At 63.2% G+C, this 112,572-nt stretch carries 107 protein-coding genes and 1 riboswitch (2 of these 108 cut by a window edge); of the genes, 49 read left to right on the top strand and 58 right to left on the bottom strand.

Annotation, left to right across the window (positions count from 1 at the left end):
- From ACFZAI_RS01075 to ACFZAI_RS01050, 6 genes are all read left to right on the top strand, one after another.
- A protein-coding gene (locus ACFZAI_RS01075; RefSeq protein ID WP_054420705.1) for an ABC transporter ATP-binding protein crosses the window boundary here: on the top strand, positions 1-453 show its 3' portion. 345 nt of this gene lie to the left of the window's left edge; the window shows 453 of its 798 coding nt (coding positions 346-798); the start codon falls outside the window, past its left edge; the stop codon is at positions 451-453.
- A gap of 11 nt (positions 454-464) precedes the next feature.
- Positions 465-1,394 (top strand): branched-chain amino acid ABC transporter permease, encoded by a 930-nt coding sequence (locus ACFZAI_RS01070; RefSeq protein WP_391565190.1) that lies wholly within the window; start codon positions 465-467, stop codon positions 1,392-1,394.
- Positions 1,395-1,419: 25 nt separating this feature from the next.
- Positions 1,420-2,484, top strand: a complete 1,065-nt coding sequence (locus tag ACFZAI_RS01065; protein ID WP_391565189.1) for a branched-chain amino acid ABC transporter permease — start codon at positions 1,420-1,422, stop codon at positions 2,482-2,484.
- A 162-nt stretch (positions 2,485-2,646) separates the two neighbouring features.
- Complete coding sequence (locus ACFZAI_RS01060; protein ID WP_391565188.1) at positions 2,647-3,987, top strand: ABC transporter substrate-binding protein; 1,341 nt, start codon at positions 2,647-2,649, stop codon at positions 3,985-3,987.
- Positions 3,988-4,047: 60 nt separating this feature from the next.
- The gene (locus ACFZAI_RS01055) at positions 4,048-4,914 is read left to right on the top strand and encodes an ABC transporter ATP-binding protein (RefSeq protein WP_391565187.1); all 867 of its coding nucleotides are present in this window, start codon (positions 4,048-4,050) and stop codon (positions 4,912-4,914) included.
- 16 nt (positions 4,915-4,930) lie between these two features.
- Complete coding sequence (locus ACFZAI_RS01050; RefSeq protein ID WP_391565186.1) at positions 4,931-6,199, top strand: phenylacetate--CoA ligase family protein; 1,269 nt, start codon at positions 4,931-4,933, stop codon at positions 6,197-6,199.
- 100 nt (positions 6,200-6,299) lie between these two features.
- On the opposite strand, the gene ACFZAI_RS01045 is transcribed toward ACFZAI_RS01050, so the two are convergent.
- The 3 genes from ACFZAI_RS01045 to ACFZAI_RS01035 are packed head-to-tail and all read right to left on the bottom strand — an operon-like array spanning position 6,300 to position 7,484.
- Entirely contained in the window at positions 6,300-6,719 is a 420-nt protein-coding gene (locus ACFZAI_RS01045; protein ID WP_391565185.1) for a DUF6691 family protein, read from the bottom strand.
- A gap of 1 nt (position 6,720) precedes the next feature.
- Positions 6,721-7,152 carry a YeeE/YedE family protein gene (locus ACFZAI_RS01040; protein ID WP_391565184.1) on the bottom strand — a complete coding sequence of 144 codons (432 nt, stop codon included), beginning with the start codon at positions 7,150-7,152 and terminating at the stop codon, positions 6,721-6,723.
- Complete coding sequence (locus tag ACFZAI_RS01035) at positions 7,149-7,484, bottom strand: helix-turn-helix transcriptional regulator (protein WP_054420711.1); 336 nt, start codon at positions 7,482-7,484, stop codon at positions 7,149-7,151. Before ACFZAI_RS01035 ends, ACFZAI_RS01040 begins: the two co-directional genes overlap by 4 nt.
- Before the next feature lie 98 nt (positions 7,485-7,582).
- Here ACFZAI_RS01035 and ACFZAI_RS01030 point away from each other — a divergent pair, with 98 nt between their 5' ends.
- The 4 genes from ACFZAI_RS01030 to ACFZAI_RS01015 all read left to right on the top strand — a co-directional run bounded on the left by ACFZAI_RS01030 (position 7,583) and on the right by ACFZAI_RS01015 (position 10,947).
- Positions 7,583-8,437: an MBL fold metallo-hydrolase gene (locus tag ACFZAI_RS01030; RefSeq protein ID WP_391565183.1), complete on the top strand. Its 855-nt coding sequence runs from the start codon at positions 7,583-7,585 to the stop codon at positions 8,435-8,437.
- Between the two features lie 90 nt (positions 8,438-8,527).
- Positions 8,528-9,994, top strand: coding sequence for a polyphosphate:AMP phosphotransferase (pap, locus tag ACFZAI_RS01025; RefSeq protein WP_391565182.1), 1,467 nt, complete (start codon positions 8,528-8,530; stop codon positions 9,992-9,994).
- A gap of 42 nt (positions 9,995-10,036) precedes the next feature.
- Positions 10,037-10,486, top strand: coding sequence for a GNAT family N-acetyltransferase (locus tag ACFZAI_RS01020; protein WP_391565181.1), 450 nt, complete (start codon positions 10,037-10,039; stop codon positions 10,484-10,486).
- On the top strand, positions 10,483-10,947 hold the full coding sequence (locus ACFZAI_RS01015; protein ID WP_391565180.1) for an HIT family protein: 465 nt from the start codon (positions 10,483-10,485) through the stop codon (positions 10,945-10,947). The genes ACFZAI_RS01020 and ACFZAI_RS01015 overlap by 4 nt, the downstream gene beginning before the upstream one ends.
- Here the strand turns inward: ACFZAI_RS01015 and ACFZAI_RS01010 are convergent.
- Positions 10,937-12,097 (bottom strand): glycosyltransferase, encoded by a 1,161-nt coding sequence (locus ACFZAI_RS01010; RefSeq protein WP_391566243.1) that lies wholly within the window; start codon positions 12,095-12,097, stop codon positions 10,937-10,939. The genes ACFZAI_RS01015 and ACFZAI_RS01010 overlap by 11 nt on opposite strands.
- Positions 12,098-12,099: 2 nt before the next feature.
- Complete coding sequence (locus ACFZAI_RS01005; protein ID WP_391565179.1) at positions 12,100-12,399, bottom strand: hydrogenase; 300 nt, start codon at positions 12,397-12,399, stop codon at positions 12,100-12,102.
- Positions 12,400-12,792: 393 nt separating this feature from the next.
- Here ACFZAI_RS01005 and nhaA point away from each other — a divergent pair, with 393 nt between their 5' ends.
- Complete coding sequence (gene nhaA, locus ACFZAI_RS01000) at positions 12,793-14,022, top strand: Na+/H+ antiporter NhaA (protein WP_391565178.1); 1,230 nt, start codon at positions 12,793-12,795, stop codon at positions 14,020-14,022.
- Between the two features lie 4 nt (positions 14,023-14,026).
- Here the strand turns inward: nhaA and ACFZAI_RS00995 are convergent, their stop codons facing one another.
- Positions 14,027-14,713, bottom strand: coding sequence for an N-acetylmuramoyl-L-alanine amidase (locus tag ACFZAI_RS00995; RefSeq protein ID WP_391566242.1), 687 nt, complete (start codon positions 14,711-14,713; stop codon positions 14,027-14,029).
- A gap of 283 nt (positions 14,714-14,996) precedes the next feature.
- Between ACFZAI_RS00995 and ACFZAI_RS00990 the strand changes: the two genes are divergently transcribed.
- From ACFZAI_RS00990 to ACFZAI_RS00975, 4 genes are all read left to right on the top strand, one after another.
- Positions 14,997-15,782: a 3-hydroxybutyrate dehydrogenase gene (locus ACFZAI_RS00990; RefSeq protein ID WP_391565176.1), complete on the top strand. Its 786-nt coding sequence runs from the start codon at positions 14,997-14,999 to the stop codon at positions 15,780-15,782.
- Positions 15,783-15,878: 96 nt separating this feature from the next.
- Positions 15,879-16,640: a uracil-DNA glycosylase gene (locus ACFZAI_RS00985; RefSeq protein WP_391565175.1), complete on the top strand. Its 762-nt coding sequence runs from the start codon at positions 15,879-15,881 to the stop codon at positions 16,638-16,640.
- A 278-nt stretch (positions 16,641-16,918) separates the two neighbouring features.
- The gene (locus ACFZAI_RS00980) at positions 16,919-18,733 is read left to right on the top strand and encodes a DEAD/DEAH box helicase (RefSeq protein WP_391565174.1); all 1,815 of its coding nucleotides are present in this window, start codon (positions 16,919-16,921) and stop codon (positions 18,731-18,733) included.
- A 90-nt stretch (positions 18,734-18,823) separates the two neighbouring features.
- Positions 18,824-20,011: a class I SAM-dependent methyltransferase gene (locus ACFZAI_RS00975; protein ID WP_391566241.1), complete on the top strand. Its 1,188-nt coding sequence runs from the start codon at positions 18,824-18,826 to the stop codon at positions 20,009-20,011.
- Between the two features lie 58 nt (positions 20,012-20,069).
- Here the strand turns inward: ACFZAI_RS00975 and ACFZAI_RS00970 are convergent, their stop codons facing one another.
- Both ACFZAI_RS00970 and ACFZAI_RS00965 read right to left on the bottom strand, forming a co-directional pair.
- The gene (locus ACFZAI_RS00970; RefSeq protein ID WP_391565173.1) at positions 20,070-21,164 is read right to left on the bottom strand and encodes a CCA tRNA nucleotidyltransferase; all 1,095 of its coding nucleotides are present in this window, start codon (positions 21,162-21,164) and stop codon (positions 20,070-20,072) included.
- Positions 21,161-23,296 carry a transglycosylase SLT domain-containing protein gene (locus tag ACFZAI_RS00965; RefSeq protein WP_391565172.1) on the bottom strand — a complete coding sequence of 712 codons (2,136 nt, stop codon included), beginning with the start codon at positions 23,294-23,296 and terminating at the stop codon, positions 21,161-21,163. Before ACFZAI_RS00965 ends, ACFZAI_RS00970 begins: the two co-directional genes overlap by 4 nt.
- Positions 23,297-23,426: 130 nt before the next feature.
- On the opposite strand from ACFZAI_RS00965, the gene ACFZAI_RS00960 reads away from it, so the two are divergent.
- The 7 genes from ACFZAI_RS00960 to ACFZAI_RS00930 all read left to right on the top strand — a co-directional run bounded on the left by ACFZAI_RS00960 (position 23,427) and on the right by ACFZAI_RS00930 (position 30,803).
- Complete coding sequence (locus ACFZAI_RS00960) at positions 23,427-24,104, top strand: 5-formyltetrahydrofolate cyclo-ligase (RefSeq protein ID WP_391565171.1); 678 nt, start codon at positions 23,427-23,429, stop codon at positions 24,102-24,104.
- Between the two features lie 267 nt (positions 24,105-24,371).
- On the top strand, positions 24,372-25,802 hold the full coding sequence (locus ACFZAI_RS00955; RefSeq protein WP_391565170.1) for a circularly permuted type 2 ATP-grasp protein: 1,431 nt from the start codon (positions 24,372-24,374) through the stop codon (positions 25,800-25,802).
- Between the two features lie 2 nt (positions 25,803-25,804).
- Positions 25,805-26,779 carry an alpha-E domain-containing protein gene (locus ACFZAI_RS00950; RefSeq protein WP_391565169.1) on the top strand — a complete coding sequence of 325 codons (975 nt, stop codon included), beginning with the start codon at positions 25,805-25,807 and terminating at the stop codon, positions 26,777-26,779.
- Between the two features lie 13 nt (positions 26,780-26,792).
- Positions 26,793-27,608 (top strand): transglutaminase domain-containing protein, encoded by an 816-nt coding sequence (locus ACFZAI_RS00945; RefSeq protein WP_391565168.1) that lies wholly within the window; start codon positions 26,793-26,795, stop codon positions 27,606-27,608.
- 90 nt (positions 27,609-27,698) lie between these two features.
- Positions 27,699-28,562, top strand: a complete 864-nt coding sequence (locus ACFZAI_RS00940) for a peptidase (RefSeq protein WP_391565167.1) — start codon at positions 27,699-27,701, stop codon at positions 28,560-28,562.
- Between the two features lie 322 nt (positions 28,563-28,884).
- Positions 28,885-29,649 (top strand): DUF3800 domain-containing protein, encoded by a 765-nt coding sequence (locus ACFZAI_RS00935; RefSeq protein WP_391565166.1) that lies wholly within the window; start codon positions 28,885-28,887, stop codon positions 29,647-29,649.
- 155 nt (positions 29,650-29,804) lie between these two features.
- Positions 29,805-30,803: a tripartite tricarboxylate transporter substrate-binding protein gene (locus ACFZAI_RS00930; protein ID WP_391565165.1), complete on the top strand. Its 999-nt coding sequence runs from the start codon at positions 29,805-29,807 to the stop codon at positions 30,801-30,803.
- Between the two features lie 191 nt (positions 30,804-30,994).
- Here the strand turns inward: ACFZAI_RS00930 and metF are convergent, their stop codons facing one another.
- The 9 genes from metF to ACFZAI_RS00885 all read right to left on the bottom strand — a co-directional run bounded on the left by metF (position 30,995) and on the right by ACFZAI_RS00885 (position 39,673).
- Positions 30,995-31,837, bottom strand: a complete 843-nt coding sequence (metF, locus tag ACFZAI_RS00925; protein ID WP_391565164.1) for a methylenetetrahydrofolate reductase [NAD(P)H] — start codon at positions 31,835-31,837, stop codon at positions 30,995-30,997.
- Positions 31,837-32,172, bottom strand: a complete 336-nt coding sequence (locus ACFZAI_RS00920; protein ID WP_006224804.1) for a phage holin family protein — start codon at positions 32,170-32,172, stop codon at positions 31,837-31,839. Before ACFZAI_RS00920 ends, metF begins: the two co-directional genes overlap by 1 nt.
- 124 nt (positions 32,173-32,296) lie before the next feature.
- Entirely contained in the window at positions 32,297-33,715 is a 1,419-nt protein-coding gene (gene ahcY, locus ACFZAI_RS00915; protein ID WP_391565163.1) for an adenosylhomocysteinase, read from the bottom strand.
- Between the two features lie 100 nt (positions 33,716-33,815).
- A riboswitch (S-adenosyl-L-homocysteine riboswitch) is annotated at positions 33,816-33,963 on the bottom strand.
- 74 nt (positions 33,964-34,037) lie between these two features.
- Positions 34,038-35,078: a glycosyltransferase family 4 protein gene (locus tag ACFZAI_RS00910; RefSeq protein ID WP_391565162.1), complete on the bottom strand. Its 1,041-nt coding sequence runs from the start codon at positions 35,076-35,078 to the stop codon at positions 34,038-34,040.
- 214 nt (positions 35,079-35,292) lie between these two features.
- Positions 35,293-35,529, bottom strand: coding sequence for a DUF1289 domain-containing protein (locus tag ACFZAI_RS00905; RefSeq protein WP_391565161.1), 237 nt, complete (start codon positions 35,527-35,529; stop codon positions 35,293-35,295).
- 78 nt (positions 35,530-35,607) lie between these two features.
- The gene (locus ACFZAI_RS00900; RefSeq protein ID WP_391565160.1) at positions 35,608-36,495 is read right to left on the bottom strand and encodes an alpha/beta fold hydrolase; all 888 of its coding nucleotides are present in this window, start codon (positions 36,493-36,495) and stop codon (positions 35,608-35,610) included.
- Positions 36,496-36,584: 89 nt separating this feature from the next.
- Positions 36,585-37,250, bottom strand: coding sequence for a 3-isopropylmalate dehydratase small subunit (leuD, locus tag ACFZAI_RS00895; RefSeq protein WP_391565159.1), 666 nt, complete (start codon positions 37,248-37,250; stop codon positions 36,585-36,587).
- On the bottom strand, positions 37,247-38,668 hold the full coding sequence (gene leuC, locus ACFZAI_RS00890) for a 3-isopropylmalate dehydratase large subunit (protein WP_391565158.1): 1,422 nt from the start codon (positions 38,666-38,668) through the stop codon (positions 37,247-37,249). Before leuC ends, leuD begins: the two co-directional genes overlap by 4 nt.
- A 24-nt stretch (positions 38,669-38,692) precedes the next feature.
- Positions 38,693-39,673 (bottom strand): tripartite tricarboxylate transporter substrate binding protein, encoded by a 981-nt coding sequence (locus ACFZAI_RS00885; protein WP_391565157.1) that lies wholly within the window; start codon positions 39,671-39,673, stop codon positions 38,693-38,695.
- A 135-nt stretch (positions 39,674-39,808) separates the two neighbouring features.
- On the opposite strand from ACFZAI_RS00885, the gene ACFZAI_RS00880 reads away from it, so the two are divergent.
- Complete coding sequence (locus ACFZAI_RS00880; protein WP_391565156.1) at positions 39,809-40,732, top strand: LysR family transcriptional regulator; 924 nt, start codon at positions 39,809-39,811, stop codon at positions 40,730-40,732.
- 7 nt (positions 40,733-40,739) lie between these two features.
- Here the strand turns inward: ACFZAI_RS00880 and ACFZAI_RS00875 are convergent, their stop codons facing one another.
- The 3 genes from ACFZAI_RS00875 to ACFZAI_RS00865 form a co-directional block, all read right to left on the bottom strand.
- Positions 40,740-41,381: a flavin reductase family protein gene (locus tag ACFZAI_RS00875; RefSeq protein ID WP_391565155.1), complete on the bottom strand. Its 642-nt coding sequence runs from the start codon at positions 41,379-41,381 to the stop codon at positions 40,740-40,742.
- Between the two features lies 1 nt (position 41,382).
- Positions 41,383-42,219 (bottom strand): GntR family transcriptional regulator, encoded by an 837-nt coding sequence (locus ACFZAI_RS00870; RefSeq protein ID WP_391565154.1) that lies wholly within the window; start codon positions 42,217-42,219, stop codon positions 41,383-41,385.
- Between the two features lie 190 nt (positions 42,220-42,409).
- Positions 42,410-43,339, bottom strand: a complete 930-nt coding sequence (locus tag ACFZAI_RS00865; protein WP_391565153.1) for a polysaccharide deacetylase family protein — start codon at positions 43,337-43,339, stop codon at positions 42,410-42,412.
- 323 nt (positions 43,340-43,662) lie between these two features.
- Here ACFZAI_RS00865 and ACFZAI_RS00860 point away from each other — a divergent pair, with 323 nt between their 5' ends.
- From ACFZAI_RS00860 to ACFZAI_RS00850, 3 genes are all read left to right on the top strand, one after another.
- Positions 43,663-44,853, top strand: coding sequence for an ABC transporter substrate-binding protein (locus ACFZAI_RS00860; protein WP_391565152.1), 1,191 nt, complete (start codon positions 43,663-43,665; stop codon positions 44,851-44,853).
- Positions 44,854-44,933: 80 nt separating this feature from the next.
- Positions 44,934-45,812 carry a branched-chain amino acid ABC transporter permease gene (locus ACFZAI_RS00855; RefSeq protein ID WP_391565151.1) on the top strand — a complete coding sequence of 293 codons (879 nt, stop codon included), beginning with the start codon at positions 44,934-44,936 and terminating at the stop codon, positions 45,810-45,812.
- The gene (locus ACFZAI_RS00850; RefSeq protein ID WP_391565150.1) at positions 45,812-48,301 is read left to right on the top strand and encodes an ATP-binding cassette domain-containing protein; all 2,490 of its coding nucleotides are present in this window, start codon (positions 45,812-45,814) and stop codon (positions 48,299-48,301) included. Before ACFZAI_RS00855 ends, ACFZAI_RS00850 begins: the two co-directional genes overlap by 1 nt.
- Before the next feature lie 64 nt (positions 48,302-48,365).
- Here ACFZAI_RS00850 and ACFZAI_RS00845 read toward each other — a convergent pair whose 3' ends face one another.
- Positions 48,366-49,370: an Lrp/AsnC family transcriptional regulator gene (locus ACFZAI_RS00845; RefSeq protein ID WP_391565149.1), complete on the bottom strand. Its 1,005-nt coding sequence runs from the start codon at positions 49,368-49,370 to the stop codon at positions 48,366-48,368.
- Positions 49,371-49,452: 82 nt separating this feature from the next.
- On the opposite strand from ACFZAI_RS00845, the gene ACFZAI_RS00840 reads away from it, so the two are divergent.
- Together ACFZAI_RS00840 and ACFZAI_RS00835 are read left to right on the top strand one after the other, a co-directional pair.
- Positions 49,453-50,772, top strand: coding sequence for an MFS transporter (locus ACFZAI_RS00840; RefSeq protein WP_391565148.1), 1,320 nt, complete (start codon positions 49,453-49,455; stop codon positions 50,770-50,772).
- 75 nt (positions 50,773-50,847) lie between these two features.
- Positions 50,848-52,278 (top strand): amidase, encoded by a 1,431-nt coding sequence (locus tag ACFZAI_RS00835; protein ID WP_391565147.1) that lies wholly within the window; start codon positions 50,848-50,850, stop codon positions 52,276-52,278.
- A gap of 107 nt (positions 52,279-52,385) precedes the next feature.
- Here ACFZAI_RS00835 and metK read toward each other — a convergent pair whose 3' ends face one another.
- Complete coding sequence (gene metK / locus ACFZAI_RS00830; protein WP_391565146.1) at positions 52,386-53,549, bottom strand: methionine adenosyltransferase; 1,164 nt, start codon at positions 53,547-53,549, stop codon at positions 52,386-52,388.
- A gap of 275 nt (positions 53,550-53,824) precedes the next feature.
- Between metK and ACFZAI_RS00825 the strand changes: the two genes are divergently transcribed.
- From ACFZAI_RS00825 to xerC, 5 genes are read left to right on the top strand one after another with little or no spacing between them, the layout of a single operon-like run.
- Entirely contained in the window at positions 53,825-54,697 is an 873-nt protein-coding gene (locus tag ACFZAI_RS00825; RefSeq protein ID WP_391565145.1) for a lysophospholipid acyltransferase family protein, read from the top strand.
- Positions 54,698-54,728: 31 nt separating this feature from the next.
- Positions 54,729-55,619: a lysophospholipid acyltransferase family protein gene (locus ACFZAI_RS00820; RefSeq protein ID WP_391565144.1), complete on the top strand. Its 891-nt coding sequence runs from the start codon at positions 54,729-54,731 to the stop codon at positions 55,617-55,619.
- A gap of 59 nt (positions 55,620-55,678) precedes the next feature.
- A complete protein-coding gene (dapF, locus tag ACFZAI_RS00815; protein WP_391565143.1) occupies positions 55,679-56,590 on the top strand; it encodes a diaminopimelate epimerase in 912 nt (303 codons plus the stop codon).
- A 4-nt stretch (positions 56,591-56,594) separates the two neighbouring features.
- Positions 56,595-57,272 carry a DUF484 family protein gene (locus ACFZAI_RS00810; protein ID WP_175170347.1) on the top strand — a complete coding sequence of 226 codons (678 nt, stop codon included), beginning with the start codon at positions 56,595-56,597 and terminating at the stop codon, positions 57,270-57,272.
- Between the two features lie 59 nt (positions 57,273-57,331).
- A complete protein-coding gene (gene xerC, locus ACFZAI_RS00805; RefSeq protein WP_391565142.1) occupies positions 57,332-58,321 on the top strand; it encodes a tyrosine recombinase XerC in 990 nt (329 codons plus the stop codon).
- 4 nt (positions 58,322-58,325) lie between these two features.
- On the opposite strand, the gene ACFZAI_RS00800 is transcribed toward xerC, so the two are convergent.
- Genes ACFZAI_RS00800 through ACFZAI_RS00780 form a run of 5 tightly spaced genes read right to left on the bottom strand, consistent with a single transcriptional unit; the run spans position 58,326 to position 62,820 of the window.
- The gene (locus ACFZAI_RS00800) at positions 58,326-59,501 is read right to left on the bottom strand and encodes a nickel/cobalt transporter (protein ID WP_391565141.1); all 1,176 of its coding nucleotides are present in this window, start codon (positions 59,499-59,501) and stop codon (positions 58,326-58,328) included.
- Entirely contained in the window at positions 59,492-60,175 is a 684-nt protein-coding gene (locus ACFZAI_RS00795) for a DUF1007 family protein (protein WP_391565140.1), read from the bottom strand. The genes ACFZAI_RS00800 and ACFZAI_RS00795 overlap by 10 nt, the downstream gene beginning before the upstream one ends.
- The gene (locus tag ACFZAI_RS00790) at positions 60,136-61,215 is read right to left on the bottom strand and encodes a metal ABC transporter substrate-binding protein (RefSeq protein ID WP_391565139.1); all 1,080 of its coding nucleotides are present in this window, start codon (positions 61,213-61,215) and stop codon (positions 60,136-60,138) included. The genes ACFZAI_RS00795 and ACFZAI_RS00790 overlap by 40 nt, the downstream gene beginning before the upstream one ends.
- Positions 61,216-61,234: 19 nt before the next feature.
- Positions 61,235-62,101 (bottom strand): metal ABC transporter permease, encoded by an 867-nt coding sequence (locus ACFZAI_RS00785; RefSeq protein ID WP_391565138.1) that lies wholly within the window; start codon positions 62,099-62,101, stop codon positions 61,235-61,237.
- Positions 62,098-62,820, bottom strand: coding sequence for a metal ABC transporter ATP-binding protein (locus ACFZAI_RS00780; protein ID WP_391565137.1), 723 nt, complete (start codon positions 62,818-62,820; stop codon positions 62,098-62,100). Before ACFZAI_RS00780 ends, ACFZAI_RS00785 begins: the two co-directional genes overlap by 4 nt.
- 492 nt (positions 62,821-63,312) lie before the next feature.
- Between ACFZAI_RS00780 and ACFZAI_RS00775 the strand changes: the two genes are divergently transcribed.
- The 5 genes from ACFZAI_RS00775 (at position 63,313) to hslU (ending at position 67,982) form a co-directional block, all read left to right on the top strand.
- Positions 63,313-63,816, top strand: a complete 504-nt coding sequence (locus ACFZAI_RS00775) for a Fur family transcriptional regulator (RefSeq protein WP_054420757.1) — start codon at positions 63,313-63,315, stop codon at positions 63,814-63,816.
- Between the two features lie 362 nt (positions 63,817-64,178).
- Positions 64,179-65,303 (top strand): CobW family GTP-binding protein, encoded by a 1,125-nt coding sequence (locus tag ACFZAI_RS00770; RefSeq protein ID WP_391565136.1) that lies wholly within the window; start codon positions 64,179-64,181, stop codon positions 65,301-65,303.
- Positions 65,304-65,428: 125 nt separating this feature from the next.
- Entirely contained in the window at positions 65,429-65,893 is a 465-nt protein-coding gene (gene dksA, locus ACFZAI_RS00765; protein ID WP_006216410.1) for an RNA polymerase-binding protein DksA, read from the top strand.
- Positions 65,894-66,025: 132 nt separating this feature from the next.
- Positions 66,026-66,565 (top strand): ATP-dependent protease subunit HslV, encoded by a 540-nt coding sequence (gene hslV / locus ACFZAI_RS00760; RefSeq protein ID WP_171666964.1) that lies wholly within the window; start codon positions 66,026-66,028, stop codon positions 66,563-66,565.
- Positions 66,566-66,647: 82 nt separating this feature from the next.
- Positions 66,648-67,982, top strand: a complete 1,335-nt coding sequence (gene hslU, locus ACFZAI_RS00755) for an ATP-dependent protease ATPase subunit HslU (RefSeq protein ID WP_391565135.1) — start codon at positions 66,648-66,650, stop codon at positions 67,980-67,982.
- Positions 67,983-68,228: 246 nt separating this feature from the next.
- Here hslU and ACFZAI_RS00750 read toward each other — a convergent pair whose 3' ends face one another.
- The gene (locus tag ACFZAI_RS00750) at positions 68,229-68,534 is read right to left on the bottom strand and encodes a copper-binding protein (RefSeq protein ID WP_006216414.1); all 306 of its coding nucleotides are present in this window, start codon (positions 68,532-68,534) and stop codon (positions 68,229-68,231) included.
- A gap of 210 nt (positions 68,535-68,744) precedes the next feature.
- Here ACFZAI_RS00750 and ACFZAI_RS00745 point away from each other — a divergent pair, with 210 nt between their 5' ends.
- Genes ACFZAI_RS00745 through rfbC form a run of 5 tightly spaced genes read left to right on the top strand, consistent with a single transcriptional unit; the run spans position 68,745 to position 72,742 of the window.
- Positions 68,745-69,299: a cob(I)yrinic acid a,c-diamide adenosyltransferase gene (locus ACFZAI_RS00745; protein WP_391565134.1), complete on the top strand. Its 555-nt coding sequence runs from the start codon at positions 68,745-68,747 to the stop codon at positions 69,297-69,299.
- A 48-nt stretch (positions 69,300-69,347) separates the two neighbouring features.
- Positions 69,348-70,409 (top strand): dTDP-glucose 4,6-dehydratase, encoded by a 1,062-nt coding sequence (gene rfbB / locus ACFZAI_RS00740; protein ID WP_391565133.1) that lies wholly within the window; start codon positions 69,348-69,350, stop codon positions 70,407-70,409.
- Between the two features lie 13 nt (positions 70,410-70,422).
- On the top strand, positions 70,423-71,319 hold the full coding sequence (rfbD, locus tag ACFZAI_RS00735; protein WP_391565132.1) for a dTDP-4-dehydrorhamnose reductase: 897 nt from the start codon (positions 70,423-70,425) through the stop codon (positions 71,317-71,319).
- Positions 71,316-72,200: a glucose-1-phosphate thymidylyltransferase RfbA gene (rfbA, locus tag ACFZAI_RS00730; protein WP_391565131.1), complete on the top strand. Its 885-nt coding sequence runs from the start codon at positions 71,316-71,318 to the stop codon at positions 72,198-72,200. The genes rfbD and rfbA overlap by 4 nt, the downstream gene beginning before the upstream one ends.
- Positions 72,200-72,742 (top strand): dTDP-4-dehydrorhamnose 3,5-epimerase, encoded by a 543-nt coding sequence (rfbC, locus tag ACFZAI_RS00725; protein WP_391565130.1) that lies wholly within the window; start codon positions 72,200-72,202, stop codon positions 72,740-72,742. The genes rfbA and rfbC overlap by 1 nt, the downstream gene beginning before the upstream one ends.
- 1 nt (position 72,743) lies before the next feature.
- Here rfbC and lipA read toward each other — a convergent pair whose 3' ends face one another.
- Positions 72,744-73,754 (bottom strand): lipoyl synthase, encoded by a 1,011-nt coding sequence (gene lipA / locus ACFZAI_RS00720; RefSeq protein ID WP_391565129.1) that lies wholly within the window; start codon positions 73,752-73,754, stop codon positions 72,744-72,746.
- 248 nt (positions 73,755-74,002) lie between these two features.
- Here lipA and ACFZAI_RS00715 point away from each other — a divergent pair, with 248 nt between their 5' ends.
- Positions 74,003-74,752 (top strand): substrate-binding domain-containing protein, encoded by a 750-nt coding sequence (locus tag ACFZAI_RS00715; protein ID WP_391565128.1) that lies wholly within the window; start codon positions 74,003-74,005, stop codon positions 74,750-74,752.
- Positions 74,753-74,858: 106 nt separating this feature from the next.
- Here the strand turns inward: ACFZAI_RS00715 and ACFZAI_RS00710 are convergent, their stop codons facing one another.
- From ACFZAI_RS00710 to ACFZAI_RS00665, 10 genes are all read right to left on the bottom strand, one after another.
- Positions 74,859-75,578 (bottom strand): tetratricopeptide repeat protein, encoded by a 720-nt coding sequence (locus ACFZAI_RS00710; RefSeq protein ID WP_391565127.1) that lies wholly within the window; start codon positions 75,576-75,578, stop codon positions 74,859-74,861.
- Positions 75,565-76,248, bottom strand: a complete 684-nt coding sequence (gene lipB, locus ACFZAI_RS00705; RefSeq protein ID WP_391565126.1) for a lipoyl(octanoyl) transferase LipB — start codon at positions 76,246-76,248, stop codon at positions 75,565-75,567. The genes ACFZAI_RS00710 and lipB overlap by 14 nt, the downstream gene beginning before the upstream one ends.
- Positions 76,249-76,259: 11 nt before the next feature.
- Entirely contained in the window at positions 76,260-76,532 is a 273-nt protein-coding gene (locus ACFZAI_RS00700) for a YbeD family protein (protein WP_006216435.1), read from the bottom strand.
- A gap of 161 nt (positions 76,533-76,693) precedes the next feature.
- Positions 76,694-77,560: a D-amino acid aminotransferase gene (locus ACFZAI_RS00695; protein ID WP_391565125.1), complete on the bottom strand. Its 867-nt coding sequence runs from the start codon at positions 77,558-77,560 to the stop codon at positions 76,694-76,696.
- A gap of 131 nt (positions 77,561-77,691) precedes the next feature.
- Entirely contained in the window at positions 77,692-78,954 is a 1,263-nt protein-coding gene (locus ACFZAI_RS00690) for a D-alanyl-D-alanine carboxypeptidase family protein (protein WP_156336314.1), read from the bottom strand.
- A gap of 153 nt (positions 78,955-79,107) precedes the next feature.
- A complete protein-coding gene (locus ACFZAI_RS00685) occupies positions 79,108-79,764 on the bottom strand; it encodes an alpha/beta hydrolase (protein WP_391565124.1) in 657 nt (218 codons plus the stop codon).
- A gap of 33 nt (positions 79,765-79,797) precedes the next feature.
- The gene (locus ACFZAI_RS00680; RefSeq protein WP_391565123.1) at positions 79,798-80,499 is read right to left on the bottom strand and encodes an ABC-type transport auxiliary lipoprotein family protein; all 702 of its coding nucleotides are present in this window, start codon (positions 80,497-80,499) and stop codon (positions 79,798-79,800) included.
- Complete coding sequence (locus tag ACFZAI_RS00675; protein WP_391565122.1) at positions 80,496-81,452, bottom strand: MlaD family protein; 957 nt, start codon at positions 81,450-81,452, stop codon at positions 80,496-80,498. The genes ACFZAI_RS00680 and ACFZAI_RS00675 overlap by 4 nt, the downstream gene beginning before the upstream one ends.
- A complete protein-coding gene (locus tag ACFZAI_RS00670; protein WP_391565121.1) occupies positions 81,439-82,278 on the bottom strand; it encodes an ABC transporter ATP-binding protein in 840 nt (279 codons plus the stop codon). Before ACFZAI_RS00670 ends, ACFZAI_RS00675 begins: the two co-directional genes overlap by 14 nt.
- Complete coding sequence (locus ACFZAI_RS00665) at positions 82,278-83,408, bottom strand: MlaE family ABC transporter permease (RefSeq protein ID WP_391565120.1); 1,131 nt, start codon at positions 83,406-83,408, stop codon at positions 82,278-82,280. Before ACFZAI_RS00665 ends, ACFZAI_RS00670 begins: the two co-directional genes overlap by 1 nt.
- A gap of 95 nt (positions 83,409-83,503) precedes the next feature.
- On the opposite strand from ACFZAI_RS00665, the gene ACFZAI_RS00660 reads away from it, so the two are divergent.
- Genes ACFZAI_RS00660 through ACFZAI_RS00650 form a run of 3 tightly spaced genes read left to right on the top strand, consistent with a single transcriptional unit; the run spans position 83,504 to position 85,335 of the window.
- The gene (locus tag ACFZAI_RS00660) at positions 83,504-84,355 is read left to right on the top strand and encodes a biotin--[acetyl-CoA-carboxylase] ligase (RefSeq protein ID WP_391565118.1); all 852 of its coding nucleotides are present in this window, start codon (positions 83,504-83,506) and stop codon (positions 84,353-84,355) included.
- Positions 84,352-85,158: a type III pantothenate kinase gene (locus ACFZAI_RS00655; protein ID WP_391565116.1), complete on the top strand. Its 807-nt coding sequence runs from the start codon at positions 84,352-84,354 to the stop codon at positions 85,156-85,158. The genes ACFZAI_RS00660 and ACFZAI_RS00655 overlap by 4 nt, the downstream gene beginning before the upstream one ends.
- 12 nt (positions 85,159-85,170) lie before the next feature.
- A complete protein-coding gene (locus ACFZAI_RS00650; RefSeq protein ID WP_346552598.1) occupies positions 85,171-85,335 on the top strand; it encodes a hypothetical protein in 165 nt (54 codons plus the stop codon).
- A gap of 191 nt (positions 85,336-85,526) precedes the next feature.
- On the opposite strand, the gene ACFZAI_RS00645 is transcribed toward ACFZAI_RS00650, so the two are convergent.
- The 19 genes from ACFZAI_RS00645 to ACFZAI_RS00555 form a co-directional block, all read right to left on the bottom strand.
- Positions 85,527-86,903, bottom strand: a complete 1,377-nt coding sequence (locus ACFZAI_RS00645) for a 3-deoxy-D-manno-octulosonic acid transferase (RefSeq protein ID WP_391565114.1) — start codon at positions 86,901-86,903, stop codon at positions 85,527-85,529.
- 1 nt (position 86,904) lies between these two features.
- Positions 86,905-87,942: a lipopolysaccharide heptosyltransferase I gene (gene waaC / locus ACFZAI_RS00640; protein WP_391565113.1), complete on the bottom strand. Its 1,038-nt coding sequence runs from the start codon at positions 87,940-87,942 to the stop codon at positions 86,905-86,907.
- A 32-nt stretch (positions 87,943-87,974) separates the two neighbouring features.
- Positions 87,975-89,024, bottom strand: coding sequence for a UDP-glucose 4-epimerase GalE (galE, locus tag ACFZAI_RS00635; RefSeq protein ID WP_391565111.1), 1,050 nt, complete (start codon positions 89,022-89,024; stop codon positions 87,975-87,977).
- Between the two features lie 15 nt (positions 89,025-89,039).
- Entirely contained in the window at positions 89,040-89,894 is an 855-nt protein-coding gene (locus ACFZAI_RS00630) for a glycosyltransferase (RefSeq protein ID WP_391565110.1), read from the bottom strand.
- Positions 89,894-92,614 (bottom strand): glycosyltransferase, encoded by a 2,721-nt coding sequence (locus tag ACFZAI_RS00625; protein ID WP_391565109.1) that lies wholly within the window; start codon positions 92,612-92,614, stop codon positions 89,894-89,896. Before ACFZAI_RS00625 ends, ACFZAI_RS00630 begins: the two co-directional genes overlap by 1 nt.
- Before the next feature lie 37 nt (positions 92,615-92,651).
- On the bottom strand, positions 92,652-94,709 hold the full coding sequence (locus tag ACFZAI_RS00620; protein WP_391565107.1) for a glycosyltransferase: 2,058 nt from the start codon (positions 94,707-94,709) through the stop codon (positions 92,652-92,654).
- Complete coding sequence (locus ACFZAI_RS00615; protein WP_391565105.1) at positions 94,699-95,817, bottom strand: class I SAM-dependent methyltransferase; 1,119 nt, start codon at positions 95,815-95,817, stop codon at positions 94,699-94,701. Before ACFZAI_RS00615 ends, ACFZAI_RS00620 begins: the two co-directional genes overlap by 11 nt.
- Positions 95,818-95,850: 33 nt before the next feature.
- Positions 95,851-97,152 carry an ABC transporter ATP-binding protein gene (locus ACFZAI_RS00610; protein ID WP_391565104.1) on the bottom strand — a complete coding sequence of 434 codons (1,302 nt, stop codon included), beginning with the start codon at positions 97,150-97,152 and terminating at the stop codon, positions 95,851-95,853.
- A 67-nt stretch (positions 97,153-97,219) separates the two neighbouring features.
- On the bottom strand, positions 97,220-97,972 hold the full coding sequence (locus ACFZAI_RS00605) for an ABC transporter permease (protein ID WP_391565103.1): 753 nt from the start codon (positions 97,970-97,972) through the stop codon (positions 97,220-97,222).
- An 82-nt stretch (positions 97,973-98,054) separates the two neighbouring features.
- Positions 98,055-100,151, bottom strand: coding sequence for a glycosyltransferase family 4 protein (locus ACFZAI_RS00600; protein WP_391565101.1), 2,097 nt, complete (start codon positions 100,149-100,151; stop codon positions 98,055-98,057).
- Positions 100,151-101,458: a hypothetical protein gene (locus tag ACFZAI_RS00595; protein ID WP_391565100.1), complete on the bottom strand. Its 1,308-nt coding sequence runs from the start codon at positions 101,456-101,458 to the stop codon at positions 100,151-100,153. The genes ACFZAI_RS00600 and ACFZAI_RS00595 overlap by 1 nt, the downstream gene beginning before the upstream one ends.
- A 314-nt stretch (positions 101,459-101,772) precedes the next feature.
- Positions 101,773-102,144 (bottom strand): GtrA family protein, encoded by a 372-nt coding sequence (locus ACFZAI_RS00590; protein WP_391565098.1) that lies wholly within the window; start codon positions 102,142-102,144, stop codon positions 101,773-101,775.
- The gene (locus tag ACFZAI_RS00585; RefSeq protein ID WP_391565097.1) at positions 102,134-104,992 is read right to left on the bottom strand and encodes a hypothetical protein; all 2,859 of its coding nucleotides are present in this window, start codon (positions 104,990-104,992) and stop codon (positions 102,134-102,136) included. Before ACFZAI_RS00585 ends, ACFZAI_RS00590 begins: the two co-directional genes overlap by 11 nt.
- A 28-nt stretch (positions 104,993-105,020) precedes the next feature.
- Complete coding sequence (locus tag ACFZAI_RS00580) at positions 105,021-105,755, bottom strand: glycosyltransferase family 2 protein (RefSeq protein ID WP_391565095.1); 735 nt, start codon at positions 105,753-105,755, stop codon at positions 105,021-105,023.
- Positions 105,752-106,150: a capsular biosynthesis protein gene (locus tag ACFZAI_RS00575; RefSeq protein WP_391565094.1), complete on the bottom strand. Its 399-nt coding sequence runs from the start codon at positions 106,148-106,150 to the stop codon at positions 105,752-105,754. The genes ACFZAI_RS00580 and ACFZAI_RS00575 overlap by 4 nt, the downstream gene beginning before the upstream one ends.
- A 4-nt stretch (positions 106,151-106,154) precedes the next feature.
- Positions 106,155-107,636 carry a capsular biosynthesis protein gene (locus ACFZAI_RS00570; protein ID WP_391565092.1) on the bottom strand — a complete coding sequence of 494 codons (1,482 nt, stop codon included), beginning with the start codon at positions 107,634-107,636 and terminating at the stop codon, positions 106,155-106,157.
- Positions 107,611-108,552, bottom strand: coding sequence for a hypothetical protein (locus tag ACFZAI_RS00565; RefSeq protein ID WP_391565091.1), 942 nt, complete (start codon positions 108,550-108,552; stop codon positions 107,611-107,613). Before ACFZAI_RS00565 ends, ACFZAI_RS00570 begins: the two co-directional genes overlap by 26 nt.
- Positions 108,533-109,363 (bottom strand): glycosyltransferase family 2 protein, encoded by an 831-nt coding sequence (locus ACFZAI_RS00560; protein ID WP_391565090.1) that lies wholly within the window; start codon positions 109,361-109,363, stop codon positions 108,533-108,535. The genes ACFZAI_RS00565 and ACFZAI_RS00560 overlap by 20 nt, the downstream gene beginning before the upstream one ends.
- 69 nt (positions 109,364-109,432) lie before the next feature.
- Positions 109,433-110,581: a glycosyltransferase gene (locus ACFZAI_RS00555; protein ID WP_391565089.1), complete on the bottom strand. Its 1,149-nt coding sequence runs from the start codon at positions 110,579-110,581 to the stop codon at positions 109,433-109,435.
- 593 nt (positions 110,582-111,174) lie between these two features.
- Here ACFZAI_RS00555 and ACFZAI_RS00550 point away from each other — a divergent pair.
- Positions 111,175-111,744 carry a carbon monoxide dehydrogenase subunit G gene (locus ACFZAI_RS00550; protein ID WP_391565088.1) on the top strand — a complete coding sequence of 190 codons (570 nt, stop codon included), beginning with the start codon at positions 111,175-111,177 and terminating at the stop codon, positions 111,742-111,744.
- A 98-nt stretch (positions 111,745-111,842) separates the two neighbouring features.
- On the top strand, positions 111,843-112,572 hold the 5' portion of the coding sequence (locus ACFZAI_RS00545) for an MFS transporter (protein WP_391565087.1). It continues 623 nt past the right edge of the window; only the first 730 of its 1,353 coding nucleotides appear in the window; it begins with the start codon at positions 111,843-111,845; its stop codon lies off the right edge, out of view.

Below are 112,572 nucleotides of genomic sequence, written 5' to 3'. Positions count from 1 at the left end.
CTGCGCATGAAGTGCGGGCTGCTGTCGCAGGCCTTCCGTCTGGGGCCGGCCGAGCGCGAAGAAACGCAGCACCGCGAATTCGTCGAGAACATCGTCGACTTCCTGGAAATTCAGGCCTATCGCAAAACGCCCGTGGGCCGCCTGCCCTACGGCCTGCAAAAGCGCGTGGACCTGGGCCGCGCACTGGCCATGGAGCCGCGCCTGCTGTTGCTGGACGAACCCATGGCCGGCATGAATATCGAGGAGAAGCAGGACATGAGCCGCTTCATCCTGGATGTGAATGATGAATTCGGCACCACCATCGTGCTGATCGAGCACGACATGGGCGTGGTCATGGATATTTCCGACCGCGTGGTGGTGCTGGACTACGGCAAGAAGATCGGCGACGGCCGCCCGGACGAAGTCCGCGCGAATGAAGACGTCATCAAAGCCTACCTCGGCGTGTCGCACTAAGGCGGACAGACATGGGATTTTTTCTAGAGACCTTATTCGGCGGCTTGATGAGCGGCATGATGTATGCGCTGATCGGCCTGGGCTTTGTGCTGATCTTCAAGGCGTCTGGCGTCTTCAACTTCGCGCAGGGCGCGATGGTGCTGGTGGCCGCCTTGTCGATGGCGCGCTTCTCGGAGTGGATACCGCGCTGGCTCGGCTTTGACAACATGATCCTGGCCAACGTGCTGGCCTTCATTGTCAGCGCCATGGTGATGTTCCTGCTGGCGGTGGCCATTGAACGCTTTGTGCTGCGCCACCTGGTCAATCAGGAAGCCACGACGCTGTTGATGGCGACGCTGGGCATCAGCTATTTCCTGGATGGCTTGGGGCAGATCACGTTCGGCAGCTCGGTGTATTCCATCAACGTGGGCATGCCGAAAGACCCGATGATGATTCTGGACACGGTCTTCGAAGGCGGGTTGCTGATCAACCTGGAAGACCTGACAGCCGCCGTCATTGCGGCGCTGCTGGTGGCCGCGCTGGCGCTGTTCTTCCAGTACACGTCCACCGGCCGTGCGCTGCGCGCGGTGGCCGATGACCACCAGGCCGCGCAGTCCATCGGCATTCCGCTGAACCGCATCTGGGTGATCGTGTGGTGCGTGGCGGGGCTGGTGGCGTTGGTGGCCGGCATTATCTGGGGTTCGAAGTTCGGCGTGCAATTCACGCTGTCCACCGCGGCGCTGCGCGCGTTGCCGGTGGTGATTCTGGGCGGCTTGACGTCGGTGCCGGGCGCCATTCTGGGCGGCCTGATCATCGGCGTGGGGGAAAAGCTGTCCGAGGTCTACCTGGGGTCGCTCGTGGGCGGCGGTATCGAAATCTGGTTTGCCTATGTGCTGGCGCTGGTGTTCCTGCTGTTCCGTCCGCAAGGGCTGTTCGGCGAGAAGATCATCGACCGCGTGTAAACCACCAGGCCTCTAGGATAAAAACATGTTCTATCGCGAAAACGGCCAGTTCAAGACCACGTACCGGGCCGACCAGCAGATCTTCCCGATCCGCCAGGACCGCATCTTCATCTGGCTGCTGTTGGCGGTGGCGTTCATTGCGGTGCCGGCGCTGTCGTCCGACTACCTGCTGCGCGCCATTCTGATTCCGTTCCTGATTCTGTCGCTGGCGGCCGTCGGCCTGAACATTCTGGTGGGCTACTGCGGCCAGATCTCGCTGGGCACCGGGGCCTTTATGGCGGTGGGCGCGTATGCGGCGTGGAACTTCGGCGTGCGCTTTCCGGGCATGCCGCTGATCATTCAGATTCTGCTGGGCGGCTTCTTCGCCACGCTGGTGGGCGTGATCTTCGGCATCCCCAGTTTGCGCATCCGCGGCCTGTATCTGGCGGTGGCGACGCTGGCGGCGCAGTTCTTTGTGGACTGGGCCTTCCTGCGTATTCCCTTCTTCACCAACTACTCGTCGTCGGGCAACGTGTCGGTGCCGCCGCTCACCGCTTTCGGCTTGCCGGTGCAGACCGCGCTGGAAAAGTATCTGTTCGTGCTGATCCTGGTGGTGATCTTCAGCCTGCTGGCCAAGAACCTGGTGCGCGGCGCGATCGGCCGGCAATGGATGGCGATTCGCGACATGGACGTGGCGGCATCGGTCATCGGCATCCGCCCCATGTACGCCAAGCTCACGGCGTTTGCGGTCAGCTCGTTCATCGTCGGTGTGGCCGGCGCCTTGTGGGGCTACATCCACCTGGGCTCGTGGGAGCCGCTGGCCTTTGACCTGACGCGTTCGTTCCAGCTGCTGTTCATGGTGATCATCGGCGGGCTGGGTTCGATTATCGGCAGTTTCTTCGGCGCGGCGTTCATCGTGCTGGTGCCGGTGGCGCTGTCGAACATTCCGCATGCGCTGGGCATTCCGCTGTCGGTAGACACGGCCGCGCACATCGAACACATGGTGTTCGGCGCGCTGATCGTGTTCTTCCTGATCGCGGAACCGCACGGGCTGGCGCGCTTGTGGAGCATCGGCAAGGAAAAGCTGCGCATCTGGCCGTTCCCGCACTGATGCGGCGTATTGATTTCGTATTGAGTTCGTATTGATTTCGCATTGATTTCTGCGGATCGCGGCGGCAAAAGTGCCGTGATCCACATCCTGAATACCCGGCTCAAGACCGGGCCAATCCCGGTGTCCCAGGGTTTACTGACCCAAGCACCACGCAGGAGGTAAATGGAGATGAAGCGTCTTAACCTGAAGTTGGCGGCAGCCCTGGTGGCCGCAGCCGGCGCCGCGGGCGCCGTGGCCACGCCGGCAATGGCGGCCGAAGAGCAGTTCGTTCCGTTGCTGGTGTATCGCACCGGGTCGTTCGCGCCGCTGGGCATTCCCTGGGCCGATGGCAAGCTGGACTATCTGAAGCTCGTCAACGAACGCGATGGCGGCGTGAACGGCGTGAAGATCACGTACGAAGAATGCGAAACCGCCTACGCCACCGACCGCGGCGTGGAATGCTACGAACGCCTGAAGGGCAAGGGGACGGGCGCATCGGGCTTTGACACCCAGTCCACCGGCATCACGTTCGCCGTCAGCGACAAGGCCATGGTCGACAAGGTGCCCGTCGAAACGATGGGCTACGGCCTGTCGCAATCGGTGGATGGCAGCGTGTTCGAGTGGAACTTCCCGCTGCTGGGCACGTACTGGACCGCCGCTGACGTGATGATCCAGGACATCGCCAAGAAAGAAGGCGGGATGGACAAGCTGAAGGGCAAGAAGATTGCGCTGGTCTATCACGACTCGCCGTATGGCAAGGAACCGATTCCGCTGCTGCAAAAGCGCGCCGCCAAGGAAGGCTTCGAGCTGGTGCTGTATCCGGTGACCGCGCCTGGCGTTGAGCAAAAATCCACCTGGCTGCAAATCCGCCAGGCGCGCCCGAACTACGTGCTGCTGTGGAGCGCGGGCATCATGACGCCCACCGCCATCCGCGAAGCGCAGGCCAGCGGCTATCCGCGCGACAAGATGTACGCCATCTGGTGGGCCGGCTCCGAAGGCGACGTCAAAGACCTGGGCGATGTCGCCAAGGGCTACAACGCCATCACCGTGCACAACAGCGGCGCGGAACACGACAAGGTCTATGACGACCTGAAGAAGTTCGTCTACGACAAGGGCCAGGGTTCGGACAAGACGGCCAAGAACACGCTGGGCACCATCGCCCACACGCGCGGCATGATGATTTCGATGCTGCAAGTGGAAGCGATCCGCACGGCGCAAGAGAAGTTCGGCAAGGGCAAGGCATTGACGCCCGAGCAAGTGCGCTGGGGCTTCGAGAACCTGAACCTGACGCAGGAAAAACTCGACAAGCTGGGCTTTGGCCAGATCATGCGTCCGGTCAAGACCTCGTGCAGCAATCACAAGGGCGACGACTGGGCTCGCATCGTGCAGTGGGACGGCGCCAAGTTCAAGGTGGTGTCCGACTGGTATCAGGCCGACAAGACCATCCTGGACCCGATGGTCAAGGACGCCGCGGCCAAGTACGCCAAGGAAAAGAACATCACGCCCCGCACTTGCGAGAACTGATGTGAACCGGCGGCGGGCGTCTTTCAAGGCGCCCGCCGCCACCACGCCGCAGGAATCGTCATGACCGCTGCATCTTCCGCTGCATCTTCAGCTGCAACCCTCGCTGCCTCTGCCGCCGACACGCCGAACGTGCTGCTCGACGTGAATGGCATCGAGGTGATCTACAACCACGTGATCCTGGTGCTCAAGGGCGTGTCCCTGCAGGTGCCGGAAGGCAAGATCGTGGCCTTGCTGGGCGCCAACGGCGCAGGCAAGACCACGACGCTGCGCGCCATCTCAAACCTGCTCAAGGGCGAGCGCGGCGACGTCACCAAAGGCCACATCCAATACCGTGGCCAACGCATCGAACGGCTGTCGCCGGCCGAACTGGTCAAGCGCGGCGTTGTGCAGGTGATGGAAGGCCGGCACTGCTTTGCGCACCTGACTATCGAAGAAAACCTGCTGACTGGCGCCTACACGCGCAACATGAGCCGAAGCGATACCGCGGCCGCGCTGGAACGCGTCTACCAATATTTCCCGCGCTTGAAGCAGCGCCGCGCCAGCCAGTCCGGCTACACGTCGGGCGGTGAGCAGCAGATGACGGCGATCGGCCGCGCGCTGATGGCCAACCCCAACATGATTCTGCTGGACGAGCCGTCCATGGGCCTGGCCCCGCAGATCGTGGAAGAAATTTTTGAAATCGTGCGCGACCTGAACCAGCGCGAACGCGTGAGCTTCCTGCTGGCCGAACAGAACACCAACATCGCGCTGCGCTATGCCGACTACGGCTACATCCTGGAGAACGGGCGCGTGATGATGGACGGCGCGGCGTTGGACCTGGCTCAGAACGAGGACGTGAAAGAGTTCTACCTGGGTATTTCCAGCGGTGAGCGCAAGAGCTTCCGCGACAACAAGTTCTATCGCCGCCGCAAACGCTGGCTGGCTTGAGAGAGGGTGCGATCCCATGTCCGAGTTTTTCGATGTGCTGGAAACCCGAGCGCCCGAGCAACGTGAGCGCGAGCTGATGGCCGCCTTGCCGGCCGCCATCACCCGGGCGATGGCCCGCGCGCCGGCGATTGCCGAGCAGTTGCGCGGCGTTGATCCCGCCACCATTACGTCGCGGGCGGCGCTGGCCCGCCTGCCCGTCTTGCGCAAGCACGAATTGCTGGAACGCCAGCAGCACAGCCGCGACGATGCCGCCGCACCCGCCGGGCCAGGCAAAGCGTTCGGCGGATTTTCCGCCATCGGCTGGGGCGAAGCGATGCGGGTGTTTGCGTCGCCCGGTCCCATCTATGAACCGGAAAGCGCGCGCGCCGATTACTGGCGCTTTGCCCGCGCCCTGTACGCGGCGGGTTTTCGCGCGGGCGAGCTCGCCTACAACTGCTTCTCTTATCACTTCACGCCGGCCGGTTCCATGATGGAAACGGCGGCGCACGCGGTGGGCTGCACGGTGTTTCCGGGCGGCACGGGCCAAACCGAACAGCAGGTGCGCGCGATTCAAGACCTGGCGCCCAGCGGCTACACCGGCACGCCCAGTTTCCTGAAGATCATCCTGGAGAAATCCGATGAGCTAGGCGTGAAGCTGGATTCGCTGCGGCGCGCGCTGGTGTCGGGCGAAGCGTTTCCGCCGTCGCTGCGCGACTGGCTGGCCGCGCGCGGCATCGAAGGCTATCAGGCGTATGGCAGCGCCGACCTGGGCATGATTGCGTTCGAGACGCCCGCGCGCCAGGGGCTGGTGCTGGGCGAAGACATCATCGTCGAGATCGTGCGCCCCGGCACGGGCGAGCCGGTGCCAGATGGTGAAGTCGGCGAAGTCGTCGTCACCACGCTGAACCCCGACTATCCGCTGGTGCGCTTCGGCACGGGCGACTTGTCGGCGGTGATGCCCGGCATCTCGCCTTGCGGCCGCACCAACACGCGCATCAAGGGGTGGATGGGCCGCGCGGATCAAACCACCAAGGTGCGAGGCATGTTCGTGCACCCGTCGCAAGTAGCGGACGTGGTGCGCCGGCATCCGGAAATTTTGCGCGCGCGGCTGGTCATCAGCGGCAGCACCGGGTCAGACCGCATGGTGCTGAAAGTGGAATCGCGCGTGCGCGGCGAAGAGCTGTCCAAGCGCATCGCCGATTCCGTGCGCGACGTGACGAAGCTGCGCGCCGATGTGGAATGGGTGGACGCCGATGGCCTGCCGAACGACGGCAAGGTCATCGACGACGTGCGCACGTACGAGTAACGGCGGAATAACGGGCAAAGGAAAGGGGCGGGGACGGGCGGACCCAAGGGGCCGCGCGCCCTGCCGAGCCGTGACAGGCGCCCGCCGTTGTCGCGCGGCGCTATTTGCGCCTGAGGAATTCAAGCGCCGAGTAGATCGCCATACCGGCGACCATCGCGGCCACGAAGATCAGCGCTTCCTGTACCCCGGCCGCGGCCGCCACAAGCGCCGGGCCGGGGCAAAAGCCCGCCAGCCCCCAACCCGCGCCAAACGCCACGCTGCCCAGCGCCAGGCGCAGGTCGATGCCGGTGGCGCTGGGCCAGCGCATGGGTTCGCCCGAAAGGCTCACGCGGCGGCGGCGCAGTACCGCAAAACCCGCCGCCGTGATCACCACCGCGCCGCCCATCACGAAGGCCAGCGACGGGTCCCAGCGGCCCGCGATATCCAGAAAGCCCAGCACCTTGGCCGGGTTGGCCATGCCGGACACGATCAACCCCAGTCCGAAAACCAGGCCCGACGCAAAAGCGATCAGCGCCACCATGTCAGCCTCCCGCCACATGCCGCATGACGTAAACCATGGCGAAGCCCGCCGCCATGAACAACGCGGTCGCAACGACCGACCGCCGCGATCCCCGCGACAAGCCACACACGCCATGTCCGCTGGTGCAGCCCGATGCGTAGCGCGTGCCGATGCCCACCAGCAAGCCCGCCACGATCAGACGCGGGGTGCTGGCCTGGACAACAATGGCGGGCAGCGCCGCCCCCAATTGGTATAGCCAGGGCGCCGCGCACAGCCCCAGCAGAAACGCCAACCGCCACACGCTGTCGCGTTGCATCGGCAGCAAGCCGCCCAGAATGCCGCTGATGCCGGCGATGCGGCCCGCGCCCGCCATCAGCATCACGGCAGCCGCCCCGATGAGCAAACCGCCCGCGGCCGCTGCCGCTGGCGTGAAAGCGGGCCAGTCCATATTCATGAAAGTGACTCCATCGCGCGGCCGCAGTACAAACTGGAAAGCGTCTTCATGACCTGGCTGACTTCGAAGCTGGCCATCTGGTAGTAGACGTATTTGCCCTCGCGGCGTGTCGTGACCAGGCCTTCGTCGCGCAGCACGCCCAGTTGCTGGGACAAGGTTGGCTGGCGGATGCCGGTCAGCGATTCCAGTTCGCCCACGTTGCGTTCCCCCTGCACCAGTTGGCAGAGCAGCAGCAGGCGGTCTTCATTGGCCAGTGCCTTCAACAGCGTGCACGCTTGGGCGGCGGATTCACGCAAGGCGGCAAGTTCACAATCGGTCAGGGCGGCATTCATGGAAAGCAGATTCGGCGGGCGAGTAATTTTTCATTATATTGACGGATAAACTATCAAACAATATTATTTAAAACTATATATTGTTCGCAGCGGCCACCATGAATCCCCACATCCAAGCGTTTTTTGATCCGGTCACCGCCACCGTCACCTACGTAGTGCACGACGGCAGCGCCTGCGCCATCATCGATTCGGTGCTGGACTACGACCCCAAGTCCGGGCGCACTCACACGGGCAGCGCCGATCAGGTGGCCGACTATGTCCGCGCACAAGGGCTGACGCTTCAGTGGCTGCTGGAAACCCACGCGCACGCCGACCACCTGTCCGCCGCGCCCTACTTGCAGCGCCAGCTGGGCGGCGTCATCGCCATCGGCCAGAGCATCCGCACGGTGCAAGGCGTGTTCAAGCGCGTCTTTAACCTGGAACCGGAATTCCAGCTGGACGGCTCCCAGTTCGGCCACCTGTTCGCCGATGGCGAAACCTTCAAGATCGGCGCGCTTACCGCCACCGCCATCCACGTGCCGGGCCACACGCCCGCCGACATGGCCTACCTGATCGGCGACGCCGCCTTCGTGGGCGACACGATGTTCATGCCGGATGTCGGCACGGCCCGCTGCGACTTCCCCGGCGGCGACGCGCACCAGTTGTACCGGTCGATCCAACGCCTGCTTGGCCTGCCCGGCGGCACGCGCCTGTTCATGTGCCACGACTACCCGCCCAATGGCCGCGAGGCGCATTGGCAAACCACCGTCACCGAGCAGCGCCACGCCAACATCCATGTGCGAGACGGCATCAGCGAAGCGGAATTCGTCGCCATGCGCACCCAGCGCGACGCCACGCTGGCGATGCCCACGCTGATCCTGCCCGCCATCCAGGTCAACATCCGCGCGGGCCACTTCCCGCCGCCGGAAGACAACGGCGTGCGTTATCTGAAGATTCCCGTCGACGGACTCTAGGGCCGCAATAGGCGCGCAACGGACTTGCGCGCCTGAAACTTATCCCGCAAGATCGCCCGATCAACCGATTGCCGATCAGACGGATTGCCCATGTTCGCAGAAGCCGAAGCCGACCCCAGCCTGTCCAAGGACGAATTCAAACCGCTGGAAGAGCGGCTGCGCGTCGCCCTGCTCAACGCGCAATACGAACGCCTTGAGAAGCGGGAAAAGACGCTGTTGGTGGTGGTGGCGGGGATAGACGGCGCGGGCAAAGGCGCCACCGTCAATCTGCTGAACGAATGGATGGACCCACGCCACATCAAGACGCTGGCCTATGGGCCGCCCGAAGGCGAAGAGCAGGAACGCCCGCCGTTCTGGCGCTACTGGAAAGACCTGCCGCCCAAGGGCAGCACGGGCATCGTATTCGGCTCGTGGTACGCGCCGTTGATCATCGAGTCCGCGCGCAAGAAACCCAACCAGGAATACATCGAAGCGCACTCCGCCGCCATCCGGCACTTTGAAGCCATGCTGGCCGCCGAAGGCGTGCAGATTGTAAAGCTGTGGTTCCACCTGTCGGCCAAGGCGCAAAAGGACCGCGCCCAGCGCTTGCTGGCCAGCCCGGAGACCTCATGGCAGGTCAGCCCGGTGGACCTGAAGGTCTACAAGAAGTACGACCGCATCCGCAATGGCGGGCAGATCGTTGTGAACCATACCGATAGCGGCCACGCGCCCTGGGTGGTGATTCCCAGCGCCGACGAGAACATGCGTTCGGTGCGCACGGCCGAAGCGGTGCTCACCGCGCTGCGCCAGCGTGGGGTGCCGCGCATTCCCCAATCGTTTTTGGCGCATTCCCGCCCTGCCCGCATCGTCGACCGCCTGGGCAAGCTGGATTACGACGCCAAAGTCGACAAGGACGATTACGAATCCGAGCTGGGCCTGCTGCAAGGCCGGCTGGCGCGTGCGGCGCGGTCGAAGGGCTTCCAGGAGCGTTCGCTGATTCTGGTGTTTGAAGGCCAGGACGCCGCCGGCAAGGGCGGCGCGATCCGCCGCGTGACGCACGCCTTGGACGCCCGCCAATACGACATCACGCCGGTTGCCGCGCCCAATAGCTACGAGTTGTCGCGACCCTATCTGTGGCGCTTCTGGCGGCACCTGCCGCGCCATGGGCGCGTCGCGATTTTTGACCGCTCCTGGTATGGCCGCGTGCTGGTCGAACGGGTGGAAAAGCTGATCACGCCAGCCCAATGGCGCCGCGCCTATGCCGAGATCAATGACTTCGAACAACAGCTGGCCGCAAGCGGTGCGCTGGTGTTGAAGTTCTGGCTGGCGGTGACGGCGGACGTGCAGCTCGAACGCTTTCAAGAGCGCGAGAAATCGCCCTTCAAGAATTTCAAGATCACGCCTGACGATTGGCGCAACCGCGAGAAATGGAAAGACTACGCCGCGGCGGCCAACGAGATGCTGACGCGCACGGATGTGGGCCACGCGCCCTGGCATCTGGTGTCCGCCAACGACAAGCGTTACGCTCGCCTGCAAGTGCTGCGACACATCGTCGAAGCCATGGAAGAAAAGCTCTGAATTCCTCTCCCCTGACCCGCATCCGCCAGGAGGCTTTGCGCCATGAGTACCGCTGAAATCCGCCCCATCGTCGCTGCCGACTTCGACGTCTGGCTGCCGCTGTGGAAAGGCTACCAGGAGTTCTACCGCGTCAACATCGATGACGCCGTGACGCGCAACACCTGGGCCCGCTTCCTGGACCCCGCCGAACCCATGCACGCGGCGCTGGCGTATGAAAGCGGACGCGCCATCGGCATGGTGCACTGGATCTTCCACCGTTCTACCTGGACGGCGGGCGATTACTGCTACCTGCAAGACCTGTACGTGGACCCCGACGTGCGCGGCACGGGCGCGGGCCGCAAGCTGATCGAACACGTCTACGCCGAAGCCGCCGCCGCCAACGCCGCGCGCGTGTATTGGCTGACTCACGAAACCAACGCAAACGCCATGCAGCTGTACGACCGCATTGCAGACCGCTCTGGCTTCATCCAATACCGCAAGGTGATGGCGTGAGCGCTCGCGACCCGAACTGTCCGCTGTGCCAGGAAGACGGCGGCACGCTGCTGTGGCGCGGGCCGCATCTGCGCGTGATCGAGGTAGACGACGCCGACTATCCCGGCTTCACCCGCGTGATCTGGAACGCCCATCTGGCCGAAATGACGAGCCTGTCCACGCATGGGCGCGACCTGCTGATGCGGGCCGTCTACGCCGTCGAAGAGGCGCAGCAATCCATCCTGACGCCAGACAAGATCAACCTGGCGTCGCTGGGCAACATGGTGCCGCATCTGCACTGGCACGTGATCCCGCGCTGGCGCGGCGACCGCCACTTTCCTGATCCGATCTGGGCCGCGCCGCGCGTGGCGGCCGGCGCCGAACCGGCGGATTGGGCGGAACGCCAGGCGCGCACGCAAGCGCTGCTGCCGCGCTATCGCAACCGTGTGGTTGAGGCCATGAACGCGCTGCTCATGCACTGAGCGCGGCGCGGCGGGGCCGGCCCCGTTCAGCCAGCCAGTGCGTGTACACCCGCTCGACCTGATCCGCCGCGCGTTCGGCGGTGAACAGCCCCAGGCCACAAACCAGGTGACGGCCGGCATCCCCCATTCGGCGGCGCAGATCGGAGTCGGCCAGCAGCCTGTCCAACGCGCTGGCCAGCGCGGCGGGATTGTGCGGCGGCACCAGCAGGCCGGTCACCCCTTCCACCATGGTTTCAGGCACGCCACCCACGGCCGTACCCACCACCGGCAGGCCCATCGCAGCCGCTTCGATAAAGACGGTGCCCAGGGCCTCGCGGTGCGTCGGCAACGCGAACACGTCAAAGGCCTTCAGCACATTGGCGATGTCATCCCGCCGCCCCAGGAAATGCACCCGCGACGCCAGGCCCAGAGTCGCCACCAGCGTGTGCAATTGGCTCAGCACCGGCATGCCGTCGCCCGCCAGCATCAGGTGCGCCGACGGAAAGCGGGCGGATAGATGCAGGAAGGCGTCGATAAGATCGGCATGGCCCTTGTCAGCACGCATCACGGCGACGCAACCCACCACGAGCGCATCGTCCGGCAAACCCAATTCCCGCCGCACGCAGGCGTTTTCGCGCAGTTGCGGTAACTCGATCGGGGAATGAATGGTGGCGACGGAGCCGGGCCGCGCACCGCCGTCCAGTAGCTGCTTGCGCACGAACCGGCTGACGGCGATGACCCGATGCGCGAGCCACGTATAGGCAAAGAGGGAACGGATGGGCTTGGCCAAATGGCGCGTGCGGACGATCAGCGGCGTGCCGGCCAGCCGGGCGGCCAATGCCGCCAGCACGGTATCGCGCCGGCTGTGGGTGTTGACCACATCGAAGCGTTCGCGCCGCAGCAGGCGATGAATGACCGCAACGCTGCGCAAGAAATTGAAGGGGCCGTCCATCACGGTACGGTGCACGGTGAAACCGGCTTGTGCGAGACGATCACCCAATTCCGCCCCCGGCTGGCAGACCAGTTCCAGATGATGGCCACGCTTGCGCATTGCGATCATTTCTTTGTAGATGCAGAACTCCTGCCCGCCAAACGAGGTGGCGGCCTCGGTGTGCAGGATGCGCAGGCCGCCCGCGGGCCGGGCGCCGAGCGGGATATTGGAACGATGCATCATCACGCGCCCCTGGCCGGCACCGGCTGGAGATCATTCCACGCCCGGCCTTCAAGGAGCAGGAAGGCTTCAAGGTACGCGTAGTCTTCGGGGTTCAACGGCGCCGCGCCATGAGCCTGACGATCATGGACGCATTCCGACGCCACCAGGCGTTGCTTTTGCCAGACGCGGATAGCGCCCATTGGCGACATCGAAAACTGTGCGCCGTCGCGGCCCCACGTCTGCACGCGCGCGCTGGGGACCAGGCGTTTGAGTTGATAGGCCCCGTTGGCCGGCGCGGTGGCGGGCGCCGTCAACGACAACCCGATGTCCACTAAACGAGGGATGGCGCTTGGGGTTGAAAGCGTGTGAGTCAAAACGGAAAGAGAAGGCAGGGGCATGGCATCGCACTCATAACAAGGCGTTATTGCATTCCGCCCAAGGCGCAAAATGTTCGAGAACTTTCTTATTCTTGTAGGCATTGCGGGTCGGTACTATTCCCCGTCGCCAACCATCTCGTGATGGTCGGCTGCTCAGATCCCTCGACGCAGCGACGCCCTGCTCGGAAACCCGCTTCCGGCCCAGCCGGCCCCTCAGTCAGCGGGCTTCAGGATGACAGCAAAATGGCACGCATTTCGCCGACAATGCCCGGAATTTTCCTATCGTTCAGGTAAAATTCAGCTCAATTTTTCGCAACCCGAATCCAGGAATTTCCTTTGACCCACGTGGCAACCCCGCCCCCTCGCCCTTCATTTCTTCAGGCCTTTCTGCGCTCAGAGGCGCTTGGCGGCTACGTGCTCATGGCGGCCGCACTCGCTGCGTTGATCATCGCCAATAGTCCGGCCGCGCCGCTGTACTTTGATGTGCTGGGTACCAAAATGGGGTTCAAGGCTGGCCCCGTCGTGCTGAAGGAGACGGTGCTGCACTGGGTCAATGACGGCCTGATGGCTGTGTTCTTCCTGCTGGTCGGGCTGGAAATCAAGCGCGAAGTGCTGGATGGCCAATTGCGCGGCGCGGCGCGGATCATCCTGCCCGGCATCGCCGCCGTGGGCGGCATGGTCATACCGGCGCTGATCTATGTGCTGATCAACCTGGGCAGCCCCGAGACGCTGCGCGGCTGGGCTATCCCCGCCGCCACCGACATCGCCTTCGCGCTTGGCATTCTGGCGCTGCTGGGCAGCCGCGTGCCAACCTCGCTGAAAATCTTTCTGACCGCGCTGGCCATCCTGGACGATCTGGGCGCCATCGTCATCATCGCGCTGTTCTACACCTCGCAGCTCAAGGTGCTGGCGCTGGCGATGGCGGGCGCGCTGCTGGCCTGCCTGTTCTGCTTGAACCGCGCAGGCGTCACGCGCCTGACTCCGTATCTGCTGATCGGCGCCGTGCTGTGGTACTTCGTGTTGAAGTCTGGCGTACACGCCACGCTTGCCGGCGTGGCGCTGGCGCTGACCATCCCGCTAAGCCCGCGCAATGCCGGCAAGCCTGACGTCCATTCCCCCTTGCACGATCTGGAGCACGCGTTGCACAAGCCGGTCGCCTTGCTGATCGTGCCGATCTTCGGCTTCGCCAACGCGGGCGTGTCGTTTGCGGGCATGGGCTTGGAGAGCCTGGCGCAGCCGGTGCCGATGGGCGTCGCATTGGGCCTGTTCCTGGGCAAGCAGCTGGGCGTGTTCGGATTCGCGTGGCTGGCCATCAAAGCCGGCGTCGCCAGCCTGCCGCGCCACGCTACGTTCACGCAGCTGTACGGCATCGCCTTGCTGTGCGGTATCGGCTTCACGATGAGCCTGTTCATCGGCGCGCTCGCCTTTACCGATGCCGCCAGCGTGGACGCCACGAAGATCGGCGTGCTGGCGGGTTCACTGGCGTCTGCCGTGATCGGCTTCCTGTTGCTGCGCCTTAAATCGGCTGCGCCTGCGCAAGACGTGGCGCACCCGGCTGCCTCCTGACTGCCTACGGCTGCTGGCAAGCGTGCGCGCCGTTGGCAATCGCACGCGCCAGCCGGTCAATGACCTCGGGCCGGGCCAGGCGGCGCTCTTCGTCCGGGTTCACAATCACCCCCACCTCGACCAGCACGCCGGCCATCGGCGCGGTCTTCAGCACCGCCAGGTTATCGAAGCGTTGCACGCCGAGCCGGGCGTCTATCAGTGGCCGGCTTTCGCCCACGATCGGGTCCGCGTGATACAGCGACGGCTTCTCGCCTGCGGCCAGCAGCTGTTCGCCAATGGCCCGAGCGCAGCGCACGCTCTGCTCGTATTTCGGATTGCGCGACGACACGAAGACGGCGTAACCCGAGAACTCGCGCTGACGGCCCGCATCGATCAGCCACTGTTGCATGGAGTCGTGGTGAATCGAGACAAATAAATCCGCGCGCGGCGCAATCCTTGAGCGCTTGCCGAGATCTATCTCGGCCCCATCGGCGGCCACTTGCGTCACCCGGTCGCCCATGGCGCGCAACGCCATCGCCACGCGGTTGCTGATGTCCAGGTTGTACAGATACTCCACACGCCCGCTCGCGCCGGTGGCGCCGGGGCGCGCGGGCGTGTGGCCGGTGTCCACCACGATGTGTGCCGCCTGCGCGGGCAGTGCGGGCAGCGCGGGGGACGCCGCGCCGATGCAAAGCGCCGTGCGTCGCGCCAGCCGGAGCAGGCGAGTGATAAAAGAAAATGCCACGCGGCTGACCGCCTAGAGGAAGGTAGGGCGCATCGGAAAGGGCTCCCGCCGCCGGTTGGGGCGGATTCTCGCGCAGCGTCACGGGCAGCGCAATGGTCCGCCGCAAAGGCGTGACAAATCGGCGCGGGCGTTCAGCCTGTGCTCAAGCAGAAGCGCTACCATCGATGCATGCTCCTCGCGCAGGCGGGCGGTGCGCTGTCCGCCTGCGCGAGGCTTGTCTTATCGGCATTGCCCACCAGGAGGTTGCAGCATGGAATCGTTGAACGGAAAAGTCGCCGTCGTCACGGGCGCGGCCAGCGGTATCGGCAAGGAAATTGCACTGACGCTCGCCCGCGCCGGCGCCACCATCGCGATTGCCGACCTGAATCAGGCGGGCGCGGACGCGGTGGCCAAAGAAATTGAACAGGCCGGCGGCAAAGCGATGGGCGTGGCCATGGACGTCACCAGCGAAGACGCCGTGAACCAAGGCATCGACAAGGTGGCGGCCGCCTACGGCAGCATCGACATCCTGATCTCGAACGCCGGCATTCAGATCGTCAACCCGATCGACAAATTCGCCTTCTCGGACTGGAAGAAGATGCAGGCCATTCACGTGGACGGCGCCTTCCTCACCACCAAGGCCGCGCTCAAGCACATGTATCAGGGCGATCGCGGCGGCGTGGTCATCTACATGGGCTCGGTGCATTCCCACGAAGCGTCGCCGCTGAAATCCGCTTATGTGGCCGCCAAGCACGCGCTGCTGGGCCTGGCCCGCGTGCTGGCCAAGGAAGGCGCGGCGCATAACGTGCGCTCGCATGTGATCTGCCCGGGTTTTGTGCGTACACCGCTGGTCGAAAAGCAGATTCCCGAGCAAGCCAAAGAGCTGGGTATCAGCGAAGAAGACGTGGTGAAAAAGGTGATGCTGGGCGACACGGTGGACGGCGTTTTCACCACCGTTGAAGACGTGGCGCAGACCGCGCTGTTCCTGTGCACCTTCCCCAGCGCGGCGTTCACCGGCCAGTCGTTTGTGGTCAGCCACGGCTGGTACATGCAGTAGGCGGGTTTGGGGTCAGCCGCGGCGGGTAGCTGCCGCTGGCGGATCGGCCGCAAGTGGCAGACCGGCGAACAATGGCGCTATGCCAAAATTGCGCCCATGCCGCTCGATAACCGCCTGCTACCCAACACCCTCGCCGCCCAGACGGCGCAACTTCCCGCCGCCTGGGCGGCCGCTTTCGCGCCGCGCGCCGTGGCCGACGCCTTGGCCGCCGCCACCGCGCATGTGGAAAAGCGGCTTGCCGAAGGCGCTGTCGTGTATCCCGCTACGCCGTTTCGCGCGCTGCACGGCATGGCGCCGTCGGACGTGCGCGTGGTGATTCTTGGCCAAGATCCGTACCACGGCCCGGGCCAGGCCCAAGGCATGGCGTTCTCGGTTCCGGACGACTGCAAACGCCCGCCCAGCCTGCGCAACATCTTCAATGAAATCGCCGCAGAGTTCCCGGGCACGCCGGTGCCGGCAGGCAATGACCTGAGCCCCTGGGCCGATCAAGGCGTGCTGCTGTTGAACACCGCGCTTACCGTGGAAGACGGCCAGCCCGCCTCGCACGCCAAACGCGGCTGGGAAACGGTGACGGATGCATTGATTGCGCTGGTGGCCCGCGACCCCTCGCCCAAGGTCTTCATGCTGTGGGGCGCGCATGCGCAGGCCAAGCGCCTGTTGCTGCCCGACAACAGCGGCCATCTGGTGCTGATGTCCAACCATCCTTCCCCGCTATCCGCCCGCAGGCCGCCCGTTCCGTTTCTGGGCTGCGGCCACTTCCTGGCCACAAACCAGTGGCTGGTAAACCAAGGGAAAAACCCTATTGATTGGGGACTGGACAAAAAAATAATTCCCTTGCAGGGCGAATTCGGGTTATGATCGCCGCACTGCACAAAACGAGTTCGGCATTTACCGCCTTGATTTAGCGGAATTTTTTGCAGTCTGCCGGGCAGTCTAGCCCCGGCCCCATGCCGAACTATCATCGATTCCTGACCTCCTTTCCTTTCGCCCTGCGTTCCAGTCTGTACAAGAGAACGCGCCACGCGCACGGTTGATTCGGTCGGCACGATGCTCCATCAACCGTCGCCTGGATCCGGCCGCCTAATCCCCTGGCCCGACCAAGCACTGCGTCGCATTGATTGCGGCAAGGGAAAGTAATGTCTTTCGAAAACCTGGGTCTTGCACCCGCTCTGTTGTCGGCCGTTCAAGAAGCTGGCTTCAATACCCCCACCGCTGTTCAAGCTGCTGCCATTCCGCAAGCGCTGGCTGGTCACGACCTGATGGTGTCCTCGCAAACGGGCAGCGGCAAGACCGCCGCCTTCATGCTGCCGGCCCTGCACCGTATTGCCCAGATGCCCGCCAACAAGGGCGTCGGCGTGCAAGTGCTGGTGCTGACCCCGACTCGCGAACTGGCTCTGCAAGTCACCGAAGCCACCGCCACCTATGGCCGCAAGCTGGCTGACCTGCGCACCGCCACTGTCGTCGGCGGCATGCCCTACGGCGCGCAACTGAAGGCGCTGTCGCGCCGCGTTGACGTGCTGGTCGCCACCCCCGGCCGCCTGATCGATCACCTGCAATCGGGCCGCGTCAAGCTGAACACCGTGCACACGCTGGTGCTCGACGAAGCCGACCGCATGCTGGATATGGGCTTCATTGAAGACATCGAAACCATCGTCAGCCGCCTGCCGGAAGATCGCCAAACGCTGCTGTTCTCGGCCACGCTGGACGGCACGATCGCCAAGCTGGCGTCGAAGATGATGCGCGACCCGCAGCGTATCGAAATGGCTGGCGCGAAGGAAAAGCACACCAACATCACGCAAAGCCTGCTGTACGCAGACGACGCTGGCCACAAGATGCAATTGCTGGATCACGTGCTGCGTGACGCCAAGCTGGATCAAGCCATTGTCTTCACGTCCACCAAGCGTGGCGCCGATGACCTGGCCGACCGCCTGGCTGACCAAGGCTTTGCCGCCGCCGCCCTGCACGGCGACATGAACCAGCGCCAGCGCACCCGTACGCTGTCGCAACTGCAACGCGGCCAGCTGCGTATTCTGGTTGCCACCGACGTTGCCGCCCGCGGCATCGACGTGCAAGGCATCAGCCACGCGGTGAACTTCGACCTGCCGATGCAAGCTGAAGACTACGTGCACCGTATCGGCCGTACCGGCCGCGCCGGCCGCAGCGGTCTGGCGTTCACGCTGGCTACGCACTCCGAGCGCCATAAGGTTCGCCGTATTGAGCACTACATCGGCCAAACGATTACGCCGGAAACCATCGCCGGTCTGGAACCCAAGCGCACGCCCCGTCCGTCGGCCGGTGGCAGCGGCGCGCCGCGTGGCGGCAAGCCGTTTGGCAAGCGCCCCGGTGGTTTCGGCGGTTCGCGTCATGAAGGCGGTTACCAAGGCAACCGCGAAGGCCGTTCCTTTGGCGGCCCGCGTGAAGGCGGCGCTCCCCGTGGCGAGTTCAAGCCGCGTGAAGGTGGTTACCAAGGCAACCGCGACGGCGCCCCGCGTGAAGGCGGCTACCAAGGCAATCGTCCTTTCGGCGACCGCCCGGCCCGTTCGTTCAGCGATCGTCCCAGCTTCGGTGATCGTCCCCAGCGCGAAGGCGGCTACCAGGGCAATCGTCCCTTCGGCGACCGTCCCCAGCGTGAAGGCGGCTTCCGTGGCGGTGACCGCGATGCGCGTCCCAGCTTCGGCGGCGACCGTCCCAGCTTTGGTGATCGTCCCCAGCGCGATGCCCGCCCGTTCAGCGAGCGTGCTCCCCGCGAAGGCGGTTTCCGCGGTGGTGACCGTGACGCCCGTCCGAGCTTCGGCGACCGCCCCAGCTTCGGCGACCGTCCCCAGCGCGAAGGCGGCTTCCGCGGCGGTGACCGTCCGGAAGGCGGTTTCCGTGGCGCCAAGCCCTCGTTCGACAAGCGCCCCGGCGGCCCCGCCAAGCGCTTCGCCAAGCCGGCTGATCGCCGCGGCTAATCTGCCCGCTTGATCCCCTTACAAACCCCGCGCCCGTCGCGGGGTTTGTTTTTTTGGGAAAATGCGCCCATGAACACGCCTTCTTCGACCATGCAACGCCCCGCGCCCGCCAACCTGCCCCCGTTGTCTCCCGCCGCCCAGCAACATAGCGACGCCACCGCCGCGCACCTGCGCGCCGCGATCATCGCCAATGGCGGCTGGCTGCCGTTTGATCACTGGATGGCCGAAGCGCTGTACGCGCCCGGGCTGGGCTATTACGCCGCCGGCAACGTGAAGCTGGCCGATATGGATGACGGCGCCAAAACGCCCGCTGGCGATTTCGTCACCGCCCCGCAATTGACCCCGCTGTTTGCGCGCACCCTCGCGCGCCAGGTGGCGCAGGTGCTGGGCCAGACACAAACGCAAGCCGTGCTGGAGTTTGGCGCCGGCACGGGCGCCTTGGCCGAAGGCGTGCTGCGCGAACTGGATGCGCTGGGGCTGGCGCAATCGCAGTACTTCATCCTGGAAGTTTCCGCCGACTTGCGCGCGCGTCAGGCCGAGCGGCTGGCGCCGTTCGGCAGCCGCGTGCAATGGCTGGACGCACTGCCCAACTCCTTTGCCGGTTGCGTCCTGGCCAATGAAGTGCTGGACGCGATGCCCGTGTCGCTGTTTTGCTGGGGCGAAGACGGCGCCGTGCTGGAGCGCGGCGTGTCGCTGGATGCCGATCAGCATTTCGTGTGGGCTGACCGCCCTGCCGCGCCCGCGCTTGCCGCCGCCGTGGCCGCGCGCATGCCGGCGCTGCCGGGCTATGTGTCGGAAATCAATCTGCAAGGCGAAGCGTGGATGGCCGCGATGGGCGCCTGGCTGGAACGCGGCGCGGCCTTGCTGATCGACTACGGTTTTCCGCGCAGCGAGTACTACCATCCGCAGCGCGCGGGCGGCACGCTGATGTGCCATCTGCGCCATCACGCGCATGGCGACCCCTTCACCGCCCCCGGCTTGCAGGACATCACCGCGCACGTGGATTTCACGGCCATGGCGGACGCGGCGCTGGAGGCCGGCTTGCAGGTGCTGGCCTATACGTCGCAAGCGCGCTTTCTGATGAATGCGGGGCTGATGGATCTGCTGGCGCAGCTGGACCCGTCGGACGCCCAGCAGTACGCGCAAGCCGTGGCCCCGGTGCAGAAACTGCTGTCCGAAGCCGAGATGGGCGAACTGTTCAAGGTGCTGGCCGTGGGCCGGGGCATGACGGAACCGCTGGCCGGCTTTGCGCGCGGCGACCGCCTGGGCAAGCTGTAAGGACGCCAGGCGGATGGCGCGGCGTGTTGGCCGCGCCGTCCCCCCGTTCCTAGAAGCTTCAGCCCGCCTGCAAGCGTTCCAGCCGCGCCTTACGCACGCTGTCCTTGATGCGGGCCGGGTCGCCTGCGCAAGCCTTCGCGATGGCCCCTGCATCCACGCCCCGCACGGCCTGCACGCGTGATTGCCACGCGCCGGTATCCACGGGCTGCAAGATGGCGGCCGTTTTCAACAAATCGAAAAAGCGTTCCGGCTTGCGCAAGGCGTCGGCGCGTTCCATCAGCGCCAGCTGCGCATCGGGGCCGCCTTGCCCGGCGGCGTTCAAGCCTGCCAAGACCTCGGGCAGCAATCGCGCGTAATCATTGCATTCGGTCGGCACGCGCATGCGCCGCCCCAGCGCCTCGCGTTCGGGCGTCAGCCGGCACAGCAAGGCGTAACGCCCCGCCATCGACAAACCCGATTGCGCCGCACGGTCTACATCGGCGCCGGCTTCTTCCACGCCTTGCAGTTCGGGCATCACGCGGGCCAGCGCGCCGGAATCCTGCAACACACCCAACATGCGCGACGGCTTTTTCGCCATCAGCCCGCGCGACAGTTCCTTCCAGACCCGTTCGGCCACCAGCGCATCGGCCTCGCCGGCCTGCACCATGTGGCGGCACAGCGCCATCGTTTCCGGCGCGATGGTGAAGTCGTCAAAGCGCGCGGCGAAACGCCCCAGCCGCAAGATGCGCACCGGGTCTTCCTGGAACGCGTCGCCCACATGCCGGAAGACGCGCGCGCGCACATCCGCCGCGCCGCCCAAGGGGTCGACGAGCTTGCCGTCTAACGTCTGGGCGATGGCGTTGACGGTCAGGTCGCGGCGGCGCAAGTCTTCTTCCAGCGTGACATCGCTGCCGGTGTAGAACGTAAACCCCTTGTAGCCGCGGCCGGACTTGCGTTCGGTGCGCGCCAGCGCGTATTCCTCTTTGGTGCGCGGGTGCAGGAAAACGGGGAAGTCACCGCCCACCGGAATGAACCCCCGGCGCGCCATGTCTTCGGGGGTTGCGCCCACCACGACCCAGTCGTGATCGCCGGGGCGCAGGCCCAGCAGGGCATCACGCACCGCCCCGCCCACGATATACACCTGCAAGCCGTCGATAGCCGGATCTGGCGTCATGGAATCGACGTGCTTTCAGCGCCCAGCGGCACGATGTTGCCGAGCCGTTCTTTCAAGGACTGCGACTGCCCGCTGAACATCGCCGCGTAGTAGACGGCGTTGGACATCACGTTTTTCACGTAGGTGCGCGTTTCGTTAAACGGGATGGTCTCGGCGAAGATCGCGCCTTCAACGGGATGCGTGAACGTCGAACGCCAGTTGTGCGGGCGGCGCGGCCCGGCGTTATAGCCCGCGCTGGCCAGCATTTGCGAGCCGTTCAAATCACGCAGCACCATGTTCAGATAGTTGGTGCCGAGCTCGGTGTTGGTGTCGAAATCGTTCACGCTGGCGGGCGTGAAATCGGTCATGCCGATTTTGCCCGCCACCCACTTGGCGGTGGCCGGCATCAGCTGCATCAGGCCGGAGGCGCCCACGTGGGAGCGCGCATCCATGATGAAGCGCGACTCTTGGCGGATCAGGCCGTAAACCCACGCCGGGTCCAGCGCGATGGCGTTGGCCTTGGCAGTGACGCGGCCTTCAAACGGCGCGATGAAGCGCTGGCTGAAGTCGAATTCCTTTTCGGTGCGGTCTGACGTGTTGACCACGCGGTCGAAGATGTTTTCGGCGCGCGCCAATTCGGCGGCGGCCATCAGTTGGCGGTCGCTCATGCCGCGCAGCGTGTAGTTCCATTCCGGCACGGCTTCGGCGCGCCAGCCCAGGCGGAACAATTGCACGGCGCGTTGCAGGCCCGGGTTGGCGCGGGCTTCGGTGATTTCGCGGTCGCTGACGGGCGCAGGGCGCGGCGGCACATTGATGCGTCGGCCCAATTCTTCGGCCGACAACTGGCCGTAGAAATCGAAACGGTCGGCGATGCTGGCGTACAGCGCGTTGGCTTGGTCTTTGCGGCCGGTCGCGGCCAGCCCGCGCGCCTTCCAGTACACCCACGACGTATCGTCGCGCTGCGAGGCGGGCATCTCGTCAATGGACTCGATGACCCACTTCCAGTCGATCTTCGGTTGGCGCAGCGCGGCGCGCACCTTCCAGCCCGCGTTGTATTCCGTCATGCGGATGTGGCCGGCCTCGCGGTACCAGTCGTCGGCGCGGCTATCCAGCTTTAACGCGGCCATCAGCGCGTACTGGCCACGCACCCAGGCCAGATTCGGCTTGGACATGGACTTGGCCCATTCGCGGCGCAGATACGAATCCGCCACGCTGACATCCGACCGCGCCAGGCGGGCCAGCGCGATGTTCACCAGTTCTTTTTCGTTGCGGCCCACGGGCATGCGGTCTTGCCGCGTCAACCACTTCATGGGGTCTTTCATCATGGCGTCGTACGTCTTCAGATCGCGCGCCTCGAACATGTATTGCACGAGCTTGCGGGCGTCTGTGGTCTTGTCGGCCTCGATGGCGTCACGCAACTGCGGTTCCAGCTGATCCCAGCCCAGAATGTTGTCGGCGACCAGCTGGTCATACAGCGCCCAGCACGCACCGCCAGGGGCAAACACCGCCTGGGCCTGCGCGGCCGTGGCGCGCTGGCCGGTCATGTGCTTGGCGTCAAGGATGGCGCATTCGATCTGGGCGTTGCTGTTCTTCACGGGCGCCAGCTTGCGCACCGTTTCGAAGTCGCCGCTGCGGGCGGCGGCCAGCAGCCAGTCGCCACGCAAGCGGTCAGCCAGGTAGGCGTCGCCATTGCTGCTGATGAAGCGTTGCAGGTCGGCGGTGGGCCGGCCCGTGGCGGGCGGCGTCCACAGCTGATAGCGCAGCAGCCAGTATTCGGGGTACATGCCGAGCGTGTCGGATTTAGCCTGGGGCACCAGCGCGCCCAGCACCGACCACTGCTTGCGGTTCATGGCTTCGCGCGCGGCGACCACGGCGGCCAGCGCGGGCGTGTCGGCGGTGGGGGGCAGGCCGGCCAGCACGGCGGGCGGCACCGAAATCACGGGCTGGGCCGCCTGGGACGCGGCTTGGGGTTGGGGCTGGGTATTGACGGCGGCGCTGCGTTGTTGCGCGTCGACCGGCGCACAGGCGGCGGTGAACAACGCCAGCAGCGGCAGCCAGCGGCGCAAGCCGGCGCGGGAGTCCGAGGTGAACGTGGGGTGCGGGGATTTCCGGGCGGTTTTCTGATACCGTCGCGATTGCAGCGTCTGTGTCATGCCGTGTCCCTCATTTGCCGACATACACCGGCCTTGCACGCACCGGCCCTGGCCGCCAGCATGCTCACTTCACGCATGCCTGATTCCAGCACGTTTGCCTTCATTGTCCATCCCCCATCACAGCCACTGCATGACTACGCAAAATACTCCAGAGGATACCGCAGTCCAGCACCGCACGCGATTGCGGAAACTGCGTGCCGAACTGCCCGAAGACCAGCGCAGCCGTGGCGGATTGCTGATGCGCGCGCGGCTCTTTACGTGGCTGAATGTGGCGCGTGACGAAGCGGTGCGCGCCGGCCGCCCCGCGCCGGCCACCGTCGCGGCCTTCTGGCCCATGGCGGATGAGCCCGACCTGCGACCGCTGCTGTCGCAATGGGTGGAAAACGGCGTGACCGTGGCGCTGCCGGTGGTGCGCACGCGCAACGCCCCGCTGGCCTTCCTGCCCTGGACGCCTGAAGCCGAACTGCGCGCCGGCCCCTACGGTATCCAGGAACCCGCCGCGGGCGACGATGTGCTGCCCGACGTGATCCTGGTGCCCACGCTGGGCTATACCGAGCAAGGCGACCGCCTGGGCTATGGCGGCGGTTACTACGACCGCACGCTGGCCGCTCTGCGCGAACGCGGCCACCCGTTCATCACCATCGGCATCGCCTGGAGCTGCGGCGAATTGGACGCCGACTACGAACCCGCCCCGCACGATTTCCCGCTGGACGCCGTGCTGACCCAGGACGGCTGGGTGCCGCACGCCCCGCTTGAGCAAGGCGCGGCGGGCGGCGGCACCACGCTGCATACGTACCGCATGAACTGACGCACCGAAACCGCCCCGGCGGTTTGCACCAATGTGGTGCAACAAGATTTTCAGCGTTTCTCCCGCGGGCGTGCCGAGCCTCTCGGCCACTGCGGGGATGGCGTTTTTGCGCGCGTCAGAGGATATTGTGCCCAGGGCCGCCGCCTGCCCTGAAAGCTGGCATGCGGGTTGCTTATTGTTTGGGACCGGCCACACATCGGCCGGGTTATGACCGTGTGCAAGGCCGCCGCCTGCAAGCCGGCCGCCAGCACTAGCATCGGAGGAGCCATGAAGGACAGACCATCCCGTCCAGCCGCTTTTGACGAAATGCGCGACAGCGCAGGCGGCATACGCTCCCAGTACCAGGCCTTCGAGCGCTGGCATCAAGAGCAATCGGCCGAGGCCATGGCCGTGCGGCGGCTGGAAGCAGACCTGAGTTTTCGCCGCGTCGGCATTACTTTTTCGGTAGCGGGCGACGCCGCCGGCACCGAACGCCTGATTCCCTTCGACCTGATTCCCCGGGTCATACCCGCCGACGAATGGCGGCATCTGGAAGCTGGCTTGAAGCAGCGCGTGCGCGCGCTGAACATGTTCATCCACGACATCTATCACGGCCACGACATCGTGCGCGCCGGCATCGTGCCGGCCGAACAGGTGTTCCTGAACGCCCAGTACCGCCCCGAAATGCAGGACGTGGACGTGGCGGAAGACATCTACTGCCACATCGCCGGGGTCGACATCGTGCGTGCGGGCGCGGGCGAGTTCTACGTGCTGGAAGACAATCTGCGCGTGCCGTCCGGCGTGTCCTACATGCTTGAGAACCGCAAGATGTCGATGCGGCTGATGCCCGATGCGTTCAGCCGCATCAAGGTCGAGCCGGTGGCGCACTACCCCGATCTGCTGCTGGACAACCTGCGTGAAGTCGCCCCGCACGGCGGCGATGACCCCACCGTCGTCGTGCTGACGCCGGGCATGTATAACTCGGCCTACTTCGAACATGCGTTCCTGGCGCAGCAGATGGGTGTGGAGCTGGTTGAAGGGCAGGATCTGTTCGTGGAACAGAACACCGTCTACATGCGCACCACGCAAGGCCCGCGCAAGGTGGACGTCATCTACCGCCGGCTGGACGACGACTTTCTTGACCCGCTGTCCTTTCGCGCCGACTCCGCGCTGGGCGTGCCGGGACTTTTGTCGGTGTACCGCGCCGGCCGCGTCACGCTGGCCAACGCCATCGGCACCGGCATCGCCGACGACAAGTCCACCTATCTGTACGTGCCGGACATGATCCGGTTTTATCTCAGCGAAGAACCCATTCTGTCGAACGTGCCGACCTGGCGCTGCGGCCGGCCCGACGAACTGTCCCACGTGCTGGCCAACATGCAGGACCTGGTCGTGAAGGAAGTGCACGGCGCGGGCGGCTACGGCATGCTGGTGGGCCCCTCGTCCACGCGCGCCGAAGTCGATGCGTTCAAGGAACGCGTGCGCGCCAACCCGGCCAACTACATCGCGCAGCCCACGCTGGCGCTGTCCACCATCCCCACCTATGTGGAATCCGGCGTGGCGCCTCGCCATGTGGATCTGCGCCCCTACGTGCTGTGCGGCAAAGACATCCGCACCGTGCCAGGCGGGCTGTGCCGCGTGGCGCTGACCGAAGGCTCGCTGGTCGTCAACAGCAGCCAGGGCGGCGGCACCAAAGACACCTGGGTTCTGGAGGACTGAACATGCTGAGCCGAACCGCCGACAACCTGTTCTGGATGTGCCGCTACACCGAGCGCGCCGAGAACACCGCGCGCATGCTGGACGTGAACCTGCAGATGTCGCTATTGCCGCAAGACCCGCAAACGCGCGAAGGCTCGTGGCTGGGTGTGCTGCGCATCTCCGAGCTTCAGGGCCTGTACCAAAGCAAGTACGCGTCCATCTCGCCCAACGATGTCCTGCAATACATGGTGCGCGACCCGGAGAACCCGTCGTCCATCTATTCCTGCATGCGCGCCGCCCGCGAGAACGCGCGCGCCGTGCGCGGCAGCCTGACCACCGAAGTCTGGGAGACCTACAACACCACGTGGCTGGAACTGCTGAAGCACCTGCACACCGGCCTGCTTGAACGCAACCCGGGCGAGTTCTTCGAATGGGTGAAGTTCCGTTCGCATCTGGCGCGTGGCGTCACCATCGGCACGATGCTTGAAGACGAAGCGCTGTACTTCCTGCGCATCGGCATGCACCTTGAGCGTGCGGACAACACCGCGCGCATGCTGGACGTGAAATTTCATGAACGCGGCAGCAACGGGTCGCACGAAGCGCGCGCCGAAGCCACGGGCACCGCCGCGCTGCAAAGCGAGTTTTACCGCTGGTCGGCGCTGCTGAGTTCTGTGTCGGGGCTGGAGATCTACCGCAAGGTGTACCGCGACGTCATCACGCCCGACCGCGTCGCTGAACTCTTGATCCTGCACGGCGACATGCCGCGTTCGCTGCTGGCCTCGATGCGTGCGGTGGCCGAAGACCTGGCGCGCGTGTCCAACCAGCGTTCGACCGAAACGCAACGCCGCGCCGGCATGCTGTGCGCCGAGCTGCAATACGGCCGCGTCGAAGACATCCTGGACAGTGGTTTGCATCAGTACCTGGACCACTTCCTGGACCGCATCAACGACCTGGGCAACCGGATCAGCCAGGACTTCCTGGTCCCGCTGTCGGCATAACACGGAGACAGCAATGAAACAGTTCATCACGCACGTCACGCATTACCGCTACACCGCGCCGGTCACCTACAGCATCCAGACCCTGCGCCTGACGCCGCGCGACGACGAACACCAGCGCGTGCTGCGCTGGAACATCGAAGCGCCTGGCGCGCTGGAAAAGCAGGTGGATGCGTACGGCAACATCACGCACACGCTGACCCTGAACCATCCGCATACCGACATCGAACTGCGCGTGACGGGCCAGGTGCAGGTGGCGCCGCTTACGCGCGGGGTACTGGGCAGCGAAGACAGCCGCCTGCCGGTGCACGCCTATTGCGTGCAGACGCCGCTGACCCAGGCCGACGACACCATCATGGCCTTCGTGCGAAACGTGTTGCCCAACGGCCTGACCACGCCGGACGACATCCTGGCGCTGGCCAACGCCATCAGCGACCGGGTGGCCTACGAGCCCGGCACCACCGACGTCACCACTGCTGCGAACCAGGTGCTGGCGATGGGCCACGGCGTCTGCCAAGACCATGCCCATCTGTTCCTGGCCTGCGTGCGCGGCCTGGGCGTGCCGGCCCGCTACGTCAGCGGCTACGTCCACACCACCACCGAACACTCGGCCAGCCACGCCTGGGCCGACGTCTGGCTGGCCGACATCGGCTGGACCAGCGTCGACATCACCAACCGCCAATTCGCCTCTGACAGCCATTGCCGGCTGGCCGTGGCGCGCGACTACGACTCGGCGTCCCCGATACGTGGCGTGCGCAGCGGCGGCGGCGAAGAATCCATGGAGATCAGCGTGCAGGTGCAGACGTCCGGCCAACAGTCCGGCCAGCAATAAACGCCTTACCCACGCCGCTGCGCACGCGGCTGCCGGCGCCCGCGCCCGCGCCGCAATACAATGCGGCGTGGTTTTTCCGAATTTTCAATCATGACCTATTGTGTTGCCGCCCGCCTCGACGCCGGCCTGGTTTTCCTCTCTGACTCCCGCACGAACGCCGGCGTCGACCAGATCAGCGTCTTCCGAAAAATGACCGTCTTCGAGCGCCCGGGCGACCGCGTCATGGTCCTGATGACATCGGGCAACCTGGCCGTCAGCCAGGCTGTGCTGCACGCCCTGGCCCGCCAGCACGACGATGGCGGCGACACCATCTGGAACGCCGCCGACCTCTTCGAAGCCACCCGCTGCGTCGGCGCCGCCGTGCGCGAGGTCTACCAACGCGAAGCCCCCGCCCTGCACGAACAAGGCGTGGACTTCAACGTCAGCATCATTTTCGGGGGACAGATTGGCGGCGAACGCTGCCGGCTGTTCCAGGTGTATTCCGCGGGCAACTTCATCGAAGCCGGCCAGGAATGCCCGTACTTCCAGATCGGCGAAGCCAAGTACGGCAAGCCCATCCTTGACCGCGTGCTGCGCCCCGACACGTCGCTGGACGAAGCCGCCAAGTGCGCCCTGATCTCGATGGACTCCACGCTGCGCTCGAACATTTCGGTGGGCCTGCCGCTGGACCTGCTGGTCTACGACACCGACGCGCTGCGCGTCACGCACTTCGCCAGCATCGACGAGAACAACGAATACTTCCGCATGATCCGCGGCACCTGGGGCGAACGCCTGCGCCAGGTCTTCGCCGAAATCCCCGACCCGCTGTGGACCAACCCCGACGACCCCGGCTCGCTGGTCCCGCTGTCGCGCGTGCATCAGCCGCTGCGCATCGAACCGGTCAACGCGCCCCAGCCGAACTACACCACCCCGCAAGTGCTGGCGGAAGATCCGGGGAAGGATCAGGCGAGTTAGCCGGTCTTTCCAACGACGTGGGTAATTCAGTCTGATAGATGCTGATCTGATCGCCGTTACAGCCAAATCCAGGCAAAACCCATTGCGAAACCGCGCTCGCTTGGCCTAAAGTTCCTTCAACGCATGCGCCAGTCGCATGCCCACCCTCCGAAGCCCGCCGCAATTCACTGCTGCGGGCTTTCGTGTTCTTGCGTGACGGCAGTGGCTTTCCAACGCGATGTGACGCGTGACATTTTCGAGCACGGTCCGAAGAACAGCCCACTGTGGCGTCCTACACTGCCTCGCATCAAAGGCCCGCACAAGGTGCGCAAAGGATGTCGTCATGCATTACGTCGTGTATCTGGACGAGTTCGGCCATATCGGCCCCTTTGTCTCTCGCCATCATGAAACACACAAGACCAGTCCCGTCTTCGGATTCGGGGGATTCGTCTTGCCCGTCCAGGCAGTACGCGACTTCGCTATCTACTTTTACCAACTGAAGTGCCGTCTCTTGAAGCTGGAAATCGAGCAACAGCACAGCCCGGCCTATCGATGGGAAAAAAAGGGCGCGCAACTCTATACCGTGCGCAACGTGCAAAAGTATCGAGAGCTTCGTACCGCAACTGCGCGACTGCTTAACCAGATAGCCCGGCTGGGCGGGCACGTCATCTATAGCGGGGAACACAAAATGGCTGACGCGGCGGCTCACCGGCCGGCACAGGTGTTTCAACACCATCTGTTGCGGCTCATCCGGCAGGCCGATCAGTTCTGCTCGGCTCGACAAGCCACATTCATGCTGCTGCTAGATGAACAGCAGGCGGGAAACTCCTGGCGCGAAATGCACGTCGAAGCGTGCACGCTCGCCATGTTTGAAGCCGCGGCCGACAAATGCAGAATGCTGATCGAACCTCCCATACAGGGCGAGAGCTATCTCTTCCAGACACTTCAGTGCGCCGACTGGATATGCGGTCTGATCGGCAGGCTAAGCGCTTATCGGGTCGCAGCAAATCAGTATGAAGATTGGGAGATATTTCATCGGTACTTTCACGACCGCGTGCAAGCCGTGGCGCTACCTTGCAGCGGACTCACCCGCGCGACGCCTATCTAACGCACCCGTTCACCGAACACCGCGTAAACCCCCCTTTCCCCTTGCCGAAACCCGGCTTGTGAAACGGCGAATTCTCATCCTTGGGCCCTCGGGCCACACTGGTACCCGCCCGCATGCTGTTGGCGCGGCACCAGAACAACCACAAGGAGCGAGACATGCCCTCATTTTTTGCGCGCGCGGCTACGCGTGCTGCCTGGCCCATGTTGGCCTTGTCCTGCCTGGCATGGGGTTCCGCCAGTGCGCAAGGCGCTTATCCCAACCATCCCATTTCGCTCGTCGTGCCTTTTGCGGCGGGCGGGCCGACGGATGTGGTCGCGCGCAGCCTGGGTGCGTCCATGGCCAAGACGCTGGGGCAAAGCGTCATCATCGAAAACCGCACGGGCGCGGGCGGCACGCTGGCCTCGCAGCATGTGGCGCGTTCGGCGCCGGATGGCTACACCTTTCTGATTCATCACAACGGCATGGCGACGGCGCCTGCGCTGTACCGCAAGCTGTCGTTCAACCCACTGACGGACTTTGCTTACGTCGGCCAGGTGGCGGACGTGCCGATGACGCTACTGGGCCGCAAGGACTTGCCGGCCGATGGCATGGCGGGCTTCGTCAAGTACGCCAAGGAAAATGGCAACAAGATCAACCTGGCCAACGCCGGGCTGGGCGCGGTGTCGCAACTGTGCGGCATGTTGCTGCAAGAGTCGCTGGGCGTGCAGTTCACTACCGTGCCGTATGCCGGCACCGCGCCGGCGATGACGGCGCTGCTGGGCGGGCAAGTCGATGTGTTGTGCGACCAGACCACGCAGACCATTCCGCAGATCAAGGGCGATCGCGTGAAACTGTTTGGCGTCACTACGCTGGACCGCATCAAGGCGCTGCCCGATGCGCCGACCTTGCAGGAAGGCGGGTTGAAGGGCTTTGAGGTCAAGGTGTGGCACGGCGTTTACGCGCCCAAGGGCACGCCGCCAGAGGCGATCGCCAAGTTCAATGCGGCGTTGCGCACGGCGCTGAAAGACCCCGCGTTCACGCAGAAGATGGCGGAACTGGGCGCCGAGATCGTGCCGGAATCCAAGCAGACGCCAGAAGGCTTGCAGACGTGGTTGCAGTCCGAAGTGGACAAGTGGGGCGGCGTGATCCGCAAGGCGGGCGTGTACGCGGACTGAGGCGTAACGCGCAGGTGACAGCGCCCATGCCGGCGCCTGTGACAGTACGCGTGTAGGCGCCTGTGGCAGCGCCTGTCGCCGCACGCGTGGCAGCGCCTGTAGCAGCGCCTATGCCAGCACAAGGCAAAAAAAAGGCCGGCATTTTTCGATGCCGGCCTTTCTATCGTCACGGCAAGCCGCGCAATCAGCGATTACTTCGCCAGTTCCTTCCACACCGCAAGCGGCGCTTCCGCGTGGTTCAAGGTGTAGAAATGCAGGCCCGGCGCGCCGTTGTCCAGCAGCGTCTGGCACAGCTCGGTCACGACATCCACGCCAAACGCGCGAATGGACGCCTTGTCATCGCCAAACTCCGCCAGCCGCAGGCGAATCCAGCGCGGCACTTCCGCGCCGCACATTTCCGAAAAACGCAGCAGCTGCGTGTGGTTCGTGATGGGCATGATGCCCGGCACGATCGGCACGCGCACGCCCTTGGCCTGGGCCCGGTCGACGAAGTCGAAGTAGGCGTCGGCGTTGAAGAAATACTGCGTGATGGCTGCATCGGCGCCCGCCTTCACCTTGGCCACGAAATGGTCCAGGTCGGCCGACGGGTTCGCGGCTTGCGGATGCATTTCGGGATAGGCCGCGACTTCGATGTGGAACCAGTCGCCCGTTTCCTCGCGGATGAACGAGACCAGCTCATTGGCGTAGCGCAGTTCGCCCGCATCACCGCCCATGCCCGAAGGCAGGTCGCCACGCAGCGCCACCACGCGCCGCACGCCTTCGTTCTTGTAGGCCTGGAGAATGTCCCGCAGTTCCTGGCGCGTGGCGCCCACGCACGACAAGTGAGGCGCCGCATCGCAGCCCAGGTTGCCCAGCGTGCGCACGGCGTCTGCCGTGCCGGCGCGCGTGGAACCCCCCGCACCGAACGTCACGCTGACGTACTTGGGCTGGATGGCCAGCATCTGCTTGGCCGCGCGGACCAGCCGCTCTTGGCCGGCCAGGTCGCGCGGGGGAAAGAATTCCAGACTGAAAGCGGGGGAAGTCGAGTCAGACATTAGGGAATCAGTTTGGTAAGCAGACCAGAGATGATGCTGTACAGAATGGCACCGCCCACGGCCCACCAGAACCCGTTGACCTGGAAGCCCTTCAGCACGGAGCCGACGAACCAGAACAACAAGGCGTTGATGACAATGAGGAAGAGCCCAAGGGTGACGATCGTGATGGGCAAGGTCAGCAGCACAAGCACCGGTTTGACCAGCATGTTCACCAGACCCAGCACCAGTGCGGCGATCAGCGCCGAACCGAAACTGGCCACGGCAATGCCGGGCAAGAGGTAGGCAACGGCCAGCAAGGCCACCGCGTTCAGAATCCAGACGAGTATCAATGTCACCATGTTCGAACTCCTGTATTGACGCTCCGCGGCCCTGCCTTCAACAAACAAAAACAGGGGAACCCGCGGTTCGGAAAGCCCGCGCCAACATGGCGCGGCACGTTCCTATTGTGCTTTCAACCCATCAATAACGGTAGTGCTCGGGCTTGAAGGGGCCTTCGACCGGCACGTTGATGTAGTCGGCCTGATCCTTGCGCAGCGTCGTCAGCTTCACGCCCAGCTTCTTCAGATGCAGGCGGGCAACCTTCTCGTCCAGGTGCTTGGGCAGCACGTAGACTTCGCCCGACTTGTAGGCTTCGTTGCGCGTGAACAGCTCGATCTGAGCGATGGTCTGGTTGGCGAACGACGAGGACATCACGAACGACGGGTGGCCCGTGGCGCAGCCCAGGTTCACCAGACGGCCTTGAGCCAGCAGGATGATGCGCTTGCCGTCCGGGAAGATCACGTGGTCGACTTGCGGCTTGATCTCTTCCCACTGGCAATCGGCCAGACCGGCGACGTCGATTTCGTTGTCGAAGTGGCCGATGTTGCAGACGATCGCCTGGTCCTTCATGGCGTTCATGTGCTCACGCGTGATGACGTGGTAGTTGCCGGTGGCGGTGACGAAGATGTCGCCATGCGCTGCGGCTTCTTCCATCGTGACAACCTTGAAGCCTTCCATCGCGGCTTGCAGGGCGCAGATCGGATCAATTTCGGTGACCCAGACTTGCGCACGCAGGGCGACCAGCGCCTGGGCGCAGCCCTTGCCCACGTCGCCGTAACCGGCCACGACGGCGATCTTGCCGGCCACCATGACGTCGGTGGCGCGCTTGATGCCGTCCACCAGCGATTCGCGGCAGCCGTACAGATTGTCGAACTTGGACTTGGTGACCGAGTCGTTGACGTTGATGGCGGCAAAGGCCAGCTCGCCCTTTTGCGACATCTGGTACAGGCGATGCACGCCAGTCGTGGTTTCTTCCGTCACGCCTTTGATCAGCGCCAGGCGGGTCGAGTACCACTTCGGATCACGCTTCAAGGTTTCCTTGATGGCGGCAAACAGGATGCGCTCTTCGTCGCTGCCCGGGTTGGCCAGCACCGAGATGTCTTTCTCGGCCTTGGTGCCCAGGTGCAGCATCAACGTGGCGTCGCCGCCGTCGTCGAGGATCATGTTGGCGTTCTGGCCATTGGGCCATTCGAAGATCTTGTGGGTGTACTGCCAGTACTCTTCCAGCGTTTCGCCCTTGACGGCGAAGACCGGCGTGCCCGATGCCGCGATGGCGGCGGCGGCGTGGTCTTGCGTGGAGAAGATGTTGCACGACGCCCAGCGCACTTCGGCGCCCAGGGCCACCAGCGTTTCGATCAGCACGCCGGTCTGGATGGTCATGTGCAGGCTGCCGGCGATGCGGGCGCCCTTGAGCGGCTGCGCGGCGGCGAATTCTTCGCGGATGGCCATCAGGCCGGGCATTTCGGTTTCGGCGATGGCCAGTTCGCGACGGCCCCAGCCTGCCAGCGACAGGTCGGCAACCAGGTAATCGGAAAAGGATTTATCAGTCACAGCGTTCATGGTGTGTAGGCTCCACGTGAATATCGAACGGCGCACGATATGGCCGGACAACGCGAATACACCACGACAGTCGAGTGCTCGCCTTTCCCGCCATATGCGACAAAGGTGAGCGCCGTTGCTGTAGCGACGCGCGGGGCGCGGCGCTTGAACAAGGATTCCTGAGCCTGGCGAGCCGGGGTTCGCTCTGCACGACATGGATGCCATGGCATGAAGGAAACCGCAGGGTCGTCGCAACGCTCCTCAGGATTGCCGGGCATTGTACCGGTTTGACCGCCCGCGCGGAAATCCGTCCCCGAAATAAACTGCACAAGAAATCTTCCGCTCACCCCGCCCCGGCCAACGTGGTCCGCGAAGCGGCATCCGGCGCCAAGGGAACCAGCGAGGCCAGCAGATCAGAGGCCACCGAATCCCAGCTGCGCGTCAGCGCGTGCGCGCGTACGGCATGTCGATCCAGCGGCAGCGCCGCGCGGCACGCGTGGGCAAGGTCATCGTCCAGGCAGCCCGTCACCCCCGGCGTCACCACCGCCAGCGGCGCCTCGCTGCGAAAAGCGGCCACGGGGGTGCCGCTGGCCATGGCCTCCAGCATCACCAGACCGAACGTATCGGTCAGGCTGGGAAACACGAACACATCGGCCGCCGCATAGAAGCCGGGCAGCGCGTCGTCTTGCTGCATGCCGAGAAACACCGCATTGGGAAAGCGCTTCTTCAGCCGCGCCTCGTCCGGCCCCGCCCCCACCACTACCTTGCTGCCCGGCAGGTCCAGCGCCAAAAACGCATCCAGGTTCTTTTCACGCGCCACGCGGCCCACGCTCAAGTAGACCGGGCGCGGCAGATGCGCAAACGCCTGGCTGTCGGCGGGCTGGAATTTGCGGGGGTCCACGCCGCGCGACCAGACGCGCAGGTTCGCCAGGCCGCGCCGCACGAGCACATCGCGCACTGTGGGGGTGGGCACCAGCACGCATTGCGACGGCCGATGGAACCAGCGCAGATAACGCCACGGCAAGGCTGCGGGGATGCCCATGCGCGCTTGCAGATAGTCGGGAAACATCGTGTGAAACGAAGTGGTGAACTGCCAGCCGCGGGCGAGCGCCATGCGCCGCGCCGCCAGGCCCAGCGGGCCTTCGGTGGCGATGTGCAGCGCGTCGGGAATGGTGTCGCCCAGGATGCGGCGCAATTGCTTGCCCGGTTGCAGGCACAGCCGCAGGTCTGGCTCGGACGGCGCCGGGATGGTTCGGCTGCCCTGCGGGTTCACCACGATCAGCTCGTGGCCCCATTCAGACAGGATCTGCTGCATGGTCGTCCAGGTGCGGACGACGCCGTTGACTTGCGGATGCCAGGCATCCGTAACCAGAACGATGCGCATGAGGGGGGCCGGAAGTGGGCGATACCGCGATTTAGCCCGGCCGATATGACATGCCCAAGACGCCGGCAAAATTCGGCCGGAAATTTCTGGCCGGCGCGTGCCTGAGTTGCGGCGCGCTCGCTGCTACGCCGCTGTTGCTACGCCGCTGTTGCTACGCCGGTGTTGCTGCGCCGCTGTTGATGCGCCGCTGTTGATGCGCCTGAATGGTTGCGGGTTAGTTGTTGCGGCGGGGATAGCCTTGCGCCTTGATGCGCACCCAGACTTCGCGTTTTTCCTCTTCCGTCATGAAGACCCAGTTGGCGACTTCCATGGCCGTGCGGCCGCAGCCGCGGCAGATATCGTCGAACAGGGTCGAGCACACGGCCACGCAGGGGGAGTCGGTCGCTTTGAAGACGCGTTGCGCGTCGTCGGGGTCAGGCAGTTCGGACAGGTCGGCGAAGTAACGATTCATGGGGCGAAGATTAACACCCGCGCTACGTCCCTTTTTGGATAGCCCTATCACCCGCCCTGGCTTGATTGACAGCGCGCGCTAGCGCCAGCCGAAGAACGCGCCCGCCTCATCCAACAGCGCATCCGGCGTCTCTTCAGCCAGGTAATGCGCCCCCGGCAGCGGCCCGCCCGAAACGTCATCAGCGATGGCGCGCCACAAGCCCAGCACATCGAAATTCTTGCCCACGGCGCCCCGTTCGCCCCACAGCACCCGCACCGGCATGCGCAGCCGCTCGCCGGCGGCGCGGCCGGCGCGGTCGTGCTCCAGGTCGAGTGTGGCGGACGCGCGGTAGTCTTCGCAGATGCCGGTTGCCCAGCCGGGCAATTGCGCCGCGCGTTCGTATTCCGCCATCGCCTCGGCGGAAAAATGCGCCAGGCCGCCGGGCCGGCCGCCCATCACCGAACGCAGGTAGAACACCGGATCATGCTCGATCATCGTTTCCGGGCCGGGCGCGGGCTGGATCAGCCAGAACCAATGGAAGTACGCTTGCGCGAATGCGCGCGTGGTGCCTTCATACATGTCCAGCGTGGGCGCGATGTCCAGCAGCATCATGCGCGACACGGCGCTGGCGTGGTCCAACGCCAGCCGATGCGCCACGCGCGCGCCGCGATCATGCGCCAGCACTTCAAAGCGCTCGTGGCCCAGCGCACGCATCAGCCCGACCATGTCGGCCGCCATCTCGCGCTTGGAATGCGCCGCGTGGTCCGGCGTGGCGGCGGGCTTGGTGCTGTCGCCATAGCCGCGCAAGTCCGCCGCGATGCACGTACGATGCCGCGTCAGTTCCGGCCACACGCGATGCCAGATGGCATGCGTTTGCGGATGGCCGTGCAGCAACAGCAACGGCGGCCCCGACCCGTCGATGCGCGCGGCGATCTCAATACCGTTGGCCGCGATGCGGCGCACGGGCAAGTCGAAGAAGGCGGTCATGGGGGAAGTCTCCTTGTGCGTCAGGGGCGTGGTGTTCAGCAGTATGCAGCGTCACGGATATGCGGCGTCACGGTTGTACAGCGTCTGGGTCAAGCAGCATCCAGGCGGTCGCGCACCGTGCGCGCCACATCCTTCATCCACGGATGGCGCGCCCAGTGGGCCGCTTCGAAGCGTTCGACCTCGGGCAGTTGCAGCAGCGACGCGCCCACCATGTCCTGCCCTTGGGCGAACATGCGGCGATGGCGCTCGGGCAATGCAAAGCTTGCCGTCCAGCCATCCGCCGCACGAATCTGTCCTGCCATGACGTCGATGGCCACCCGGTTGCCACCCGCTTGTTCAGAATCAGACACCCCGGCATTGGACACCCGCGCGAGCAAGGCGTCGACCTCGGCGGCGGGCAGGCTCACCAGCAGCAGGCCATTGTTCACCGCATTAAAGTAGAAGATCTCGCCGAAGCTGGGCGCAATCACGGCGCGGATGCCGAACTGCTGCAAGCCCCACACCGCGTGCTCGCGGCTGGAGCCGCAGCCGAAGTTAGGCCCCGCCACTAGCACGGACGTGCCTGCATAAGCGGCCTGGTTCAGCACGAAGCCGGGACGCGGCGCGCCGTGCTCGTCAAAGCGCAGGTCGTACAGCAGGCCGCGGTCCAGCCCCGCCTTGTCGATGATGCGCAGAAACTGCTTGGGCATGATCTGGTCAGTATCCAGATTGGAAAACGGCAGCGGCGCGGCGATGCCTTCGATCAGCGAACTCATTTAGCTTGCTCCCATTCACGGACGTCGACGATGCGGCCCGCCAATGCGGCGGCGGCGGCCATCGCCGGGCTCATCAGATGCGTGCGCCCTGCCCGCCCCTGACGGCCTTCGAAATTGCGGTTGGTGGTGGACGCGCAGCGTTCACCCGGGCGCAGCACGTCGTCGTTCATGGCCAGGCACATCGAGCAGCCCGGCTGGCGCCATTCGAAGCCCGCTTCCATCAACACGGCGGCCAACCCTTCCGCTTCGGCCTGCGCGCGCACCGCGCCCGAACCCGGCACGATCATCGCGCGCACGCCCGCCGCCACCTTCCTGCCGCGCGCCAGCCCCGCCACCACGCGCAGGTCTTCGATGCGGCCATTGGTGCAAGAACCGATGAACACGCGGTCAATCGGCACGCCGGCAATCGGCGCGCCTGGCGCAAGGCCGATGTAGTCCATGGCCTTCTCCAAGGCCAGCCGGGCCAGTTGATCGGGCTCGGCCTGCGGGTCTGGCACATGGCCCGTCACCGGCATAGCCTGATCGGGGCTCGTGCCCCAGGTCACGAACGGCGCGATGTCCTTGGCGTGGAACACGTGTTCCACATCAAAGGAGGCATTCGCATCGGTGCGCAGCGTGGCCCAATAGGCGCGCGCCTGCGCCAGCGATTCGCCATGCAGCTGCGGCGCGTGCGTGGTGACGTAGGCGTCGGTGGTGGCGTCCGGCGCGATCAGCGCGGCGCGCGCGCCCGCTTCCACCGTCATGTTGCACAAGGTCATGCGACCTTCCGCCGACAAGGCGTCGATGGCGTCGCCACAGAATTCCACCGCATGCCCGCGCGCGCCCTGCGCACCGATCCGATGCACCACATAGATGACGAGGTCCTTGGCCGACACGCCCGCCCCCAACGCGCCGTCCACGCGGATGCGCATGTTGCGCGCCACGCGATACACCAGCGTCTGCGTGGCCAGGATGTGTTCCACCTCGGACGTGCCAATGCCGAAGCCCAGCGCGCCCAACGCGCCATACGTCGTGGTGTGGCTGTCGCCGCACAGCACGACCATGCCGGGCAAGATCATGCCGTGCTCGGGCGCGATCACGTGCTCGATGCCTTGCAGCGGGTCGGTCGTGTCGAACAGCGCGATGTGCTGTGCGTCGCAATTGCGTTTCAGGTTCAGGGCCTGGCGCGATGATGCGTCGTCTGCAATCACGCGCAGCGCCGGCGCCACCGGATGCGTGGGAATGATGTGGTCCACCACCGCCATCTGCTGGCCTGGGCGCAGCACGTTCCTGCCGCGCGCGGCCAGGCCGCTGAAGGCCTGCGGGCTGGTGTATTCATTCATGATGTGCAGATCGACGTACAGCAGAATATGCTCGTCATCGATGCGGGCCACTTCATGGCTGGCCACCAGTTTGTCGTACAGCGTCATGCCGGGCATGTCTTGCTTCCTTGAATGGGGCGCTTAATTCGCCTGGATGCCAGCGTCTTTCACGATGCCCGCCCAGCGCGTCATTTCGGCGGCCACCATGTCGTCCGTTTTGGCGGGGGTGGAGATCAGCGGGTCGAACCCTTCTTGCTGCATGCGCGCCTTCAGCGCAGGCGACTGCAACGCTTCAGCCAGCTTCGCGTTCAGCGTGTCGATCACCACTTGCGGCGTATCGGCAGGCGCGCTGACGACGAACCAGGTGTTGAACTCGTAGCCCGGCAAACCGGACTCGGCGATGGTTGGCACGTCCGGCAGCAAGGGCGAACGCGTCGAGCCGGTTACGCCCAGCGCGCGCAGCTTCTTGCCATCCACCTGCGGCTTGGCGGCGGACAGCACCGGAAAGCTCATCTGCACTTGCCCGCTGATGGTGTCGACCATGGCGGGGCCGCCGCCCTTGTACGGCACGTGCAGAATCTGCGTCTTCGACACGGACTTGAACAATTCCGCGGCCATGTGGAACGTGCTGCCCGTGCCGGCGGAACCGAAGCTCAGGTCATTGGCGGGCCGCGCGCGCACATAGGAAAGCAGCTCGCTCACATTGGCGACGGGCAACGCGTTCGTCACCGTCAGCACGTGTTGCGACGTGCCGACCGTGCCCACCGAACGCAAGTCCTTCGTCGTGTCGAACGGCATGTCCTTGAACAGCGCCGGGTTGATCGCCAATGACATCGTGTTGATCGCCAGCGTGTAGCCATTGGGCTGGGCGCGCGCCACGGCGGCCATGCCGATGTTGCCGGACGCGCCCGCGCGGTTCTCGACGATCACGCTCTGGCCCAACGCGCGGCCCCACGCGTCCGAGATCAGCCGCGCGGCGATGTCCACGCTGCCGCCGGGCGCAAAAGGCACCACCAGCGTCACGGCGCGTTCAGGAAAAGCGTTGGCGGCGGCGGCCGGAAGCGTCCAACAGGACGCGGCTAGGGCCGCGCACAAGGCCGTGGCCAGGGGGTGGATCTTCATGTCTCGGGTCTCCTCGGTTGGCCACGTGGCTGTGGCTCTATATCGGTGAACCCAGTGTATAAGCGGGGTTAATTCTTATAATTCCCGTTCAAACTAAATCTTTATTAAATTAGATTTATCAATCAGGCTTGCGCCATGGATGCCCTTTCCGATCTCGCTTTCTTCTCGCTCGTGGTCAAGCACGGCAACCTGTCGGCCACTGCGCGCGAACTCGGCCTGACCCCGCCCGCCATCAGCGCACGGCTAGCCCGGCTGGAGCAGCGGCTGGGCGTGCGCCTGCTGAACCGCACCACGCGCCGCGTCAGCGTCACCCAGGAAGGCGAGCTGTACTTGGCGGAAGGCGGACGCATCCTGGCGGATCTGGAAGCGCTGGAACGGTCGGTCTCAAGCGCCCGCGCCCAGCCCCAGGGGCTGCTGCGGCTGAACGCCACGTTCGGCTTCGGCCGCGCGCACATCGTGCCGGCCGTCTCGGACTTTGCGCGCCAATATCCTGACGTGGAAGTGCTGATGCGCTTAACCGACCGGCCGCTGAACCTGATTGAAGAAGGCTTCGACGTGGCCGTGCGTTTCGGCGACCTGCCCGACGCCCGGCTGACCGCCCGCAAAATTGCCTCCAACCGGCGGCTGCTGTGCGCGTCGCCCCGCTACCTGGACACCTATGGCGAACCGCGCACGCCCAGTGATCTGCAACGCCATCGCTGCATCGTCGTGCGCGAGAACGACGTCGCCTACGGCACATGGCGGCTGGAATCCGGCCAGCGCGCCGAGACGGTCAAGGTGCGCGGCCCCGTCAGTTCCAACGACGGCCAAAGCGCACTGGAATGGGCGCTGGACGGCCACGGCATCGTCATGCGATCCGAATGGGAAACCGCAGCCTACTTACGCGAGGGCCGGCTGCGCGAAGTGCTGATCGATTGGCGCACACCCCCCGCCGACATCCACGCGCTGTATCCCGAACGGTTGAATCTACCGGCCAAGACGGTGGCGTTCGTGGAGTTCCTGTCCCAACGATTCGCGCGGCATCTCAGAGCGCCGGGCGGGACGGGGGGGATGTGGTGAGGGACGCTTAAATCTCATCAATCGCCGTACTCGCCGTTGTCCCCGCCGGCGCTTCTCCCGCGCCGATTGCGTAGCGGTCGCGCGTGGTGACGTAGAAGCTGGCGCCGAAGCGGCCCACCGGGAAGTAATCCTGCAAGCGCACGCGCCAGGTTTCCGTATCGATCAGGCCGTCGCGCGCGTGCAGCCAGCGCACTTGGCCGATGAAGATCTGGCGGCTGGCGGTTTCCATGGTTTCGTAGAGCGTGCATTCGAACGCCACGGGCGCTTGCACGATGCGCGGCGGCTTGACGTGGTGGCTGGACGCGGCGTCCAGGCCCGCGTGGGCCAGTTCGCTGACGTCCGCCGGCAGGCGGTCGCCGCAGCGGTGCATTTTTTCCGCCATGGCTTCGTCGGTCAGGTGCACCACGAATTCCTTGTCGCGGGCGATGTTGCGCGCCGTGTCCTTCAGGCCGCCATCTTCCAGCCGGTTGATGCTGACCATGACAATCGGCGGGTCTTCGCCCAGCATATTGAACATGCTGAAGGGCGCCGCGTTGACCACGCCGGTGTCCGACAAGGTGGTGATCAGCGCGATCGGGCGGGGCACGATCAGGCTGGCCATCAGCTTGTAGCGCTGGTATTCGGTGATTGTGTCGAAGTCGATTTCCATATCAGGCCAGTCCCAGCATCTGGGCAAGGGTTTGCGCGGGTTGCGGGCGTTCAAGGCTGATACGCCGCTCCAGGTCCGCAAGGTGGTTGTCATTGATTTTCACGGCCTCGGCCACGTCGCCGCGTTCCATCAGGTCGACGATCAGCACGTGCTCGCCGTGTTCGCAGGCGGCGTTGCCGGGCGGCTCGTACAGCGCCACGATGAGCGAGCAGCGCGACACCAGCTCGGCCAGATAGCCGTGCAGGATGGCGTTGCCCGACAGCTCGCCCAGCCGCACATGAAAGGCGCTGGCCTGACGCGCCCACGCGGGTTGGCCTGCGCGATGCAGCAACGCGTGTTCGTCGCGCAGCTGCTTGCGCAGCGACGCGTAATCGGCCTTGGTCGCGCGCGCCACGGCCAGCGGCAGCAATGCGGCTTCCAGCGCGCGGCGCGCCTGGAAAATCTGCCGCGTGTCTTCGGGCGTGGGTTCGGCCACCACGGCGCCACGGTTGTGATGCAGGTCAACCACGTGCTCGTGCGCCAGCCTCTGCAAGGCCTTGCGCGCTACGGATCGCGACACGCCGAACAAGTCGCAGATGGCGGCTTCGGGCAGCTTTGTGCCGGGGGTCAGCCGCTGGCTCATCACGCTTTCGTAGACGGCCTCGCAGATGCGGCGCTCCATGTCGCTGTCGGGCGTGCCGTCGGCAGGGCCGGCGTCGCGCGGGGCCGCTGACGCGACGCTGGGGCGCTCCGTTGCGGCGGACACGACGCTGGGGCGCTCCGTTGCGGCGGACGCCACGGCGATCTTGCTGCGGGGGGCAGGCTTGGCGCGGGGTTTGGCGGGGCTTCGGCTGGGCATGCTGAACTCGAAAAGGTTAAACGGGTACGGCGGATAGGCGGGGTAAGACAGTTAAAGGGGTAAGACAGTTAAGCGGATATGGCAGTTAAACGGACAGGGCTGTTAAGCGGACAGGGCTGTTAAACGGATAGGGCAGTTAAACCGATAAAGCGGCGGGATTGTTCGGGGCCGGCCGGGCAGAGGCCCGGCCCTATAGCGCAGCAATCACGCCCGCTGGCAGGCTGTCCACATGGCGGCAGATTTCACCCGGCGTGGTGAACCAGATTTCGCCGCGGTCTCGCGCGGCGGCCAGCGGCGCGAGCGCCCGGCGCAGGTGCCGCAACCGGTACGGCTGCCCGACGATATACGGATGCAGCGCAATGCCCATGACCAGCGGCTGGCGGGTGGCCTGCACGCGCATCTCTTCGAACTGGTCAAGAATCATATCGGCAAAGTCGCGCGCGTCCATCTTGCGGCCCATGATCATCGGGATGTCGTTGAGCTCCTGCGGATACGGAATGGCCCAGAGGTCGCCCGCGCGGGTGCGCATGCGCATCGGCTGGTCGTCATGGCACCAATTCAGCGTGTAGCGGTAGCCGGCTTCGGCCAAGAGATCGGGCGTGGCGCGGCTTTCCGAGATCCATGGCGACAACCAGCCGGCGGGCGCATCGCCCGTGTGCTGACGGATGCGGTCGCGGCAATGCGCAAGCAGCGCGCTTTCCTCGGCCTCGGCCAGGCCGCCTTGCCGGTGCGCGTTGCTGTAGCCGTGGCCGATCAATTCATCACCGCGCGCGAGAAAGGCGTCAATCAGGTCGGGGCAGTGGTCATACAGAGCGGTGTTGATCAGCACGCCTGCTGGCAGGCGCAATTCGTCGAACAGGTCCAGGCAGCGCCACGCGCCCACGCGGTTGCCGTATTCGCGCCAGGCGTAGTTCAGCACGTCGGGATGCGGCGACGCCGGCCCCAGCTCGGCGCCCAGCCCTTCGCCAAACGCGAAGTGTTCGATGTTGAACCCCAGGTACACGGCCAGACGCGCGCCGTTGGGCCAGGTGTAGTCGGCCCGGCCAGAGATGGGCTGGTAGGCGAAGCGGCCATGGCAGGCCAGGGGCTCGGGCGTCCAGACGGCGCCGGAGGTGGACATAGACCCGGACATAGACCGGGACATCGAAGCGGACGTCGGTGCGGACGCATCTGCACGCCCCGGATTAGTGCTTGAAAGCAAGGATGGATTCATTTTGGTGCAAATCCTGATGCATGATTGTTAACAAAATTCCTGCTGCTTTGAAAACAAAATTTGGCGTTGACGCACACAAAGTGCAGTCAAAAGACGCCGCTTCCCCCTGGGAACGCCGTGATCGCCGCCCCCTGCGGCCGGGCCGGATCAGGTGGCATGGATCTTGCATGGGGTAGGCAAGCAGCACTTAACCCTATGCAAGATCCGTTCCACTTTTCCAGGAGTGCCCGATGGTCCCGACCCGCCGTTCCTTTCTGCTTCGCGCCACCGCCGCCGCCCTCTTCACGGCCGGCCTCGCCCTGCAACCGGCGCTTGCCGCCGACCCCATCAAGATCGGCCTGATCACCGCGCTATCGGGCGAGTCCGCCCGCGCGGGCGAAGCGCTGACGCGCGGCATGACCATCGCCATCGATGAAATCAACGCCAAGGGCGGACTGTTGGGCGGCCGCCAGATCGTGCTGGTGCGGCGCGACGACGAAGGCAACCCCGCAAAGGGCATGGCCGCCGCGCGCGAGCTCATCTTCAAGGAAAAAGTGGCCGTGCTGTTCGGCGGCCTGGACACGCCGGTGTCGATGGCCATCGTGCCCATCGTGAATCAGGAGAAGGTGCCGTTCATGGGCCCGTGGGCGGCCGGCACGGCCATCACGCAGAACAAGGGCAACCCGAACTTCGTGTTCCGCGTGTCGGCCATGGACGAGATCGTTGACAGCGCCATGGTTCAGTACGCGCAGAAGACCTTCCAAAGCGCCAAGCCCGGCATGATCCTGGTGAACAACCCCTGGGGCGAATCCAACGAGAAAGGCCTGAACGCCGCGCTGGCGGCCGCCAAGGTCACGCCCGCAGGCGTTGAAAAATTCCAGCCCAACGACCTGGACGTGGTGCCGCAGCTGAGCCGCCTGAAGGCCGCGGGCGCGGACACGCTGTTCCTGGTGGGTAACGTGGGCCCGTCGGCGCAAGTGGTGAAGTCGTTGGACCGCATGGGCTGGAAGGTGCCGATCGTGTCGCACTGGGGTCCTGCGGGCGGCCGCTTCACGGAGCTTGCCGGCCCCAACGCCAAGAACGTGCACTTCGTGCAGACCTACAGCTTCTTCGGCAAGCAAGGGCCGGTGGGCGACAAGGTGATGCAGGCGCTGAAGACCAAGTATTCCGACATCAAGGGCCCGCAAGACATCACGCCGGCAGTGGGTGTGGCCAACGCGTATGACGGCATGCAGCTGGCGGCGCTGGCCATCGCGCAGGCGGGCTCGACCGATGGCGACGCGGTGCGCCAGGGCTTCTACAAGATCGGCAAGTACGACGGCCTGATCAAGACATATGAGCAGCCCTTCACGCCGGCCTCGCACGATGCGCTGCGCGAGAACGACTACGTGTGGACGCAGTTCATCGACAACCGCATCCTGCCCGTCAAGGCCGCGCAGTAAGCCGGTGAAGTCCGCCGGCGCACGCGGCTCGCTGAGTACGCCGGCTCAATACAGCGAATTGAATTACGCGGGAGACGCGCATGTTGTTGATGTCCGCCATCGTCAGCGGCCTGGGTCTGGGAAGCATGTACGGACTGATGGCCCTGGGCTTTTACCTGACCTACGCCGTATCAGGCACGGTGAACTTCGCCCAGGGCAGTTCCATGATGCTGGGCGCCGTGCTGACCTACACGTTCGCGCAGACGCTGGGCTGGCCGCTTGCGCCCGCCTTGCTGGTGGCGCTGGCGCTGTGCGGCGTGTATGGGCTGGTGGTTGAGCGGCTGGCCGTGCGGCCATTCGCCAGCCGCGGCTCCAACGCGTGGCTGATGTCCACGGTGGCGCTGGGCATCGTGCTGGACAACATCGTGATGTTCACCTTCGGCAAGGAGCCGCGCAGCCTGCCGTCGCCGCTTGCGCAAGCGCCGCTTGAAATCGGCGGCCTGGGGCTGGGCATCTACCCGCTGCAACTGCTGATTCCGATTGTGGGCCTGGTGCTGGCGGCGGCGCTGCACACCTTGTCGCGCCGCACGCGCTGGGGCGTGGCGCTGCTGGCGGTGGTGCAGAACCCGAACGCCGCGCGGCTGATGGGCATTCCCGTGCGCCACGCCATCATGGCCGCGTTCGCCGTGTCCACGCTGTTTGCCGGCGTGGCCGGCGCGCTGGTTGCACCGCTGTTCAACGTGCAGGCGGACATGGGCACGCTGTTCGGGCTGAAGGCCTTTGTGGTCGCCATTCTGGGGGGCATCACCAGCGCCTGGGGCGTGATGATCGCAGGCCTGCTGTTTGGCGTGGTTGAAGCGCTGATCACCGTGGCCCTGGGCTCCGGATACACCCAGATCATCAGCTTCACGCTGGTGATCGTCATGTTGGCCGTGCGTCCCAATGGACTGTTCGGACGCGCCGATGTCAGGAAGGTCTGATGAATAAGCAACTTGCATCACGCTGGCTGCCGCTGGCGATTTACGCGCTGCTGGCCGTGGCCAGCCTGGCTCTGGCGGCCACCGTCAACGGCTATTACGTGTTCGTGCTGGGCAACGTGGCGCTGCTGGCGCTGGCCGGCATCGGGCTGAATGTGCTACTGGGGCTGACCGGGCAGATGTCATTCGGACACGCGGGCTTTTACGCCATCGGCGCCTATACCGTGGCCATGCTGACGGGACAGGCCGGCTGGAGTTTCTGGCTGGCCTGGCCCGCGGCCGCATTAGTGGCGGGCGCGTTTGGCTTGCTGCTGGCGCTGCCCGCGCTGCGCGTGAAAGGGCCGTACCTGGCGATGATCACCATCGCATTCGGCTTCATCGTCGAGCACGCGCTGATCGAAGGCGGTGACGCGACCGGCGGACAGAACGGGCTGATGGGCATCGTGCAGCCGGCGTTCGCGGGCATAGGCGGCGATCGCGGCGTGGCGATGCTGGCGATCGTGGCCGTGTTCGTGGCGCTGGCGGCGTACGCCCTGCTGGCCCGTGGCACGTGGGGCGCGGCGATGCGCGCGGTGAAAGACAGCGAGACGGCCAGCGAATCCATCGGCATCAACCCGCTCATGGTCAAGGCCGTGGCGTTCATGGTGTCGGCCGCGGTGGTGGGCTTGGCGGGCGGGCTCTACGCGCCGCAGGCTGGCATGATCACACCGCACAACTTCAACTTCATGCAGTCCATCCTGTTCGTGCTGGCGGTGACGCTGGGCGGCGCGGGATCGCTTGCCGGCCCCTTGCTGGGCGCGGTGGTGGTGGGGCTGCTGCCGGAAATGCTGTCCAGCCTGGAAGAATACCGGCTGCTGTTCTTCGGCGCGTTTCTGCTGGTGGTGCTGTGGGCGGCGCCGGATGGCGTGGCCGGCTTGTTGTCGCGGTGGCGGCGCAACGCGGCCACGCAGGCGCTGGCGCCGCGCCAAGGCGGCATGGCCATGGGCGCACGCCCCCGCGGCGTGTTGCGCGCCGATGCCTTGACCATGACGTTTGGCGGCGTGCGCGCCGTGCAGTCGGTGTCGTTCACCGTGCCGCCCGCTGCGGTGACGGCGTTGATCGGCCCGAACGGCGCGGGCAAGTCCACCGTTATCAACATGCTTAGCGGCTACTACCAGCCCACCAGCGGCGCGGTGGCGCTGGGCGACGCGCCCTTGGCCGCACTGCCCGCTTACCGGGTTGCGCGCAGCGGCATCGCCCGCACCTACCAGACCTCGCAATTGTTCGACACGCTAAGCGTGGAAGACAACGTGGCGCTGGGCATGGTGCGCGGCCGGTTGGGCGGGCTGCTGGCGTCGCGCCGCTTTCTGGCGCCGGACGTGCGCGAACGCGCGCGCGCCCTGCTTGCGTTCTGCGGCTATGAAGGCGCGCTGGACACGCCCGCCGCCGACCTGCCCCACGTCGACCGCCGGCTGGTGGAGATTGCGCGCGCGCTGGCTACCGACGCCGACATTCTGCTGATGGACGAGCCCGCCGCGGGCTTGTCACGCGAAGACAAAACGCGCTTGGCTGGCCTGCTGCGGCGCATCGCCGAGGCGGGTGCGGGCGTGCTGCTGGTGGAGCACGACATGGCGCTGGTGATGGGCGTGTCCGATCACATCGTCGCCATCGATGCCGGGCGCGAACTGGCGCAAGGCACGCCGGCCGAGATTCAACAATCGGCCGCCGTGCGTCAGGCGTATCTGGGCGATGAAAGCGCCCGCCGCGCCCCCGCCGCGCGGCAACGTGCGGCAGGAACGGGCATCGCGCCCGAGGTGCTGGGCGTGGGCAATCTGGTGACCGGCTATGGCGCGAACCCCGTGCTGCACGGCATCGACCTGCAAGTGCGCCAGGGCGAGATGGTGGCGCTGCTGGGCGCCAACGGCGCGGGCAAGTCGACCTTGATGCGCACGCTGGCGGGGCTGCATCGGCCCGTGCAAGGCGGCATGCATTTGCAGGGCGTGGAACTGAATGGCCTTGCCGCCGACCGCATCGTGGGGCGCGGGCTGGTGCTGGTGCCGGAAGGCCGGCAGGTGTTCCCGGGCTTGAGCGTGCTGGACAACATCCGGCTGGGCGCCTTCCTGCATCCCGCCGACCGCGAGGCCCGCGTCGAAGAAATGCTGACGCGCTTTCCGCGCTTGCGCGAACGGCTGCATCAACGCGCGGGTTTGTTGTCAGGCGGTGAACAGCAGATGCTGGCGATTGCGCGCGGGCTGATGTCCAAGCCCGTGATCCTGCTGCTGGACGAGCCCTCGCTGGGGCTGGCGCCGAAGATCATCGATGAATTGTTCGAAGCGCTGGACCGCTTGCGCGCAGAATCGATGACGATCTTGCTGGTGGACCAGATGGCGGCGCTGGCGCTGTCACTGGCCGACCGCGCGTATGTGCTGGAATCGGGCCGCGTGGCGGCGCAAGGCACGGCGCAAGAGATCGCGCAGGACGGGGCGCTGGCGCGAGCGTACTTGGGCGCATGAGATCGGGGCATTGTCCCGAAAACATCGCCAAATCATCGCCGAATCATCGCCCCATCAGCGCACGTTAGCCTTCGTCCGCGCCCAGCCGCGCGCCGGCGCGCACGATGCCGCAGCGCTTGTGGGCGCGCATCACCACGCCGACTTCGCTGTTGAGCACGCCGTCCAGCTCGCCCAGGCGGCGCGTCACGACATCCCACAGGTGCAGGCTGTCGCGGCACAGCACGTGCCAGAACAATTGCGACGCGCCGCTGGTGCCGAACAGGCAGCGCGTGTGCGGGTCCAGCGCCAGATGCGCGGCCAGCGCGTCCACCGCCTGCGGGCGCACCTGCACCGAGATCACGGCTTCCACCGGGAAGCCGACCAGCGCGGGTTCGACTTCCACACGAAAGCTCAGCGCGCGCCGCTCCACCAGATGCTGCAACAGCCGCTGCGCGGTCGGTTCGCTGACGTTGGCTTGCTCGGCCAATTCCGCCAGGCTGGCGCGCCCGTCGCGCATCAGATGCGCCACCATGCGCTGCTCGGGTTCAGTCAGCGCGACGGGGGGTGACGCGGAGGGCGTCTCGACCCCAGCGTCCGCTTGCGCCTGAATGCGCCATTGCCCGGCGCGGCGAAACGGCCGCAGAACAAGGCGCGCTTCCACGTGCTCGACCCCATCTATCGACGGCAGCACACGGGTCACCACATCAGGCATGTCAGCCGCGTCCGCCAAAGTCAGCTCGGCCATCAGATCGGCCGTGCCGGCCAGCGTGACGACCAGTTGGCAGATGTCCAGCCGCGCCAGTTGATCGGCCACGTCCGGCACGCGGCCCGACCGGCAGCGCACCCACGCATGCAGCACCACGCCCTGGCCCATGGCCAGCGGATCAGGTTCGGCAATGACGCGCAACGCATCCGCGTCCATCAGGCGGCGGATGCGGCGCGCAACCGTCCGCTCGGCGATGCCGGTGGCCGCGCCCAACTCGCGCCAGGAGGCGCGGGGGTCCGACTGCAACGCAATCAGGCAGGCCAGATCGGTGTCATCGAGCGCTGGCATTAGGGGCTTACCCTTACTTGACGTGACCATATTCATTAATCTAACGTTCGCGCATTGATAAAAACACAAAATTAAACGGTCTTTTTGACCAAAAATAAATTCTTATTTTGAGGACGTCATGAGCAGCCCATCCGCGACCTTGCGCAGCAAGCAAGGGGCAAGCGCCGCGCCCGCCAGCGCTGCGCCCGTATCCCGCGCCCGCACCATTCTGGCCGGTAGTGTAGGCAATGCGGTCGAGTGGTTCGATTGGACCATCTACGCCTCGTTCGCCATCTTCTTCTCAAGCCAGTTCTTCCCGCCGGGCAACGAAACCACCGCACTGCTGGCCACCTTCGGCATCTTCGCCGTGGGCTTCTTCATGCGTCCGGTTGGCGGCTGGGTGCTGGGCATTTTCTCTGACCGCTACGGCCGCAAAGCCGCGCTGGGCCTGACGATTCTGATGATGGCGGGCGGTTCGCTCATCATCGCCATCACGCCCACCTACGCCACGATCGGCCTGGCCGCCCCGCTGCTGCTGACCGGCGCACGCCTGTTGCAAGGCCTGTCGCTGGGCGGAGAGTATGCCTCGGCCACGACCTTTCTGGCGGAAATGGCGCCGCCTGAGAAGCGCGGCTTCTATTCCAGCTTTGTGTTCTTCAGCGCCGCCGTCGGCATTCTGGCCGCGTCTGCCGTGGGCTGGATTCTGACGTCGACGCTTACCAAGGCCGACATGGCGGCCTGGGGCTGGCGCATTCCGTTCCTGCTGGGCGCCTTGGGCGGTCTGGCCGGCATGTGGATTCGCCGCGCCATCCCGGAAACCGAAGCGTTTTCGCACGCCAAGAAGGCGGGCGTCGAAAAGCAGCCGCTGCGCACGCTGCTGCGCGACCACCCGCGTGAAGTGCTGCGCATCGTGGGCTTCTCGGTGCTGACCACGTTCGCGTTCTACATCTTCGTGGCCTATGTGCCCACCTACGCCATCCGCCAGGTGGGGGCTGACCCGAAGACCGCGTTCGCCGCCAACACCGTCGCGCTGATCGTCTTCATGCTGGTGCAGCCGCTGTTCGGCATCTTGTCCGACCGCATCGGCCGCAAGCCGCAGCTGATCTTCTTTGCCGCGGGTTACCTGGTGTTCTTCTACCCGCTGATGACGACGCTAGGGCCGTCCTTCGGTTCGATCCTGGCGGTGGAATTGTTTGGCCTGGTGCTCTACGCCATGTACACGGCCATTGCGCCGGCCATCATGTCGGAGCAGTTCCCCACCAGCGTGCGCGCCGTCGGTATCGGCACGCCGTACAACCTGGTTGTTGCGCTGCTGGGCGGCACCACGCCCTACCTGCTGACCTGGCTGCAAAGCAAGGGCATGGAGCGCTGGTTCTTCTACTACGTGCTGGCGGGCGCCGTGATCACGCTGATCACCTTCATCCGCATGCCCGAAACAAAGGGCCAGACGCTGAAATAACGCGCTCAAGCACCCCGTGTAAACGCTTTCCGGCCTCGCCACGGCCGGAAAGCTTTTTCTTTTTCCATGAGATCCATGCCTGAACACGACCACACCGCCCTGCATTTCCAAGACGCCCGCGAACTTGCCCGCGCCATCCGCCAACGCGAACTGACATCGCGCCAGGTCACCACGCACTTTCTGGACCGCATCGAACGCGCGGCTCCGCTTGCCGCCTACAGCGAGATCACCGCGGAACGTGCGCTGGCGCAGGCCGACGCCGCCGACCGCCTGCAAGACGCGGGCCTGTTGATGGGCCCGTTGCACGGCGTGCCGGTCGCGGTGAAGGACAGCATTCAATGGCAAGGCACGCCCACCACCGGCGGCTCCCAGACCCGGCGCGGCGTCATCAGCGGTGAAACGTCGACGGCGGTGCGCGCCCTGTCCGCCCAAGGCATGGTGATTCTGGGCAAGACGCGCATGACGGAATTCGCGTTCGGGCTGTCGGGCCAGAACCCCACGCAAGGCACGGCGCGCAATCCCTGGGATGCGAAGGTGGCACGCGCGCCGGGCGGGTCTTCCAGCGGCGCGGGCGTGGCGGTGGCGGCCGGCCTTGCGCCCATCGCGCTGGGCGGCGACACCGGTGGTTCGGTACGCGCGCCGGCGGCCTTGAACGGACTGGTCGGCTACAAGCCGTCGTCCGGGTTGATCAGCCGCGCGGGCTGCCTGCCGCTGTCTGACACGCTGGACGTGCTGGGCCCCATCGCCCGCAACGTGGCCGATGCCCGCCTGCTGGCGCAATTGCTGGCCGGCCCCGATGTGGACGATGCCGCCACCTTGGCCGTGCCGGCCGCCTGCTTCACCGCGCTTCGGCATCCTGCCGCCCGTCGGCCGAATACGGTCGCCGTGCTGGCGCCAGAAGCCTGGCCCGCAGCGCTGACCGAAGCGGGGCTGCAAACCTGCCACCAGGCGCAGGAACAGCTGGCAGCGGCCGGGCTCACGCCCACCGCCTGGCACCCGCCCGCCGGCCTGTCGTTCGCGCGCATGGCGGACGATAACTCGCTGGTGCTGGCCTACGAGGCCTATCGCTACTACGGCGCGCTGGCGGAAAACCCCGCCGCGCCCTTGTGGGAAGTGGTGCGGGCGCGTATCGCGGCGGGCGGCCGGATCGCGCAAGCCGATTACGAAGCCGCTTTGCTGCGGCGCGCTGCCGACATGGCCGCCTTCGCCAGCGCCATGCAGGGGCTGGACGCCTTGCTGATGCCCGCGTGCGACCAGGCCGCGCAAGCGCTGGACGAAGACGACGTGCGCCATGTGGGCCTGGGCAAATTGCTGCGCCCGGCTAATTTCCTGGGCGCGGCCGCCATCGCGTTGCCCGCGGGCTTCGACGCCGACGGCATGCCCATGTCGGTGCAACTGCTGGCCCCGGCGGGCGGCGACGCCGCCTTGCTGGATTGCGCAGCGGTGCTGGAACCCGTGCTGGCGCCGGTAGCGCGCGTGCCGGATCTATCGTCCTGGGGCTTGTAAACTTCGCGGCGATAAAAAAGCCCCTTGAGCAATCAAGGGGCTTTTTTGTGTTTGAAGATGACCGGTCCTGTACGTGCAACCTATGGCAGGACGGGTCAAGACGCGCTTTACAGCGCTTTCTTCAGTTCCTGAACCTTGTCCGTGGCTTCCCACGAGAATTCCGGCTCGGAACGGCCAAAGTGGCCGTAGGCGGCGGTCTTGGCGTAGATCGGGCGCAGCAGATCCAGCATGTTCACGATGCCCTTCGGACGCAGGTCGAAGTGTTCGCGAACCAGCTTGGCGATCTGGTCGTCGGGGATGACGCCGGTGCCTTCCGTGTACACGGTGATGTTGATGGGTTCGGCCACGCCGATGGCGTAGCTGACCTGCACCTGGCACTGACGCGCCAAGCCGGCGGCCACGATGTTCTTGGCCACGTAGCGGGCGGCGTAGGCGGCCGAACGGTCGACCTTGGACGGGTCCTTGCCCGAGAACGCGCCGCCACCGTGCGGGCATGCGCCGCCGTAGGTGTCGACGATGATCTTGCGGCCGGTCAGGCCGCAATCGCCTTGCGGGCCGCCGATAACAAAGCGGCCGGTCGGGTTGACCAGGAACTTCGTGTTCGGCGTGATCAGGCCTTCGGGGAAGCTCAGCTTGATGATGTCTTCGATCACCGCTTCGCGGATGGTGTCTTGCGTGACTTCCGGCGCGTGCTGGGTCGACAGCACCACGGTGTCGACTTCCGCCGGGCGGCCGTCGATATAGCGGAACGTCACTTGCGACTTGGCGTCCGGGCGCAGCCACGGCAGGCGGCCGTCCTTGCGCAGTTCGCTCTGGCGCTGCACCAGGCGGTGCGCGTACCAGATCGGCGCCGGCATCAGGTCGGGCGTTTCATCGCACGCGTAACCGAACATCAGGCCTTGGTCGCCCGCGCCCTGGTTCAGATAGTCTTCCGAGCTGCGGTCCACGCCTTGGGCGATGTCCGGCGATTGCTTGTCATAAGCAACCAGCACGGCGCAACCCTTGTAGTCGATCCCGTACTCGGTGTTGTCGTAGCCGATGCGGCGAATGGTGTCCCGCGCAACCTGGATGTAGTCGACGTTGGCGGTAGTGGTGATTTCACCGGCCAGAACGACCAGGCCCGTGTTGCACAGCGTTTCAGCTGCGACACGCGCGTTGGGGTCCTGCGTGAAGATGGCATCCAGAATCGAGTCGGAAATCTGGTCGGCAACCTTGTCGGGGTGCCCTTCAGAGACGGATTCGGAGGTGAAGAGAAAATCGTTATTGGCCACAGATGCGTCCTTAGTGTCCGGCTTGACCGGCTCATAGGTTCACGAGGCGCGTTGCACCCCGGAATGCATGACATACGCTATCTGGGTGCGACGCTTTAGCGGATTTGGCATGGGCCGCGCGTGGCGCTGCACCCTTGCCGTCGCCCCGCAAGTTGTCGGTTAACTCGGCGACTGAGCGGATTTTAAGCGAAAATGCCGGTCTTATGCTCGCGCCGGGGGTGTAAACATATTCCCGAACACCGGCATGACCCTGCCCGTCCTTACCCATTTGCCGCATGCTGCTCGCTCTGTTCCGCCTCTTCGCCGCCTTGCCGCTACCCGTTGCGCACGCCATCGGGCGCGCGGCCGGGCTTGCCGTGTATGCCTGGCCGGGCAAGTACCGGCGCAGGCTTCAGGCCAATGCCGCCCAGGCCGGCTACCCGGGCGCGGCGTTCGCCCGCCATGCGGCGGCCGAAACCGGCGCGATGATTCTTGAAAACCCGCGCGTCTGGTTCAAGAACGAGCAAAGCCTGGCCCAAGTGGTGTCGGACGATAACGAGGTTGTCGCAGCCGCGCGGGCCGAAGGCCGCGGCATTCTGTTCCTGACGCCGCACCTGGGCTGCTTCGAGATCACCGCCCGCTACCTGGCGCGCCAGATGCCGATGACGGTGATGTTCCGCCCGCCGCGCAAGGATGTGCTGGCCCCGTTGCTTGAGACGGCGCGCAACAGTTCCGCCGTCAACGCCGTGCCGGCCACCATGCAGGGGGTGCGCGAATTCGTGCGGGCGCTGCGCCGGGGCGAATCCGTCGGCATGCTGCCAGACCAGGCGCCCAGCGTGGGCGACGGCGTGTGGGTGCCGTTTTTCGGTCGCCTGGCCTATACGATGACGCTGCCCAGCAAACTGGCCACGCAGACCCATGTGCCGATCATCCTGACCGCCGGCGAACGCCTGCCCAAGGGCCGGGGCTGGCGCATCCATTACGTCCGGGTGCCAGAACCGCTGCCGGCCGAGCCCGAAGCCCAAGCCGCCCTGATCAACGCCGCCATGGAAACGCTGATCCGCCGCTGCCCCGAGCAATACCTCTGGAGCTACAACCGCTACAAGACCCCGCGCGGCGCGCCCCCGGCGCCCGACACCGCCCCGGCTTCCCCGCCCCCGGCCCCCTGACGCCCCCGCCGCCCGGTCTTTTCCCGACACGATGAACGATTCAAAAACGCGCACCCTGGTCACTCTGTTGAAATGGTTCGGCCGCATCAAGCCGTCGACGCGCCAGCGCATTGGCGCCGTCCTGGGCTGGCTTGCGCCGCGTCTGGCCAAGTCCCGCGCGCGCATCGTGCGCCGCAATCTTGAGCTCTGCTTTCCCGATCAGCCCGAATCCGTGCGCGAACAATGGGTCGCGGACCATTTCCGTGCGCTGGCGCAATCCATCGTCGACCGCGGCGTGCTTTGGTATGGCACCCCCGAGGCCGTCAAGGACATGGTCACGCAGACCGGGGCCGACCGCATCAATGCGCTGATCGCCGAGGGCCGTTCGGTGATTCTGCTGGCGCCGCACTTCATTGCGCTGGACGCCGCCGCCACCCGCCTGACCATGGAAGTGCCTAGCGCCGCCACCATGTACACGCCGCAAAGCGACCCGCACATTGATGCCGTCGTGGCGGCCGGACGCGCCCGGTTCAACGAAGTGTTCCTGGTCAGCCGCAAGGACGGCGTGCGCGACCTGATCCGCCATCTGCGCGTGCCGCGCCCGGTGTATTACCTGCCCGACATGGACTTCGGCCGCCAGGGTTCGGTGTTCGTGCCGTTCTTCGGCGTGCAGGCGGCCACGCTGCTGGCCACCGCCCAGCTCGCCCAGAAATGGGACGCCGCTGTCCTGCCCATCGTGGGTTTCTGGAATCCGGATACCGGCCGTTACCACGTCGATGTCTTGCCGCCGCTTGAGAATTTCCCGGGCGATGCGTCGCTGGAAGACGCCACCGCGCGTCTGAACCGCGAGCTGGAATCCTGGGTGCGCCGCTGCCCCAGCCAGTATTACTGGGTGCACCGCCGCTTCAAGACCCGTCCCCCGGGCGAACCCAAACTCTATTAAGGCCCGCTGTTCGGGCGCCGAGCGCTGGGCGCCGAACACCGGCTGCCTGCGCCCAAATAATGGGCGATAATCGCCGGATGAACTGGAACTTCACCAAAATGCATGGCGCGGGCAACGACTTTGTCGTGCTCGACGGGGTCCGCCAGACCATCGACATGACGCCTGAACGGGCGCGCGCCTTGGGCGACCGGCACTTCGGCATTGGCGCCGACCAGATCCTGCTGGTCGAACGCGCCACCCGCCCGGACGCTGATTTCCGCTATCGCATTTTCAATTCCGACGGCAGCGAAGTCGAACACTGCGGCAACGGCGCGCGCTGCTTCGTGCGCTTCGTGCACGAACAAGGCCTGTCCGACCGCAACCCGCTGCGCGCCGAAATCGCCACCGGCATCCTCGTGCTGGACGAAGGCGACGACGAACAAGTCACCGTTGAAATGGGCAGCACCCGCTTCGACCCCGCTGCGCTGCCGTTCGACACCGCCGGCTTGGCCTCGCAACGCGAAGGCGACGACACGCTCTGGGAACTGGACCTTGACGCGCCCGCGGGCGTGGCCAACAAGGTGCTGCTGTCCGCCGTGGCCATTTCGAATCCGCATGCGGTGCAGGTGGTCGACAACGTCGACACCGCGCCCGTCGGCATCCAAGGCCCGCTGATCGAAACCCATCCGCGCTTTGCGCGCCGCGTCAACGCGGGCTTCATGCAAATCGTCGACCGCCACAACATCCGCCTGCGCGTTTTCGAACGCGGTGCGGGCGAAACGCTGGCCTGCGGCACGGGCGCTTGCGCCGCGGTGGCGGCCGGCATCCGCCGCGGCCTGCTGGAATCACCCGTGCGCGTGCAAACGCGTGGCGGCGTGCTCACCATTGCCTGGAACGGCGAACAGCTGCGCATGACCGGCCCGGCCGAATCCGTGTTCACGGGGCAAGTCGACATCGACAAGCTCGTCTTCTCCATGGCGCTGAATCGCTGACCCTATGACTGATACCACTTTCACCGCTCAGGACATCGCCGCTTTCCTGCAAGACCACCCCGGCTTCTTTGACGAACACGCCGATGTGTTCGCCGCCATGCAGGTGCCGCATCCGCATGGCACGCGCGCCATCTCGTTGGGCGAACGCCAGATCCTGACGCTGCGCGAACGCAACCGCGAACTGGAATGGCGCCTGCAAGAGCTCGTGCGCAACGCCACCGCCAATGAAAGCATCGGCACGCATGTGGCCAAATGGTGCAGCCGCCTGCTGTCTGAAAACGACCCGCAGCGCGTGCCAGGCGAAATCGCGCTGGGTCTGGCCGAACAATTCGAACTGAACCACGTGGCGCTGCGCCTGTGGGACTTGTCGGAATTGCCCGCCACCGGCTACGGCGAACCCGTCTCGCAAGACGTGCGCACATTCACCGACAGCCTGAAGACGCCTTACGTCGGCACCGACACCGATTTCGAAGCGGCCGGCTGGCTCGACAGCAAGCCGAAGTCGCTGGCGCTGGTGCCATTGCGCCTGGAAGCCGACGGCGCAGCCGTAGGCCTGCTGGTGCTGGGCTCCGACGACCCCGAGCGCTTCACGCCCGAAATGGGTACAGCGTTTCTGGAATCCATCGGCCAACTGGCCTCCGCGGCGCTGCATCGTTTGAACCCGGCTTCGCCGAAGGTCTGACGCGGCGGCGACTATCGCATCGGATCTCCCCAACGGGTCCACCTCACCGACGAGCGGACATGAACCAGGCACCGGATAGCACTACGCAAGACGCCACGCCGCTGCCTGATCCGATGCGTGCCTGGCTGCGCCATCTGGAAACCAACCGCCGTTATTCGCCCCACACACTGGACGGCTATCGGCGCGAGCTGCATTTCCTGCGCGACCTTGCCGACCGCGCCCGCCTGCCGCTGGACAAGATCGCCAACGGCCACATCCGGCAATTCGTGGCGCGCCTGCACGCGCAGGGCCGCGGCCCGCGCAGCCTGGCCCGAACGCTGGCCGCGTGGCGCGGCTTCTATCAATGGTGGGCGCCATCCATCGACCTGGCAGGCAACCCCGTGGCAGGCGTGCGCGCCCCCAAAGCGCCGCGCGGCCTGCCCAAGGCCTTGTCCGTCGAACAGACGCAGGCGCTGCTGGACCGGCCGCCCGCCAAGGTCGCGAACGAACCCGCCGCGCTGCGCGATCAGGCGATGCTTGAACTGCTGTATTCCAGCGGCTTGCGGCTGTCGGAACTGGTGGGGCTGGACTTGCGCTACACGCGGTCGGCCGATTATGAATCGCGCGGCTGGTTAAAACTGGACGAAGCCGAGGTCGAAGTGTTGGGCAAGGGCGGCAAGCGCCGCTCGGTGCCGGTGGGTCAGGCAGCCATTGCCGCCTTGCAGAAGTGGATCGCGGTGCGGCCACAGCTGGCACCGCCCCACCCCGCCCCGCAAGATGCCGCCGCCTTGTTCCTGGGCGCGCGCGGCAAACGCATTTCGCCACGCGTGGTGCAACTGCAATTGGCGCAGATCGCGCAACAGGCCGGGCTGCCCACCCACGTGCATCCCCACGTTTTGCGCCACAGCTTCGCCAGCCATGTACTGCAATCGGCGCAAGATCTGCGCGCGGTGCAAGAGATGCTGGGCCACGCCAATATCTCTACCACCCAGGTCTACACCCGGCTGGACTTCCAGCATCTGGCCAAGGCCTACGACCAGGCGCATCCGCGCGCCGGCCGCAAATCCTGAGCGCCTAGCCGCCCCCGGCCACCATGCCGCCCAGCAGCATGACGCCCAACAACAGCACCGCCAACGCCGCCAGCGCTTCCACGCCATAACGCAAGCGCGCCGCGCCCGTGCTGGACAAGCGGTTGCCGATGCGCGTGGCCGCGCCGCCCGCGGCCACCGCCAGACAAGCCAGCGCCGCCACCGTCAACCCCGTACCCAGCCCCATCGCCAACGCCGACGCGACGCCCGCCAGGAAAAAACCTTGCGACAAGGCGAACACCAGCACGATCAGCGCGCCGCTACACGGGCGCAGCCCCACCGCCAGAATGGCCGAACCCGCGCGGCGCCAGTTCAACGCACCCGCCACCTGATCGGGTGCAGGCACATGCGCATGGCCGCAACCGCAATCGTGATCGTGATCGTGATCGTGATCGTGGTGATCGTGGTGATGGTGTTGATGATCGTGGTGATGGGGATGATGGTGTTGATGGGGAGGGTGGCGCACATGTACATGCGGCGTGGGCGCCTGCACGGCAATCGCTCGCAACGCCGCGGCGCCCTTCAACCCTGGCGCTGCGGCCGGCGTTGCCACAGCCGACACAGCCGACACAGCCGGCACAGCCGACACAGCCGGCACATGCCGGCGGCGCAGCAACGGCCGAATCGCCTTGATCCACACCAGCCATGCGCCCAGCAACGTCACCAGCGCATAAGACGCCAGCTCCAGCCAGCGCGTGGCCTGGTTCATCGTGGCGGCGGTGGCGTTGAACACCACCGCCAACACCGCCACCATTGCAATGGCCACCAGCGCCTGGATCAGCGCAGACGCCAAGGCCAGCAGCGCACCGTTGCGCGCCGTCTGCCGGTTGGCCAGCACGTAGGAAGATATCACCGCCTTGCCGTGCCCGGGTCCCAGCGCATGAAACACGCCATACGCGAACGACAGGCCGATCAACGTCCACGCCGCGCCTCCTTCCGTTTGCCAGGCACGCACCGCGCCCGTCAGCTGGCGATAGAAATGGCTTTGCCAGACCGACACTTGCCCGAAGAAGCTGGCCAGCCAGCCCGAGCCACCCATACCCGCGCTGCTTTCCGGCACGCCAAAAGGATGCGCGCCTTGCGCGGCCGCCGCGCCCATGCCGCCCAGCAGCAGCACGGCCGCCAGCCACAGCATCGCGGGATAACGCCGCGCTACGGGCATCGCACCTCGATGCGGTGCGTGAGCCCCTTGGTGATGGCAAAGAGTTCGTCCGGCAACGCGTCCGGATCGGCCGGGATCGCGGCCAGTTGCTGCATGGTCTTCCAATCCAGTTCCTTGGGCTTGCGGTAGGCGGACGTGCACGCGGCGGCATCCGGGCCGCCCAGCGACACCGCGCCCTTTTCATCAAAGGCGTACGCCACGAAATAGGTGGGATCGTAGATATCCACCTGCGCGCCGTCCGCGCCCGGCGCCACGGGCGTGGCCAAGGGCAAGGTGAACGACAGCGTCAAGCGCGTGGTCTTCGGATTCCAGTCGACACGCGCATCGCGCGGCGCGGCAAACGCCGCCATCTCGCCGTCGACCGTCACGCGGGTGAAGTAGTGCGAAATCGGTTCACCCAGCGCCGTCATCCAGTCTTTCGCCATGCCCTTGAGCGTATCGGCGGGCAAGGAGCCGTCCTTGCTCTTCTTCAGGCCTTGCGTGGCGTAGGCGCCGAACATGTCATCAAACAGCCAGACCTGGCGCACGGCCGTGATGCGGTGCTGCGCATCGATGTCGATAACCGCGCGAGCGTCGATCCACATATGCGGGTGCGCGCTGGCGGCGCCGGCCGCCAGCAGTGCCGTCGCGGCGGTCAGGGCTGCAAGGCCGCGGCGAGCTGACGTACGTTCCATTCAAACATTTCCAGATAGGTAGCGCCGGGCTGTCCGGGCTTGGACAGCGCATCGGAATAAAGCGTACCACCCACCTTGGCGCCGGTTTCGCGAGCAATCTGCTGCACCAGTTTCGGGCTGGTGATGTTCTCGATGAACACCGCTGGCACCTTGTCACGCTTGACCTGTTCGATGATGCGGGCGACTTCGCCGGCAGACGGTTCGGCGTCCGTTGACACGCCCATCGCCGAAATGAACGTCACCCCATAGGCATCGCCGAAATACCCGAAGGCGTCGTGGGACGTCACAACCTTGCGGCGCTCGGCGGGAATGGCGCCGAACGTTTGTTTTGCGCGGGCATCCAGCGCTTCGAGTTTGGCGATGTAGGCGGTGGCGCGCTGGCGGTACGCGTCGGCATGCGCCGGGTCGGCGGCGGCCAGGCCTTCGGCTACGTTGCGCGCGTAGATTACGCCGTTGGCCAAACTTTGCCAGGCATGCGGGTCCGCGTCGCCGTGATGGTGGTGGCCGTCTTGCTGGCCGTCCTTGGCGCCGTCCTTGGCGCCGTCCTTGGCGCCGTCCTTGGGGCCGTCCTTGGGGCCGTCCGTGGCACCGTCTTTGTGATCGTGATCATGATCCTGGCCGTGATCATGGTCATGCTCGTCGTGCTCGTCCTGCTTGCCGCCATGCCCATCGCCCGCGAACTTGCGCGGCGTGATGCCTTGCGACGCCACCACGGTCTGGCCCGCAAAGCCCGACGCCTTCGTCAGCTTGGGCAGCCAGGTTTCAAACTCCAGCCCGTTCACAAACAGCACGCGCGCGGCGGACAGCTTCTTCGCGTCGCCCGGCGTGGGTTCGTATTCGTGCGCGTCGCCGTCCGGCCCCACCAGCGTCGTCAGGCTGACGTCGTTGCCGCCCACTTCGCGCACGATGTCGCCCAGGATGGAAAAGCTGGCCACGGCCTTCAGCGGTTCGGCGGCATGCGACACGCCGAATACGGCCGACAGGCACACGCCAGCCATGGCCCGCAACGCGCGCCGGCGCAGCGGCAGATTGGAACGCATAGCGAATCTCCTTAGGAAGTCAGGCCGGGCGCACACCGCGCCGGGCCCGCAGCAGCCCGCCTTGCGGGCCGCCAACGATGGAAAACAGGTAGCAGACGCCGGCCGCCAGAATGATCGACGGCGAGGCCGGCACATTGAAGTGATAGGACACGAGCAGCCCGCTCACGGACGCCAGCACGCCGAAACTGGCCGCCAACGGAATCTGCCGGGCCGCCGACCGCACCCAGAACCGCGCGGCCGCGGCGGGCAGCATCATGATCCCGACGACCATCAAGGTGCCCAGCACCTGGAAGCCCGCCACCAGGTTCACGACCACCAGCACCAGAAAGCCCATGTGCACCCACCCGCCCCCGCCGCCGCTTGCGCGCAAAAAACCCGGGTCCAGACATTCGGCGACCAGCAGCCGGTAGATGGCCGCCAGCACCGCCAACGTCACGCTGGCCGTAATGGTCACCAGCAGCAGCGACGCGTCATCCAGGCCCAGCACCGTGCCGAACAGCACATGCAGCAGATCCATGTTCGAGCCGCGCAACGACACCAGCAGCACGCCCAGCCCCAGCGAGATCAAATAGAAGGCCGCGAAACTGGCGTCTTCACGCAGCGGCGTCAGCCGTGCAACCAAGCCGGCCAGCAGCGCGACCGCCAGGCCGGTAGCGATACCGCCCAGCATCATCGCGCCCAGCGACAGGCCCGACAGCAGGAACCCCGCCGCCACCCCCGGCAAGATCGCGTGCGACATCGCGTCGCCCATCAGGCTCATGCGCCGCAGCACCAGAAACACGCCCAGCGGCGCGGCCCCCAGCGACAAGGCGCACGCGCCCGCCAGCGCGCGCCGCATGAAGCCGTAGTCCAGAAAGGGCGAGACCACCCATTGCGCCAAGCTCATGCGTAAGCCCTCGCGTGCCATTGCCGCGCGATCTTCAGATGCGCGTCGTTCAGGGTGTCGGCCGTGCCGCCCCAGGCGACAACCGCGCCGGACAGCAACAGGCAATCGGGGAAGTGATCGCGCACCAGATCCAGGTCGTGCAGCACGGCGATCACGGTGCGCCCCTGGCCGTGCAAGCCGCACAACAGCGCCATCAAGTCGTCGGCGGTATGGCTGTCGACCGCGGCGAAGGGTTCGTCCAGCAGCAGCACGGGCGCATCCTGCACCAGCATCCGCGCGAACAACGTGCGCTGCATCTGCCCGCCCGACAGCGTGTCCACGCCGCGCGCGGCAGCATCGGCAAGACCGACGGTTTCCAGCGCATCCATGCAGCGGTCGAGTTCGTCGTCGCGATACCGGCGCCATCCGCCCACGCGGCGCCACGCGCCCATGGCGACCAGGTCCAGCACCGAAACGGGAAACGAGCGGTCCAGCTCCGCCGCCTGCGGCAGCCACGCCAACTCCGAGCGCCCCGCGCCGCTGATGCGCACGCTGCCGGTCATGGGGCGCAGCACGCCCATGATGCCTTTGATCAACGTGGACTTGCCCGCCCCGTTGGGTCCCACCACGGCCGTCATCCCGCCGGCGGCGAAGCGCCCCGACACCGACTTCAGCGCGGGATGGCCATGCCAGCCGAACGAGGCGTCCGACAGTTCAATCGTGACCGGCGACGCGCTCATCGCGGCCACCAGTCCAGCGCCCAGCCCGTCAGCGCCCAGAGCGCCGCAGCCGCGGCCAAGGCGAAGGCCATGCGGCGCCAGGCGGAAACCAGAAAAGCGGAACGGGGCGCGGTGCGGCGAGGCGGCGGGCTTTGCCGGGAAGCGGCCCCGGGCCGCGCAGGCAGAAGCGAGAAATGAGACATGGAAAACGTAACGACGAAAGGCGAGGACGACGGGCGGAAGACAAGAAACCAAGCGCAAAGAGGAAGACTGAAACCCAGAGGCCGAAACCCGTAGGCTGAAACTCAAGGGCTGAAACTCGAAGGCCAAAACCCGAGGGACGAAACTCAAAGGAATGTGACGCCGCCGGCGCTCGGAGTGAAAGTTTTATTATGTTATATCATAACTAATCGCCCTTGTTTCCGGCGTCCTCACCCGCATATCCATGTTTTCTGCTACCTTCCAGGCATCTCGCGCGCGTCGCGCGCGTCTTCCATTCAGATAAAGCCAGCCATGCCCGCTCCGCCCCGTTCCCCCCGCAGCGACACCGTCGGCGCCCAGCTCAGCGTCGCCGAGACGTTGTGCGAACAGCGCGGACGCCGCCTGACGCCCATCCGCCGCAAGGTGCTTGAGCTGCTGCTGCGCCACGGGCGCAGCCTGAAGGCCTATGAATTGCTGGACGCCATGCGCGAAGTGCACCCCGGCGCCGCGCCTCCCACCGTGTACCGCGCGCTGGACTTCCTGATGGACGAAGGCCTGATCCACCGGCTGGACGCCGTCAACGCCTGGAGCGCCTGTCACGACGCAGGCGGCGCACCGCACGATCTGCTGGTGGTCTGCACCGGCTGCGGCGCAGTGGCTGAAGTGTCCGACCCCGCCATGAGCCGCCAATTGGCCGAACGCGTCGCCCAAACGGGCTATGCCCTGGCCACGCACGAAACCGAAATTCGCGCGTTGTGTCCCCAATGCCAGCAGAAGCAACCCGCTGACGCCGGCCATCAGCACCATCATCACTAAGTCCTGATCCGCCGGACGGGCGTGTCCGCCGGCGCATCATCCAGATTTCAAAACCGTCATTCCATCGCCGTCATGCGCCCGCCTGAACCCGGCGCATGACGCTCTTGAAATCCGGCAAACCGCCCCAAAATAGTGATATCGCCCGATACTTGACGGCGTACAGCCGCGATCCGGACGGCTATGGCCCCTGGGTTGACCCGGGGTTTGCCCCCTGCCCCCGACTGTGCTGTAATCCTGCGTCCGGCCGCTATTGGCGGCCTTCGCAGCCTGTGGCAAACCTCATCCTGCACGGGAAAATCCCTGTCAGGCCTGTGGGTTGAATGCCTAGACTTCAGCCTTGACCTCACGCTAGCAGCTTCGCCATGAACACCCCGCGCAGTTTGGACAAAATGGTTCCCGTCACCATCCTCACCGGCTTTCTCGGTGCGGGCAAGACCACCCTGCTCAAACGCATCCTGACCGAATTCCACGGCCGCCGCGTTGCGGTCATCGAAAATGAATTCGGACCGGAAAGCATCGACAACGACCTGCTCGTGCAAGACAGCGATGAAGAAATCATCGAACTGTCCAACGGTTGCGTCTGCTGCACGGTGCGTGGCGACCTGATGCGCACCCTGTCCGAGCTGCGCGCCAAGCGCGAAGCCGGCGAACTGAATTTCGAACGCGTCATCCTCGAAACGACCGGCATGGCCAACCCTGGCCCCGTCTGCCAGACGTTCTTCATGGATGACGACATCGCCGAGTACTACCGCCTGGATGCGGTGGTGACCGTGGTCGACGCCAAGCACGGCATGTCCACGCTCGACGAACAACCTGAAGCCCAGAAGCAAGTCGGTTTCGCCGACCGCATCCTGATCTCCAAGCGCGACCTGGTCAACGAAGCTGACTACGAAGCGCTGCGCCACCGCCTGGTTCACATGAACCCGCGCGCGCCGATCACGCCGGTCAATTTCGGCGAAGTCGACCTGAAGTCGATCATCGACATCAGCGGCTTCAACCTGAATTCCATTTTGGACATCGACCCGGAATTCCTGGCCGATGAACACCCCGACGCCGCCCACTCGCACGAGCATGGGCACGACCACGGACACGATCACGGCCATGGCCACGATCACGACCATGATCACGACGGCGATTGCGGGGCGCATTGCAATCATGCCCACCATCACCACCACCACCAGCACGACGACGAAATCGGCGCGTTCGTGTTCCGTTCCAACAAGCCGTTCGATCCCGCGCGCCTTGAGGAATTCCTGGGCGGCGTGGTTCAGGTCTATGGCCCCGACCTGATGCGCTACAAGGGCATCCTGTACATGAAGGGCATCAACCGCCGCATGTTGTTCCAGGGTGTGCACATGATGATGGGCGCCGAGCCCGGCAAGCCGTGGACCGCGGCCGAAAAACCGTCCACCAAGATGGTGTTCATTGGACGTAAGCTGCCCCAGGAGATTTTCACCCGGGGCTTGGAGCAGTGCCTGGCGGGGTAATCCCCCTTCCTGACGTGACGCAATGCGACGAAGGCAGTACTGTGAGGTACGAATAGCGTAAGCAACCAGCAACACGACCGGGAAAGGACGCCCGCGCCAGGATCGATTCATAGTGGAGTGTTTTCATGGCTACCAAGGCAGCAACCAAAAAATCAAGCAAGTCGACGAGCGATACGGCGATTGATCTGCCCAGCGAGAAGGAATTGCTGGCCATGCCCGAGTCCGACTATATGAACGAACGCCAATTGGCTTTCTTCAAAGAACGGCTCAAACAACTCGAACAGGACATCCTGGCCAACGCCGGCGAGACCACTGAGCACCTGCGCGAAACGCAGTTCGTGCCCGACCCCGCCGACCGCGCCACCATCGAGGAAGAACACGCCCTGGAGCTGCGCACCCGTGACCGCGAGCGCAAGCTGCTGAAAAAGGTGCAACAGTCCATCGCCCGCATCGACAGCGGCGAATACGGCTGGTGTGAAGAAACCGGCGAACCGATTGGCGTACCCCGCCTGTTGGCCCGCCCCACGGCCACCCTGTCGCTTGAAGCGCAGGAACGCCGTGAAATGCGCCAAAAGCTGTACGGCGACTGATCCGTCCCGTTATTCACGCCATGCCCTGAAAGGCTATGCTGGTTTCCAGCATGGCCTTTTTTACTTGCGCTCTCCCGCAAGCTTGATTTCCCCGAATCTGCCCCCAGCTAGTCCTTTCAAAGGAAGGAACGCATGGAACAATTTCACGCCACCACCATCGTGTGTGTGCGCCGCGGCAACCGCGTCGCGCTCGGCGGCGATGGCCAGGTCACCCTGGGCAACATCGTCGTCAAGGGCACGGCCCGCAAAATCCGCCGCCTCTACCACGACAAGATCCTGGCCGGTTTCGCCGGCGCCACCGCCGACGCATTCACGTTGCAGGAACGCTTCGAAGCCAAGCTGGAAAAGCATCAGGGCAACCTGATGCGCGCGGCCGTCGAACTCACCCGCGACTGGCGCACCGACCGCGTCCTGCGCCGTCTGGAAGCCATGCTGATCGTGGCCGACACCGAGCACACGCTGGTGCTCACCGGCAACGGCGACGTCCTGGAACCCGAACACGGCCTGGCCGCCATCGGCTCCGGCGGCGCGTATGCCCAGTCGGCCGCGCTGGCGCTGTTGCGCAACACCGAGCTGTCGCCCGAGGTCGTCGTCAAGCAATCGCTGGAAATCGCCGGCGACCTCTGCATCTACACCAATCAGAACCACGTCATCGAAACGCTGGGCGACTGACGCCCGCCACGCGGCGCGCGGGGCTCGCCCTTCGCGCCGTGGCCGCTTCCCCAGCCCGCTCTAGCTTCAAGGATTCGCCCTCATGTCCGCATCCAACATGACGCCCGGAGAGATCGTCTCCGAACTCGACAAATACATCGTCGGCCAGAACCGCGCCAAGCGCGCGGTGGCGGTCGCTCTGCGCAACCGCTGGCGCCGCCAGCAGGTCGCCGAACCCCTGCGCCACGAAATCCACCCCAAGAACATCCTGATGATCGGCCCCACCGGCGTGGGCAAAACCGAAATCGCCCGCCGCCTGGCCAAGCTGGCCAACGCGCCCTTCATCAAGATCGAAGCCACCAAGTTCACGGAAGTGGGCTATGTGGGCCGCGACGTCGACACCATCATCCGCGACCTGACCGAATACTCGATCAAGCAAACGCGTGAACTGGAAATGCGCCGCGTGCGCACCCAGGCCGAAGACGCCGCCGAAGACCGCATTCTGGACGCCCTGGTCCCGCCCGCCCGCGGCGCCTCTGGCGAACCGGAACGCGGCGAAGACAACAGCGCCCGCCAGACCTTCCGCAAGCGCCTGCGCGAAGGCAAGATCGACGATCTGGAAATTGAGATCGAAATCGCCCAGGCCGCGCCGCAAATGGACGTCATGACGCCCCCCGGCATGGAAGAAATGGCCGAGCAGCTGCGCGGCATGTTCGCCGGCATGGCTCGCGACAAAAAGAAATCCAAGAAGATGAAGGTGCGCGAAGCCTTCAAACTGATCGTCGACGAAGAAGCCGCCAAACGCGTCAACGAAGAAGACCTGCGCACCGTCGCCATCAACAACGTCGAACAGAACGGCATCGTCTTCCTGGACGAAATCGACAAGATCGCGGCGCGCCAGGAATCGGGCGGCGCCGACGTGTCGCGCCAAGGCGTGCAGCGCGACCTGCTGCCGCTGGTTGAAGGTACCACCGTCAACACGCGCTACGGCATGGTCCGCACCGACCACATCCTGTTCATCGCGTCGGGCGCCTTCCACCTGGCCCGCCCGTCAGACCTGATCCCCGAGCTGCAAGGCCGCTTCCCGATCCGCGTCGAACTGGAATCGCTGACCGCTGAAGACTTCGTGCGCATCCTGTCCGACACGGACGCTTCGCTGACCAAGCAGTACACCGCCTTGATGGCCACCGAAGACGTGCAACTGGAATTCACGGACGAAGGCGTGCGCCGCCTGGCCGAACTGGCCTACGACGTCAACGAAACCACTGAGAACATCGGCGCCCGCCGCCTGTACACGGTGATGGAAAAGCTGCTGGACGAACTGTCGTTTGACGCCACCTCCAGCCAGGACAAGCACGTGAAAATCGACGCCGCCTACGTCAACTCGCAGTTGGCCGAAGCCGCCAGCAGCCAGGACCTGGCGCGCTACGTGCTGTAAGCCGGGATAGGCACGGGGCGTGTGTGACGACACGCCCACGTGCTTATGCGCTTATCGTTGCATCGGCAAAAAGCCGCTTACCGCCTGATTGCGGTACGCGGCTTTTTCATGCGTGCGGTTTATGGTCGAAGTGCTACGTCATGGTCTTCAGACCACGGGCCTCGATTCATGAGCGTCGATTCAAGCACTTCGATTCAAGCACTTCGGTTCATGCGCTTCAGATTCAAGCGCTACGACTTATCGACTTCAATTCGTGATCGCCGTCACAACGTACTTGCCATCCTTGCGGGTCGCCGTAAAACGTACCTTGTCGCCCGCCTTGATCTTGGCCAGCAACGCCGGATCAGCGTCATACACCAGCGTCATGGCCGGCAGGTCCAGCGCCTTGATCTCATCATGCTTGATCGTCACCTTGCCTGCGGCCGGGTCCACGCGCCGCACTTCCCCGCTGGCGTCAGCCTGCTGCGCAAACGCCAGCGGAGTCGCCAGCGACACAACGGCCATCGCGGTCGCGACAGCCATGGGCATTGCATATTTGCGGTCAAAAGCCATAAAGGCATCCTCCATTGACAGCGAAAGCCAAAGGGCCGGAACACACGGCCCTTTGCGCTTTCCACAATGCTAGGATACCGCCGTTATGAAACAGTTCCTGCGGCAGAACGCAACAATCCTGACGGTTGATTGCGAGCCGGCCCCTCTTCCCAGGGCGCCCGCTTACCGCTGGACGCAACCCCCACATTTATCCAATTCAGGACGTTTCCCATGGCCAACCGCTTATCCGTCATTGCCACTCGCACAGGAGACGACGGCACCACCGGGCTGGGGGACGGATCGCGCACCCCCAAAGACGCGCCGCGCATCGCCGCGTTGGGTGATGTGGATGAGCTGAACAGCGTCATTGGCGTGCTGCTGGCGGAACCGCTGCCGCCCGAGATCTCGATTGATCTGATGGCGATCCAGCATGATCTTTTCGACATGGGCGCAGAGCTCTGCATCCCGGGACACACGGCGGTCAGCGACGACCAGGTCGCCCGCCTGGATGCGCGGCTGGCGCATTACAACGCGTCGCTGACTCCGTTGCGCGAGTTCATCCTGCCCGGCGGCACAAGGGCCGCGGCACAGGCGCACGTAGCGCGGACGGTGTGCCGCCGCGCGGAACGGGCGGTGGTGGCGCTGGCGGCGGTTGAAACCGTGAACCCGCCGGTGCGGCAGTATTTGAACCGGCTGTCTGATCTGATGTTTGTGTTGGCGCGATGTATAAACCAACATGCGGGTCAGAACGACACGTTCTGGGCAAGCGCTCAGGCGCGCCGATAGGTTACGGCCGGCACACGCCGGACGCTATCGGCCAAGGGTTTAAGGCATATGAGTATTATTGTCACCGGCGGGGCCGGCTTCATTGGGTCCAACTTCGTCTTGGATTGGCTCGCACGCAGCGACGAACCCGTCATCACCCTGGACAAACTGACCTACGCCGGCAATCTGGACAATTTGGCCTCATTGGCGGGTGACCCTCGCCATCGCTTCGTGCACGGCGACATCGCCGATCAGACGGCCGTCCTGAACCTGCTGCATACGCATCGCCCCCGGGCGCTGATCAATTTCGCCGCCGAAACACATGTCGACCGGTCCATCGCCGATCCAGAGACGTTCGTCCAAGCCAATGTGCTGGGCACCTTCCATCTGCTGGAAGCCGCCCGCAGCTACTGGGCCACGCTGGATGCCGCAGGCAGGAATGCATTCCGCTTCCTCCATGTCTCGACCGACGAAGTCTATGGCTCGCTGGACGACGACGGTACGCCGTTCACCGAACAGACCTCCTACGCGCCCAATAGCCCGTATTCCGCCAGCAAGGCCGCCAGCGATCATTTCGTCCGGGCCTATCACCAGACGTACGGTCTGCCCGTGCTGACGTCCAATTGCTCCAACAATTACGGCCCTCGGCAGTTCCCCGAAAAGCTGATCCCGCTGATCATTCACCATGCTTTCGCCGGCAAGCCCCTGCCGATCTATGGGGATGGCTTGCAGCGGCGCGACTGGTTGTACGTCTCCGATCACTGCGACGCCATCCGCAGAATGCTCGAGGCCGGCGCGCCCGGCGCCACCTACAACGTAGGCGGATGGAACGAAATGACCAATCTGGACCTGGTGCGCGGACTTTGCCGGCGTTTGGACGAATTGCGGCCGCGAGCCGATGGCAAGCCCTATGCGGATCAACTCGTTCTCGTCCCCGATCGGGCGGGCCACGACCGCCGTTACGCGGTCGACGCCTCGCGGCTGCAACGCGAGCTGGGTTGGATGCCGGCGGAAACTTTCGAGTCGGGTATCGAAAAGACGGTGCAGTGGTATCTGCGCGAGACACAGTGGGTTGCCAATTTCGCCAGTGGCGCCTATCGCAAGTTCCCTGTGCCTTGCAACGGGAGCTAGCGTGAAGATCCTGTTGCTGGGCAAGGCGGGGCAGATTGGCCGGGAATTGCGGCACACCTTGCCCGCGCTGGGAGAACTCGTATCTCTGGGACGCGAGGATGTCGACGTGTGCAATCAGCAAGCCCTTCGCGATGCGCTCTCCGCCCAGCAGCCCGATGTCATCGTCAACGCGGCGGGCTACACCGCCGTGGATCTGGCGGAATCCCATCGGGAAACTGCCGATTTGGTCAATGCCCAGGCTGTGGCCACGCTGGCGCGCTACGCCAAAGACGCAAGCGCCCTGCTGGTTCACTTTTCCACGGACTATGTGTTCGACGGCGCCAGCACTGCGGCTTATACCGAGACCGATGCGCCATCGCCCTTGAACGTATACGGCGCCACCAAGCTAGCCGGGGAAGCCGCCATCGCGGCCAGCACATGCAATGCGCTGGTTTTGCGCTGCTGCTGGGTCTATGCGACGCACGGTCAGAATTTCCCGAACACGATCTTGCGCCTCGCGCGCGAGCGCGACAGCCTGGAGGTCGTTGCGGATCAAATCGGCACACCGACATCTGCGGCGCTTATCGCGGCCGTCACCCAGCGCGCCATCGAGGGGCGTCGCCGAAATGTGCTGGCAAGCGGCATCTATCACCTGGCGGCAAGCGGCGCGACAAGCTGGCACGCTTACGCACAGTACCTGGTTGCGGGCGCAGCGGCGCGGGGGATGCCGCTACGGCTGTCACCCGACGGCATCCGCGCCGTCACGTCGGCTGCCTACGGCGCAGCGGCTACCCGCCCTCATCATTCCCGGCTGGACACCTCCCGGCTTGCCGGCGCGCTAGGCCTGCAATTACCGGACTGGGCGCATGGGGTTGACGACCTGTTGGATCAACTTTCAGACCGAGAAAAATGCGGCGCACCCAACTCATGACACGCAAAGGCATCGTCCTGGCAGGCGGTTCCGGCGCCCGCTTGCATCCGGCTACGCTCGCGATCAGCAAGCAATTGCTGCCCGTCTTCGACAAGCCGATGATCTACTACCCGCTTACCACCCTGATGCTGGCAGGCGTGCGCGATATATTGATCATCTCCACCCCGCAGGACACCCCTCGGTTTCAGCAACTGCTGCAAGATGGGTCGCAATGGGGATTGAACCTGCAATATGCCGTTCAGCCGTCACCCGATGGGCTGGCTCAGGCTTTTCTGATTGGCGCCTCTTTCATTGGGCAAGGGCCTTGCGCGCTGGTGTTGGGCGACAACATTTTCTATGGTCACGAACTACCCAAGCTGCTGCAACGCGCCAACGCGCGAACGGAAGGCGCAACCGTATTCACCTACCATGTGCAGGACCCGCAGCGCTATGGTGTGGCCGAGTTCAACCAGGATGGCAAGGTACTGTCCATTGAAGAAAAACCGGCCCAACCGCGTTCCAACTACGCCGTGACCGGCCTGTATTTCTATGACAATCATGTGATCGATATCGCCCGCAGCATCCGGCCATCCGCGCGCGGCGAGCTCGAAATTACCGACGTAAACCAGCGCTACCTTGAACAGGGCTCGCTCGCCGTGGAAATCATGGGCCGCGGCTTCGCCTGGCTGGATACGGGCACGCACGAATCGTTGCTGGAAGCCAGCCAGTTCATTGCGACGCTTGAGCACCGGCAAGGGTTGAAAGTGGCATGCCCGGAAGAAATCGCCTATCGGCAGCAATGGATTACCGCTGAGGCGCTGGCCAGGCTAGCTGCGCCGTTGTCAAAAAGCGGCTACGGCGAATACCTGAATCGCGTCCTCAAGGACAAGGTGGTGTTCTGATGAAAGCCTTCCCACAAGCGCTGCCAGAGGTCTTGCTACTGGAACCCCGAGTGTTCAGCGATGAACGCGGTTTCTTTTTCGAGAGCTTCAATGAGCGCGTGTTCGAAGCCGCCACGGGGTTGCAGCGCCACTTCGTGCAGGACAATCACTCGCGTTCGACCCGAGGCGTACTGCGCGGCTTGCACTATCAGCTTGAACAGCCGCAGGGAAAACTCGTGCGCGTCTGCATGGGAGAGATCTTTGATGTCGCGGTAGACGTGCGGCGCGGGTCGCCCACGTTCGGGCAATGGGCCGGCGCGTACCTTAGCGCGGAGAACAAGCGCCAGTTGTGGATACCCGAAGGGTACGCACACGGCTTCCTGACGTTGTCGGAATCCGCCGACGTGCTATACCGCGCCACGAATTACTACGCCCCGGACTTTGAACACTGCATCCGCTGGGATGATCCCGATCTGGCGATCGCTTGGCCCCTCAGTGGAACGCCGCTGCTGTCCCAAAAGGACCGCCACGGCGTATCGCTGAAAGAGGCTCAGCTGGGCTGATTCAATTCACCCCAGCCGCATGCGCCTGCTCATCCGCATGATAAGAAGAGCGCACCATCGCCCCCACCGCCGCATGCGAGAACCCCATCGCGTACGCTTCACGTTCAAACATCGCGAACGTATCCGGGTGCACGTACCGCAGCACGGGCAGATGGTGCTCTGACGGCTGCAGATACTGGCCGATCGTCAGCATATCCACGTTGTGTTCGCGCATATCCCGCATGACTTGCAGGATTTCTTCATCCGTTTCACCCAAACCCAGCATCAGCCCTGACTTGGTCGGCACTTCCGGGTGCAGCTTCTTGAATTCGGCCAGCAGCTTGAGCGAATGCATGTAGTCCGAACCCGGGCGTGCCTGCTTGTACAGGCGCGGCACAGTTTCCAGGTTGTGGTTCATGACGTCCGGGGGGCCGGCGTTCAGGATGGTGAGCGCGCGGTCCAGGCGGCCGCGGAAGTCGGGCACCAGCACTTCAATACGGGTCGTGGGCGACAGTTCGCGGATGTGCGTGATGCAGTCCACGAAGTGGCCGGCGCCGCCGTCGCGCAGGTCGTCGCGGTCGACCGAGGTGATGACCACATACGACAGCTTCAGCGCGGCGATGGTGCGCGCGAGGTTTTCGGGTTCTTTGGTGTCCAGCGGGTCGGGGCGGCCATGGCCCACATCACAGAACGGGCAGCGGCGGGTGCACTTGTCGCCCATGATCATGAACGTGGCGGTGCCCTTGCCGAAGCATTCGCCGATGTTCGGGCAGGACGCTTCTTCGCAGACCGTGTGCAGGTTGTGCTCGCGCAGGATGCGTTTGATGTCGTAGAAGCGCGAGCCGGGCGCGGCGGCCTTCACGCGAATCCACTCAGGCTTCTTCAGGCGCTCGGCCGGAACAATCTTGATGGGGATGCGTGCCGTCTTGGCCTGCGATTTCTGTTTTTGCGTCGGATCGTAGACGGCTTCCGCGGGAGCGGCCGCAGCGGCGGATTCGTTCGAGGGGACAGGGGACTCGGCGAGCGTAGACATTGGGCACCTTCAAAACCGGTGCGCAAAGCGGCCCGGTCTGAGACAAAAAAAGCATTTTACCCTTCGCCGCCCGAGTCCGCCCGCACACGACGGATGGCCGCCCGCCTCGGCTGCGGGCACCCTCTGCGGGCTGGGTTATCGTCTTGCCTGACCCATCCGCTGAAATCTCCCACCTTTCCGATCCGATGTCTCTTCTCCCCCCGCCCCGCCTCGTCGCCCTGATCGCCCCCCGCCTGGATACTGGCCCCATGAGCCGGGCCATTCAGGCGTGCGCGGAGCGGCTGGCGCCCGAGGGTTATTTCCTGGCGGCGGGCCCCTGGCACGACCCCGCCATGCTGCCGCAACTGGCCGCCCTGCAACCGGCCGCCGCGCTCGTCATGGGTCCGCTGGACGAGCCGGCCTTGCGCGCCGGGCTGGCTGCGCTGGAAATACCGGTGGTGGAAACCTGGAGCGCCTCGGCTCACCCGCTGGACACCGCGGTGGTCATCGACAACGAAGAGGCCGGCCGGGCCGCTGCGCGCCATCTGGCTGAAAAGCGGCACGCCATGGTAACTTGCATCAGCGCTGATAATCCGTGGGAACGCGCGCGGCGCCAGGGTTTCATCAGCGCGGCGGCCGGGCTGGGGCTGGATCGGGTGGCGGATATTGTGCAGCCCGAAGTGCTGCAGATGAACGATGGCCGGATGGCCTTCTTGCGCTTGCTAGCCACCAATACGATCTTCGACGCGGTGTTTTGCACATCCGACCTGCTGGCCGCGGCGGCGGTGTCGGAAGCGCACAACCGCGATCTGCATGTGCCGCAAGACCTGGCGGTGCTGGGGTTCACGGACGACGGCAGCGCCGCGCAATGGGCGCAAGGGCTGACGACGCTAGGCGTGGACGCCGCTGATATGGGCCGGCGCGCGGCGCAAGTGCTGCTGGACCGCTTGCAGGGCGAACTGGCGCCCGGCCAGCATCAAACGCTGGATGTCACGTTTGAGACGCGGCTGAGCACCTAATGGAACGCGGCTGAGTCCCTAATTTGATACGCGCCCGAGCACGTAATTTGATAGGCGCCTGAGCACCTAGTTTGATAGGCGCCTGAGCACGTAGTCGCCCGCCCCCTCACACCTCATACAGCGCCGGAAAGCCGCAATCCTGCAGCATTCCATTCCCCTCTTTCAGAAACGCCGGCGTGGATGTTTCCGGCACTCTCACCAGCCACTGCACGGCCTCTTCTTTGTTTCCGCGCAGCAGCAACAAGCGCCCCAGATGAAACATGCCGCGGAAGTCGCCGCCTTCGGCACAGCGCTGGTAGCAGTCGAACGCGCGTTCCATGTCTTGCTCGACCACGTCGCCCGCTTCGTAGAAGCGTCCCACGACGCCAATGGATTTCACGTGGCCCATCTGCGCAGCTTGCTGGTACAGGGCCAGCGCGGCGGCCTGGTTCTGCGTGACGCCGCCACGGCCGCTGCGCAGCATGTGCGCGTAGTTGTACATGCCCCAATCCAGGCCACGGTCGGCGGCCAGGCGGAACCAGTACGCGGCGACGGTATCGTCGGCTGGCACGCCCCAGCCGTTTTCATAACAACGGCCCACCATGTTGATGGCCATCGCGTGGTCTTTATTGGCGGCGCGCTTGAACCAGGCCAGGCCTTCTGCGGGCTGGCGTTCCACGCCCACCCCATCCAACAACATCTGGCCGTAGATGGTTTGCGCTTCGACCAGCCCAAGCTCGGCTGCCGCCTGTATCCAGGCGGCGTAGTCTTCAGCCGGCCCCTCGCGCAAGCGGGCCAGCTGTTCAGGCGAGGTCGCGGCGACATCCGCCGCGCTATACGTTTTCATGTTGATTCCCTCTGCGGCGCCAGGCATCCGCCAGATTCCGGGCCAGCGCATCGCCCACGTCGGTAAGCGTGCGCGTGACGCCACAGGCCGCCATATCGACGGTGCGCAGCCCTTCGTAACCACAGGGGTTGATGCCCAGAAAAGGCGACAGGTCCATCTGCACGTTCAGCGACACGCCGTGATAGGCGCGGCCGTTGCGGATCTTGATGCCTAGCGCGGCAATTTTCGCCAGCTCGCCGGGATGAGGGTTCGATGCGCCGTTCAACGGGCGGCTCAATGCAGGGTCCGGCACATACACGCCCGGCGCGCCGGGCTTGCGGCAAGCGCCCGCCACGCCATGCTGGGTCAGCGTGTCGATGACGGCGTCCTCCAGCAGCGTGACGTATTCCTTCACATACATATCCACGCGGCGCAGGTCGAACAGCGCGTACGCCATCACCTGCCCGGGGCCGTGATACGTCACCTGGCCGCCGCGGTCGCAATGAACGATGGGAATGTTGCCGGGGTTGAGCACATGCTGCGGCAAGCCGGCCTGCCCCAGCGTGTAGACCGGCGCGTGCTCGCACAGCCAGATTTCGTCAGGCGTATCGGCGCCACGCTGGTTGGTGTAGGCCTGCATGTCCTGCCAGACCGGCAGGTAGTCCGCCGGCCGAGCGAGCCACTTGATCACGGCAATTCCGATTACAGAACGATGGACACCATCGGATGGCCGTGCAGGGCCTTGTACAGGTTGTCCAACTGCTCGCGCGAGGTGGCGCGCACGATGAACGTCAGGCCCATGTAGTTGCCGCCCTTGCTGGGGCGCATCTCGACGGTCGCGGCGTCAAAGCCGGGGTCGAATTGCAGCACGACGTCAGTCAGCGTCTGCGCAAACTCGGGATGCTGCTTGCCCATGACCTTGATGGGAAAGTCGCTGGGATATTCGATAAGCGATTCTTCGGGCGGAATATGCATGAGATTTACCTAGGGAAGTGGTTGCCCCTGAACGTTCTTATATGGGGGCAAGCTGCGCTCAGGCAAGTGCCGCCGGAACGACGGGCGGCGGTGATACCAGCCGCCCGGTGACTCGAACAACGGCGTCGCCTTGGCAGCGTCGCTTATCGGTTGCTGAGGGGTTACAGCGCCGCAATCCGGGCATCATAACCCGCTCGCAATTGCTGAAAAACAGGGCCGGGCTTTCCGGAACCGACGGGTTTGCCGTCCAGCGAAACAATCGCCAGCACTTCCTTGGTGGCTGACGACAGCATCAGCTCGTCGGCGGATTCCACCTCTGCCTGCGTGATGGGGCGCGCCTCGAACGGGATGCCGGCCTCGGCGGCCAGCTCACCCATCAAGCCGTAGCGGATGCCTTCCAGGATCAGGTTGTTCTTGGGCGGCGCCAGCAGCTTGCCGCCGGACACTACCCAGATATTGGTCGACGAACCTTCGGTCAGGTAGCCATCGCGAAACTGCACGACTTCGTCGGCATCGGCGTCCACCGCCTGCTGCTTGGCCAGCACATTGCCCAGCAGCGACACGGATTTGATCTCGCAGTGCAGCCAGCGTTCATCGGGAATGCTGATGGCGGTAAGCCCTTGCGTGCGCTGCCCGGCAGAGGGCGGCGACCATGCCGAAATCATGCCGAATACGGTGGGCGTGACGGGCGTCGCCGGAAACTGGTGGTCGCGTTTGGCCACGCCACGCGTCACTTGCAGGTACACGATGCAGGTGTCGAGATTCGTGCGGGCCAGCAGTTGCTCAATCAGGTTGACCCAGCCCTCGCGGTCGAACGGCTGCGCGATCCGCAACGCGGCCAGGCTGCGGTCCAGGCGGTTCAAGTGTTCGGCCATGCGGAACGCATTGCCTTGGTACACGGGGACGACTTCGTAAATGCCGTCGCCGAAAATGAAGCCGCGGTCGAGGACGGATACTTTGGCCTCGTCTACACGCAGGAACTCACCATTGAGATACACCTGGCTTTCGCCCGGTACGCCCGGAATCATGAGGCACTCCTGAATTTTCAAAAGTAAGGGACGAACCGCAGAGGCCGCCCCAGAATGGAAAACGGGCGTTTCGCGCACGAAACGCCCGTTGCAAGCTTACACCTGCGGCAGCGCCTGTGGCGCGCGCCCGCTTACTGGAACCAGCGCTTGACGGTGTCGACCATGCGGCCGAAGAAGCCGGCGCGTTCGACGGCGTCTTGCACCACCAGCGGTTCGGTGCGCAGCACCTTGCCATCCAGCGTGAATTGCAGCGTGCCCACTTGTTGGCCCTTGGCCAGCGGCGCGATCAGCGGGTCAGTGCGCTGCGCCACCGGCTTCAAGTCGCCCGCCTTGCCACGCGGCACCGCGATCGACACCGGCTTCGGCGGACCCAGCTTGACGTTTTCAGCCGTGCCTTCCCACACACGTGCGTCAATACCCGGCTGGCTCTTGTCGAACAGCTTCACGGTGTCGAAGTTCTGGAAGCTCCAGTTCAAGAGCTTCAGGCTTTCTTCGGCGCGCGTGGCTTCGCTGTCAGTACCCACGACCACGACCAGGATGCGGCGGTCGCCGCGCACGGCGGTCGACACCAGGCAGTAGCCGGCCGAATCGGTGTGGCCCGTCTTCATGCCGTCAACGGACGGGTCCGCCCACAGCAAGCGGTTGCGGTTGGGCTGCGTGATCTTGTTGTACGTGTAGCTCTTCTGCTTGTAGTAGTGGAAGAAGTCCGGGTGATCGGTGATCAGGTGCGACGACAGCGTGGCCAGATCGCGCGTGGACGTCATGTGCTGCGGGTCGGGCAGGCCGGTCGCGTTCATGAAGTGCGTGTTCTTCATGCCCAAGCGTTCGGCTTCCTGGTTCATCAGCGAAGCGAAGGCGGATTCGCTGCCGCCAACGGCTTCGGCCAACGCCACGGACGCGTCGTTACCCGATTGCACGATCATGCCCTGGTTGAGCTCATCTACCGTGACGGGCTTGCGCGGTTCGATGAACATGCGCGAACCGCCGGTGCGCCAGGCGTGTTCGGACACCGGAACGGTCTGCTCCAGCGTCAGGCGCTTTTCTTCCAGCGCGTTGAACACGACGTAGGCCGTCATGATCTTGGTCAGCGAGGCGGGTTCAACCTTCATGTCGGGGTTGGACGCGGCCAGCGTCTGACCGCTGTTCACGTCGATGACGATCCATGCCTTGGCCGCGATGGTGGGCGCCGGCACGGCCGACACATCACCTACCGGCACCGCCCCCGAAGCCGTCGGCGCGGGCGCCGTGGCGCCTGCGGCGGCCGGTGCGGCTGCGGGCGCCGTTTGCGCCCAGACCGGCATGGAAGCCGCGAGCATCGCTGACAACACCGCGCCAGACAACAGGCGGCGGGCAAACACAGCGGGGGATTGAGCGGAGTAAGGCAAATTCTTCATCGGCAACGTGGGTCCAGGAAAGACGCCCGCCGGCGCGGGGCTAATGGCTGACAATTATAGGCAGGCCATTGGACCGCCCCGCCCCGCCCGGGGTTCCTGCCGCATTTAAATCATGCAACCTGATGAAACCTGCGGCCCGGCCGCAACGCCGGATCAGTCCAGCGCGACCTTCAGGCGGGCTTGCACCAGCTGGCGCAGCACCAGCAGCTTGCCGTGGAAAAAGTGCGATGCGCCCGGCACCACCACCACCGGAATCGAACGCGGACGCGCCCAGTCCATGGCTTCAGCCAGCGGCACGACTTCGTCTTCCTCGCCATGCACCATCAGCGTATCGTCAGGAACCTGCACCTCGTGCGACTGGAATCGGTTCACCGCCGGGCCCATCAGCATCAGCGCGGACGGCAACACGGCATCGCCCGCCTCGGCCAGCGCCGCGTAGGTTTGCGCTGCGACCGCGGTACCGAAAGAAAAGCCCGCCAGCACCCACGGGGCGGCGGCCAGTTCCGGATGCAGCTCGCGCATTTGCGCAACCACCGCCAGCATGTCCTGCGTTTCGCCTACCGATTTATCGAACTCGCCTTCCGACTGCCCGACGCCACGGAAGTTGGGGCGCACCGCCACCAGGCCATGCTGCACGCAGGCGCGCGACAACGTGGTGACGACCTTGTTTTCGCGCGCGCCGCCTTGCAGCGGATGCGGATGCAAGACCAGGGCCCAGCCTCGCGGCGTGCCGGCGGGCCAGTCGACGGCGCAATCGATGCGGCCGGCGGCCCCGGTAAAGGCGTGGGTATCAGTACGAGCGGAGGACATGGCAGGACTCAACGTGCAAAAAGGAAAATCGATTTAATTGGCGGACCGCGAGGCGCCGGAGGATTTGGCGGGGATGTCGAATGCCGGTTCGTACGACGGGCCGGGCCGGGGGCCGAATCCGCGTCGAGGCGTGGATTCCGGTGCGCCTTGCACCGCCTCAGCCAACCATTGCGCCAGTTGGTCCGCGGCCTCATCCGTGGCTTGCCGCAGCGCTGCAACGCCGCCCGCCGCGTCTTGCGTGGGCGCAGGCGCCTGCACCTGGATGCGCTTCTGAGCCACGACGGCGCGGCCATTCAGCAGCACCGCCTGCAACAGGATGCGGCCTTCGCTGGACTGGCCGTCTTCGGCATACACCTGTTCAAACTGCATCAACGACAACTGCAATTGCGGCATCTGCAGGTTGACGCGATCAGCCAGTACCGGCCCCTGGCGCGACAGACGGTCAGTGATGCGCTGGCGCACCAGCTCCGTTGGTGACGACGCCCAGCGGAACGTCGCGTAGGCCTTGGGCGCGGCGCTGTCGCCCACGCGCCAGATCATGCTGGTGTCAGACAGAACAGGCGCGCCTTGGAGGCTCATGGCGATTGGCGCGCGTGCCGGCAACGCAGGCACGGGCTTGGCGTCCAGCCCCAAATCGAACACCGAGGGCGGCGGCCCCACGCGGCCGATGCCGCAGCCCGCCAGGGCCGAAGTCATCGTCAGGGTCAAGATCAGTACGGCGCGGCGCATCTTCATTTGGGCTGTCTCCCGAAACCGGCAAATCCGGCTTCGCCGGGTCCGGGCGCAACGGGCGCCGGGCCGAACAAGAACGATTGCGGCGTGCTGTCCACACGGCGCAGGGTGATCGTGGCGCCGCGCGCAGCCGCGCTGACGTTGGCGGCCATGTTGGTGACGGCGGGCAGGGTTTCGCCTTCGAGACGGGCCGCGGCCAGCGCGATGTCGTTCAAGCTGCGCGTGGCCACCGACAAGGGGCCATCAGGTGCATTCAGCCGCGCCAGCGCTTGCCGCGACTGCTGCGCAAGATCCGCGATTTCGCGCGCCGCGCGGTCAGCCTGGCGCGAGGTGCTGCCCAGCGAATCCACCAGCGGCCCAATCTTGGCCAGCGTGGGCCCCAGATTGCGGCTGGCCTCGCGCAGCGACTGCGTGATGTCGGTGGCGTTTTGCAAGCTGGCCGTCAGCGCCTGCACGTTCTGCTCGCTCAACACGCGGCGCAGTTGATCCGTGGCTTCTTCCACGTTCGAAAGCAGCTTGCCGCCGCGTTGCTCGATACGGTCCAGAAAGCCCGGGCGCAGCGGAATGGCGGCCGGATGCTCGGCCGACGACGCCAGCCGCTTGAGCGACGAGCCATCATCGCGCAGTTCCACGTTGGCCATGCCGGTCACGCCCTGCACGCCAAGCTCCGCCCAGGTCGATTCGGTGATCGGCGTATTGGGCGCCACGCCGATGCGGATGCGCACCTGGCCCGGCTTATCGGGGTTCAGCGCCAGTGACTGCACCTTGCCGACGGGCACGCCCTGATAGCGCACGGCCGACTGCGGGTTCAGCCCGCTGACGGCGGTGGCCGAGACAATTTCGTACGGTTGCAGCTTGGTCCGGTCCCGCCCGATCCAGACGGCCACCAACGCGGCGGCGGCCAGCAAGACCAGCGTGAAGATACCGGCCATGAGCGCATGACTACGGTTTTCCATGATGCAATCCCTTCGGCGCCAGATCCCCAAGCGCGCGCAAACCGCGTTCGCCCAGGAAGAATGTGTGAATGAACGGGTGGTCGACCTTCAATACTTCCGGCACCGTGTCGCACACGATCACCCGCTTGTCCGCCAGCACGGCGACACGCGTGGCCAACGCCAGCAGCGTGTCCAGATCGTGCGTCACCATGACGACGGTAAATCCCAACTGCCGGTGCAGGCTGCGCACCAGGTCCACGAATTCATCCGAGCGCAGCGGGTCCAGACCGGCCGTGGGTTCGTCCAGAAACACCAGTTCCGGGTCCAGCGACAGCGCGCGCGCCAGCGCCACGCGCTTGACCATGCCCCCAGACAAGTCCGACGGCCGCTTGTCGGCATCTTTCGCCGTCAGCCCCACCATGGCCAACCGGCACATGACGACGTCGCACACCAGGTCTTCAGGCACGGTGCGCAATTCGCGCAGCGGCAAGGCCACATTGTCGAACACCGACAGCGCCGAGAACAGCGCCCCCGCCTGAAACAGCATGCCCCAACGGTACGACAAGCGCCGGCGCTCGCTGGGCGACAGGTCAAACAGCGAATGCCCCAGCACCTTCACCATGCCGGCCGCGGGCTGGTCCAGGCCGATGATCTGGCGCAGCAGCACCGTCTTGCCCGTGCCTGATCCGCCCACCAGCACCAGGATTTCTCCGGGGAAGACGGTCAGGTCCAGATTGTCGTGAACCACATGGTCGCCGAACGCCGTGCGCAGACCGCGCACCGAAATCACGGGTTCCACCGTGACGCTGTCGTCGGTAAACAGGCGGTGCTGGGCGGCGTCGTTCATCAGATGCCCACCGAGCTAAAGATGATGGCGTACAGCGCGTCCAGCAGAATCACGCCGGTAATCGACGTGACGACCGACGTCGTGGTGCCGCGCCCTAGGCTTTCGGTATTGGGCTGAATGCGCAAGCCGAAGTGGCACGCGATCAGCGCAATCAGGATGCCGAAGGTCACGCCCTTCAGGATGCCGATCCAGTAATTGGTCAGTGAGATGGCGTCGGGCAGCGACGTCAGGAACCATTGCGCGGACACGCCCAGCTGCATCTGCGCGGCCAGCATGCCGCCCAAGATAGCCATGGCGTCCGTCCACAACACCAGCAGCGGCATGGTGACGGCAAGCGCCATCACACGCGGCAAGATCAGCCGTTGCCCGTGCGAAATGCCCATGACGAGCATGGCGTCCAGTTCCTGCGTGACGCGCATCACGCCGATCTGCGCGGTGATGGCCGAACCCGACCGGCCCGCCACCAGGATGGCGGCCAGCACCGGGCCCAGTTCGCGCACGATGGACACGCCCAGCAGCCGCACGATGAAGCGGTCAGCGCCGATCATTTGCAGCTGCTGCGCGGAAAGATAAGACAGCACCACGCCAATCAGAAAACCCACCAGCGCCGTGATGCCCAGCGCCTGCGCGCCGGTGCGGTACACCTGCGCGGAAATCTCGCGCCACGGCCCCAGACGCGGACGGCGCAGCATGCCGCCAAAGTCCAGAATCAGCTGGCCCAGCATGATGAGCAGCGCGCGCCCGTTTTCGGCGGCCTGCAAGATGGCGTCGCCCAACGCCCGGACCCAGCCCAAGGATTCCGGCTTCGGCGGGGGCACCTGCATCTCGCCCTTGTTCATGGCCAGCGCGTTGAACACGTCTTGCTGGCCGGCTGACCAGCGCACACGCTCGGGCAGCTTTTCGCCCCAGGCTTGCCAGATCAGCAAAGCGCCGATGGTGTCCAGCCGGCTGATGCCGTGCAAGTCCCAGCGCGCGCCTTCCTGGGCGGCGCGGGCCATCGCCGTGCGGCGGCGTTCGACTTCGCCCGCTTCGGCCAGGGCCAGGACGCTCCAGTCGCCCGCCACATGGCAGACGTTCCCGTCCTGACGGAACGGGGCGGCGGCGGACGCGCGTGAAGCGGAATGCGGCATGAAGGCGGGGCACCGATGCAAAATGTATCGCCAATGATAAACGCTTGAGGGCCGAAAGGCCGCGAGGCCTGGCCGCGTGCCCTACAATCGCCGCCATGCCCGATCACGTCCGCCCTATCGACCTGCCCGCGCCGGAAGCCCTGGCCCGGGAGCTAGGTTCCCGCCTGCCTGCCTTCCAAGACATCGCCTGGACCCGCAGCACCGGCTCGACCAACGCCGACCTGCTGGCCCGCGCCCGCTCAGGCGCCACGGCGGGCAAACCCTGGCTGCTGGGCACCCATCTGCAAGAAACCGGCCGCGGACGCGCCGGCCGCCCCTGGCAGAACAGAGAGGGGTCAACGCTGATGTTTTCGTGCGCGTTTGACGTGCATCTGCCCGCCGTGCAACTGCCCGCGCTGTCGCCCTTGGCGGGCGTGGCTGCGTGCGAGGCGCTGCGCGCCGTCGCCGGCCCGCAAGCCGCGGGCCTTTGCATGAAGTGGCCCAACGACGTGCAATGGCATGACGCCAAGCTGGCGGGCGTGCTAGTCGAGACGACCCGCAACCCCGGCGGCCGCGAGGCCGGCTACACCGTCGTCATCGGCATGGGCGTGAACCTGATCGACGCGGCCGAACTGTCCCGCTCGCTGGGCCGCGACGTAGCGGACTGGCAGCAGGTGCAAACGCAATCTGATCGCCACCCCACCGCCGCCGACCTGATCTGCGCCAGCGCCACCGCCTGGCATGAGGCCGTCCAGACGCTGGAGCGCGAAGGCTTCGCCTCATTCCGACGCCGCTTTGACCAGGTGGACGCGCTGGCGGGCCGTGTGGTCAACGTGCTGGAAAAAGGCGATATCCTACTGAGCGGCCCCGCCTGTGGCGTGGACGAACAAGGCCGCCTGCTCGTGCAAACGCCCGAGGGCGCCACACCGATCTCGGTCGGTGAAATTTCGATTCGACGCCAAGCATGATTATTCTTATCGACTCCGGCAACAGCCGTCTCAAAGTGGGTTGGCTGGACGCCAGCAACCCCGACATGCCGCGCGAACCGGCCGCTGTCGCCTTCGACGGACTGGACCTGGATGCGCTGGACGGCTGGCTGGCCGCCCTGCCGCGCCGCCCCTTGCGCGCGCTGGGCGTGAACGTGGCGGGCGAAGCCCGTGGCACGGCCATCGCCGCCACATTGCAAAAACATGGTTGCGCCGTCACGTGGTCGCCGTCGCAGGCGACAACGCTGGGGCTGGTCAACAGCTACCGCGTGCCGACGCAACTGGGCGCCGACCGCTGGGCCTCGCTGCTGGGCGTGCTGTCGCGCCTGCCCGGCGCACACCCGCCCTTCGTACTGGCCAGTTTCGGCACCGCGACCACCATCGACACCGTCGGCCCCGACAACGTGTTCGCGGGCGGCCTGATCCTGCCGGGCCCCGCCATGATGCGCAACGCGCTGGCCCACGGCACCGCCAACCTGCCCATCGCCAACGGCCAGGTCGTGGCCTACCCCATCGACACGCACGAGGCCATTGCATCGGGCATTGCCGCAGCCCAGGCGGGCGCGGTGGTGCGCCAATGGCTGGCCGGCCGCCAACGCTACGGCCAAACCCCGCAGATCTATGCGGCAGGCGGCGGCTGGCCAGAAGTGCATCAGGAAATTGAACGCTTGCTGGCGGATGCCGGCGGCGCATTCGGCGCCGCGCCGGTGCCGGTTTATCTGGACCACCCCGTCCTGGACGGCCTGGCCGCCGTCGCGCGCGCAACCCTGGACGTTAACCCCTGAGCAAGGCCCGCCATGCGAGTCCTCTTCATCCTGATCCTGCTGGCAAATTTATGGGTGCTGGCGCTGGGCCAAGGCTGGATCGGCGTACGCCCGGAAGACGAGGGCCGGGACACACGAAGGTTTAGCCAGGAGCTGAACCCGGATGCGGTGAAGCTGGTGCCGCGGGCGGCGCCTTAGCTTTCTGCGGCATAGGGCGTTTTCGTCTGACGCTGTGACGTCCTTTGTCTGGTCCGCCGTGGACGCCTTAGCCTGGCGCGTTGACGTCTTTGATCTGGTGCGCAGGATGGCGCCTTAGCCTGGCGTCAGGACGCCGCGCTTACGGCGTTTTGCCCTGAAATAGCCAACGCCTTATCGGGCGTCACATTGCATCACAGCGAATCTGATGATCCGCCCAACCAGGGCGCCAGCGCATCCATCGTCCGGCGAGTCGCTCCGGCGTGCAATTCAAACCACGCGCGCGCTGCACGGCTCGCGCGTTCACGACTGACCTCATCCTGCGACCAGGCCAGCGCCGCATCCACCGCCTGCGCCGGGTCGGCTTGCCGCAACGCTGCGCCCGCCGCAATCGCGTCTTCGGCCGCTTGCAGGAAATTGAACGTGTGCGGCCCCACGATGACGGGCACGCCGGCCGCACACGCTTCGATCAGATTCTGGCCGCCCAGCGGCGCAAAGCTGCCCGCCACGATGGCCACGTCTGACGCCGCGTAATAGAAGGCCATCTCGCCCAGCGTGTCGCCCAGCAGCACCGATGTCTGCGCATCGGGTTCGCCGCCCGTGCTACGCCGGACGAACCGCAATTGCGCGTCGCTCAGCAATTGAGCCGCCTCGTCAAAACGTTGCGGGTGACGCGGAATCAGCACGAACAGCGGCGCGCCCGGCTGCCCGCTGTGGCGTTTGATGGCGTCGATGAAGGGCGCGTCTTCGCCTTCGCGCGTGCTGGCAATCGCGATCACCTGGCGGCCCAGATGGGTGCGCCATGCCTTCCCCGCCTGGACCTGCGCCGCAGGCAACACCAAGTCGAATTTCAGGTTCCCGGTGATGATGGGCTCGGGCGCGCCCGCCTGCTTCAGCCGCGCCGCGTCTTCGGCCGTCTGCGCCAGCACCAGGTCCAGCCCGGCCAGCGCTTCCCGCATGACGCTGCCCATACGCCCCGCCTGCCGCAGTGACGACGCGGAATACCGCGCGCTGACCAGCGCCATCGGCACCCTTGCGCGTCGGGCGGCTGCCAGCAAGTTCGGCCAGATCTCACGTTCGATCAGCAAACCGCAACGCGGTTGATAACCCCGCATGAAACGGCGGGTCGCACCGGGAAAATCGTAGGGCAGCCAGGCCTGACGCAGCTGCCCGCTCGCGATGGCGTCGGCGAACAAACGCTGGCCTTCGGCGTGGCCCGTGGCGGTCATATGGGTCAACAGCACGGGCAAACCACGGTCAAGCAAGGCGTGCAGCAACGGCAGCGCGGCACGCGTCTCGCCCAGGCTGACGGCGTGCACCCAGACGGGGGCCGACCAGGAGAAAGGGGCGGAGAGGGAGGCAGAAGCCTGAGCGGACGCGAAATCGGCCGAAGTTGAAGCCGGAGCCGAGGCGGACACGGAAGCCGAAGGTGGTGAATCGGCCCGGTGGCCGAAACGCTCACGCGAGAACACGCCCCACTCACCGCCCGCACGCTTGGCGCGGCGCGCCATCCATAACCAGAGCAGCGGCGCCAACGCCCGAAGAGCCAGCGTATAGACGCCGCGGTTCATGTCACTGGGCGGCCAGCGCCTGCTCGACCGAGGCCATGACCGCTTCGCGCGATGGCGAAGCGCCTCGGTCGCCCAGGCTGGCGGTGTAGTTCGAGCCGACCAGCGGCGTGCGAACCGGCGTGGAGGCGCGGTAGATGCCAATGGTCGGGCGGCCCAACGCGGCCGACAAGTGGGTCAGACCGCTGTCCAGCCCCACCATCAGGCGCGAGCCGGCAAGCAGACGCGCCACGTCCGTCAAATCCATGCGCGGCATCACTTCCGCCCCGTCCATGCCGGCCACTAGCAGGCTGGCGCGTTCAGCTTCAGATTCGTTACCCGCCAGCAGCTTCAGCGTGCATCCAGCCTCGCGCAGACGGCGGAACACCGCGCGCCAATCTTCTTCGGGCCAGAGTTTGTCGTCACGGCTGGCCGACGGCATGATCACCGCGTAACCGCGGTCGTTATCCAGATGATGCAGACGCGGCAGCTCGGTGGCGTTCAAGCCGGCGCTGCCGACTTCGATGACGGGTTCTGCCGGTTGCGCCGCCTGGCGCACGAAGTTCTGCAAACCGAAATCCGGCAAGCCGGCATGCTGATAGCCAAAGGTCAGTCCCGCCAGCTTGCGCTGACGGATTACGGCGGGCTGCCAGAATTCCACGCGATGGCGCACGTTGTAGAACAACGAGGCAAGCGGCTCACGCGCCGAACGCCAGTCCAGCCCATGGCGCACCCCGCGCGCCTGGCGCACGAGCCACGCAGACTTCAGCAGCGCCTGCATGTCCAGAACGATGTCGTATTGGGTAGAGCGCAGGCGCTCTTTCAGCGCCTTGCGTTCCGCGCGCACCTGCGAAGACCACCAGGATTTGCGCCAGCGGCGATGCGCGACCTTGATGATTTCATTGACGGCCGGGTGCCACGAGGGGATCTCGGCAAACGCTTCCTCGACGACCCAGTCGATCTGTGCGTCAGGCACATGCCGGGCAATATCGGTGATTGCCGGGAGCATGTGGACGAGGTCGCCAAGAGACGAAGTGCGGACGATGAGAATGCGGGTGGGCATCAGCTAGAGGAGGAACCGTTGAAGCTGCGAATTTACAATAAAGCTTGAGGTCCGTAACCTTGCGGGTTCTGGGATTGCCAGCGCCATCCATCCGCACACATTTGTTCAATCGTGCGCAAGGCCTTCCATCCGAGCAATTGGTACGCCAAATCGGGATCGGCCCACGCAGACGCGATGTCCCCTGCACGGCGAGGCATGATGTCGTAAGGGATTTGGCGGCCGCTCACACGTTCGAATGCCGCAATCAACTGCAAAACGCTCGTGCCCCTGCCAGTGCCCAGATTAATGGCGGTGAAGCCCCCCTCGCCCTTCAAAGCAAATTCGACGGCCCGAACATGCCCCTCGGCCAGGTCCTCGACGTGCAGATAATCACGCACGCCCGTCCCGTCGACGGTATCGTAGTCATCACCAAATACTGATAGGCGCTGACGCTCGCCGACAGCGACTTGAGTGATATAGGGGAACAAGTTATTGGGAATCCCCGAAGGCGCCTCTCCAATACGTCCGCTCACGTGGGCGCCGATAGGATTGAAATAGCGCAATGCAATACCACAGCGTTTGCCGCCGCTTCGTGTCCAATCATTCAGAATCTGCTCCACCATGGCCTTGGTCCAGCCATAAGGGTTGGTCGGGGCGATACGATGGCTCTCCGTGTAAGGCAGCGCCAGAGGCTCACCGTACACCGTGGCGGAAGAGCTGAACACGAGGTTGTGGACCTGTGCTTTGTCCATGGACTCCAACAGGCTCAAGGTGCCGCCAACATTATTGGCGTAGTAATTCACAGGTTTACCAACCGATTCGCCTACGGCCTTCAGCGCCGCAAAATGCACCACGGCTGAAATCGGCGTACCCTGATCGCGCTGATTAGCGAAGAGTTGATCGAGCAGCGCAGCGTCGCGAATATCGCCCTGCACGAATTCAATTGTCGTGCCGGCTAGTGCTTCTATCCTCCGGAGTACCTCTGGGGAACTATTGGAGAAATTATCGAGCACGATTGGGACGAAGCCTTCACGGATGAGGGCGAGCAGTGTATGCGACCCGATATAACCGGTGCCGCCAGTGACCAACAGTTTCTGATTCATGTTCGACTCATTACTTTAACGGCGCAAAAAGCGCTCATATACCAATCTGCGTAAAATGTTCGGCGCTAACCGTACAGGCAGTCGGATCAGCAGATTGAGCAGAAATTGCCCTGGTCCGATAAATTTGCTGCGCAGAAACGTCCGTTGCATATCCCATTCGCTGGCAACATAATTCCAGCCGCCCCGCCGCGCGAACATGGCATGCCCCGTTCTCGCTCGAACAAGAATTTCAGGCAGGTTTACTGCGCGGGCGCCATACTGCAGCATCCGGACCCATAAAGCGTAATCCTCGTACATTGGCTCGTCCCCATAGCCCCCCGCTGCTAGCGCTGCATCGCGCCGGAACATTACCGTCATATGGTTGAACGGGTTTCGACTACGAGCGTAGACTTCAATTGCCTCGTGCGATAACGGTACACGGCGCAATCGACCGGCCTCGGTATGCGGGTCTGAGTCGAACTCAAGTATCCACCCGCCGCAGATATCAACGTCGGGATGCGCGGTAAGCCAAGCGAGCTGACGTTCAAACCGATCCGGCTCCACCAAATCGTCCGAGTCGAACCGCGCTACCCAAGGGGTCGAACAGACTTGTAGACCAGCGGTGAGTGCAGGGCCCAAGCCCTGGTTCACCGGCAGCCGCACCGAATGTATCGGCAAACTCGCCCGGTAATTCTCAATCACATCCATTAGCGGTTGCGTAAGGGGCCCGTCCTCCACCAAAACGACTTCGTGGAGGCGGGTCTGACAGGTACGCAGGCTTTCCAGCGCGGCCGCCAGATACCGGGGTTGCTCCTTGGAATACACGGCCATCAGAACCGAAAACGGCGGCCATGAGGAGTCCGCGGAGGTAGCGGTCGCGGCCTCTGACATCAAATGAATCTCCGCACCTTGCTGTAGAGCCGATAAGCGCCGACCATCATCCGGCGAACGCGTGGCCTTTGAACCATTCTGCGCACGAAGTTCACGAGCTCTGCTTCTTTCTCTGAAAGACTTGGACCAGCAAGTTGCGCGCCGCCAGTCCCAGCATTGTTTACCAGGCTGAACAATACGTTGGCGTCCAGGCGGCTCATGCCCACCGTGTTGCGCACCAGTCGGCGGCGTCCAAAATACCGGTTGTATGTTTTGGACATGCTGCCAGGCGTATTACGGTACAGGTAGCCTGCCGTCGGAATGATCGAAAATCGCTTGCCGCTCCAAGCCAAACGCGAAAAGAACGCCCAGTCTTCCCATACCGATCGATCAGAAGCGTCCCACCCGCCGAACGCCCGCAAAGCCTCAGTCCTGACTGCGACGTTTGCCGTGATGTATTGATTTTCCAGCATGGCTAATGCCTTGGCTTCCGGCACGCCCAAGGCCTTCCAGAACCAGCCCTCCCGCAACGCTTCGGTGCCGTCCTTCAACTGACGCGCCTCATCAAAGTGGATAGCGAAACCCGTCGCCACCACTAACGAAGTATCCGCCCGTAGCGCAGTGACGGCGGTTTCGAACGTATGACGCAGCAAAACATCGTCGCTATCCACAAAGAATGTGAACTCGCTATTCGACAACGCTAGGCCCGTATTGCGGGCGCCAGCCAAACCCCGATTTTCTTGCCGGTGGACCCGCAGGGGGATTTTGTCGCCCAATGCAGCGGCTGCGCGTTGCAGCAACTCATCCGCGTAACCTTCCTCCGAACCATCGTCGACGATAATGACTTCGACAGGAACCAGTCGAGAACTACGCACGGATTGCAGCAATTCCTCAAGCAGCTGGAATTGGGTGTTATACACGGGTATCACAACACTCAAATCGCAATCCCGCGAGTGCTGCCACTCCTGCCAGATTCTTGCAGGTATCGGACGCTCTGCGCGCGACCACCACCTGTTGATATCCACCTGTCGCTGACGGATTCGAAGGCGGGACGCATTGAGTGTCTTTTCATAATCAGCCGGCACGGCAGCAAGCATCTGCGCCATCTTCAACTGCAATGCGCGGGCATTGGGGGCAGAGAAAAACCTTGCCACATGTTCGGCATCATCGACTACCTCGATGGCGCCACCGGTGTTGTACGCGACCAGTAACGTACCCATCAGCAACTGCTCGAGAATCACGAACGGATAATTCTCGCCCCGCGATGGAACCACGAAAAGGCTGTCCGGAGCCCGTTCCTGCACGAATGCGATGAGCTCGGCGTGCGTAAGATGCAAATCCTTGTACGTCACATGTTTCGCGATGCGCGCACGGTCCTCTTGCGACGGCCCCAAAGGCCCAAGGGACACAATCTCTTCAATACCGGCCAACTGTCCGGCCTCACCCAATGCCTCAATAGCTTGTACAAAATCAGGCCAACCCTTCAACTGGTTGTACTTGCCTACGAAAACAATACGCCTGACCTTTCGATACGAAATCACACCGGTATCGCGTACTAAGTCCAAATCGAAGGGTAATCGCGTAATGCTCAGGTCGGCCGGTTCGTAGCCAAATTCATGTTGAAGCAGTTGCTTGCCCAAATACTCCGAAGGCGCAAAACAAGCGTCGGCATGTTTGAACAAATAGCTGTCGCGTATGGCCTGCGCCGCTTCGTAAGGCGTGTAATTCATGGCGCCCTCGTCCTGCGCGCCATATTTCACGTAATCGATCGAGCCATGCATGAAGACCCGAACCGTCACCGACGACGGCAGACAGCCCGTTCGTTTGGCCTGAACGATTCGAAAACCAATCGATTTGTAATCCTGCGACTCGATCACGGCAAGATCGGGCAGCAGGAACATGATGCAATAAAGTGCCTCAAGAAGGCCCAGTCCATCAAAAAAACCTTCCTTGGTGCCCTGCTCTCCGAACATGCGGGGTACAAACGTGCGGCCGTCCTTTGCAATTGATGCAGGTACGTCTATATCGCAAAACAAAACGGCAACCTTTGGGTCAACCGCTTTGATGTTGGTGGTATACGTGCCAATTCCGCCCGTCGGGCGGATCGACGCATCTTCCGTTGTAACCAACAGTAGATCAGAGGCCACCAAGTCGGCGGAAAAACCCAAGTCCGCCAGGTGCTTGGAGTAGCCGGTCTTGGTCATAGCCGTCTCACGGATAGTCGCCGGGCCCTGCTTTCTTTCTGATGTGGCATGGAATCCGCCCGCATCGAGAAAGCTGGCGAACTGTGTCGCGGTCCAATTGCGCTGACGACCCGTGTCCACGCCATGCACAAACAGAATAGGCCGTCCAGATTCCATGCAAAAGCGTTTAAGCGCCAGCAGAAAAGGCCGCGGATCGATGAGGTCCGCCAGAAAGCCCGCGCTAACCACCCAAGATGCGGAATCGGAATGGGCGCGTACGAACGCGTCCGCTTGGCCTTGCCAGGTATCGGCACCCGATGCGAAAGGCAATTGACCAGGCGTGCCGGAAGTGGCATGACAAAACACATGCTCCCGGCCTACAGCGACCGGACTTTCGAATGCGCCGCAGATGTTGATACGCGAGAGCCCATGTGCGTCCGCGAAATCGATCACTTCGGAGGGGAGTTTATGTATCGTCGGCACACCATACAGATTGCCCTGAAGCGAGGATTCTCCCGCCCCAAATCCGGCAAACATCGACAGAACCTTCAGGTCCATTCTTCCCCCTCGCGACCTTCCAAACTATGCATACCAATCACCGCTGCGCCTGCTGCTTTTCCTGATTTCGATGGAAATCGTCTATTGCTGACTCAAAGAAGCGCGCGAATGCTTCCACGCGAATGCGCCAATCCCACGGTTTGATGTATTCGAGGTTTTCCTGCGATAACTTCGCAAAAAGCGATCTGTTTTCGTGCATCTGACGAATGGCGGCGGCGATCATCTCGGGAGACCGTTCGGCAACAATAAACGCCTTCTGCTGCGGGCCGAACGCCTCGGGCACGATGCCCACATCGGTGGAAATGACAGGTACGCCGCACGCCATCGCTTCCAGCACCGGATTAGGTGTGCCCTCGATCAAAGACGGGCATACATAAATATCAATGCCGCCGTAATAATCGGGCATATCGACATGCGCGACATAGCCGGTCTGCCGATCTGCAAACCGCGTCTCCACCGGCACACCTTGTTCGCGCAATAGCGCAATCGCCGGTATCAGGATTGTATTGAATCCCTTGATGTCAGGCAGATCAGCCGCCCATTTACTATTACCGGCCCAGCCGATGACGATGGGTCGATCCCCCATGTCAGTGAAACGCTCCAGCTTACGCGGCGTAAAGAGACTTAGATCCACGCCGTCCTGGGTGATGCATGCCGGCGCGGGCATTTCTGGAATGGACTGATAAATGTCCGCCAAGCGCTCTGACGCCACAGTGTAGGACGTCGCGCGTTGTTGGAAGAAACTTAGCCGATCGAAAATTTGGCCGTCATCCAAATGCAGATGGTCGTAGACAGAAGTCGTCACCGGCTTGTTTCTCACGAACCGGCGTTCAAATTCGGCAAAGCTGATGCCAGTGCGCGCGATGCATCCCCTCGCCCATTCGTGATCAATCAGACGCAAATACTCGCGCCAGAAAAAATGCACCAAATGGCAGTCGGCTGCAGCCATGAAGATTTGCCCGGGCTCTGGCATCTCCTGCGAAGAAATAAGCTTAAATTCGAAACGATCGCTCAGATACCGTTGAATCTGCCGCGCGATATTTGAAAAGGCCCAACCCTCCACATCGATCACCAGCGCAACCTTTGGACGCGTTGTGGACTTCGGAGGCTCCGTGGCGAGAACCGCCGCCTCGGGCGTGCCCGACAAGCCCAGGGCCTCGTGACGCAACTCGAGCCAATGCTCCAGGCCATCACCCCAGATGTCGAAGCCGTGCTTCTTTTCAAGATAACGAGCGGACTGATAGATCACGTTTCGCGAAAAACGCTCTCGCTCATAGTCCCGATCGCTTTGGGAGGCCGGAGGCGGATGATCGTGGATCAGGCCCAGCACTGATGTCGTGCCGACCTTGTACCCCTCCTGAAAGAGACGAACGGAGAAATCGATGTCTTCGAACCCGACAAACATATGGTCGTCGTATCCACCCAAGCGCTCAAAAGTGGCTTTCTTGAGCACACACGCGCCGCCCAGCAGGAAGGTGGACAGGAACGGCTCCATTGCGGACTGCTGTAATTCGCCTTGCTTACACGCGCTGCCAGCGCCCAGGTGCAAACCCGTAGGTTCGGTGCAGACGTACAGATGACCACCGGCGGCAAAAACGGTCTTGCCATCGGGATTGAGCAGCGGCACATTCAAGAAATGGCAGCCAAGCGTGGCGATATCCCGCTGGATGGAAGGCAGAATATTCGTCGTTAGATAGATATCGTTATCCAGGCACAATACCCACTCGGTGTGCACTTCTGGCATGGTGCGGTTACGGCCTCCCGCTACGCCATAGTTCTTGTCCAGCGCCACAATTCGCGTACGGAACGGCATCTGTTCGCAAATGCGCGCAAGTTCGTCCAGCGTCTCTCGCTGAGATCCGTTGTCGATGACGAGAAACTCTCCGGCGAAGTCCGGAACGTGCAGAGCCACCGAACGCAGGAGCTTTTCGGTAAGCGCCGCCCGGTTCAGTGACAAACACGTAATCGTCAAATTGACGCCATCGCGTCCAATGTTTGCATTGCCGCCCGGAGCCTGGTGCAGAATACGATGCCTCTCGTCAGAGACATAGGTATAGGCACGCAGGCCAGGAACCAACAGATTGTCAATTGCCACGGCCGCCCTTCCAAAAACGACGGTAAATGGACATGAGGGTGCGCCGCATTCCCGCCGGCACCAATCCACTCAAGCGTTCATATCGCGCGGCTGCCCAAGCCATTGATGCCTGCGTTTGCTCTGCGACGGCCAATCGGTGCACACGATCGGCAAGTTGCTCGCGTGTGAGCTGCAGTTCCAGACTCAACGCTTCCACACGTAATCCCAATACTCTCGCTTGATGTTCCAGGGTGGCGCGTTCGGCGGCACGTTCGGTATTGTGCTGCGCACGCTGCGCTTCCAATGCTTCTTTCACCGAAGGCAGATGGCCTTGGAAAATTCCAGTACGGAAGGAGTCCATCGAAAGCGGAAGAATCGCAGCACCGGCACTGACACCTTGCCCAGCAAGTTCGCCTTCCGTCCAGATACCGACGAAATAGCTCGCGCTCTCGGGTTGGGGTCCAGCCTTGTTGTCGCTCGGCACCAGTTGAGCCGCCAACATCGGAACCATGTTCAGCATTTGCAGTTGTCCAGTTTCACCATCGTCGGACGGATACTGCTGATGCCGCAGGTTCAGAAAGCCGGTCATCGGCCCGCCCAGAAACCAGCCCTTGCCTGCGCCGAGGACACCTTCCGTCATCGACTTGAATTCTTCGAATAGATACTTCCGAAGATGGTAGGGATTCTTTTCCTGCTCGGTCGGGAAATACCACCAATCGTTTGGACAACTGATCGCGATGACACCACCGGGCTTAAGCAAGCGCTTCACATTTTCCAGAAACTTCACGGGATCGGTAACGTGTTCGATGGTTTCGAACGACACGATAAGGTCGAAGCTTTCCGGTTGAAACTTCTCCAGCAGCGTCTCGCCTTCGCTCTGCACGAAGCTCACATTCTGACCGCCAAAATGTTGCTGCGCAGCTTTCACCGCGTCGTGCGAGATATCCACGCCCACGACTTCCGATGCGCCCCAATCCGCCAACAAGCGAGATCCATAACCTTCACCACATGCCACATCCAAGACACGCTTGTCCGCACAGTAAGGCTGTGCAAACGAGTATCTTGCAATATGGATGGCAGCCTCCAGCCCGTCATACTGGGTGCCCTTGTCAAAGTTCAGTCGTTCCATTGTTCATTCTCACCGTTGACCGGTCCGGCCAATTTATCGCTTTGCGATAAGGTTAAATTTCCACTCTCGAGGCAGGGACAGGATGCCAACTGCCTCAAAATTGTCGAGGACGTGAAACGCACAGGCGTTGTTCGCATCGGCATGCACAACAAAGCCACCTTCGTCGTTGATCGCGACCCGCCACTTGTAGCTACCCCCCAACAAGGGAAAGGCGGGAAAGGTGACCGAATACGTGCCGCTGGCACATCCCATATGCGGGGGCATTCCATCCATCAACGTCGTCGTTCCGCAAATATAAAGTCCGTCATGACGATAAAGATTGAACACAAAGCTGATTCGATCAGGGATGTGGCTAGTCAGCGCGTGGAACGAAACGTTCAGCTTGATATCCTGCCCCGTGGCCACTTCCGAGATGCGCTCATCACCTTGCGCATCGGTGAGCCACACATCGTCGATCACGTAAAGCTTCTCGGGCATTGGCCCCGGCTTGGGGACGGCGGCCTCCCCCGAGGCGCCAATCAACGCTGCTTCCGCGCCTTCTTCCAATGCATCATCCGGGTTGGACGTATCCAGTACATCCAGTTCCTTAGGCATGGACGCGGTGTGTCCGTGCCCAGCCGCTGCCTCACGCTCCTCGAACTCCATCAAGGCCGCCTGCATGTCGATGGTGTACTTGTCGATCACTCTCCCGGCAGGCCCGAACTCCACTTGCCGGCCCTGATTAAGATACAGAGCGCGGCTGCAGATAGATTTGACCTGATACTGGTCATGAGAAACGAACAGGATCGTGCACCCGGCGTCACGGATGTCGTAGAACTTTTTCAGACAACGCCGTTGAAAAGCCGCATCGCCAACGGCCAAAATCTCATCGACAATCAAAATCTCTGGATCGGTATGCACGGCGACCGAAAATGCCAGGCGTGCAAACATGCCGCTTGAGTACTTTTTGACTGGACTCTCGATGAATTCGCCGATGTCGGCAAAACCGGCAATCTGGTCGAATCGCTGGTCAATCTGTTCATAGGTCAACCCGAGCAGCGATGCGTTCAGATAAACGTTTTCGCGCCCAGTGAATTCGGGATTAAACCCGGCGCCAAGTTCCAGCAGCGCAGCGACCCGTCCATAAGTCTGAACAGACCCCGTCGTCGGTGTCACCGTACCGCAGATCATTTGCAACAGGGTGGATTTACCCGATCCATTGCGACCCACAATGCCTACGGTTTCGCCCTTCTTGACGTCAAAAGATACGCCCGAGAGCGCCCAAAAATCCTCCGAGAAACTCTTCGCTTCCCGTCCGAACAGGTTAGCGCCGCGCGCGAACAATGCTTGCTTCAATCTATCTTGGGGTTTCGCGTAGATTGAATAACACTTCCCCAGGTCCTCTACGTGAATCGAGATGTTGTCAGACGACATCGGCGAACCCCTTTCGAACCTTTTGGAACCAGGCAATGCCCAGCACAAACACAACGAAACCGATTGCGGTGTAGATGCTCCACAGCGACCAATTCAAAGACTTGCCGAAGATCAGGACATTGCGCGTCTCCTCAACCACGAAAGTCATCGGATTCAGCTTCACGTAGATTTGCATGCGCTCCGGAATCGCCGAAAGCGGATAAAAAATGGGAGACACGAACGTCAGCACGATGGTTAACAGCGACACGGCTTGAGCCGTATCCCGGATATACACGCCCAGGCCAGCCAAAAACCAGGAGATGCCCAGCGAGAAAAGCGCAAGCGGGACCAACACCATGGGCAGATAAACGATAGTCCACGGTATGTTTCCCAGGAAAATCATCTGCGCAATGAGAAGAACAACAAAGCTCACCAGCAGATGAAATGTTGCGGATCCGAATGCAATGACCGCCAAAGTCTCAAGCGGAAATACCACCTTCTTTACATAGGAGACATTCGACAGCACCAGCGACGGAGCTCTGTTCAAACACTCCGCGAACAGATTGTTCATGATCAGGCCGGCGAACAGAATCACCGCGAAATCTCCGTGCGATTGCGTAGACACAGCCCCCGCCCACTTTGCCTTGAAAACGACCGAGAAAACAAACGTGTAGACAATTAAAAGCAAAAGCGGATTAAAGAACGACCACGCCAGCCCGAGCACCGAACCACGATAACGGCCCAGCACTTCGCGCTTGATCATTTGCACTATCAGCTGCCGATGCCGAGTCAACATACCTCGCACCAGCTCGAATACTTCCCGAATCAAGTCAGACCTCTCATAATCATTTCTCTTCACGCCGTTGCGGACCATTTCGGCCTCTGCCCAGCGAATTTAGACGCCGCCTCATTCCCTGCCATGCCGAACGCGAGCGGCGATATGTATAAGCAATGGATCGTCCCAAAAATAGCAACACCAAAATGACGGGCGTGGGCAGAGCGCTCATATTTTTGAGGGCTCTTCTTCGCGAGTCCTGGCCCGACGACATGTTCCACGTTGCCACCGCATACTGGGCAATTCGCTTCTTGCGCTCCAAACTGAAATTGCCATTCAGCAGATATGAGAACTGCTTGGGCGACGGGTACTGGTCAGGTTCGGCAACAACGTGAACCCAAGCTCGCGGTATCACCAAGCCCGTCGCGTGCTCCCGGGTCAAGTCCCACAGATACTTCAGCTCCGCATACTCCCCCATGCCCGCGTCAAAAACATCAAGCAACTGCCGTCCACTCTGGGTACGCATCACGCTGCGTGTAAACGGACTACGCCCAGCTGTCGGAGCAACGTCCAACATCAGTGGGAGCGCGTACGCGGTCGGTCTGCCTCCCTGCTCCATCCAACTGCTGACGTAGGCGATGTCGTGACGGCTGGCCAGCACCGCCGCAGCTGCGCTCAAGAAACTTGGATTTATGCGGTCCGAACTTCGTAGCACCAATATTGCCTGCCGGGTCCGCACGGCATGCACGTCCACGTCCCTCCCGCTCGGGTCCACACAGCGCACATTGCTGCCGAACAGCACGACAGTGGGCTCGGTGACGTCAGACGCCGCACGCAGCAACAAGAGCGTGTCACAGCCGGCGCGCGCCGTAACCTCACTGACAGGCTGGGCATCATGCACACTGTCCGTCAGGATCAGCACCAATATCCCGGCCTCAGGGTTCGCCGGTGCGATGGTCTTCGCCTCGGGGCTCTCGCCGTAGATCTGCGCAACCTCCTCCAAAACAACGGGATACGGATATGACAAGCGCTGCCTCAACCCGGCGTCGTCCCAAAGTCGAGCCATGCAAGACACCAGGGCGTCGGAGGAGCCGGACTCGAACTGCAGGCAATTGCGCTCGTGTACGAAGAAATCCTTGAACCCCGGAATATCGGACACGATCATCGGCACGCCAGCGGCGTATATTTCGTGCGCCGCATAGCAAAAAGACTCATACCGGTTGGGAAATACCGCAAATCGAACGTCGCGAAGCAAGGCTTCGGTTTGTTCGTGCGTGACGTGCCCAATAAAATGAAAGCGTCCACGCAAGTCCTGGGGAATACGCCGGATCAGGTATTCAGCATAGGGATACGCGCCATCCGGAGGCTGATTGGAGTCGCCTCCAAGGAAATAAAATTCGGCCTGGGACTCAGGATATTGCCGCATCCAGGATATGGCTGAATCAACAAGCAGGTCCACGCCCTTGATCGCAAACAGACGGCCGTAAAACAAGATGCCATTGGCTGACGGAGAAACCTGCTCCCTTTGCAACACTTTGCGCAATGGGGGTACCGCAATCGACTCTTTTCCCGGCAGCCACGGATATAGCGGCAGCAGAGATTCCTCGTAGAAGCCTGCCGAAGGCACGATTACCGTGTCCGCCAGCGCCAAGGAGGCCCGCTCCAAGGAGTACAAGGTGTAGAGATCCCGATGCAACGCATTGGTCAGGTCAACGGTATCCATCGCCTCGATCGTGGCATGGAATCGGACAGCGATCCTCGTTCCCTCGTAAGCCCCGAGTGCAAGCTTCTCGCTCAATGCGTAAAAAGCGGTGCCGTAGAAATCGAAGAACTCGATCAAGTCGGGGTGCTCTAGCGCATGAACACGCAAGGCCGCCTGATGCAGCACATAGGCGCGCCAGTCATACCAGCAAATGAACTCCGCGGCGCCAGCTATGTCGGCGCCAAGCACCGATTCCACCCGATAGGCAACGCAGTTGTGCGCATTGGGCAGCTTCGCCCGCTCAACCTGTTCGAAACGGTCGAATACTTCCTCTGTGACATCAAGCAGGAACACGACCCGATCGCCGGCCGCCAGCAATTGGCTCGCCAGGTTGTGAAGCAACGCACCGCAACCGCCTCGCGTCACAGGATACAGCTCGTAGCTAACGAAGCAGGTGGTGCGCATCAGTCCAGGAACTGCTTGACTGTGGTGGCCGAAAGAGCGTTGTATCGAACGGCATACGCCTTGTACGCCGAGACGATTTGGTCGCGTTCACGCAAAACGTCGCCAATGCGGGCCGCAATCTCGCTCGCATCATCCGGCACATCCACAACCAGCCTGCTGCGCAGGTAGGGATCGTCCTCGAAATAGGGTGTATTCGGACCCACGATGCAAGGTGCGCCGACCGCAAAACTCTCGAGCGGCAACATCGGAGCACACTCGTTCAATGTGACGTATAGGTTCACATGGCAAGCCGCGAGATGCTCAGGCATCTCGGACTGTGGAACCACGCTTCCAACGAAATCATTGGGCACGCCGAATTCCTCGCAGAACTCGCGCATCCGTTGTGAAGCCACGGACCCGACCACAATGGCGTTATCAATCATCGACGCGGCTGCCAGCATTTCGTAAGGCGGCTTGTGTCGGAGTTCCGAAATGCTCCAGATGCCCAGACGGCTTGCACCATCGGCGACCTTCGAGGCGTGCTGCGGCACCTGGGTGTACCGGTTCAGCAGGAAGCTGGCATCCACGCCATTTCGGCGCAGAATTTCGTCCTGGCCTCGCTTCACACATCCGATCCGCCGAATCTTCCCCTGTCGCTGAAGCGAGCAGACCAGACGGAAGCTCCGCCAAGCGTAATCTTCGCTGGCTTGCATGAACGTCCCGTGCCAGACGGCATAGAGGGGGATGTGTTGCGCCGAGCGATGCAGGGAGTCGACCAAATGCTGATAGGTGTACGGAAAGCCTTGAAAAACAATAGCAGAAGGTCCGCAATCTGCCAGACGACGCGCAATTTCTTGAGCAATAGCTGGCGACAGATCGTCGCGCAGAAACAGCAAATGCTCAAACATCTGTGACGCAGAACTTCGTATCCCCAGCCATTCCGGGTGAGCAATCGCAATGGGCTCGCCTTGCGGCAGCGCCTGCAGCCGCGCCAGAAATTCGCCGGATGAGTAGCTCGCATGATCCGCATGGACTTCAGCCGCTGAAGGCGATCCAGTCACGGGGCTACCGGACACTTGCCGGTGCCGGCGCAATCGAGAGACAGCGCGGTACAGCGTGCCCAGAGGGCTGCGGGAAATCGCCGACCCGATCCGGTATGCCGGCGACTGAATCACTTCCTCGTACCGGGCGGACAGCTCCGCCAGCTGTACACGTGACTGTGCCAACTCAGCCCCCAAAGCCGGGCCTCTGACACGCTCGGCCGCAGCGTCGGGAGGATTGCCCCCCGGAATGTGCTCGCCAGCGGCAGGCGTTGAACGAATCATCATATGCTTTTATATGTCAAGAATCGGGGCGGCCGCTTCAGCGCGCGTGGCAGCGCTGCATCTACGATTGCCGCTTGAAGCACCGCTTCAGCATGGATCAGGGCATGGCCGCCCTTCTTGGCCAACCGCGTAAGTCGCCGAATTTTAGTTCAAAAAGAACACGGCGCTCGGCAGCGCAGGAAAGCCGGCCGTCTTGCAAAGGGTGTCAAAGTCAAGTATTGCGATCTACTACTTGCGGTGACGACGTGTCGCCACTCATGCATCTCGTCTTACGCGCCACAATCCCTGTACCTCCCACGTCGATGAAATCGTCGGAATCAGGTTCCAGAACGGCCGACTTCGGACAACCATTTCATAAAGAGATAATTTGCCAAAAAGGTGAAGGGCGTGACTACTATCTTCGCAACGATTGAATGCATGCCCACGGTGGCAAGGAAATTCACTATCAGGGACGCTAATGTGACGGCGACAATTTGATATAGCCAATAGGCCATCAACTTTCGCATCATGTAATGCCCCTCGTACTGAAATATGGGCCGTAAAGACGAGAAGTAGACGAAGGTCACCGCGACTGTGGCGGCAATGCCATTAGCGACGCCCGGTATAAATCCTACCGCACAGAGTGCGACAAAGATTGAAAAATCTATCAACCAGCCCAGGCCGGAAATCAAACCAAACTTAAGAAGCATCAACACAACCTCGGACGCGCTGGCGCCACTCTATCCATGCCAGCAATGGCAATAACGTGCCAAGTATCTGCAGTTCACTTAGATAAAGAAAAACCGATGCAGGCTGCATCAACCAGAACAGCCCCGCGCGTGCGATCAAGGCAACGGCAAGCAGCGACGCTGTCGGATGACGCCGGAAGCCAAACATCAGAAAAATGGCGCATAGTAGCTGCAAAGCGCCAAACGCGATGCCTTCGTACCATGCGTACATCTTCGCAGCCAGGTCCGGAAATAGATGTGCCGCCGGCCGGTAGCCCGCAAGGGCCACCATGCTTCGCCAATGGGTATCGTGTCCACCCAGATGGTCGAAGTAAGGGGGCAGAGAAAATGCGCGATCGATATGCCCTTTCGCGAGCCAGGCCGCAGCCTGGTTCATCCCTAAGGATTTCACGAAGGTAGCTGTTCTCAACGTGAAAAATTCCAGGGGATGATGCAACGCATAGACGATGAAAGAGCGCTGCAATTCCGCCAACGTTTCTGGCGAAGGGGAACCCTTGTCAGACTGATGCCAATAGATCACATCCGAAGGTGTCCAGTGTTCAACGGAATAATCCACTTTCAACACCTTGTCCAACGTTGTGCTCAAGGCCAGGCGCTCGTCCCGGGTCAGCGCCTCACCCCGAAGCATGCCGACCAGCGGATTCACAAAAGCCGAGACCTTATATAGCCGCATCTCTGCCTTGCCATGATCGCCCCTTTCCATCACATAGCGCGTCGACAATGGCGTCGCAGCCAACCACAAGGCAACGATGGACAAGCATGCCAAAACGGTGCGCCGGTGTGGTCGCACAAATGCGAACCCGCACAGCAACACTCCCACGTAGACAATATTGTCCGTCCGCAACAGCACAAGCAACGTACCCAGCAGCGCAGTCATGGCGTAGTGCCAAGGAGAAAACGACGCAGATTGTCGTCTGACGCCTGTAAACAGCACATAGCAAAGCAAGCCGAATCCGCTCAAGACAATGCCATTGACCGCATCACGCAATTCAGTTGCGGCCACCATCGTCGTTCCCGTGAGCAGGAACATGGCTGCCGCAAAAACATTGATGACCCAGCCGCTGGCGCCTTCTTGGAGAGCGCGTAGCGCCACCCACAACACCACCAGACACGCGATCAACGCTTTTAATAGCAGCGAAAGCTCAAGGCCACCAAGGTTGATTAAGGCGGAGACAAGAAGAGGGTAACCAACCCCGTACCATAATGAGACTCCGCCGGCACCATGCTGGATGACGGGGCTTATAGCATCCCAACCGATGATGCCGGGCCAGCCGACAACGATAGTAGCCCCCATCCAGACACCAGCAATGGCCAGCAGGCATGCCGTGGACGCCCGTCTGCCATCCCTAGCTATAGCCTTGACCATATTGCAGATCGCGGCAACAGGGATGATCAGCAAGACGCATAAGCCGGCGATCAGCGCGGTAGCCAACCTACGAGCGAGCTCTGCGTGATTCCATGGAAAGGTCAGCTTCGGATAAGCATACTCGCCAGGACCGATCGATTCCATTGGCTTATACCGCCCGGTCGGCGACGACAGGCGCAACATCAACACTGGCTGTTCCGGCGTGTCCAAATACACGCGGTGGACGGCGTGCACAGGGCCATTCCACGCGTTGTAGCGGAAATAGGCCGACGTCCAAGCCACCATCAATCCATCGCCGTAAGGCCAGCAGACTGCGAAGAGCCGCTCGGCATCCGCAGGCCCCGTCGAATCGGCGGCGGCCGGAGCCGCGATGGCCGTCAGTTCTTCACCCACGCGGGCGTACAGCGCTTTGGCACGACGCGGATCGAATTCAGCAACGAGAGGGCTGTCCCGAGTGCACGACAATTTTGAAGGTGCATCAGCGCCAGCCTGTGTCCAAACATTGAGAGGCGCGCTGTCCGTCTGCAATCGCAGCGACGATATCCCGGCAAAAGACGCAGGCGCGCCTGCCTGATAGTACGCATACGGCAGCGGCAGACCTTCAACCTTGCCTTGCGCCGTCCCCAGAAACACCGTGGCGGGGTGGCCATCGGCATTACCGTTCGCCGGAGCGGGCGCGCCGACGGCCAGGAATTCCACATCGCCCGCTATGGAATGCGTCATGGCCAGCCACACACATGTCGCCGTCAGCATTGAAAACACGCCGACACCGACTCTGAATGCGTTGTGCCCAAATATGTAGGCAGCGGATATGTAAAAGACGGCCCACGAAAACAGCAAAGCCGTCAATATGCGGAAAGGCCCTGAAAGGATCGAGCTCTCGGGTGGCGGCAACGGTATGTCCGTCGCGGATGACTCCGCGGAATACAGATCTATGCGGGATTTGCGATCATCGACTGCAACCTCCACGATGCCCGAGTAGGGACTTCTACCCAGACGCACTACAGCGCCGGTCTGCCACGTTTTGGGCACCTGGACAGTCTTAGCCGTGTCACCGTAGCCGACCACGACGCCATCTCGCTTCGCCCAACCCTCAAAGCCGCTAACGCTGAATGGACCCGAGGCCCGCCCCACTCCTGTGAGCCATACCTCGGCGCCCTTCGCGTCCGGATGCTTATCACCGGTTACGCTAAGCGTGACCGTCGGGTATAGGCCTATCGATGGAGCGGCGTGCCAAAACACCGCACCAGCCACCACGCCCGCTGCAATAGCCAACAATGAAACCGGCTTCGCAATTACGCGTCGCGCCACGACCACCGCGATTGCTGTGACCGCACCCAAGACCGCCAATGAGCCGTAACCCGGGATGACGAACCCATATGCAATCAAGCCTACAACCACCAGCAAAGTTGCAAGAACCGTGCCGTAAAAGGCTTTTCGCATACGTATCACGCGCGCGTCCAAAGATAAGTCACAAGGTAGGGGGTTGCGCGTTAAGGAATTGCTCCAACTCGACGGGCGTGCCGAGCGGGATTACCGCTGAAGCGGGCAAGGGTTGAACAAATATGGGCACCCCCTTACCAAGCAGATGGTTGTACATCGGCGCAATGTAGCGTTCGCCCTTGGCCAAGCCCTGGCCGCCGCTGAAGAATTCACGATACAACTCACAGTACAGGCCCACGGATCGGAAGCCATACAGGCCAACCGTCGCCCAATCCGAAATGCGCTCCTTCTCGCGAATATCCGTGACGCGAAAATCTGCATCCACCTTCGCGAAGCTCCAACCATCACCCCGGCCATTGAAGCAAGGTATCCAGCCATCGCCCCGGACGTCGCCGGGAGCGAGGCTGTCCGGGTGTACAAACGTGTCGATGTTATAGACAAACATAGGAGATGCCTCGTCCTGCACGCTGTCGGCCCCCAGCATAGCAGTCGTAGCTTGCCCATCCGTCAGCCCATCAATTTCCACAATCGACACCCCAGCCAGGCCGAGCAGCGCGCATTCATGCTCAATAAATGCTCTTGCCTGGTCCTGCCGTTGCACGACGAATATCGCTTCAGCGCCTGCGGCCCAAAACTGGCGCAAGCTCAGCATGGACCATGCGAATAGCGATCGGCCGTGGGCCTCGATTTGATATTTGGGAACATTCCAACCCGCGTCACGAAAACGCTTTCCCATCCCCGCCATGGTGATGATGACGATCATTCCTTTCCTTTCTCTACACCCAACAGGGCAAGAATTTCTTGATAACTCAGCCGACAAAACTCGTCAGGCCTTATCGTTCTATCGTCAACGTAAAACCCGTTGGTTCCCGGCCAAGGTTTGCCAAGGTGCAGCTCGTCGTAGGGTATATCATGCTTTTTCAACCAATCAATCAGCACGGGCAGCGTATTCGCGTTCAGCAACCCCGTATTGCCTTGATAAGTCCGCATATTTCTTGCTGAGTTGAGAACTATGTAAAAACCTTCGCGTTTATATTCACGAAGTTTTTCAACTACTGGCCAAAGGGGTTCAACGTCGGCATACGACTGCCCGTCCCGCCGGATCTCGCACAGAGTTCCGTCCACATCGAAAACCAGAACCTTATCACTACGAATCATTGCCTCAGTTCCAATTCGATTTATCTTCTACCTGATCCAAAATGCGATCAGCATTGAGCAGAAATGCCAACACCTTCACCGGAGCATCAATATGAAGCGGAGTCATACTGATAAACAAAGATGCCTCGAACAACCTCACAAGCCGAGGCATAAAGCCCGCCTGCAAGCATTGGCGCCTGAACATTTGCGCGAAACTGCTTTCGTCATGGCTATTAATAATCAATTTAGGCCGATTAACATCGTCCAGCTCAACCCGGAATAACCCTGCGTTGATGAAATCATAAGACCCTTCAATGGAATGCGAAAGTTTTGCCACATCGTAGTACGCAGGCATAAACAGATCTTCCAGCTTTGATCCGCCGCGCGCATCGATGAACTTCATCGTGCCCTCTGCTCTACCATAGAGAATATTGGAAAAACAAAGATCACCGTGGCTAAGTACCGGCGACGGAAACTTTACGTCTTTGGTCAGCGTATCGTAAAGACGATTGTATCTATCCAAAATTGCTCTCACACCGCCGAAAGCCAGTTGGCACTGCACTTCAAGCTCAGGGTAAATATCGCTCTTCTCCAGCGCAGCGATGCGGTCTTCCACCTTCGCAAGAAACAATGCCTCATTACCAGGGTCGTTCAACGCCCCAGTGCGCGCAGTCCGACAATTTACAAAATGGAATATGCGCCGCAACAACTGTGCAAATTGATGGGGGGTGAATGCGCGGTGCGTCCACTGCAACGCCACATCGGGCACAAAAAGGCGCTCCATCCTATAGCTGGCTGTCTGCGCTTCTTCCGCGAATCCATAAGGCTGAACAAAGTATCGCTGCATTTCCGGCGGTAGCAATGCGTAGAAGTCATACTCCCGCCGAAGCTTCGCTGTGTCGCTGGAGCGCTTGAGCACTGTGAAACGATCCGTCGCAGCCACCGAATTGAAATGGCGGACATCAAAAGAAGATGTCGCAACTGACAAAAACTGCGCGGGGTCTCGCAAGTCCGCCATGCCGATGTCATCAGGCACTGGCTCCATCGAAGACAAGAGATCGGCCATTGCCGCCTGGTGCTCCCCTTGCAACATCGCCTCGACAAACATGGCCGCGTCGTCGTCGATCACCACAGCGACGGGTAGACCGCTAAAGACTTCGCCTTCAAACGACGGCGGGAGGACCCTGACAGAGCATTCGGCCAGCGTCAGTTTCTCCAGGAACAATGACACCGTCTCTTCGTCATTCAGCATCGCCAGGTAGGACGGCACATAAATAACCCTTGCACGCTCATGCAGTGCGCGTCGCAGCACATAGTCCTGATTGGGAGCCTCGCTTTCGAGGACCAATAACTGTACGCCTTTGGGCAACCGGCCAACCGCCCCGGCAACCCGATCCTTCAGCGTTCGACGCTGCACACGCAGGTCGGAGAACCTGACGATACTTAGGTGATGGCTGACATCTTCCGGAACGTCGAACGAATCATCGTATACCACTAGCGTTTTCATCACAGATTCCAATGTTGCGAGTGTCTTCCAAGCGCTTACGAATATAGGGAACGAGCACAAGGCATCCAAGCACCTGTACCAGCAACGCCTGTGCAAATACACTCACGATCCAGGGTGATACGCCTGTACCGCTCTCCGCATCAGACGGAGACAGACCCGGAATAAGTTTGGCCAGCAACTCCGTGAATCCCGTTATCACAGGAAAGTGGGGCGCAACAATACTCGCAATTGCAAACAGTTCAAATGTCCAGATAAGCAGCGTAAGAATCGCAAAAGTTAGTACCCGACCTTGTAAAATTTTTCGCGCATCGCCAGAAAAAGTTTTCAAGTAGCCCACTCCGCGCAACAATTGAACTGCGCGGCGGCCCGAGTAAACTCTCATGATGTGTAGATTAATTCGAGGCAGGTTTTCAGGCACAGCCCACAGAAAAATCAGTGACAACGCGAGAAACAGCAGCATCACGCCGATAAATGGCAGGAGAAACGGCCGAGCATCTTGCGCCGAATACGCCAAGCCGATCGCCACGACAGCAAGCAACGCAGCATCGAACGCACGCTCCACCCAGACCACCACGATTCCAAAACGGACGCCCTTGGTGCTCCAGCCGATTTCCAGGATACGAATCAATTCCCCTGACTTGAATGGCATGGCGAGGGACACGGCCGCGGTGTACCAATACAGCCGAAGCAGTTCGCGCAACCGCCCGCCGCCGATCAACAGCCATAAGCGGACCATGCGCACCGCATGCGAGGCGAGATACAGGCCGCTACTGATCACAAGCACGGCCAACCCTATCGTGGGTTGCTCGAACACCCCGGCAAAGCCAGCGATATTGACGCCCAGCCCCCAGAGCAGGAAACATGCCCCTGACGCAAGCACCAGGCGCTGGCACAGCCTAGCGTAACGTAGCATCATCGGAACTTGACTCTCGTCGATTTGAATGAACGATCGAAAATGGGTAATCCCCACTTTCCCTGCCCGAATGATTTGAAGATAAAAAGGATTTTCTGGCGATAGCGAAGTTCATGAGCAAGCCAAGGGTGCGCTTAGCTTGGCGAAACAGCCTGACGTTGGACAGCTGGTCGTCTTCGCGCCACGATATGGGGAAAAATCGCAACTTCCAATTCCACGCCGCGGAGGCGAGAATCATGTAGTAATTAAAAGTGAGATCATTTCCGAAAAAACGCCAAGTGAACTTTTTCAATGATTCGACTTTGTATAGATTCAGGCCAGCGCCCAAATCATATAACCGTTGCCCTGCAACGGCTGAAAACAAAAGATTGAACACGCGATTTCCGAAGGTGCGGAAGGCCGAATAGCCTTGCAGTCGGGCACCGGCCATAAATCTCGCTCCCAACAGGCTATCGACGTCCCGATGCTTGCCAGCCTCGATCATGGGAAGTAGGTCTGCGATATTGCCCTGATCATCACCATGCAGCACGATCAGATAATCGAACCCTTGCTTGATCGCGTAATCGAAAGCCGCTTTATGAGACCCTCCCAGGCCGTAGTTTTCATCGTTCCTGGCAACGATTACCGGAACGCTTTTCAGGCTGTCTGCCGCCTTAATGGCTGCTTCCAACGTGCCGTCCGGACTTCTATTATCCAGAACGAGAACCTCGCAATCCAATGAGGCTGCTCCGACCAATTGAGCCACAGTTCGCGGAATCTGCTTCTCACATCGATAGCATGGGATGAAAATCAGAAAACGCTCGCTTTTTGCCATTAAAAACACCTTCTTGTAAAATCAAATACGGCGACACATTAAGCTCGGCATCGAACTTGCCTAGCAATTTTAATAACGCCTTCTTCTGGACGCCTTTTTTTTAGCTGCCAAGGCGCCCAGCTTGTGCTTACGGCTGATCACCATCCATTTAGGCATTCTGAAAAGCACCAATTTTCGATAAAGCACTACATACAGGATCGAAAATAACGCCACAAAGAGCATTAGCAAATACTCATTCTGCCAAAAAAGAACGGCCGGAAGCACTGCGAATGATGATAATAACCACAGATATGGCGAAGTCATCGCATTACGCTGAGTTCTATGCTTAATGTCGGTAGAACCCACGGCCCAGCGCACAAGCCGCTTATAGATGAGCATATGAAGATGCACACCATCCGGAACTCCTGGAGATTGTCCGCGCAGTAATTTTTTCCGATACATCGAAAAGAGAGTTTCGAACACCGGATAGATGCACAGCAGCAGCGGGAACCAGGCGGAGACATTGGGATGGCGCGCAAGCATCATAACTGACAAAACACCAATCATAAAGCCGATGAAATACGCTCCGCCATCACCTAGAAAAATAAGCCCACGGGGATAATTCCAAACCAGAAATCCCACTATGGACCCCATCATCCCCACAGAAACCGTGAGAATGAGGCGATCTCCGATATAATAAGAAACGTACGCAAATCCGGCAAAAATCATTACTGACACCACGGCGGCCAAGCCATTATAGCCATCAATGATATTAATCGCATTGGCGGCTCCCGCGATCGCAAAAGCCGTGACAACAAATGAAATCGGACCAAACTGCAACAGCCAGTCGATGCCGATAATATTCAACCTGTCCAGCGTTGCGCCCAGGAAATAATAGGCGGCCATGCCCGAAATCATTGCAAATGCCAATCGGGTCAGAACCCTGACTTTCTTGGTCAGATCTTCGGCCAGCCCGCCCAGGAATGCGGGCATCGCGACAGCAAGCAAAACCAATGGTTCATAACCAAGCGCTGGCTCACGAAAAATCGCCAGCATCGTGACGGCAAGCATCGCAATTACGATCGAAACCCCGCCAATCCGCGGCACCGGCCGGTCGTGGTATTTCTGCGCGCCAGTTGTTTGATGATCGAAACTAAATCGACCATGTAGTGCGTTGAATCGCACCAGCAGCATGGTAATAACCAAAGAAATCAGAAAGGCGACAAGCAAATAGACCATATCTCGTTGAACCCGTTGAAGCAGGTATTTTAATACTTAGCCTTGGTTAAGCTATTTCTGATTTAACCTATAACGTGCACCAACGTAACGTCCTACGGACACCACCACGCCTTTGATTCAAACCGCACGACATCTCGGCCGCATACGACAAAAAAACCTCACCAACAAAAAGTCAATCAACTCATGCCCTCTGTTATTCTTTAAATCATAAGAGCAGGTGGAAATTGATAGCTTTTGAAGTTTAACCAAATCTTTGCGATTCCTCGATTGGTCACCGTCATCCATTTGACTGAGGCACTCTAACTTCATATACCGGAAACACTCGGTTGCCAGCCAGGATCGCGATGACGCGCGATCGTAAGCCAGATTACAACTGTGCGACAGCCATCCGCCACTGTGTCGGAACCGCGCAACATCGTCTGATTGAATTAAGGGGGAGATGAGTGCACTACACCGATATTCGAGCATGAAATGGAACTCATTCCACTTTTTGGGCACTCTCGGTCGTCAACGCGCATGCTGGCATGGCTGGGACTGGCGAAAATCCTGCTTTGGAGCAAGAATGACCACATAACTCTTCCAAGGAGACTGCCATGCGCATTGCCGATGCCCAATGGATTCCTTCGACGCAGCACCAGACATGGGATGCGTTGACCGACCCGAGAGTCTTGCAGAAATGCATACCGGGATGCGTGGAAGTTGCGATGCGCAGCCCGACCGAATACGCCGTCACCCTGCGGGCCAACATTGCGGGGATCGACACCGACTACGAGGGGGAAATCCTGCTCTCGGACGTCAACGCTCCCGACAGTTGCACCCTGGTGTTCGAAGGCAAGGGCCGCGCGGCCTGCCTGGCCATCGGCACCGCCCAGGTCAATCTCACCACCAAGGACCAGGGTACGCGCGTGGCCTACACGGTGGCGGGCATGGCCGGCGGCAAGCTGGCCGAGTGTGGTGAAGGCCTGCTCTTGAAAGCCGGCGACAAGATCATCCAGAAGTTCTTCGCGGCCTTCATTGACCACATGGCGGTGCAGCCCCGCCTTGCCCCCCCGCCTCCGCCGCCCGAACCCGAACCTCGTGGCCTGTCCAATTCCCGATGGTCATGGGCGCTGGTGGTGTTGGTCATCGCGGTTTTCTGGGGCTACCACTCGTTTTACAAGTGAAAACCCTAGTGGGCTGGTGATATCCTTTGCGGATGACTCCGCCGCCGCCACCAGCCCAGCCATCGACTGACCCCGCCCACTCTCGACGGGACCTGCTGATGGCCATGGCGGGGGTGTCCGCCACGGTGGTGCTGGCGGCGCTGGATTCCACCATCATCAGTACGACGCTCCCGCGCGTGGCCGAGGCGCTGAACGGCATGGCGCTGTACGCCTGGGTGGGTACGGGCTACTTGCTGGCCACCGCGGCCTCCATCCTGATCTTCGGCCGGCTGGGCGATATGTTCGGCCGCAAGCCGCTGATGCTCGTGTCCGTCTTGATCATCGCGCTCGGCTCCATCGCCTGTGGACTGGCGCAGTCCATGACCCAATTGATCGTGTTCCGCACCCTGCAAGGGGTGGGCGGCGGCATGATGATTGCGACCGCTTTCGCGGCCCCGGCCGACCTGTTCCCCGATGCCAAGCAGCGGGTGCGATGGATGGCGCTGGTGTCGGCGGCCTTCGCCATGGCTAGCGGCATCGGGCCGGTGCTGGGCGGCGCGGCCACGCAGGCGCTGGGCTGGCGCGCGGCGTTTTTCATTTCGCCCATCGCAGCCGCGGGCGCCTTCTTTTTGCTGGCGCGCTACTTTCCCCGCATTCGGCCGATGCACGACGGCAGCCGCAAGATCGACTGGGTGGGCGCCATCCTACTGGTGCTGGCCGTGGCTGCGCCGTTGGCCGCGCTGGAACTGGCCTTTGCGCGTGGCGAACATGCCCACCCGCTGCTGGGCGGCATGCTGGCCTTGATTGGCGTGGCCGCCATCGCCATCCTGATTCCCACCGAACGCCGGG

The organism is Achromobacter sp. NPDC008082 (assembly GCF_042957345.1).
GTDB classification, from domain to species: Bacteria; Pseudomonadota; Gammaproteobacteria; order Burkholderiales; family Burkholderiaceae_B; genus Achromobacter; species Achromobacter kerstersii_A.
Note: the sequence above shows the minus strand (reverse complement) of the source record. Positions and strands in the feature narration are given on the sequence as shown.

What these genes read in the sequence shown, in the direction of transcription:
- ACFZAI_RS01070 (WP_391565190.1), top strand. Translation starts at nt 465, where the DNA reads ATGGGATTTTTTCTAGAGACCTTATTCGGCGGCTTGATGAGCGGCATG.
- ACFZAI_RS01065 (WP_391565189.1), top strand. Translation starts at nt 1,420, where the DNA reads ATGTTCTATCGCGAAAACGGCCAGTTCAAGACCACGTACCGGGCCGAC.
- ACFZAI_RS01060 (WP_391565188.1), top strand. Translation starts at nt 2,647, where the DNA reads ATGGAGATGAAGCGTCTTAACCTGAAGTTGGCGGCAGCCCTGGTGGCC.
- ACFZAI_RS01055 (WP_391565187.1), top strand. Translation starts at nt 4,048, where the DNA reads ATGACCGCTGCATCTTCCGCTGCATCTTCAGCTGCAACCCTCGCTGCC.
- ACFZAI_RS01050 (WP_391565186.1), top strand. Translation starts at nt 4,931, where the DNA reads ATGTCCGAGTTTTTCGATGTGCTGGAAACCCGAGCGCCCGAGCAACGT.
- ACFZAI_RS01045 (WP_391565185.1), bottom strand. Translation starts at nt 6,719, where the DNA reads ATGGTGGCGCTGATCGCTTTTGCGTCGGGCCTGGTTTTCGGACTGGGG.
- ACFZAI_RS01040 (WP_391565184.1), bottom strand. Translation starts at nt 7,152, where the DNA reads ATGAATATGGACTGGCCCGCTTTCACGCCAGCGGCAGCGGCCGCGGGC.
- ACFZAI_RS01035 (WP_054420711.1), bottom strand. Translation starts at nt 7,484, where the DNA reads ATGAATGCCGCCCTGACCGATTGTGAACTTGCCGCCTTGCGTGAATCC.
- ACFZAI_RS01030 (WP_391565183.1), top strand. Translation starts at nt 7,583, where the DNA reads ATGAATCCCCACATCCAAGCGTTTTTTGATCCGGTCACCGCCACCGTC.
- pap (WP_391565182.1), top strand. Translation starts at nt 8,528, where the DNA reads ATGTTCGCAGAAGCCGAAGCCGACCCCAGCCTGTCCAAGGACGAATTC.
- ACFZAI_RS01020 (WP_391565181.1), top strand. Translation starts at nt 10,037, where the DNA reads ATGAGTACCGCTGAAATCCGCCCCATCGTCGCTGCCGACTTCGACGTC.
- ACFZAI_RS01010 (WP_391566243.1), bottom strand. Translation starts at nt 12,097, where the DNA reads ATGCATCGTTCCAATATCCCGCTCGGCGCCCGGCCCGCGGGCGGCCTG.
- ACFZAI_RS00990 (WP_391565176.1), top strand. Translation starts at nt 14,997, where the DNA reads ATGGAATCGTTGAACGGAAAAGTCGCCGTCGTCACGGGCGCGGCCAGC.
- ACFZAI_RS00985 (WP_391565175.1), top strand. Translation starts at nt 15,879, where the DNA reads ATGCCGCTCGATAACCGCCTGCTACCCAACACCCTCGCCGCCCAGACG.
- ACFZAI_RS00980 (WP_391565174.1), top strand. Translation starts at nt 16,919, where the DNA reads ATGTCTTTCGAAAACCTGGGTCTTGCACCCGCTCTGTTGTCGGCCGTT.
- ACFZAI_RS00975 (WP_391566241.1), top strand. Translation starts at nt 18,824, where the DNA reads ATGCAACGCCCCGCGCCCGCCAACCTGCCCCCGTTGTCTCCCGCCGCC.
- ACFZAI_RS00970 (WP_391565173.1), bottom strand. Translation starts at nt 21,164, where the DNA reads ATGACGCCAGATCCGGCTATCGACGGCTTGCAGGTGTATATCGTGGGC.
- ACFZAI_RS00965 (WP_391565172.1), bottom strand. Translation starts at nt 23,296, where the DNA reads ATGACACAGACGCTGCAATCGCGACGGTATCAGAAAACCGCCCGGAAA.
- ACFZAI_RS00960 (WP_391565171.1), top strand. Translation starts at nt 23,427, where the DNA reads ATGACTACGCAAAATACTCCAGAGGATACCGCAGTCCAGCACCGCACG.
- ACFZAI_RS00955 (WP_391565170.1), top strand. Translation starts at nt 24,372, where the DNA reads ATGAAGGACAGACCATCCCGTCCAGCCGCTTTTGACGAAATGCGCGAC.
- ACFZAI_RS00950 (WP_391565169.1), top strand. Translation starts at nt 25,805, where the DNA reads ATGCTGAGCCGAACCGCCGACAACCTGTTCTGGATGTGCCGCTACACC.
- ACFZAI_RS00945 (WP_391565168.1), top strand. Translation starts at nt 26,793, where the DNA reads ATGAAACAGTTCATCACGCACGTCACGCATTACCGCTACACCGCGCCG.
- ACFZAI_RS00940 (WP_391565167.1), top strand. Translation starts at nt 27,699, where the DNA reads ATGACCTATTGTGTTGCCGCCCGCCTCGACGCCGGCCTGGTTTTCCTC.
- ACFZAI_RS00935 (WP_391565166.1), top strand. Translation starts at nt 28,885, where the DNA reads ATGCATTACGTCGTGTATCTGGACGAGTTCGGCCATATCGGCCCCTTT.
- ACFZAI_RS00930 (WP_391565165.1), top strand. Translation starts at nt 29,805, where the DNA reads ATGCCCTCATTTTTTGCGCGCGCGGCTACGCGTGCTGCCTGGCCCATG.
- metF (WP_391565164.1), bottom strand. Translation starts at nt 31,837, where the DNA reads ATGTCTGACTCGACTTCCCCCGCTTTCAGTCTGGAATTCTTTCCCCCG.
- ahcY (WP_391565163.1), bottom strand. Translation starts at nt 33,715, where the DNA reads ATGAACGCTGTGACTGATAAATCCTTTTCCGATTACCTGGTTGCCGAC.
- ACFZAI_RS00910 (WP_391565162.1), bottom strand. Translation starts at nt 35,078, where the DNA reads ATGCGCATCGTTCTGGTTACGGATGCCTGGCATCCGCAAGTCAACGGC.
- ACFZAI_RS00905 (WP_391565161.1), bottom strand. Translation starts at nt 35,529, where the DNA reads ATGAATCGTTACTTCGCCGACCTGTCCGAACTGCCTGACCCCGACGAC.
- ACFZAI_RS00900 (WP_391565160.1), bottom strand. Translation starts at nt 36,495, where the DNA reads ATGACCGCCTTCTTCGACTTGCCCGTGCGCCGCATCGCGGCCAACGGT.
- leuD (WP_391565159.1), bottom strand. Translation starts at nt 37,250, where the DNA reads ATGAGTTCGCTGATCGAAGGCATCGCCGCGCCGCTGCCGTTTTCCAAT.
- leuC (WP_391565158.1), bottom strand. Translation starts at nt 38,668, where the DNA reads ATGCCCGGCATGACGCTGTACGACAAACTGGTGGCCAGCCATGAAGTG.
- ACFZAI_RS00885 (WP_391565157.1), bottom strand. Translation starts at nt 39,673, where the DNA reads ATGAAGATCCACCCCCTGGCCACGGCCTTGTGCGCGGCCCTAGCCGCG.
- ACFZAI_RS00880 (WP_391565156.1), top strand. Translation starts at nt 39,809, where the DNA reads ATGGATGCCCTTTCCGATCTCGCTTTCTTCTCGCTCGTGGTCAAGCAC.
- ACFZAI_RS00875 (WP_391565155.1), bottom strand. Translation starts at nt 41,381, where the DNA reads ATGGAAATCGACTTCGACACAATCACCGAATACCAGCGCTACAAGCTG.
- ACFZAI_RS00870 (WP_391565154.1), bottom strand. Translation starts at nt 42,219, where the DNA reads ATGCCCAGCCGAAGCCCCGCCAAACCCCGCGCCAAGCCTGCCCCCCGC.
- ACFZAI_RS00865 (WP_391565153.1), bottom strand. Translation starts at nt 43,339, where the DNA reads ATGTCCACCTCCGGCGCCGTCTGGACGCCCGAGCCCCTGGCCTGCCAT.
- ACFZAI_RS00860 (WP_391565152.1), top strand. Translation starts at nt 43,663, where the DNA reads ATGGTCCCGACCCGCCGTTCCTTTCTGCTTCGCGCCACCGCCGCCGCC.
- ACFZAI_RS00855 (WP_391565151.1), top strand. Translation starts at nt 44,934, where the DNA reads ATGTTGTTGATGTCCGCCATCGTCAGCGGCCTGGGTCTGGGAAGCATG.
- ACFZAI_RS00850 (WP_391565150.1), top strand. Translation starts at nt 45,812, where the DNA reads ATGAATAAGCAACTTGCATCACGCTGGCTGCCGCTGGCGATTTACGCG.
- ACFZAI_RS00845 (WP_391565149.1), bottom strand. Translation starts at nt 49,370, where the DNA reads ATGAATATGGTCACGTCAAGTAAGGGTAAGCCCCTAATGCCAGCGCTC.
- ACFZAI_RS00840 (WP_391565148.1), top strand. Translation starts at nt 49,453, where the DNA reads ATGAGCAGCCCATCCGCGACCTTGCGCAGCAAGCAAGGGGCAAGCGCC.
- ACFZAI_RS00835 (WP_391565147.1), top strand. Translation starts at nt 50,848, where the DNA reads ATGCCTGAACACGACCACACCGCCCTGCATTTCCAAGACGCCCGCGAA.
- ACFZAI_RS00825 (WP_391565145.1), top strand. Translation starts at nt 53,825, where the DNA reads ATGCTGCTCGCTCTGTTCCGCCTCTTCGCCGCCTTGCCGCTACCCGTT.
- ACFZAI_RS00820 (WP_391565144.1), top strand. Translation starts at nt 54,729, where the DNA reads ATGAACGATTCAAAAACGCGCACCCTGGTCACTCTGTTGAAATGGTTC.
- dapF (WP_391565143.1), top strand. Translation starts at nt 55,679, where the DNA reads ATGGGCGATAATCGCCGGATGAACTGGAACTTCACCAAAATGCATGGC.
- ACFZAI_RS00810 (WP_175170347.1), top strand. Translation starts at nt 56,595, where the DNA reads ATGACTGATACCACTTTCACCGCTCAGGACATCGCCGCTTTCCTGCAA.
- xerC (WP_391565142.1), top strand. Translation starts at nt 57,332, where the DNA reads ATGAACCAGGCACCGGATAGCACTACGCAAGACGCCACGCCGCTGCCT.
- ACFZAI_RS00800 (WP_391565141.1), bottom strand. Translation starts at nt 59,501, where the DNA reads ATGCCCGTAGCGCGGCGTTATCCCGCGATGCTGTGGCTGGCGGCCGTG.
- ACFZAI_RS00795 (WP_391565140.1), bottom strand. Translation starts at nt 60,175, where the DNA reads ATGGAACGTACGTCAGCTCGCCGCGGCCTTGCAGCCCTGACCGCCGCG.
- ACFZAI_RS00790 (WP_391565139.1), bottom strand. Translation starts at nt 61,215, where the DNA reads ATGCGTTCCAATCTGCCGCTGCGCCGGCGCGCGTTGCGGGCCATGGCT.
- ACFZAI_RS00785 (WP_391565138.1), bottom strand. Translation starts at nt 62,101, where the DNA reads ATGAGCTTGGCGCAATGGGTGGTCTCGCCCTTTCTGGACTACGGCTTC.
- ACFZAI_RS00780 (WP_391565137.1), bottom strand. Translation starts at nt 62,820, where the DNA reads ATGAGCGCGTCGCCGGTCACGATTGAACTGTCGGACGCCTCGTTCGGC.
- ACFZAI_RS00775 (WP_054420757.1), top strand. Translation starts at nt 63,313, where the DNA reads ATGCCCGCTCCGCCCCGTTCCCCCCGCAGCGACACCGTCGGCGCCCAG.
- ACFZAI_RS00770 (WP_391565136.1), top strand. Translation starts at nt 64,179, where the DNA reads ATGAACACCCCGCGCAGTTTGGACAAAATGGTTCCCGTCACCATCCTC.
- dksA (WP_006216410.1), top strand. Translation starts at nt 65,429, where the DNA reads ATGGCTACCAAGGCAGCAACCAAAAAATCAAGCAAGTCGACGAGCGAT.
- hslV (WP_171666964.1), top strand. Translation starts at nt 66,026, where the DNA reads ATGGAACAATTTCACGCCACCACCATCGTGTGTGTGCGCCGCGGCAAC.
- hslU (WP_391565135.1), top strand. Translation starts at nt 66,648, where the DNA reads ATGTCCGCATCCAACATGACGCCCGGAGAGATCGTCTCCGAACTCGAC.
- ACFZAI_RS00750 (WP_006216414.1), bottom strand. Translation starts at nt 68,534, where the DNA reads ATGGCTTTTGACCGCAAATATGCAATGCCCATGGCTGTCGCGACCGCG.
- ACFZAI_RS00745 (WP_391565134.1), top strand. Translation starts at nt 68,745, where the DNA reads ATGGCCAACCGCTTATCCGTCATTGCCACTCGCACAGGAGACGACGGC.
- rfbB (WP_391565133.1), top strand. Translation starts at nt 69,348, where the DNA reads ATGAGTATTATTGTCACCGGCGGGGCCGGCTTCATTGGGTCCAACTTC.
- rfbA (WP_391565131.1), top strand. Translation starts at nt 71,316, where the DNA reads ATGACACGCAAAGGCATCGTCCTGGCAGGCGGTTCCGGCGCCCGCTTG.
- rfbC (WP_391565130.1), top strand. Translation starts at nt 72,200, where the DNA reads ATGAAAGCCTTCCCACAAGCGCTGCCAGAGGTCTTGCTACTGGAACCC.
- lipA (WP_391565129.1), bottom strand. Translation starts at nt 73,754, where the DNA reads ATGTCTACGCTCGCCGAGTCCCCTGTCCCCTCGAACGAATCCGCCGCT.
- ACFZAI_RS00715 (WP_391565128.1), top strand. Translation starts at nt 74,003, where the DNA reads ATGAGCCGGGCCATTCAGGCGTGCGCGGAGCGGCTGGCGCCCGAGGGT.
- ACFZAI_RS00710 (WP_391565127.1), bottom strand. Translation starts at nt 75,578, where the DNA reads ATGAAAACGTATAGCGCGGCGGATGTCGCCGCGACCTCGCCTGAACAG.
- ACFZAI_RS00700 (WP_006216435.1), bottom strand. Translation starts at nt 76,532, where the DNA reads ATGCATATTCCGCCCGAAGAATCGCTTATCGAATATCCCAGCGACTTT.
- ACFZAI_RS00695 (WP_391565125.1), bottom strand. Translation starts at nt 77,560, where the DNA reads ATGATTCCGGGCGTACCGGGCGAAAGCCAGGTGTATCTCAATGGTGAG.
- ACFZAI_RS00690 (WP_156336314.1), bottom strand. Translation starts at nt 78,954, where the DNA reads ATGAAGAATTTGCCTTACTCCGCTCAATCCCCCGCTGTGTTTGCCCGC.
- ACFZAI_RS00685 (WP_391565124.1), bottom strand. Translation starts at nt 79,764, where the DNA reads ATGTCCTCCGCTCGTACTGATACCCACGCCTTTACCGGGGCCGCCGGC.
- ACFZAI_RS00680 (WP_391565123.1), bottom strand. Translation starts at nt 80,499, where the DNA reads ATGAAGATGCGCCGCGCCGTACTGATCTTGACCCTGACGATGACTTCG.
- ACFZAI_RS00675 (WP_391565122.1), bottom strand. Translation starts at nt 81,452, where the DNA reads ATGGAAAACCGTAGTCATGCGCTCATGGCCGGTATCTTCACGCTGGTC.
- ACFZAI_RS00670 (WP_391565121.1), bottom strand. Translation starts at nt 82,278, where the DNA reads ATGAACGACGCCGCCCAGCACCGCCTGTTTACCGACGACAGCGTCACG.
- ACFZAI_RS00665 (WP_391565120.1), bottom strand. Translation starts at nt 83,408, where the DNA reads ATGCCGCATTCCGCTTCACGCGCGTCCGCCGCCGCCCCGTTCCGTCAG.
- ACFZAI_RS00660 (WP_391565118.1), top strand. Translation starts at nt 83,504, where the DNA reads ATGCCCGATCACGTCCGCCCTATCGACCTGCCCGCGCCGGAAGCCCTG.
- ACFZAI_RS00655 (WP_391565116.1), top strand. Translation starts at nt 84,352, where the DNA reads ATGATTATTCTTATCGACTCCGGCAACAGCCGTCTCAAAGTGGGTTGG.
- ACFZAI_RS00650 (WP_346552598.1), top strand. Translation starts at nt 85,171, where the DNA reads ATGCGAGTCCTCTTCATCCTGATCCTGCTGGCAAATTTATGGGTGCTG.
- ACFZAI_RS00645 (WP_391565114.1), bottom strand. Translation starts at nt 86,903, where the DNA reads ATGAACCGCGGCGTCTATACGCTGGCTCTTCGGGCGTTGGCGCCGCTG.
- waaC (WP_391565113.1), bottom strand. Translation starts at nt 87,942, where the DNA reads ATGCCCACCCGCATTCTCATCGTCCGCACTTCGTCTCTTGGCGACCTC.
- galE (WP_391565111.1), bottom strand. Translation starts at nt 89,024, where the DNA reads ATGAATCAGAAACTGTTGGTCACTGGCGGCACCGGTTATATCGGGTCG.
- ACFZAI_RS00630 (WP_391565110.1), bottom strand. Translation starts at nt 89,894, where the DNA reads ATGTCAGAGGCCGCGACCGCTACCTCCGCGGACTCCTCATGGCCGCCG.
- ACFZAI_RS00625 (WP_391565109.1), bottom strand. Translation starts at nt 92,614, where the DNA reads ATGGACCTGAAGGTTCTGTCGATGTTTGCCGGATTTGGGGCGGGAGAA.
- ACFZAI_RS00615 (WP_391565105.1), bottom strand. Translation starts at nt 95,817, where the DNA reads ATGGAACGACTGAACTTTGACAAGGGCACCCAGTATGACGGGCTGGAG.
- ACFZAI_RS00605 (WP_391565103.1), bottom strand. Translation starts at nt 97,972, where the DNA reads ATGATCAAGCGCGAAGTGCTGGGCCGTTATCGTGGTTCGGTGCTCGGG.
- ACFZAI_RS00600 (WP_391565101.1), bottom strand. Translation starts at nt 100,151, where the DNA reads ATGCGCACCACCTGCTTCGTTAGCTACGAGCTGTATCCTGTGACGCGA.
- ACFZAI_RS00595 (WP_391565100.1), bottom strand. Translation starts at nt 101,458, where the DNA reads ATGATGATTCGTTCAACGCCTGCCGCTGGCGAGCACATTCCGGGGGGC.
- ACFZAI_RS00590 (WP_391565098.1), bottom strand. Translation starts at nt 102,144, where the DNA reads ATGCTTCTTAAGTTTGGTTTGATTTCCGGCCTGGGCTGGTTGATAGAT.
- ACFZAI_RS00585 (WP_391565097.1), bottom strand. Translation starts at nt 104,992, where the DNA reads ATGCGAAAAGCCTTTTACGGCACGGTTCTTGCAACTTTGCTGGTGGTT.
- ACFZAI_RS00580 (WP_391565095.1), bottom strand. Translation starts at nt 105,755, where the DNA reads ATGATCGTCATCATCACCATGGCGGGGATGGGAAAGCGTTTTCGTGAC.
- ACFZAI_RS00575 (WP_391565094.1), bottom strand. Translation starts at nt 106,150, where the DNA reads ATGATTCGTAGTGATAAGGTTCTGGTTTTCGATGTGGACGGAACTCTG.
- ACFZAI_RS00570 (WP_391565092.1), bottom strand. Translation starts at nt 107,636, where the DNA reads ATGAAAACGCTAGTGGTATACGATGATTCGTTCGACGTTCCGGAAGAT.
- ACFZAI_RS00565 (WP_391565091.1), bottom strand. Translation starts at nt 108,552, where the DNA reads ATGATGCTACGTTACGCTAGGCTGTGCCAGCGCCTGGTGCTTGCGTCA.
- ACFZAI_RS00560 (WP_391565090.1), bottom strand. Translation starts at nt 109,363, where the DNA reads ATGGCAAAAAGCGAGCGTTTTCTGATTTTCATCCCATGCTATCGATGT.
- ACFZAI_RS00555 (WP_391565089.1), bottom strand. Translation starts at nt 110,581, where the DNA reads ATGGTCTATTTGCTTGTCGCCTTTCTGATTTCTTTGGTTATTACCATG.
- ACFZAI_RS00550 (WP_391565088.1), top strand. Translation starts at nt 111,175, where the DNA reads ATGCGCATTGCCGATGCCCAATGGATTCCTTCGACGCAGCACCAGACA.